General features: G+C 53.2%; 104 protein-coding genes and 1 pseudogene (2 of these 105 only partly in view). 27 read left to right on the forward strand and 78 right to left on the reverse strand.

From position 1 onward, the window contains the following. Together MHI24_RS15340 and MHI24_RS15345 are read left to right on the forward strand one after the other, a co-directional pair. Positions 1-373 carry the 3' portion of a response regulator transcription factor gene (locus tag MHI24_RS15340; RefSeq protein WP_340026456.1) on the forward strand. 290 nt of this gene lie to the left of the window's left edge, so only the last 373 of its 663 coding nucleotides appear in the window; the start codon falls outside the window, past its left edge; the stop codon is at positions 371-373. Then, positions 370-1734: a HAMP domain-containing sensor histidine kinase gene (locus MHI24_RS15345; protein ID WP_340026457.1), complete on the forward strand. Its 1365-nt coding sequence runs from the start codon at positions 370-372 to the stop codon at positions 1732-1734. Before MHI24_RS15340 ends, MHI24_RS15345 begins: the two co-directional genes overlap by 4 nt. A 35-nt stretch (positions 1735-1769) precedes the next feature. On the opposite strand, the gene MHI24_RS15350 is transcribed toward MHI24_RS15345, so the two are convergent. From MHI24_RS15350 to pnuC, 4 genes are read right to left on the reverse strand one after another with little or no spacing between them, the layout of a single operon-like run. Beyond that, complete coding sequence (locus MHI24_RS15350) at positions 1770-2210, reverse strand: DUF6097 family protein (protein ID WP_340026458.1); 441 nt, start codon at positions 2208-2210, stop codon at positions 1770-1772. Between the two features lie 23 nt (positions 2211-2233). Further along, positions 2234-3127: an NUDIX hydrolase gene (locus tag MHI24_RS15355; protein WP_340026695.1), complete on the reverse strand. Its 894-nt coding sequence runs from the start codon at positions 3125-3127 to the stop codon at positions 2234-2236. Then, positions 3108-4172, reverse strand: a complete 1065-nt coding sequence (locus MHI24_RS15360; protein WP_340026459.1) for an AAA family ATPase — start codon at positions 4170-4172, stop codon at positions 3108-3110. The genes MHI24_RS15355 and MHI24_RS15360 overlap by 20 nt, the downstream gene beginning before the upstream one ends. Next, a complete protein-coding gene (gene pnuC / locus MHI24_RS15365) occupies positions 4169-4846 on the reverse strand; it encodes a nicotinamide riboside transporter PnuC (protein WP_340026460.1) in 678 nt (225 codons plus the stop codon). Before pnuC ends, MHI24_RS15360 begins: the two co-directional genes overlap by 4 nt. Before the next feature lie 228 nt (positions 4847-5074). Here pnuC and MHI24_RS15370 point away from each other — a divergent pair, with 228 nt between their 5' ends. After that, positions 5075-5581, forward strand: a complete 507-nt coding sequence (locus MHI24_RS15370) for a hypothetical protein (protein WP_340026461.1) — start codon at positions 5075-5077, stop codon at positions 5579-5581. Between the two features lie 399 nt (positions 5582-5980). Here MHI24_RS15370 and MHI24_RS15375 read toward each other — a convergent pair whose 3' ends face one another. Then, complete coding sequence (locus MHI24_RS15375; protein WP_340026696.1) at positions 5981-8086, reverse strand: TerD family protein; 2106 nt, start codon at positions 8084-8086, stop codon at positions 5981-5983. Between the two features lie 521 nt (positions 8087-8607). Between MHI24_RS15375 and MHI24_RS15380 the strand changes: the two genes are divergently transcribed. The 3 genes from MHI24_RS15380 (at position 8608) to MHI24_RS15390 (ending at position 11226) form a co-directional block, all read left to right on the forward strand. Continuing rightward, the gene (locus MHI24_RS15380) at positions 8608-9009 is read left to right on the forward strand and encodes a RidA family protein (protein ID WP_340026697.1); all 402 of its coding nucleotides are present in this window, start codon (positions 8608-8610) and stop codon (positions 9007-9009) included. Between the two features lie 234 nt (positions 9010-9243). Next, complete coding sequence (locus MHI24_RS15385) at positions 9244-10446, forward strand: ATP-binding protein (RefSeq protein ID WP_340026462.1); 1203 nt, start codon at positions 9244-9246, stop codon at positions 10444-10446. 21 nt (positions 10447-10467) lie between these two features. Next, the gene (locus MHI24_RS15390; protein WP_340026463.1) at positions 10468-11226 is read left to right on the forward strand and encodes a hypothetical protein; all 759 of its coding nucleotides are present in this window, start codon (positions 10468-10470) and stop codon (positions 11224-11226) included. 272 nt (positions 11227-11498) lie between these two features. On the opposite strand, the gene MHI24_RS15395 is transcribed toward MHI24_RS15390, so the two are convergent. The 9 genes from MHI24_RS15395 to MHI24_RS15435 form a co-directional block, all read right to left on the reverse strand. After that, positions 11499-14012, reverse strand: coding sequence for a hypothetical protein (locus tag MHI24_RS15395; protein WP_340026464.1), 2514 nt, complete (start codon positions 14010-14012; stop codon positions 11499-11501). 13 nt (positions 14013-14025) lie between these two features. After that, entirely contained in the window at positions 14026-15354 is a 1329-nt protein-coding gene (locus tag MHI24_RS15400) for an ABC transporter substrate-binding protein (protein ID WP_340026465.1), read from the reverse strand. A gap of 49 nt (positions 15355-15403) precedes the next feature. Then, positions 15404-16564 carry an efflux RND transporter periplasmic adaptor subunit gene (locus tag MHI24_RS15405; protein ID WP_340026466.1) on the reverse strand — a complete coding sequence of 387 codons (1161 nt, stop codon included), beginning with the start codon at positions 16562-16564 and terminating at the stop codon, positions 15404-15406. Positions 16565-16607: 43 nt separating this feature from the next. Further along, positions 16608-17489, reverse strand: coding sequence for a carbohydrate ABC transporter permease (locus MHI24_RS15410; RefSeq protein ID WP_340026467.1), 882 nt, complete (start codon positions 17487-17489; stop codon positions 16608-16610). 14 nt (positions 17490-17503) lie between these two features. After that, positions 17504-18373: a sugar ABC transporter permease gene (locus MHI24_RS15415; RefSeq protein WP_340026468.1), complete on the reverse strand. Its 870-nt coding sequence runs from the start codon at positions 18371-18373 to the stop codon at positions 17504-17506. A gap of 160 nt (positions 18374-18533) precedes the next feature. Further along, positions 18534-19490 (reverse strand): hypothetical protein, encoded by a 957-nt coding sequence (locus MHI24_RS15420; protein ID WP_340026469.1) that lies wholly within the window; start codon positions 19488-19490, stop codon positions 18534-18536. Further along, on the reverse strand, positions 19487-20044 hold the full coding sequence (locus tag MHI24_RS15425) for a sigma-70 family RNA polymerase sigma factor (RefSeq protein ID WP_340026470.1): 558 nt from the start codon (positions 20042-20044) through the stop codon (positions 19487-19489). The genes MHI24_RS15420 and MHI24_RS15425 overlap by 4 nt, the downstream gene beginning before the upstream one ends. Before the next feature lie 153 nt (positions 20045-20197). Next, positions 20198-23740: a family 16 glycoside hydrolase gene (locus MHI24_RS15430; protein WP_340026471.1), complete on the reverse strand. Its 3543-nt coding sequence runs from the start codon at positions 23738-23740 to the stop codon at positions 20198-20200. Positions 23741-23915: 175 nt separating this feature from the next. After that, positions 23916-24290 (reverse strand): hypothetical protein, encoded by a 375-nt coding sequence (locus MHI24_RS15435; protein ID WP_340026472.1) that lies wholly within the window; start codon positions 24288-24290, stop codon positions 23916-23918. 219 nt (positions 24291-24509) lie between these two features. On the opposite strand from MHI24_RS15435, the gene MHI24_RS15440 reads away from it, so the two are divergent. Further along, the gene (locus MHI24_RS15440) at positions 24510-25925 is read left to right on the forward strand and encodes an alpha/beta fold hydrolase (RefSeq protein ID WP_340026473.1); all 1416 of its coding nucleotides are present in this window, start codon (positions 24510-24512) and stop codon (positions 25923-25925) included. 58 nt (positions 25926-25983) lie between these two features. Beyond that, positions 25984-26718 (forward strand): ABC transporter permease, encoded by a 735-nt coding sequence (locus MHI24_RS15445; protein WP_340026474.1) that lies wholly within the window; start codon positions 25984-25986, stop codon positions 26716-26718. A gap of 123 nt (positions 26719-26841) precedes the next feature. Here the strand turns inward: MHI24_RS15445 and MHI24_RS15450 are convergent, their stop codons facing one another. The 3 genes from MHI24_RS15450 to MHI24_RS15460 form a co-directional block, all read right to left on the reverse strand. Continuing rightward, positions 26842-28311: a family 1 glycosylhydrolase gene (locus MHI24_RS15450; RefSeq protein ID WP_340026475.1), complete on the reverse strand. Its 1470-nt coding sequence runs from the start codon at positions 28309-28311 to the stop codon at positions 26842-26844. A gap of 47 nt (positions 28312-28358) precedes the next feature. Then, positions 28359-30305 (reverse strand): beta-glucoside-specific PTS transporter subunit IIABC, encoded by a 1947-nt coding sequence (locus tag MHI24_RS15455; protein ID WP_340026476.1) that lies wholly within the window; start codon positions 30303-30305, stop codon positions 28359-28361. A gap of 130 nt (positions 30306-30435) precedes the next feature. Next, positions 30436-31284, reverse strand: coding sequence for a PRD domain-containing protein (locus tag MHI24_RS15460; protein WP_340026477.1), 849 nt, complete (start codon positions 31282-31284; stop codon positions 30436-30438). Between the two features lie 264 nt (positions 31285-31548). Here MHI24_RS15460 and MHI24_RS15465 point away from each other — a divergent pair, with 264 nt between their 5' ends. Then, positions 31549-32454 carry an alpha/beta hydrolase-fold protein gene (locus MHI24_RS15465; protein ID WP_340026478.1) on the forward strand — a complete coding sequence of 302 codons (906 nt, stop codon included), beginning with the start codon at positions 31549-31551 and terminating at the stop codon, positions 32452-32454. Positions 32455-32545: 91 nt separating this feature from the next. Next, a complete protein-coding gene (locus MHI24_RS15470; RefSeq protein WP_340026479.1) occupies positions 32546-33310 on the forward strand; it encodes a methyltransferase domain-containing protein in 765 nt (254 codons plus the stop codon). A 284-nt stretch (positions 33311-33594) separates the two neighbouring features. Here MHI24_RS15470 and MHI24_RS15475 read toward each other — a convergent pair whose 3' ends face one another. The 8 genes from MHI24_RS15475 to MHI24_RS15510 all read right to left on the reverse strand — a co-directional run bounded on the left by MHI24_RS15475 (position 33595) and on the right by MHI24_RS15510 (position 38784). Further along, positions 33595-34074, reverse strand: a complete 480-nt coding sequence (locus tag MHI24_RS15475; protein WP_340026480.1) for an NUDIX domain-containing protein — start codon at positions 34072-34074, stop codon at positions 33595-33597. A 31-nt stretch (positions 34075-34105) separates the two neighbouring features. Next, positions 34106-34525, reverse strand: a complete 420-nt coding sequence (locus tag MHI24_RS15480) for a VOC family protein (RefSeq protein WP_340026481.1) — start codon at positions 34523-34525, stop codon at positions 34106-34108. Positions 34526-34600: 75 nt separating this feature from the next. Beyond that, complete coding sequence (locus MHI24_RS15485) at positions 34601-35551, reverse strand: sigma-70 family RNA polymerase sigma factor (protein WP_340026482.1); 951 nt, start codon at positions 35549-35551, stop codon at positions 34601-34603. Positions 35552-35568: 17 nt separating this feature from the next. Further along, positions 35569-36657, reverse strand: coding sequence for an ankyrin repeat domain-containing protein (locus MHI24_RS15490; RefSeq protein ID WP_340026483.1), 1089 nt, complete (start codon positions 36655-36657; stop codon positions 35569-35571). A 19-nt stretch (positions 36658-36676) separates the two neighbouring features. Next, positions 36677-37417, reverse strand: a complete 741-nt coding sequence (locus MHI24_RS15495; protein ID WP_340026484.1) for a hypothetical protein — start codon at positions 37415-37417, stop codon at positions 36677-36679. A 108-nt stretch (positions 37418-37525) separates the two neighbouring features. Beyond that, positions 37526-37984, reverse strand: a complete 459-nt coding sequence (locus tag MHI24_RS15500) for an SMI1/KNR4 family protein (protein ID WP_340026485.1) — start codon at positions 37982-37984, stop codon at positions 37526-37528. A 32-nt stretch (positions 37985-38016) separates the two neighbouring features. Further along, positions 38017-38205 (reverse strand): hypothetical protein, encoded by a 189-nt coding sequence (locus tag MHI24_RS15505; protein WP_340026486.1) that lies wholly within the window; start codon positions 38203-38205, stop codon positions 38017-38019. A gap of 6 nt (positions 38206-38211) precedes the next feature. After that, positions 38212-38784 carry a hypothetical protein gene (locus MHI24_RS15510; protein WP_340026487.1) on the reverse strand — a complete coding sequence of 191 codons (573 nt, stop codon included), beginning with the start codon at positions 38782-38784 and terminating at the stop codon, positions 38212-38214. A gap of 195 nt (positions 38785-38979) precedes the next feature. Here MHI24_RS15510 and MHI24_RS15515 point away from each other — a divergent pair, with 195 nt between their 5' ends. Further along, positions 38980-39255 carry a PD-(D/E)XK nuclease family transposase gene (locus tag MHI24_RS15515; protein WP_340026488.1) on the forward strand — a complete coding sequence of 92 codons (276 nt, stop codon included), beginning with the start codon at positions 38980-38982 and terminating at the stop codon, positions 39253-39255. Positions 39256-39319: 64 nt separating this feature from the next. Here the strand turns inward: MHI24_RS15515 and MHI24_RS15520 are convergent, their stop codons facing one another. Beyond that, positions 39320-40366, reverse strand: coding sequence for an aldehyde reductase (locus MHI24_RS15520; protein ID WP_340026489.1), 1047 nt, complete (start codon positions 40364-40366; stop codon positions 39320-39322). A gap of 116 nt (positions 40367-40482) precedes the next feature. Between MHI24_RS15520 and MHI24_RS15525 the strand changes: the two genes are divergently transcribed. Next, entirely contained in the window at positions 40483-41016 is a 534-nt protein-coding gene (locus MHI24_RS15525; RefSeq protein WP_340026490.1) for a TetR/AcrR family transcriptional regulator, read from the forward strand. Between the two features lie 82 nt (positions 41017-41098). Here the strand turns inward: MHI24_RS15525 and MHI24_RS15530 are convergent, their stop codons facing one another. From MHI24_RS15530 to MHI24_RS15550, 5 genes are all read right to left on the reverse strand, one after another. After that, positions 41099-41464: a GntR family transcriptional regulator gene (locus tag MHI24_RS15530; protein ID WP_238655610.1), complete on the reverse strand. Its 366-nt coding sequence runs from the start codon at positions 41462-41464 to the stop codon at positions 41099-41101. Further along, positions 41461-42117 (reverse strand): ABC-2 transporter permease, encoded by a 657-nt coding sequence (locus MHI24_RS15535; RefSeq protein WP_340026491.1) that lies wholly within the window; start codon positions 42115-42117, stop codon positions 41461-41463. The genes MHI24_RS15530 and MHI24_RS15535 overlap by 4 nt, the downstream gene beginning before the upstream one ends. Then, positions 42110-42976, reverse strand: a complete 867-nt coding sequence (locus MHI24_RS15540; RefSeq protein ID WP_340026492.1) for an ABC transporter ATP-binding protein — start codon at positions 42974-42976, stop codon at positions 42110-42112. The genes MHI24_RS15535 and MHI24_RS15540 overlap by 8 nt, the downstream gene beginning before the upstream one ends. Before the next feature lie 82 nt (positions 42977-43058). Then, positions 43059-44315, reverse strand: coding sequence for an acyltransferase (locus tag MHI24_RS15545; RefSeq protein WP_340026493.1), 1257 nt, complete (start codon positions 44313-44315; stop codon positions 43059-43061). A 156-nt stretch (positions 44316-44471) separates the two neighbouring features. Next, the gene (locus MHI24_RS15550) at positions 44472-44942 is read right to left on the reverse strand and encodes a VOC family protein (RefSeq protein WP_340026494.1); all 471 of its coding nucleotides are present in this window, start codon (positions 44940-44942) and stop codon (positions 44472-44474) included. Positions 44943-45041: 99 nt separating this feature from the next. On the opposite strand from MHI24_RS15550, the gene MHI24_RS15555 reads away from it, so the two are divergent. Beyond that, on the forward strand, positions 45042-45953 hold the full coding sequence (locus MHI24_RS15555) for a YafY family protein (RefSeq protein ID WP_340026495.1): 912 nt from the start codon (positions 45042-45044) through the stop codon (positions 45951-45953). A gap of 27 nt (positions 45954-45980) precedes the next feature. Here MHI24_RS15555 and MHI24_RS15560 read toward each other — a convergent pair whose 3' ends face one another. The 5 genes from MHI24_RS15560 to MHI24_RS15580 all read right to left on the reverse strand — a co-directional run bounded on the left by MHI24_RS15560 (position 45981) and on the right by MHI24_RS15580 (position 50376). Beyond that, a complete protein-coding gene (locus tag MHI24_RS15560) occupies positions 45981-46910 on the reverse strand; it encodes a histidine kinase dimerization/phospho-acceptor domain-containing protein (RefSeq protein ID WP_340026496.1) in 930 nt (309 codons plus the stop codon). Positions 46911-46930: 20 nt separating this feature from the next. Further along, positions 46931-47692: an ABC transporter permease gene (locus MHI24_RS15565; RefSeq protein ID WP_340026497.1), complete on the reverse strand. Its 762-nt coding sequence runs from the start codon at positions 47690-47692 to the stop codon at positions 46931-46933. Beyond that, on the reverse strand, positions 47685-48608 hold the full coding sequence (locus MHI24_RS15570) for an ATP-binding cassette domain-containing protein (protein ID WP_340026498.1): 924 nt from the start codon (positions 48606-48608) through the stop codon (positions 47685-47687). The genes MHI24_RS15565 and MHI24_RS15570 overlap by 8 nt, the downstream gene beginning before the upstream one ends. An 83-nt stretch (positions 48609-48691) precedes the next feature. After that, on the reverse strand, positions 48692-49384 hold the full coding sequence (locus MHI24_RS15575; RefSeq protein ID WP_340026499.1) for a response regulator transcription factor: 693 nt from the start codon (positions 49382-49384) through the stop codon (positions 48692-48694). Between the two features lie 104 nt (positions 49385-49488). Next, a complete protein-coding gene (locus MHI24_RS15580; protein ID WP_340026698.1) occupies positions 49489-50376 on the reverse strand; it encodes a LysR family transcriptional regulator in 888 nt (295 codons plus the stop codon). 135 nt (positions 50377-50511) lie between these two features. Here MHI24_RS15580 and MHI24_RS15585 point away from each other — a divergent pair, with 135 nt between their 5' ends. Further along, on the forward strand, positions 50512-51660 hold the full coding sequence (locus tag MHI24_RS15585) for an MFS transporter (protein ID WP_340026500.1): 1149 nt from the start codon (positions 50512-50514) through the stop codon (positions 51658-51660). A 98-nt stretch (positions 51661-51758) separates the two neighbouring features. Here the strand turns inward: MHI24_RS15585 and MHI24_RS15590 are convergent, their stop codons facing one another. The 3 genes from MHI24_RS15590 to MHI24_RS15600 all read right to left on the reverse strand — a co-directional run bounded on the left by MHI24_RS15590 (position 51759) and on the right by MHI24_RS15600 (position 55592). Then, positions 51759-53306 (reverse strand): malate:quinone oxidoreductase, encoded by a 1548-nt coding sequence (locus tag MHI24_RS15590; protein WP_340026501.1) that lies wholly within the window; start codon positions 53304-53306, stop codon positions 51759-51761. Positions 53307-53523: 217 nt separating this feature from the next. Continuing rightward, positions 53524-54732, reverse strand: coding sequence for a hypothetical protein (locus MHI24_RS15595; RefSeq protein WP_340026502.1), 1209 nt, complete (start codon positions 54730-54732; stop codon positions 53524-53526). Between the two features lie 311 nt (positions 54733-55043). After that, entirely contained in the window at positions 55044-55592 is a 549-nt protein-coding gene (locus tag MHI24_RS15600; protein WP_340026503.1) for a pyridoxamine 5'-phosphate oxidase family protein, read from the reverse strand. Between the two features lie 150 nt (positions 55593-55742). Between MHI24_RS15600 and MHI24_RS15605 the strand changes: the two genes are divergently transcribed. After that, positions 55743-57173: a PLP-dependent aminotransferase family protein gene (locus MHI24_RS15605; RefSeq protein WP_340026699.1), complete on the forward strand. Its 1431-nt coding sequence runs from the start codon at positions 55743-55745 to the stop codon at positions 57171-57173. Here MHI24_RS15605 and MHI24_RS15610 read toward each other — a convergent pair. From MHI24_RS15610 to MHI24_RS15645, 8 genes are all read right to left on the reverse strand, one after another. After that, the gene (locus MHI24_RS15610; protein ID WP_340026504.1) at positions 57168-58481 is read right to left on the reverse strand and encodes an MFS transporter; all 1314 of its coding nucleotides are present in this window, start codon (positions 58479-58481) and stop codon (positions 57168-57170) included. The genes MHI24_RS15605 and MHI24_RS15610 overlap by 6 nt on opposite strands. 156 nt (positions 58482-58637) lie before the next feature. Beyond that, on the reverse strand, positions 58638-59228 hold the full coding sequence (locus MHI24_RS15615) for a TetR/AcrR family transcriptional regulator (RefSeq protein ID WP_340026505.1): 591 nt from the start codon (positions 59226-59228) through the stop codon (positions 58638-58640). A 126-nt stretch (positions 59229-59354) separates the two neighbouring features. Next, the gene (locus MHI24_RS15620) at positions 59355-59756 is read right to left on the reverse strand and encodes a collagen-like protein (RefSeq protein WP_340026506.1); all 402 of its coding nucleotides are present in this window, start codon (positions 59754-59756) and stop codon (positions 59355-59357) included. Positions 59757-59888: 132 nt separating this feature from the next. Next, a complete protein-coding gene (locus MHI24_RS15625) occupies positions 59889-60041 on the reverse strand; it encodes a hypothetical protein (protein ID WP_340026507.1) in 153 nt (50 codons plus the stop codon). Further along, positions 60022-60954 (reverse strand): NAD(P)-dependent oxidoreductase, encoded by a 933-nt coding sequence (locus tag MHI24_RS15630; RefSeq protein WP_340026508.1) that lies wholly within the window; start codon positions 60952-60954, stop codon positions 60022-60024. The genes MHI24_RS15625 and MHI24_RS15630 overlap by 20 nt, the downstream gene beginning before the upstream one ends. A 39-nt stretch (positions 60955-60993) precedes the next feature. Beyond that, positions 60994-62316 carry an SMI1/KNR4 family protein gene (locus MHI24_RS15635; RefSeq protein ID WP_340026509.1) on the reverse strand — a complete coding sequence of 441 codons (1323 nt, stop codon included), beginning with the start codon at positions 62314-62316 and terminating at the stop codon, positions 60994-60996. Between the two features lie 161 nt (positions 62317-62477). Next, the gene (dhaK, locus tag MHI24_RS15640; RefSeq protein ID WP_340026510.1) at positions 62478-64238 is read right to left on the reverse strand and encodes a dihydroxyacetone kinase subunit DhaK; all 1761 of its coding nucleotides are present in this window, start codon (positions 64236-64238) and stop codon (positions 62478-62480) included. After that, the gene (locus tag MHI24_RS15645; RefSeq protein WP_340026511.1) at positions 64235-65377 is read right to left on the reverse strand and encodes a glycerol dehydrogenase; all 1143 of its coding nucleotides are present in this window, start codon (positions 65375-65377) and stop codon (positions 64235-64237) included. Before MHI24_RS15645 ends, dhaK begins: the two co-directional genes overlap by 4 nt. A 173-nt stretch (positions 65378-65550) precedes the next feature. Between MHI24_RS15645 and MHI24_RS15650 the strand changes: the two genes are divergently transcribed. From MHI24_RS15650 to MHI24_RS15660, 3 genes are all read left to right on the forward strand, one after another. Next, positions 65551-66543 carry a PocR ligand-binding domain-containing protein gene (locus MHI24_RS15650; protein ID WP_340026512.1) on the forward strand — a complete coding sequence of 331 codons (993 nt, stop codon included), beginning with the start codon at positions 65551-65553 and terminating at the stop codon, positions 66541-66543. Between the two features lie 240 nt (positions 66544-66783). Next, positions 66784-68574, forward strand: a complete 1791-nt coding sequence (locus MHI24_RS15655; RefSeq protein ID WP_340026513.1) for an alpha/beta fold hydrolase — start codon at positions 66784-66786, stop codon at positions 68572-68574. A gap of 247 nt (positions 68575-68821) precedes the next feature. Continuing rightward, the gene (locus tag MHI24_RS15660; protein WP_340026514.1) at positions 68822-69097 is read left to right on the forward strand and encodes a hypothetical protein; all 276 of its coding nucleotides are present in this window, start codon (positions 68822-68824) and stop codon (positions 69095-69097) included. 20 nt (positions 69098-69117) lie between these two features. Here MHI24_RS15660 and MHI24_RS15665 read toward each other — a convergent pair whose 3' ends face one another. Further along, a complete protein-coding gene (locus MHI24_RS15665) occupies positions 69118-69960 on the reverse strand; it encodes a hypothetical protein (RefSeq protein WP_340026515.1) in 843 nt (280 codons plus the stop codon). Positions 69961-70100: 140 nt separating this feature from the next. On the opposite strand from MHI24_RS15665, the gene MHI24_RS15670 reads away from it, so the two are divergent. Continuing rightward, entirely contained in the window at positions 70101-70955 is an 855-nt protein-coding gene (locus MHI24_RS15670; protein ID WP_340026516.1) for a LysR family transcriptional regulator, read from the forward strand. Between the two features lie 333 nt (positions 70956-71288). Here the strand turns inward: MHI24_RS15670 and MHI24_RS15675 are convergent, their stop codons facing one another. From MHI24_RS15675 to MHI24_RS15695, 5 genes are all read right to left on the reverse strand, one after another. Beyond that, positions 71289-71795 (reverse strand): SMI1/KNR4 family protein, encoded by a 507-nt coding sequence (locus MHI24_RS15675; RefSeq protein WP_340026517.1) that lies wholly within the window; start codon positions 71793-71795, stop codon positions 71289-71291. Between the two features lie 94 nt (positions 71796-71889). After that, positions 71890-73044: a hypothetical protein gene (locus tag MHI24_RS15680; protein WP_340026518.1), complete on the reverse strand. Its 1155-nt coding sequence runs from the start codon at positions 73042-73044 to the stop codon at positions 71890-71892. Positions 73045-73183: 139 nt separating this feature from the next. Then, positions 73184-74152, reverse strand: coding sequence for a helix-turn-helix transcriptional regulator (locus MHI24_RS15685; protein ID WP_340026519.1), 969 nt, complete (start codon positions 74150-74152; stop codon positions 73184-73186). A 70-nt stretch (positions 74153-74222) separates the two neighbouring features. Further along, positions 74223-74690, reverse strand: a complete 468-nt coding sequence (locus tag MHI24_RS15690; RefSeq protein ID WP_340026520.1) for a hypothetical protein — start codon at positions 74688-74690, stop codon at positions 74223-74225. An 83-nt stretch (positions 74691-74773) separates the two neighbouring features. Beyond that, a complete protein-coding gene (locus MHI24_RS15695) occupies positions 74774-75733 on the reverse strand; it encodes an effector binding domain-containing protein (RefSeq protein ID WP_340026521.1) in 960 nt (319 codons plus the stop codon). Between the two features lie 161 nt (positions 75734-75894). Between MHI24_RS15695 and MHI24_RS15700 the strand changes: the two genes are divergently transcribed. Next, positions 75895-76434 (forward strand): DUF6199 family natural product biosynthesis protein, encoded by a 540-nt coding sequence (locus MHI24_RS15700; protein WP_340026522.1) that lies wholly within the window; start codon positions 75895-75897, stop codon positions 76432-76434. A gap of 472 nt (positions 76435-76906) precedes the next feature. Further along, positions 76907-77743 (forward strand): 23S ribosomal RNA methyltransferase Erm, encoded by an 837-nt coding sequence (gene erm, locus MHI24_RS15705; RefSeq protein ID WP_340026523.1) that lies wholly within the window; start codon positions 76907-76909, stop codon positions 77741-77743. A gap of 171 nt (positions 77744-77914) precedes the next feature. Here the strand turns inward: erm and MHI24_RS15710 are convergent, their stop codons facing one another. Continuing rightward, the gene (locus tag MHI24_RS15710; RefSeq protein ID WP_340026524.1) at positions 77915-80989 is read right to left on the reverse strand and encodes an S-layer homology domain-containing protein; all 3075 of its coding nucleotides are present in this window, start codon (positions 80987-80989) and stop codon (positions 77915-77917) included. 2964 nt (positions 80990-83953) lie between these two features. Between MHI24_RS15710 and MHI24_RS15715 the strand changes: the two genes are divergently transcribed. Beyond that, on the forward strand, positions 83954-86545 hold the full coding sequence (locus MHI24_RS15715) for a LuxR C-terminal-related transcriptional regulator (RefSeq protein WP_340026525.1): 2592 nt from the start codon (positions 83954-83956) through the stop codon (positions 86543-86545). Positions 86546-86642: 97 nt separating this feature from the next. Here the strand turns inward: MHI24_RS15715 and MHI24_RS15720 are convergent, their stop codons facing one another. Then, positions 86643-87464, reverse strand: a complete 822-nt coding sequence (locus MHI24_RS15720; RefSeq protein WP_340026526.1) for a helix-turn-helix transcriptional regulator — start codon at positions 87462-87464, stop codon at positions 86643-86645. A gap of 111 nt (positions 87465-87575) precedes the next feature. Here MHI24_RS15720 and MHI24_RS15725 point away from each other — a divergent pair, with 111 nt between their 5' ends. Continuing rightward, positions 87576-88418, forward strand: a complete 843-nt coding sequence (locus MHI24_RS15725) for an NAD(P)-dependent oxidoreductase (RefSeq protein ID WP_340026527.1) — start codon at positions 87576-87578, stop codon at positions 88416-88418. A 20-nt stretch (positions 88419-88438) separates the two neighbouring features. Here MHI24_RS15725 and MHI24_RS15730 read toward each other — a convergent pair whose 3' ends face one another. The 19 genes from MHI24_RS15730 to MHI24_RS15820 all read right to left on the reverse strand — a co-directional run bounded on the left by MHI24_RS15730 (position 88439) and on the right by MHI24_RS15820 (position 106124). Then, entirely contained in the window at positions 88439-88843 is a 405-nt protein-coding gene (locus MHI24_RS15730; RefSeq protein ID WP_340026528.1) for a VOC family protein, read from the reverse strand. A 167-nt stretch (positions 88844-89010) separates the two neighbouring features. Then, the gene (locus tag MHI24_RS15735) at positions 89011-90006 is read right to left on the reverse strand and encodes a zinc-binding dehydrogenase (protein ID WP_340026529.1); all 996 of its coding nucleotides are present in this window, start codon (positions 90004-90006) and stop codon (positions 89011-89013) included. Between the two features lie 125 nt (positions 90007-90131). Continuing rightward, positions 90132-90788, reverse strand: coding sequence for an MOSC domain-containing protein (locus MHI24_RS15740; RefSeq protein ID WP_340026530.1), 657 nt, complete (start codon positions 90786-90788; stop codon positions 90132-90134). Between the two features lie 29 nt (positions 90789-90817). Next, positions 90818-92059, reverse strand: coding sequence for an MFS transporter (locus tag MHI24_RS15745; RefSeq protein WP_340026531.1), 1242 nt, complete (start codon positions 92057-92059; stop codon positions 90818-90820). Between the two features lie 23 nt (positions 92060-92082). Then, complete coding sequence (locus MHI24_RS15750) at positions 92083-92400, reverse strand: YciI family protein (RefSeq protein WP_245367912.1); 318 nt, start codon at positions 92398-92400, stop codon at positions 92083-92085. Positions 92401-92421: 21 nt separating this feature from the next. Further along, entirely contained in the window at positions 92422-93483 is a 1062-nt protein-coding gene (locus MHI24_RS15755) for a radical SAM protein (RefSeq protein ID WP_340026532.1), read from the reverse strand. Then, entirely contained in the window at positions 93480-94700 is a 1221-nt protein-coding gene (locus MHI24_RS15760) for a pitrilysin family protein (RefSeq protein WP_340026533.1), read from the reverse strand. Before MHI24_RS15760 ends, MHI24_RS15755 begins: the two co-directional genes overlap by 4 nt. Before the next feature lie 12 nt (positions 94701-94712). After that, complete coding sequence (locus MHI24_RS15765) at positions 94713-95969, reverse strand: pitrilysin family protein (RefSeq protein ID WP_340026534.1); 1257 nt, start codon at positions 95967-95969, stop codon at positions 94713-94715. A 53-nt stretch (positions 95970-96022) separates the two neighbouring features. Continuing rightward, positions 96023-96166 carry a hypothetical protein gene (locus MHI24_RS15770; RefSeq protein WP_340026535.1) on the reverse strand — a complete coding sequence of 48 codons (144 nt, stop codon included), beginning with the start codon at positions 96164-96166 and terminating at the stop codon, positions 96023-96025. Positions 96167-96193: 27 nt separating this feature from the next. After that, positions 96194-96481 carry a PqqD family protein gene (locus tag MHI24_RS15775; protein ID WP_340026536.1) on the reverse strand — a complete coding sequence of 96 codons (288 nt, stop codon included), beginning with the start codon at positions 96479-96481 and terminating at the stop codon, positions 96194-96196. Between the two features lie 14 nt (positions 96482-96495). Further along, positions 96496-97530 carry a radical SAM protein gene (locus MHI24_RS15780; protein WP_340026537.1) on the reverse strand — a complete coding sequence of 345 codons (1035 nt, stop codon included), beginning with the start codon at positions 97528-97530 and terminating at the stop codon, positions 96496-96498. A gap of 186 nt (positions 97531-97716) precedes the next feature. Next, entirely contained in the window at positions 97717-98313 is a 597-nt protein-coding gene (locus tag MHI24_RS15785) for a LuxR C-terminal-related transcriptional regulator (protein ID WP_340026538.1), read from the reverse strand. Positions 98314-98482: 169 nt separating this feature from the next. Further along, positions 98483-99118 (reverse strand): hypothetical protein, encoded by a 636-nt coding sequence (locus MHI24_RS15790; protein ID WP_340026539.1) that lies wholly within the window; start codon positions 99116-99118, stop codon positions 98483-98485. A 252-nt stretch (positions 99119-99370) separates the two neighbouring features. Then, positions 99371-100780 carry a 6-phospho-beta-glucosidase gene (locus MHI24_RS15795; RefSeq protein ID WP_340026540.1) on the reverse strand — a complete coding sequence of 470 codons (1410 nt, stop codon included), beginning with the start codon at positions 100778-100780 and terminating at the stop codon, positions 99371-99373. Between the two features lie 23 nt (positions 100781-100803). Next, entirely contained in the window at positions 100804-102705 is a 1902-nt protein-coding gene (locus MHI24_RS15800; RefSeq protein WP_340026541.1) for a beta-glucoside-specific PTS transporter subunit IIABC, read from the reverse strand. Between the two features lie 143 nt (positions 102706-102848). Further along, positions 102849-103679, reverse strand: coding sequence for a PRD domain-containing protein (locus MHI24_RS15805; protein WP_340026542.1), 831 nt, complete (start codon positions 103677-103679; stop codon positions 102849-102851). 186 nt (positions 103680-103865) lie between these two features. Further along, positions 103866-104480 carry a suppressor of fused domain protein gene (locus MHI24_RS15810; protein ID WP_340026543.1) on the reverse strand — a complete coding sequence of 205 codons (615 nt, stop codon included), beginning with the start codon at positions 104478-104480 and terminating at the stop codon, positions 103866-103868. An 85-nt stretch (positions 104481-104565) separates the two neighbouring features. Further along, positions 104566-105504: a metallophosphoesterase family protein gene (locus MHI24_RS15815; RefSeq protein ID WP_340026544.1), complete on the reverse strand. Its 939-nt coding sequence runs from the start codon at positions 105502-105504 to the stop codon at positions 104566-104568. Positions 105505-105542: 38 nt separating this feature from the next. Next, positions 105543-106124, reverse strand: coding sequence for a TetR/AcrR family transcriptional regulator (locus MHI24_RS15820; RefSeq protein ID WP_340026545.1), 582 nt, complete (start codon positions 106122-106124; stop codon positions 105543-105545). A gap of 251 nt (positions 106125-106375) precedes the next feature. On the opposite strand from MHI24_RS15820, the pseudogene MHI24_RS15825 reads away from it, so the two are divergent. From MHI24_RS15825 to MHI24_RS15835, 3 genes and pseudogenes are all read left to right on the forward strand, one after another. Beyond that, positions 106376-107529: pseudogene (locus MHI24_RS15825) on the forward strand (MFS transporter). A 117-nt stretch (positions 107530-107646) separates the two neighbouring features. After that, positions 107647-108930: an MFS transporter gene (locus tag MHI24_RS15830; protein ID WP_340026546.1), complete on the forward strand. Its 1284-nt coding sequence runs from the start codon at positions 107647-107649 to the stop codon at positions 108928-108930. 157 nt (positions 108931-109087) lie between these two features. Continuing rightward, positions 109088-110749, forward strand: a complete 1662-nt coding sequence (locus tag MHI24_RS15835) for an AarF/UbiB family protein (RefSeq protein ID WP_340026547.1) — start codon at positions 109088-109090, stop codon at positions 110747-110749. Between the two features lie 314 nt (positions 110750-111063). Here the strand turns inward: MHI24_RS15835 and MHI24_RS15840 are convergent, their stop codons facing one another. Then, positions 111064-111201, reverse strand: coding sequence for a hypothetical protein (locus MHI24_RS15840; protein WP_340026548.1), 138 nt, complete (start codon positions 111199-111201; stop codon positions 111064-111066). Positions 111202-111423: 222 nt separating this feature from the next. On the opposite strand from MHI24_RS15840, the gene MHI24_RS15845 reads away from it, so the two are divergent. Continuing rightward, positions 111424-112035 (forward strand): TetR/AcrR family transcriptional regulator, encoded by a 612-nt coding sequence (locus MHI24_RS15845; protein WP_340026549.1) that lies wholly within the window; start codon positions 111424-111426, stop codon positions 112033-112035. Positions 112036-112140: 105 nt separating this feature from the next. Here the strand turns inward: MHI24_RS15845 and MHI24_RS15850 are convergent, their stop codons facing one another. From MHI24_RS15850 to MHI24_RS15860, 3 genes are all read right to left on the reverse strand, one after another. Then, positions 112141-113631, reverse strand: a complete 1491-nt coding sequence (locus MHI24_RS15850; protein ID WP_340026550.1) for an aldehyde dehydrogenase family protein — start codon at positions 113629-113631, stop codon at positions 112141-112143. A 19-nt stretch (positions 113632-113650) separates the two neighbouring features. Then, on the reverse strand, positions 113651-114748 hold the full coding sequence (locus MHI24_RS15855; RefSeq protein ID WP_340026551.1) for a 5-methyltetrahydropteroyltriglutamate--homocysteine S-methyltransferase: 1098 nt from the start codon (positions 114746-114748) through the stop codon (positions 113651-113653). A 103-nt stretch (positions 114749-114851) separates the two neighbouring features. After that, positions 114852-115343 carry the 3' portion of a Type 1 glutamine amidotransferase-like domain-containing protein gene (locus MHI24_RS15860; RefSeq protein ID WP_340026552.1) on the reverse strand. 171 nt of this gene lie beyond the right edge of the window, so the window shows 492 of its 663 coding nt (coding positions 172-663); its start codon lies beyond the right edge, outside the window — the gene reads right to left on this strand; its stop codon occupies positions 114852-114854.

Consider the following 115343-nt stretch of genomic DNA (forward strand, 5'->3'; position numbering starts at 1 on the left):
TATTACGAAGCCCTTCGGCATCGGCGCGCTGCGGGCGCGGATTCAGGCCCATCTCCGGCGGGAGAGCCGGGAGCGGCGCAATATGCTGTACCTCGACCCTGTGCGCCTAAGCCTCTCCGGCAAAGAGCTGTTCATCCGCGAGGACAAGGTCCCGCTGACCAAAAGCGAATACGAAATCTGCGAATTCCTGGCCCGCCACCGCGGACAGGTTTTCTCCAAGGACCATATCTATGAAGGAGTCTTCGGGATGGACGGGGATAGTGACAGCAGCGCGATTACGGAGCATATCAAGAATATCCGCGCCAAGCTGGCCCGGCACGGGCTGGAGGCCATAGAAACCATCTGGGGGATCGGATACAAGTGGAAGCTGTGAAACAACGTAAACCTGTGCGCCTGCGCACTTTTTTTCTAAAATACCTGCTGCTGCTCAGTCTGGGTACCATTCTGCTGCTGGGAGCTCTGCTCGGTGTATTCGCGCTGGCGTTCGCCCGGGGGGCGCTGCTGCCTGCCAACTATGAGGAGAAGGCGATCTCTCAGTTCAAGCAGCAGCTGGCTGCTGGCGGAACGGATACGGCTCCCCGGGTCCCGGACCGGCTGGAGTACACCGTATTCACCCTGGACGGGAAGCCGCTGGCCGGCAATCTGACGGCTAAAGAGGCGAAGCAGGCCTGGAGAATTATCAGAGAGGGGAACAACAGAAGCGCCTACTACTACACCACCGCCGAGCATGGGCAGGAGCTGTGGATCTTCCGGTATGTCTTGACGCCGCAGTATGCCTCTCCTGTGCTGCGCAGCTCGCTGCCGAATCCCCAGCTCCTGGGCCCCGTGCTCTTCGTGCTCGGGTTCCTGCTAATGGCCGCCCTGCTCGCGGCCCGCTTCGGCCGGAAGCTCTCCGGGCGGATGGCCGGGCTGCAGGAAGCGACCGAGAACATCCGGCGCGAGAATCTGGAGTTCACCGTCCAACCCAGCGGTATCGTGGAGATCGATGAGGTGCTCGGATCGTTGGACCGGATGAAGGATGCCCTGCAGACTTCACTGGAGAAGCAGTGGGAGCTGGAGCGCTCCCGCAGAGAGCAGATCTCGGCGCTGGCCCACGACATCAAGACACCGCTGACCATTATCCGGGGCAATGCCGAGCTGCTGCAGGAGATTGTGGAGACTGACCCGCAGCGTGAATTCAGCGGCTATATCCGCCGCAGCGCTGAAGACATTGAAGCCTTCGTGCAGGAGGTCATTGACCTGTCCAGCCTGCAGGCCGGCTCCTCCCGCCAGCAGGTGCTGGTTCCGGCAGCGGCGTTCATAGCCGAGCTGGAGCTGCAGATGAAGGCCCTTGCTGCGGGCAGGAACCTCCAGACCTCTGTCCGGCAGGAGAAGCCGCCGGAATTCCTGTTCATCCACAAGGACCTGCTGCTGCGGGGCATCATGAACCTGGTCGCCAATGCGGCCGAGCACACCCCGCCCGGCGGGAGCATTGCCCTGCTTGTCCAGGGCGAGGCAGGTGCAGTACAGTTCACCGTTACCGATACCGGCAGCGGCTTCTCGGCTACCGACCTCAGGGAGGCCGCCAGCCAGTTCTACCGGGGCGATCCCAGCCGCAGCGGCGATCATCACGGCATGGGGCTCTACATTGCGCGGTCGGTGGCCGAGCAGCACGGAGGCCGCCTGAGCCTCAGCAATGTCCCCGGCTCCGGCGGCGCGAGGGTGACGATGCGCATTGCGGTACCCGGGCAGTAGCGCGGGTCTGGGGATGGACTAAACACCGCCTGTGGTCAGGCAGCATCCACTCCCAGCTTGCTTTTCAGCTCCGGGTAGATCCGGCCGTACAGCTTCCGCCGCAGTGCCGAATGGTACACGGCCAGCACCAGCGTCACTACGATCAGCGCGGCGGGGACGATATACAGCACCGGGTGGTCCACGAAGTAGCCGAACACATCATATCCCCGGTTGATATATTTGCCGTAGATCGCAGCGATGGCCACCACCAGCAGCACCGGCAGGGCAAATAGACCGGACAGCAGATTGACCTTCTTCATCTTCTTGTAGGTAGATTGAAACGCGCTTTCACCTTGGGCTTCTTCGAGCAGCATGACCTGCTGATCGAAGGAGTCGCTTTTGCGTACCGGCATCTTGGATTGTGTAATGTAGTTATGCAGCACATCCAGCTCGTGGCTGAATTCCATTGTTCTAAGTATCGCTCTTCCTGCGTTCATTAATGATTCCTCCTATGAAAAATTCAGACTTCTTCCCAGCTCCGCTCGTACAAGCGGCGGGAGGGTGTGTGCTCCGTAGGCTCTGTGTACAGGTTAGTCGCGGTTACAAGCGCAGATACCTTGTCTAAGAAGACCGCCTTCAGCAGCTCCTGGCCGAGAATCACCTCGTAGACCTGCTGCAGCTCTGCCAGGGTGAAACGTTCGGGCATCAAGTGCAGCGCACTGCCGGTTGTCTCTGTCTCCTGGCGCAGCCGTTCCATGGCATAGGCAATAATCTTAGCGTGATCAAAAGCCAGTCCGTCATTCGACAAGACGGCATACTGTACCGATCTGGCCGCCGGAGTAACCTTCACCGTCTGTTCGATCACCGCTGTCAGCACCTGCCCGGCCGCTTCCAGCCGCAGCTCATAAGTGCGGGTACGGATGCAGCCTTGCTCCAGCCGCTTTTTCTGCTCCCGCTGAAGCTTATAGCTCACCGTGAACCAGGCAGCAGCTGCCGCATCATCTCCCGCCTGCAATTGGATGCGGCGGCTGTCGGCCAGCGCCATATAGCTGCTGCTGATCACCCAGGTGCGGGGATCGCGCCCGGGGTCGCTGAAGGTGCGGAGCTGCTCCAGATGAACGCCGGCCACGCCGGTCTCCTCCTGCAGCTCGCGTGCGGCCGCCTGATCCGTGGTCTCGTCCGGCTGGACGAAGCCGCCCGGCAGCGCCCACTTCCCCAGGCAAGGGTGTCCGCCCCTGCGAATTAGCAGGAGACGCAGCTCCTTCGCTCCAGCCCCGGAACCCTCGTCCGCTTTTGCATCCGTAACGGTGAAAATCACCATATCCGCCGCCACGGAGGGCCGCTCATAATCTCCGGCCCGGTACTGCTCCAGGAATTCACGCTCTGTAAGTCCGTTATGGTCTCTCAATTCCAGCTCCAACGGTTCCGCCTCCTTCTGTTTCTGGTTCAATTTGCACCAGCTCCCCGAAATAATTCCCGTACGGCTTGAACCGGGCCAGTACCCGGTCTACCTTCTGTATCCGCTCTTCCAGTGTTCCCTTCAGCGGAATATAGGGAATCCGCCGCTCCTTCAGGTCCGCGATAATCTGCTGGTGGAATACATGCCGCTTCTGGTCCCCGCTGCGGTCCCAGGTATCGTCATACGGAATATCATCCCCGCACAGGAAGAACAGGTCATAGCGCTGCGCGTTCTCCAGAGCCAGCCGGGTCAGCAGCCCGGGGGCCTTCCCATGGTAATCCAGCGCATACATATACGTAGTAATCGCATTCGTATCGACGAACAGATACCTATTGGCATCACGCAGTGCCTGCTCCTCCCGTTCCAGATGTCCCACCGCGATCTCGTCAAAAGCCTCCAGCCCGATCCGGCGGTCCACCTGATGCTCCGTCCAGTAGTCCCGCCCGTATTCGCTGGCGAAGGACGTACCATACTTCAGGGCGAGCGCTTCGGTGATGGTGGACTTGCCGGTTGACATCGCCCCTACGAAGACGACCTTCGTAATTAAATCGCGGTAGACGATATCGCTGACATAATTACGGTATTTGTAAGGGTCCGAGCGGACCATCGTGGCCGATACCGGCACCTGCACCCGCGCTTCATCCACCCGCCGGTCAATGGCTCCCAGCGCCAGACTCATATGCGCCCCGTAGAACTCGCTTGAATAGAAGTGGGTTACCTGCTCGCCGTTCAGCAGACCGAGGATATACTGCTCTTCCCGGATCTCATGCTCCCTGTCATCCGAGTATCCGTCCGGGCCGTCCCAGGCCTCGATCACCCGGACCGCCGGATAGAGACTGCGAATCCAGTTCGCCCGAACCTGGAGCGGAACCGGAGAGACGGCGGTCTCATAGATCACCACAATCAGCTCATCTACCTCCTGCAGCGCCGTCTCGATCATGAACTGGTGTCCCTTGTGCAGCGGCGCGAACTTCCCGAGGGTCAATCCGAGTGTTGTCATGCCAGTGCCTCCTTCGCCCCTTTATTCCAGTTGTAGTAGCCATAACCGGCGTTCAGCAGATAGGCACTCCACATCACGATCATCAGCAAGCCTTCCCCGCTGCCTTCGATGGTCCGGATCACCCAGAGCAGTACAGTGAACATATTCAGTACAATATAGACCAGCCACTGCTCCTTGAAACGCCGCACCATCAGGATCGTCGCCACTACAGATAACACCGTAGTCAGGGCATCAATATAAGGTGAATTCTGCTCCGGGATGAACGACAGGCTGTAGCCCAGCAGCAATGCCCCGGCGATACAGATCACGGTGGTCAGTACCACACCCCCGGCCTTCATCTGGCGCATCGACAGCTTGCCGCCCTGCATATTCCGGCTCCACATATAGAACCCTATAATGTTCATCGGCACGAAGAACAGCAGATTCAGCATGACCTCCCCGAACAGCCCGTTAATATACGCCAGGTAGGCGTATCCGAACGTATTATACATCCCGAACCCGTAGCTCGCCAGCTTCCCCTTCGCCGTCAGCACCACGCACAGTACCCCGGTAATGAAGACCGTGAACCCGAAGAGTGAATCCTTGGATATCACCGTAAAAATCACAGCAATCAGCGTAAAAGTCATCAGCCAAACGAGTTCAAACCCGCTCCAGCTGCCCATTACCCTCTTCATGCTCATCCCTCCGCCAACTTATTAACTATTTGATAATTACAATTTGTTAATATCAAGATAACAGAATTATTGGCATGATGCAAGCCCGATTTCCCACAGCTTATGTGATAGCCGTCTTCAGCCGCCTGGTCCCGTTGAAGCTCTCGACAGGGTTCGGGGCGGGACGTTACAATATGAGAAACCTTATACAGCAGAGTTCAGAACCGCAAAGGGAGGCAGGTGAAGCTATTGAGCCGCAGGACGCGGATCTTCCTTGGCATGACCATTATATTAATGCTTGCGGCAGCAGGCTTCATCACCCGGTATGACTCCTCCAGGGCGAAATACGAGATATTCCGGGAGCACCGCGGGCAGTTTGAGGCTGTGAAATCGGAGACTCTGCTGCTGATGGACAGCCTGGACGAACGGAGCACTATCGGGAATACCTTCATCTATTCCAATCATGATCTTGCCGCTGCCCCCCAGCTTCATGAGAGCATGAATACTGGCCTGCAAGACAAAATCAAGCAGCTCGCCTCATTGTCCGGAGACAGCCTGGACTTCGTGCGCTACAGCAGGCAGGACGGGAAGCCGCTCCTCAGGTTTATTTTCGACTGGGAAAGGGAGCATGGTCCCACCTATCATATCGTGTATTGCACAAGCCAGAGCATGGTTGAGCAGGCCTACGCAGCAGAGCCGGTTAAGTATAAGCTGACTTCACTTGGAGATAGCTGGTACGGGATTGAGATTGAGTAGGTTCCGCCCTAACAAGTGAAGAATACTGGTGCCTTCTCTCACCGGCCGCTTGTAAGCAGCAGCATTGTTGCACATTTTGCAGAATTCCTTTCTAAAAGATACTAGCTGAAGTACAATGTTGCATTATTTGCACAAATTTCGAAATTTAGAGCAAGTTAGCGTTGGATTTGTTGCAATTTGTGCAGGATTTCAGGAATAGACCAATTCTATGAGGCAGCATTGTTGCACATTTTGCAGGATTTCTCTATAACTGTTACTGGCTGTGGAGCATAGCACCCTTCCCTCCTCACAGCAGACCCATCGTATTCGGTTTTCGCAAGCACTAAAAGAAGGGGTGTCCCACGCCAGTGATGGCTGAGACACCCCTCTTTTTATAACCCAACAGGTTGCCTGCTCTGCTCACACCACATATTCAGCCATAATCTGCTCGATGTGATACGGAGTCACTCCCTGGTCCACCGAGAATACGCTATCCGCCTGCTCCGGAGATTCGGCCAGCTCGCCCCGGGCCTTGGCATGCAGCGTGAACAGATCATACAGATCAGGCTTCTTCAAGGAGGTCATTGCCTTGCCGATGATCACCATCCCCTTCTGATTCGCCTCCACATTATTCGGATAGAACGGGTCTCTCGTCAGAGACAGGTCTGTCCAGATGACGGTACGCTCCACCAGATCGAGTATGACCGGAACGGCCAATTGGGTATCTGCTGTGACATCGATTTTGTTCGCCACCGTCGCTGGCTCATAGATTTCACCGGACCCGGGCTTCTTCCGCATCATCCAGCCGGTGAAGCATTCTGGCAGATTGCAATACGGATGACCGGTGAAGGAATGGAGCGTAGCCACCACATACCGCCCGCCGTACTCAACGATAGAGGGAATGTGCAGGTCGATGAACTCACTGGCACCGTAGGGCGCTGTTACAATATCTCCGCTATGGGTTGCATGATATTGTGCTGAGCGCAGATTCGTATAAGAGATATGCTCCATATACCGCCAGTTCTCGTCGTACATCACTGCAGACAGGTCAATATCCACACGCCCTGTAGGGGTACCGTCCACCTTCCCTTCCTTCCACCAGCAGAAGAAACGGACCGTGTTCCCTTCCGCCAGCGGAATCCGGCTTCCCCGCACCAGCGTATGCAGCGCCTTGCTGGCCGACCGCTGGGAGAACGGCACAAGATAGTCCTTCAGGCGCTCATCCACATATACTTTTCCCAAAGATTGCTGGGCAGCAAACCGCGCCACCAGCGTCTGCTCGCACAGGTCCACCATATCCCGGCAGTCTTCTTCACTGATCTCCGGCAGGGTGTTAGGGGTAGCCCAGGCTTTGGCGACATTGCCCTTGGGGAAAAACACCCTCAGCTCCGACAGCTCCCGCTGGTGCGCGAAGTAGTTCTTCACCTGCAGCAGCACCGGGGTGGACACCTGGTCTGCCACTTCTCTGAAGGCCATCACCACGTACTCCGGCTCGCGGGTCATCCGCATTAGCTTCGCCAAGCGGCGAGCGAATTCGCCCGGGCGCTTCACCAGCAGATCCAGTGCCGTCCAGAGCTGCTGGTACTGAAGGGCAAGCTCTACACTGCCGTTATAGGTGGTGAAGGGCTTTTTATTACGTAGAACGGCAAAAGCTTCCTCACACCGCATATACCGCTGCCTGTATTCCGAAGGATGCAGGATTTCGCCAAGGCGAATCCAGCGCTCCCGGTACCGCAGCATATCCTCGGTGATTGTCTGGCACCGTTCCAGGAGCCCCAGCAGCAGCCGGCGCTCACGCCGCTTGAACTTGCGGAAGCGGGTGGGCAGGGCCAGACTGACATCGCCGTCCGACCATGCTACTGCCAGCCGCAGTACATCGGTCGCTGTTTTGAAATAAGGGCTTATTCTGGCCACATCCGCCTTCTCATGCTTAAGCAGCGAGGCAGCCACGAATCCGGCATTCTCCTTGAACGGGATTTCCGGCGGCAGCAGCTCATCCAGCTCTGCCGTTGGTGTGTTTGCAATGACAGTATCGATATCCTTCTGATCCTCTGCCGAGATGGAGCCGTTGGCTTCGATCAGCTGACGGATCATGGTCCGGAACTCCGTGAGGCTGCCCAAGTCAATCACCTTCAGCGTTACCTGCTCCTGAAGCGGTTCTTTCTGTACAGGCTTATCGTAAGGCACTTCCCAGGTATAGTAATGGTACATTGCATTGAAATACAGCTCCGCCTCATCCTCCTGCATCACCTGCTCCGGGAATCCCGGATACATCGGAGCATAATTCACATGCGCGCCTACCATCCTTTTCACATCGGCAATCATCGGATAGTACAGCTGCTCGAAAGCCTCGCGGGACAGCCTCTGGACCGCCCGGAACAAGGCAGGCGACAACGTGTACCCCAGCCCTTGGAGATTGCGGAGGGCTGCGGCCAAGTACCCTTTCGGAAGCCGTTTCGCATCAGCTGTGGAGTGCTTCACCATCATTTTGCCTGCTCTGCGCAGGTAGATTCTATTCATGTTCATATTCATACTACAGTGTCCAGGAGAGCCGTATCCCTACACGGTTAAGGTTCCATTGGTTTAGAAGGAAGGAATACAATAGCCTGGACGCCTCCTCTCAGGTTAAACATCCTTCAGGAGAGCTGCGGCCCTAATTCATCCAATTGAGTAGAAGGAAGGACCGCAATAGCCTGAAGATCTCCCGGCTGACGTGCAGCCGTTTGATGGCTTTATCTTCGCATACGATCCGGCAGGCCAACAGGGCGAAAGTATTACGACATTGGAGAAATTTAACTTTAGCCCTACATTCATCGCCCGCTCTGGCGCAGATTTTTATTTCCCGGAAGCGCATGTTATCATTGTAAAGTAGGTCAAATTTGAAGGATTAGGAGGGATACCTGATGAAAAAGAGATCGATTCAATATCTGTCTGCCGGAATCGGGTATTCGACTGCTGTTTTCTTTTAGAATCCATGCGGACGGGATAAGTCTGTCCAATTTTAAGAGATACTACAAAAAACAGCGAACCTAAAGGAGACTTACATGATGAGCCTAAATAACAATGTCATTCAAAGATATAACCCTGAGAATATAGCGAAGCCGGTCGGAAGCTACAGCCATGTCACCAAAATCAGCCGGGATGCTGAAATGTACGTCTTCTCCGGCCAAATCGGGATCAATCAGAACAATAATATCCCTGCCGACTTCAACCAGCAAGTAACCAATACCATGAGTAATATTGTCGGCATTCTGTCCTCACAGCAGCTGACCCCGGACCATGTCGTCAAAGTCAACATTTGGGCCACCGAAGAAATCGATTGGGACCATTTCTATTCCATCTGGAATGAAGTGTTCGGCCCTACGCCTCCCTCGATGACGGTTGCCTACATCCAAGGATTAGGGCTGCCTGAATTGAAGATTGAACTGGATGTCTGGGCCGCAGGTTAGAGCGTAGTGTAATTTATAACACCCAAGGCAAGCTTTAGAAGGTATCTAAAGGCTTGTTTTGGGTGTTTTTTGGACTGGACCGCATTAATTAAGGGTTAAAGGTGTGTTTTTCAAGCGCATTTGTTAAGTTAAGATGATTTATGCATCATTTCTCCTAAAAGGTCAATCACAGCTGTTAAATCATACCTCTTAGGGATATACTATAAGGGAATAATGTTGCTGAGGGGTGATCATTTGAAGCTCAGAGTGAAGGATGTCTTTATTGCAGGTGCCCTTCCGATTCACACCTATATTTCCCGCAAGTCGGAGTTTGGGTTAACCTATGAATTCCGTCTTCATAACGTGATTGATATGGTTGGTTTTCTAACTTCAATTGTTGGCCCATCCAAAACAGGCAAAACCGTTCTATGTGACAAAGTCATTGGCTTGGACGGATACGTCGATTTTATAGGAAGCGACTTTAAAGATACCGTAGATTTCTGGGAGACGATTGCTAATAAAATTGGTATTTCCCTCGAACGGGATCATACAGAAATCCGCACGATTGAAGGTCAAGGTCTTGCCGGAACAAAAGAAGGAATCACAACCTCCGTCACGGAATCTTTCCGCTCCAACAAAGATAAGGTTATCCAATATTTTATAGCCAATAACTTAGTCCTGCTGTTAGATGATTTCCATTACGCTTCACCAACCAAGCAATTCGAGATCGCCTATCAGCTCAAAGATGCCATTCGCAAAGGTCTGCGAACCATCATTATATCCTTGCCTCACCGTTCGGATGACGCTATCCGGAAGAACGCTGATTTAAGCGGGAGACTGAACCTGATCAATATCGAGCCCTGGAATACAAATGAATTGCGGGAAATTGCTATTGCAGGCTTCAACAAACTAAATATGCAAATCGATCTGAGGATTGCCGACAATATTGCGCAAGAGAGTCTATCTTCTCCTCAACTCATGCAATCAATCTGTTATAACCTTAGCATGATCCTCGACATCGACAATACAGAGCAGCCTGTGATGCCAGATCAAGCGCTTCTGACCCAGGCTTACAGAATGACCTCATTAAACCTTCTTGCCTACCAGGAGGTTGCCAGAAAGTTAAAAACGGGTCCTAACCCCCGGGGGCAAAAAAGAAAAACCTATTTGACTATAAAAGGTGAAGAAACTGATATCTATGAGTTGCTTCTTAAAGCGATTGCTGACGATCCGCCAATTGTAAGTCTCTCTATCGACAGCATCAAACGGCGAATTGATGTGTTACTTGGCAGCAATGCTGACAAACCGGACCGGGTTAAAATCAAAGCAGCCATTGATCAGATGCAGACAATTATGCAGAGCAGCGAACCGATGTATCAGGTGTTTGAATTTAAGGATGATGAAGTTTACATTCTAGAACCGCTATTTCTGTTCTTTTTGCGCTGGGGTAATGTTTAACTAGCTGAAGGGGGATTCTAATTGACTACGATTAATGAAGATAGGCTGCAAGTTATCGCTGCGCTTCAAGCGCAAGTTCATTCCTTTCCGCAGGGACAAACGGCTGATTTCAGCGGATGGATAGATACTACCAGCCGGACTTTAGAGCGCCTCTTCTCCGATCAGTCTATAGCCCCGAGATTTGTCCTGGTCACCAGGGGAAGTACGGCCCAGGCACAAACATATCTGAAAAATTTAATTGCAGATGTCAATGCCGGATTGTTTGACCCCTCCAAGCCACTTAATGAAATCGATGAAGTTCATTTTCATCTTATCATGAGCAGAGTTCTTAAGAATTTCGATAAACATATTTACGAAATGTATCAGAGACCCGTACATGGTAATGGAACTTTGAAGCAGGAGAGCCTCGCTGAAATTTCACTAGGGAATGAATATGATGTTCAGCGCTTGCTATATTCACTGCTCCGTCCCCTTTTTCCTGAAGCAAGAGTTGAGGTGCCCACTGACGGAGGATACAAGGGCTATCGCTTCGATCTATTTATAGATTCCTATGAAACTGTAATTGAAGTGAAATGCACTCGTCCCAATATGTCAGAGCGGAAGCTCACCGAGGAAATTGGCTCAGATGCATTTCATTATCCGCAGAAGCACCTCTATTTCTTGATCTACGATAAAGCTAAAATCATTACAAATGTTGAAGCATTCTGCAAGAACTATAGCAAGGCTCACGATTCCAAGCAGATACAAACCATTGTGATCCAACCGGTTAGTATAATATAAGAAAAAACAGGAAAAACAGGGGCTATCCCAGAAGCTATGAAACGGCTGCTTGGGATAGCTCTTTATGCTGAAGTAGATTCAGCGTGAGCACTTGGGGGAGGGGGACGCTCCGCAACTACCTGCGCGTTAGCAAATGTATGCTGTTTTTCGCATACATTCGGGCCTCACGCCTGGCGCGCCAGCAAATGTATGCTGTTTTTTGCATACATAATCCCCACATTAAGAGGGGCTGCCACTTTTGCGACAGCCCCTTTTCATAATTGCCTAAAAAATCACTCCCCCACCGTCTTCTTCCCCGCCCTCTTCTCATACACCACAGGATAACTCTCGCTGCCCAGCAGTATCCGCTTCCCCTGGAACTCATCATAGATGTTCACACGGACCGTTCCGCCGGTGAGGGCCTTGTACGCCCGGTTGTTCAGCGTAAAGGACAAGGTGTCGGATACTCCGGCCCCTGTAAGCTCTGCCTCCAGCGGCAGAAGCTTCTCCGCAGGCTGCCCGAACGGATCAAGCAGCTCTGCCACGAGCTTATGCTCATTCGCTCCCGCTGCGTACAGCGCACTGCGGGTTAAGCGGTAGCTCAGCTTCGTCTCGATCGACTCCCGGTCCTCTGACATCGTAGCCGTGGCCTGGGTCACGGACAGCGAGAACGGGAACAGCCCCAGCTTCTGAAGCGACGGCAGCGGGGCGGGATTCGCGATGTTAAGCGCCAGACCCGCAGTCTGAATATAGCCGGTCGGCGACGCCCCGGGTGCCGTCAGCTTTCCGTCTGCGATGCCTTCCCCGAGATAGAGAGTCAGCTCTGAAGCATTAATCTCCGGCGGGAGCTTGCTCCAGACGGTGACGAGACTTTGCTCCTTGGCATTCAGAGATGCCTCGGATTGGCTGATCACTGCCTCGAAATACTGATGATCCGGGGTTCTGTAGTAACCCACGAGCTGCGCAGGCTGGGTTCTCCGCAGCTCCTCGTTCGTCATCATCAGCTCCGTGTAGATCAGCTTGGAATCAGTACCCGGATAGATGCGGGTCTGCCGCTCCAGAAGCTCTGCCTTCTTGCCGGTCAGCCTGATAGGAAGCGGCTCTCCGGCAGCCACAGTGCTCAGGGTATTGTCCACTTGGCTGGTGAACAGTGTCAGGAAATTAGCCTTGGCTTCACCCGAGGCATATTGCAGAATAATCTTCAGCTTCATCAGATTATAAGAATAGGGCAGGTGCCCCGCAATATACAGCACCGCCGTCTCCTGCGGGGCCAAATGGCTGACGGAGCCGTCAATTACGATCTGCGCGCTGCCGCTGATATCTTTATCCCCTGCCTTCAGCAGCGCTGTAAGCGCCGGGAGCTGCACCGTAGTTTCACCTGTATTGCGGAGGCTGACCTTGGCCACCACCTGATCCTGGTCCGACCACGGCAGACGGTCCACCGCTTCGAGCTTGACGGTGAAGGTGCCCAGAGGGTTCTGCACAGGGTATTCTGTGGCCAGCAGATGGTCCGGCTGCAAGGAGTACGGAATCTGGAAGATAGCCACCGGCAGCGCAATCCGGTTCTCTTCAGCAGGCTCGGTCATGTGCAGCCGGAGCACTCCCTGATTAAGCTTCAGGGGCAGCTCTGCACTGAGCTCCACCGTCCGTTCCTCCAGCGGCTTTAAGGTAAGGCCCGCAAGGGCTGTATTATTGACCGGGTAACCGTAGCCTTCGGCCGTGGTTAGACGAAGCGGGTAGGCCGGCAGCGTTACCGCCTGATTGCCGGTGTTCCGTACACGGAATTTCAGGCTCCACTTCGCCAGATTGTCCTCCGAATACACCGCCGCACTGGCTAGTTGGGTATCTATCGTGCTGTCATTGACCTTGAGCCGTTTCACGGCGTTCGCGGGTACATTCAGGTCAGGCGTCTCTGCTGCGGGCAGCTTATACTCAGCCACCGGCAGCTTTAGTTGCAGGGTACCGTCCTCCTGGACGAACCGCAGCGACATATTGTCCAGCTTCATATAGGAAGGAATGTCCGCGAGATAATACAGGGTTCTTTGCTCCTTGGGCTGAACCTTGGCATCGCTCTTGTCGGGGGTCAGCTCAAACACCGAGCCCCCCGGAGATACCAGATATCCCTTTAGACCAGTATCTGTAAGCACCTTGGCCCCCGAGTTGGTGAAGCTGACTCCAAGCTTGGCATACACTTTCCCGTCCACTTTATAGATGTGCAGGCTCTCCGCCTTGACCGTCACCGGCAGCTCTCCCAGCATCAGCTGCCTGCTCTGGCCCCTTGCGGTCACCGTAGAATAAGAGCCCGGAACCGTGAAGGCTCCCAGCTTCTTCTGGTAATCGGCCTGGCTAAAGTCCCAGCCGTACAGGGCAATGCGGACGCCGTTAATCTTGGCAGCCTTGCCCGCATTAACATAATACGTCACCCGCTGGCTACCCCCTGCCGGAATGGACTTAATCGCAGCACTGCCCGTCACCGGCTTGCCTTGAATCACAACGCCGCTTGAAGTGGTAACCTTGGAGAAATAGTCGATCAGGCTGACGCTGTTACCGGTCCCGTTGTAATAATGCAAGGTATATGTCAGGACATTCCCGCCCTCTTGAGGCAACAGGGCAGCATCTGTCAGCTTCACGCTCACACCCTGCTTCAGCGCAATCGTTCCCAGCCCTTCCAGCTTGGACACGGCGGCCGGGGCCGCTGCTCCCGTTGCAGGCCCTGCTGCGGCTTGAGCCGCCCCGAAGGCCAGCGACTGGCTGAGAACGGCCAGAGTGACCATGAGGACCGCCTGTTTTCTGGTAGAGTAACCCATATACTCCCTCCCTCTATTCATTCAAATAAGTATTCGCCTTGTTCTGAATCAGCTTCGCCACTTCCTCCGCTGTCTTCTGGCCGCTGAAGAATGCGAGTGACTCCGCGCCGACAATCGCGATCATCTGGCCGTCCAGCATCGCGAAATTATCCGCTGTATCCATCATCTCCTGGAATTCCCCGAAATCCCCGTCAGGCACCTTCGCGGTCTGGCCATCAGGAAGCTTATACGTCCCGTTCTTCACCTGCTCCCGGACCTCGCTTAACTGCTTCTGGTTCACCGAACGCAGCAGGGAGAAGCCTTCTCTGCCCGGCAGGGACTGCGCTTCCTCTGACAGCAGGAACTCCATGACCTTCCAGGCCTCGGCGGCTACCGGTGTTTTGGCCTGGATCGCGTACTGGGTCATCGGGATAATCCTCATGCTGCCTTTGGTGCCGTTATGCGGCTTATGCAGCAGCTTCGGATTCGTAAACAGGGTATACGGGGTGTTGATGAAATCCGCAGGTTTCTGCAGTACCGCCGAATAGAACAGCTGGCTCCCGGCTTCCGCAGGCTTTGAGGTCATCACCTGATCGTCATACATCTCTTTAATCTGCTGCATCATGCTCTTGAAGGCAGGAGAATCGAATTTGGCTTTCTGTGCCGTGCTGTCCACGAACAGGTTGTAGCTGTCCACCACCATCTCCTGAAGCAGAACATCCGGCGGAGTATCCGGGATCGCGTACCGGCGTCCGGCGCCCGCCTTCTCCTCAGCCTGAATCAGGGATTTGGCGACGGCACCGAATTCCTGCCAGGTCCAGGTCTTATCATTGAACTCCACGTTCTGCAGTGCATCCCCGTCTCCAACGAACGCTCTCAGATAATAGCCGCCGGGAATAATATAGGTCCCGCCGTTAAGCTTCAGCGCATCCAGCACATTGAGCGCCAGATCTTCTTTGTTCAGCGCCTCCGCCTGCTTCAGGTAATCATCCATATTGAGCAGCAGCTTCTGGTTCACATATTCACTGACCGGCAGGCTGACGGTTTCATAGATATCGGCCCCTTTGCCCGAGAGCAGCGCGGTGCCGGCTGTTTTCTGATACTTCTCATAATCCTGCGGTTCAATCTTTTCACCAATCCCCTTGTATGCCTGCACCTGCAGATCAATGTCCGGATACGCCAGCTCGAATTTCTGCTCCAGTGCACGGTAGAATTCACTGTCCTGCTCCACCGATAACGTAACGACAGTCTTTCCTCCGTTGTCTGGAGCTTCCGCGCCGCCCTCCTTATTACTGCAAGCAGCCATAACCGTAGTACAAGCCAGGCATAGCGCCAGCCAGCCCATCCTCTTCTTCGCCTTCATTGATCCATTCCTCCTATAATCATCCGTATATTATGCACGGGAGGTCCCGCTACTGCAGACGCACGCGATTCCCGTCCTGCAAGGGCTCGCTGCTCTCCAGAATAATCATCTCATCCTCATATAAACTATCCGTTTCAATGATGCTCTCGGCACCATTCGTCCGGCTGGACCGGATCTGAACCTCACGGGCGACAAAAGCATTCCCCAGCGCCCCCCGCTGCTCCTCGATCTTATACACAAAGCTGCGTTCGCCCACCTGATGAATCGCCTGATTCGGGACGATCAGCCCCTCCTGGAGGGAGGGCTTCTTCAGCCTGATCTGAACCTGCTCACCCCCCTTAAGCGAGGCATCCTTCAGCTTAACCAGGACCTCTCTCTGCGAAATGTCTCCCGCCTTGCTGTCCTCCCCGCCGGATAGGCTGTCCGTACGCGCCTGAGCATTCCTGATCTCCGCAACCTTGCCCGGGATAGAGCGGGCCGGCTGCCCCTCTGATGCCACAATCTCCACCTCAAGCGGCTCGCCCACAGAGATTCCAAGGCCGGTTAACAGCTCCGCATCGGCCGTGAAGTCAAACTGCACTCCCTGGCTGCTGCTGGTCAGGATCACCTCCGGCTCGCCCGCAGACAGCATCCCTTCCAGCGCATTCAGCTTGGTTACGATCCCGTCGAACGGGGCTTTAAGCTGCTGTTCACGGGCCAACCTTTCCCTCATTCCGGCGATTCTGCCCGCCTGTCTGGCCTGCTCCAGCTTGCCCGCTTCGATGTCCCGTCTGGCCTTGCGGATCTGCAGCTCATCCCCCTCCATGTAGGTCTGAATGAACTGATCCTGGAGCGTCTGCTGCTCAATCTTCTGCTTCTCCAGCAGTGACACCTCGTCCTCCAGCTCCCGTTCAGCCGGCCCGCTGTCATAGAGAAGCAGGGTCTGCCCCTTCTTCACCTGCTCCCCCTCCTGCACAAGGATCTGCCGCACCTTCCAGCCGCTGGCGTTCAGCAGCTTCACTTCACTTACAGGACGCAGCATTCCGCCCGCTTCCAGCGTTAATTCCAGTCTCCGGTTGACCGGCTCAACTGTCGTCACTTTGGGCAAGGTCAGAGACTCTAGCGTATTGCTGAAAAAGGTGAAGAAGAGCAGCACGCCAAGCAGCAGCAGGGCTGCTGTGCGGATTCTTTTTTGCCGCCTGCGGTGTGCGGGCACTTCTGTACTCTCCATATCCGTTGTTCTCCTCCTACTCAAAGTTCCTTACCTGCCGGCCTTAGCCCTTGATCCCGGACAGCTGAATCCCCTCTATGAAGTACGTCTCCGCATACAGAAAGAGCAGAACCATCGGAGCCATGTAGAGGGCAGAGGCGGCAAACGCCAGCCCCCTCTCGCTGCTGACATTCGATAAATAGACGGATAAGGGCTGCCTCAGCGGATCATCCAGGAAAATAAGCGGCTGCTCCACCATATTCCAGTAATCGGCGAATAACAGAATCGTGAGTGCGGCCAGACCCGGCTGAACCATCGGCACAATAATCGTGCAGAAAATCCGCCAGTGCCCCGCCCCGTCCATCTTGGCCGCTTCGATATAGGCATAAGGGATGTCCTGCATGAACTGCCTGAGCATGAATACGCCGAATGCCGCAAAAATTCCAGGCAGAATAATCGCCCCTGAACTGTTCAGCAAGCCCAGCCGGTCTGCCATGATGTAATTGGGCACCAGCGTCACCTGGAAGGGCATAAGCATCGTCAGGACATAGATCAGGAACAGGAATTCCCGTCCCCGGAATCTCAGCTTGGAGAACGCATAGGCTGCCAGTGCAGCTACCAGCGTCTGCCCGGCGATAATCGGCACCACCAGGAACAGCGAATTCCAGAACATCGACAGATACAACGGGCTGTCCAGCAGCACCTTGCCGTACTGCTCCAGGGAGACCTGATCGGGCAGCCATTTGAGGTTGGCGAACGGATCGCTTCTGCCTGGCGTGACGTTGTTCATCTGCCCGACCGGGCCGTAATTGACCGCAATCTCGCGGGTGCTCATGAAGGAGTTGACGACGGTCACCCCGACCGGGAATAGCAGCAACAGGGCGAATGCGCCCAGAATGACGGTTAACGCCAGCTTCTGTATGACCTTGCGAACCGACGAGAGCAAGAGCGGACACCTCCCTATTCCATAAATCGCCGGTAGCGGCGTTCCACTCCGAACATTCCGAGCACGATGACCAATATAGCGCCGACCATCAGGGTGGATGCCGCCGACATTTTCTGAATATCAAGCGAGAGAAACATATTATTCATGTAGTGCTGCAGCATATAGATGCTGTCATGCGGGTAAGGTCCGGCGATCAGATACGTCTCGCGGAAGACCTTGAAGGAATTAATAATCGACATCAGGGTCACAAAAAAAGTGGTAGACGTTAAATACACCAGCGTAATGCTGCGGAACTGTCTAAGCCGGCCTGCCCCTTCAATCCGGGCGGTTTCGTAATAATCCTGCGGAATCTGCTGTAGTCCCGCGAGAAACAGAATCACGTTGTACCCGATATTTTTCCATACATACATCACCAGAATGACATCGCGCGCCGCCTCTGACTTCATCCAATCGATACGTCTCCAGCCGAACCCGCTCAGCCAGGCATTCAACGCGCCATTCCAGTCGAACACAATCTGCCAGACCAGAACGATGGAGGCGACAGGCACGACCAGCGGGAGTACATAGGCAGTCCTCAGCCATTGCCGGGCATACAGCTTCTGGTTCAGCAACAGCGCTACGCCCAGCGACAGCACAAGCAGCAGCGGAACACTGATCAGACTGAAGGTGAACGTGTTGGCTGCCGCCTTCCGGAAGGACTCGCCCGCAACCAGCTCCCGGTAATGATGCAGCCCGATACTGTAACCGCCGCCTGCCGAGCGGTCCGCGAAGGAATTGAACACGCCCATACCGAACGGAATCAGGTAGAACAGTGCAAAGCCCGCCACACTCGGGGCGAGAAATAACCAGGCGATGGATGAATCCCTGCGGGCCCAATTTTTCATGCGCTTCCCTCCCTGTCCTCAAGAATAGGCTCAATTTTTTAAGAAGAAGTCGGGTAAAGATTAAATCTTTCTTAAATTCACAGCTCTGCACAGCAAAAAACCGCGAAAAGAGACCTCTTACCTCTCTCTTCGCGGCTGCTTAACTGTAAACACAGATGGCCTACTTCATCTGCTGTATATCCATTACCTTATCCCTGAACCGGTACGTTACGGCAACATTCTCTATGACCTCCGTATCCTGATAGGCCAGGGACGCCTCGAACGCCAACGTCCCATTATCCCGCCACACCAGATGGTCCGCATAGCTATAATTCTCATGATCCGCGCGGGCCCAGAGCTTCAGCTTCTGCTGCGTACCAACCTTGATTCTGGCCGATTCGACCAGCTCCGGGCTGTTCATGCCCTCTTCGACATTCATGATCTGCACGTATTCACTTTTGTTCGAGCGGGTCACCACCGCCAGCAGCTTCCGGTCGGGGGACGGGAGAAGCTCCTTAATGTACATCGAGGGGGCAGCGAAGCTGAAATACGGCTCCAGCACATCGTCCTTAATCCGCCACAGCACATTCTGGGTGCCATAATCCGAGTAATTGTTGAATAAGGCGAATATGATGCTCCCGTCGGCCATTTTGTGGAGGTAGGGGCTGCGGTAGCTTTTGGACAGAACATCGATGGCAAAAGCCGCCGACTCCGCGATCCGCGGAGAATCGTCCCTCAGGAACGGCTGCAGCTTCTCCAGCGCCTCCTCACGCGCCTGCGGATCATTGAAGCTCTCCACCAGCCGGTTCACCGCAATGTACACATATTCATCGTTGCCGCTGGCTAACGCCTGCAGGAATTTGTCCGCCTCATACTTCGCGGGAGGGGCTAACTCCATGTCCTCCGCAGTCAGGTAACGGATGTAAGGCTCTTCCGCTTTATTCTTCTTGTATTCTGTAGCGAGGAGTGCGGTAGCCGTTGAACTGTATACGATCAGGCACGCGACCACGGCGATCCATTTTTTAGAGAACCGGTCTCGCAAGCTCCGGCCCCTGCCCCTTACTCCGCTATGTTCAGCCGCTTCAATCAGCGCCTCATCAATCTGCCCGATCTCCCGGAATAGCTCCTCCCGTCTCATAGATGCACGCCTCCCTGCTCCAGATGTACTCTAAGCTTCTGTCTGATCCGGAATAAGCGGGACTTCACCTGGCTGCTGCTGAGCTTGAACCGCCCGGCGAGCGCCTCCACCGAATCCGAATACCAATACCGCCTGATAAAAAGCTGCCGCGCCTCCTCCTCCAGCCCGTACAGAAATTCGTTGATTAACCGCGCGGTCTCCCCGGCGGCGTACTCGGTTTCCACCGTCTCTGCTGCGGGCAGGCAGTCCTCCAGCTCCTCCAGAATCACCTCAAGCTGGCGGCTCCGCTTCTTGGCCGTATTGTACCCATGCTTGTCGAGCGCGATATTGCGGGTGATCCGCCCCAGAAATACCTTTAGCCGGCGGGGATGGTTAGGCGGAATAGTGTTCCATGCAGCCAGATAGGTGTCGTTCTCACACTCTTCCATATCGGAGGGGCTGGCGACAATGTTCCTGGCGATTGCCCGGCAATACGCGCCGTATTTACTCCGGGTCTCTGCGATGGCCTGCTGTGAGCGCTGCAAGTATAGCTGAATGATTCCCTGATCTTCCATCTGCTAGTTTCTCCTTTGGCATCCTCTTATCTATATAGTAGAGAATTCCGGGCACTGGTTGCACTTATACGCTAATCATTTTTAGCACAAAAAAAACCTGGCACATAAGCATATCACTGCTTACACACCAGGATAGGGATAGTAAACTATAGGTTAACCGAGGACCGGCGGGTCCTGCTCATCCGTGCTGTCCCCCTCCACGTCTGCCGGTTTCGGGATGACCTTAATGTCTACAATCAGGGTATCCGTCAGCTCCGTATCGGCCCAGGCTGTGCCGTCCCATATCTGCTTGCGGTAGATGACGGTTATCTGGTAATCACCTGCGGCAGACGGAAGATAGGCAGCCTGATACACCTCATCCGTTACGGTGAATACGCCGGCCATGCCTTCCCCGGTGGAGCTCCAGGCTTCCGGATAATAACGTTCCTCTCCGGGGGTAGCAGGTTCCAGGCTCTGGTTGCGGCCTTCAGCCGTCAGAGTAAGTGTCTCCCCGGCAAAGGGACTGCCCGGGTTAACGCTAAGCCGGTTGCCTGCAGGCGTAACTGCTTCATACACATCTTGGGTTACCGTCTTAAGCGCACTGGCCGTCACCTTGTGTATCCCTGTAACGCGGGCATTATCGAACACTGCATTCTGGGAGGTTGTTCTGAAGCCGATTTTCCCTGCGGTTAATTCTGTTATCGGGTTCGTCCATTCGAGCTTCAACTGGCCGTCCACAAAGCCCAGAATTCTGTTGCCTTTGATGACTGCCTTCAGCGTATACCACTGGCCCGCAGCCGCATCGGGGAAAAGGGTGCTGGACACGGGGGTCAGTGTTCCGCCAACCGCCTTGAACAGCTCCAGCTTCTTGTTGTTTACGTTGAGCCGGTACATGTAATAGTTGTTGGCGTCCTGCACCCGGAAGAGAATGCCGGCATTGGCATTCGTGATGGGAACCTTCACCTTGGCTTCCATAGCAATATCTTGCCATGAATTCCCGGCTGTAATGAGCCCCGTCACATTCCCCTTCGTCTGGATCAGGGCTTTGGTACTGCCGTCTGTAGTTACACTCCAGGTTCCGCTGGCAGCTGTCCAGCCCGTCGTATCGCCATCCTCGAAGTTATCCGTGAACCGGACCGAATTAGGATTGGCATCAATCGGGGTCTCATCCACATCGGTAACCTGAATCGTGAAGCTTTTCTCCAAAGACAAGCCATTCGCATCTATGCTCTTCACCCGGATGCTGTAGCTGCTCTTCGCTTCATAATCCGGCGTGGTGCGGAGAATCAGCGTATCTCCCTGCGGGGCAATGGAGAAGCTGCTGTTATCGGCGTCTCCTTGCCCGGGAACCAGCGCGTAAGTAAAGGTCGCTCCCGCATCCGGATGGGCTGTAGTGAAGGTGCCCACTAGACCGCCTGGTGTGGTCAGCTCCGGCACCTGGGTAGCGCTGAGAGTGATATCAGTAGGCGGATTGTGAATAGCGGTCACCTTGGCATCGTCATACCAGACCCCGGCTGAGGTGGTACGGAAGCCGATTCCGCCGGAGGTTAATTCATTGACCGTATTGGTCCATGTCGTCTTCAGCACTCCATCCACATACCCTTTGATGGTATTACCCTGGACCGTCGCCTTAAGGGTATACCATTGATTCTTGACAGGCACGAACGAGGTAGTCGAGACCTGCGTCAACGTTCCGGCTACAGCCTTGTAGAGCTCCAGCTGGCTTGTGCTGGCATTGATCCGGTACATATAGAAGTTGTTCTGATCCTGCACCCGGAAGACAATGCCTGCGTTCTCGCTTCCATTAATGAGAGGCAGTCTGGCTCTGGCCTCATACGTGTAATCCGTCCAGGACACACCGGCCTTGGCGGTGATCAGCGCCGCCATCGTCTGGCTGGTGGACAGCACCCGGTTCCCCGTCTGGTCAGTTACCGCCCAACTGTTGGCACCTGATGCTACGGTCCAATCCGGGAGCAGCCCGGAGGTGAAGTGATCGCTGAACCAGGCCTGATCCGTATTCGCGAAGACGACCCCGCTTACATTCTCATTCTTGATGCTCACCTTCAGATCACTGAGGGTTTTCGCAAGCGTTCCTTTGACCACGACATTTTCAAAAGTCACTCCGTTCACCATCCCGCCTCTGGTGGGGTTGCCCTGAATAGGGGAATCTCCTCCCGTCTCGCGGACATTGATGTTTCTCAGAATGACATTGCTTACATCGCCGGATGTGCTTGTGGAGACGCGCAGCCAGTAATTTCCGAACTGGTTGATGCCTACCCGTTCAATATCAATATTCTCGAAGGTCACATCCTTGGCCCAGCCTTCGACCGGGAGCGGATTCTCTGTATACGCATGATCCACCAGCAGCGCCCGCGCGCTTTGATAGACATAGGAATTGCGGATGGTGACGCCAATCTGCGGCGTGCATATGCCCATGCCCAACTTGAAGGCGGCGCAGCGTGTCCAGGCGAAGCAGTCCTCGAAGACCACATTCTCCAGATGCTCGATGGCTCCCGGCCAGTCCTTGGACATTCCTTTTTGCGGCCAGGTCTTGGTGGAGAAGGTATCGTCATCCGAGATGGCAAGGGCATGCTTCACCAGCACGTTCTGGCTCTCGTTAATATCTATGGCATCATCCTCAAGCGTAAATAAATCCTGGTAACCCTTGTAGTTAGTGATGGTCACGTTATCCGAGCGGACCACCAGGAACGCCCAGAAGCCGCCGTCCCGCAGGGTTAACCCGTCGAACTTGAAGTTGCTGGTCGCCATCGGCACCACCAGGTTATTGATGAATCCTTCTCCCTGCTTATGGGTTGCAGGCGGGTTGGTCATCTTGCGTTTGCGCATTTCTATCCCTTTACCGTCAATCGTTCCGCGTCCGCGCATGGTGATATTCACGGAATTGGTGGCGGTGCGGATAAAATAGGTTCCATCCGAGATCGAATCCTTGCGGAAGTCATTCCGGTAGTCCTCACCCCGGCCTGTGCCGACGATGACTGCACCCCCGGCCAGGTAGAACGTGACATTGCTTTTCAGCGTCAGATTGCTGCTCTTGTACACACCCGCAGGAATGTAGACGATACCGCCTCCAGCCTGACTGGCCGCATCGATCGCCTGCTGGATGGCACCCGAGGTGATCGTTGCCCCCGTCTTGTCAGCGTTGTACGGTGCAGCGGTCACATTGTAGATTCCCGGGCCGGAGGATGCGGGAATGTCTGTCTCCAGCGGATCGGCGGCGATCACGAGTCTTTTACGGCGCTTGTCCGGGTCCTTCTCATTCGGGTCTTCGTTCGCAGGCGCATTAATATCTACGATTACATAGGTAGAGGCCGACAGGGTGAAGGTCAGCTTGTTGCCGTTGACCGTCCCCGTGATGTTCTTGGCCAGCGGGCTGATCGAATAGGAGGTAATCGGCTGGTCTGCCGTCACCTCAAGGCTGATGGTTCCTTCAAAAGAGAACTGGGCATAGTCATAATCGGGCAAATACTTGACGACAGGGACGCTCTCATTGTTCACCTTCAACGAGTAGACAGAAGACGGAGTATAGATAGACGGCATCGGGTAATTCTGGATGGTTGCCGGGCCGGCGGCGGCCACCTGCTGCACCGGCTCCGTTCCCGGCTCCGGCTCAGCCGCACCGGCGGTCTGCGGCGGGATGAATCCCGTGAAAGCGACGGCAAGCACCAGCAGCAATCTCATTACTTTGCGAGTAAGCATAAATACCTCCTCCAGATCGATTTGGCTCCAGGCAACCGCTTTCATTTTTCGGCGGCATACATAGAGTCATTCCCTACTATAATCCCGGGCCAAAAAGAAAGGAGGGTGGCAAACCCACTCTCCAGGGATACAATTATACTGTTCTGCACCATCTGTTAACTTTAGATGTAATGCATCAGATGAATGCTTCGAAGCGCCCCTCTGCATTCACTGTCGCTGTCCGCGGATCCGTCTGGCCGATCCCCTTCAGGAAGCCCTTCCACTCTGTCCTCGCAGGCGGAGCCTGGACATTCTGGAAGACGGTGCTCACCTCTGCGGAAGCGCTGCTTCCGGCCTTGCGGGCAAGCTGCACCTCCAGCAGCCGGATCTGCCGCTGCAGCTGCTCACGGCGGTAAGGTATGGCCTCGCTGCTCTGCCCCGCGTTCACCCGGTCCAGCTCCAGCATCAGCCGGTCCCGCTGCTTCTCCAGGGAACTGACATCGCTCTGTGTGCCGCCGTAGGCCATGATGACCTGCACCGGACTGATTCCTGATACACTCTGTCCTATCATGATCCATCCCTCCAGTCGTTGGCTGATGCCGCAAATCCAGATATTTGGAAGCTTCTATACCTTTCTATTACCCTGCCTCTTCGGGTATGACCCGTTGCGTCCGATCTCCGAGATAATCCGGAACAACCCTGACTTAAGAGATAAGTAAGATTTGCGTAAGGAACAAGAAAGTTCCGGTGGTTATACTTTTAACTAAGAAACAGCGAAGGGTGGAAACGAATGACTTTACTGGAATTGTGTACGTTAGTCGTCAATTTTGGCTTATTAGGTTGGGTGATCGGGAAGAAGAGAAAGGCGAATGCTTCATGGCGGCAAGAATGGCCCGCAGGTGCAGCTCTGATAGTTACGCTTGCTCATTTGGGGATTGACGGGGCCAGGTGGCAGATGATTCCCGGTTACGCCGCGCCTATATTTATAGGGCTCTATATGGTTTACCGAAGGAACAAGACCGGCAGAAGAAAATGGTGGGTCGTCGTACCGAGTTTTGTGGTCCTTACGATTTATGCGGTCGTTTCCTTCTTTCTTCCTGCGGTGATGCCGATCTTTCAATTCGCTAAACCGACCGGCTCTTATTCCATCGGAACCCGTGTCATTCATCTGCAGGACGCGGGCAAGGAGCTTATGGTTCAAAGCTGGTATCCTTCGGAGGTGGGAAGCTCCGATAAACGAACAGCTTATATTCAAGATGTTCCTGAGGTGACGACAGCCCTGTCAAAAATGTTGGGGTTTCCGGGGGGCACTTTCCGGCACTTGGCGCACATTCGAACACATGCTTATTGGGAAACCAAGCTGTCATCCTCGCAGCCCTCTTATCCGGTTCTTGTCTTCTCGCATGGCTTGGGCGGAGTTCGGAATCAGAACACGTTTCAAATGGAGGAATTGGCGAGTCACGGCTATATCGTCTTGAGCATCGATTATCCCACATATGCCGCGGCAACGGTTTTTCCGGACGGCCGTGTCGTTCGAGACGAGCATCAGAACCTCGTCGGGGCAGAAACAGCCGAACAGGATCGGCATATGAATGACTGGGCGACGGAAGCGACGTTCGTCTTAGATCAGCTCGATAAACTCAATGGCAGTGAGTGGTTCCAGCACAAAATGGATCTGCAGCGTATTGGTATGCTTGGACACTCGTATGGCGGGTCCACATCGGTATACATGCTGCAAAATGATGCGCGTGTCAAAGCCGCCTTGAATATGGACGGAGGAATTTTTGGTTTACCGGTTGATTTCAAACTGCTTCATAAACCGTTGTTTATGATGGCTGCGGATGCCTCGCTTGATGTAGAGGCTTTCAACAAATCCTTGGATTCCTATACCGAAGACGAAGTATTGAAACAGTCTGGAAAACCAAAAGCCTGGCATAAAGCCAATATGGATGATCTGATGGCTCGAAGGGAAAGAATGCTGGCAGCTGGCGCGTTAGCGCTCGTTTTACCAAACAGCTCCCACCTCACCTTTTCCGATTTGCCACTTTATGCGCCCCTGCTTTTTGCGCCGAAAGGGGACCTTAAAGAAAAGCACATGATCATTAACAAGTATACGGTCGCCTTCTTCGATTATTATCTCAAAGGAGATAAGACAAGCTTCTCGCGAATTGAGAGCTATCCTAACGTTCAATTTCACGGTCTGTGACCGGTCCATGTTATACTATCATCACACAGCATAATCATTGGAAATGGTGGAGATCGAGATGATTCATCTGATGAAACTTGAGCTCAAAAAGATTAAGCTCGGCCCTTACATCATCGGCTTTTGCCTTCTGAATGCTGCAATTGTTGGAATCATTTATTCCCTCTTGTCCGTATTAGACCCGCTTGACGTTCAAATGATGTATCCTAGTTATCCCAACTATGAGTTTGTTTATAAGGCTGCGCTAACGATGGTGAAGATATCAGCTACCCTGCTAATGGCTATTCTGCTAGCACAGCTCGTAGTCGGGGAGTATAAAACCGGAACCATCTCGACTCTGTTCCTCTATCCCATTTCACGGAGGAATCTGCTGCTTGCCAAACTCCTTTTAGTCATGTTGCTCGGGTTCGTCTTCATGCTCGTTTCCATGTCGGTTTCGGTTGCTTTCTTTTACGTTGTCAGCCCATTTAAACATTTCATTCCAGAACCGATCTCGGTGTTCGCCGATAGGCGACTTATTGGGGAAACGGGATTCCAGTCCCTTCTGACTGTGGCTGCGAGCTTCATCCCTCTAAGCATCGGAATGAGCAAAAGATCGGCGACAGCTCTGCTTATTGCGTCGTTCGTTCTGGCAATCATTCTGTATTTGCCGATTAACGCTCCAAACAACGACATAATCTTCGGTTCAAATCCGTGGATCAGTCTGATTTTCGCGGCCGCTGGAGTAGCAGCCGCATTCGAGACCCTCTATAAGGTCGAAAGGAAAGATGTTCTACTTGACGTTTTACCTTATTGACAGGGGCAACTACCGGGGTTCATCATAAGCAAGCATGATGCTCAGTATCGCAAGCTCTAAGCAATGGAACGCCCCCCTCCCGTGTCAAAAAAAACCGCCGGAACATAGTCCGGCGGGTCTTGTTTATATTTTTGCACCATTACTCTCAATCACTTGCTTGTACCAGTAGAAGGAGTCCTTGCGGGATCGCTTCAAGGTTCCCTTGCCGGCGTTGTCCTGATCGACATAGATGAAGCCATAGCGCTTCTCCATCTCAGAGGTTGAACAACTGATGATATCAATCGGCCCCCAGCTGGTGAAGCCCATCAGCTCGACTCCATCCTGGACGGCCTCACTCATCTGCTCAATATGCTTCTGGAGATAATCAATCCGGTAGGAATCGTGAATAGAGCCGTCTTCTTCCACCATATCCCTTGCGCCAAGTCCGTTCTCTACAACGAATAAAGGCATCCGGTAGCGGTCATACAGGCGGTTCAGTGCAATTCTCAGGCCAACCGGATCAATCGGCCAGCCCCATTCTGTCACCTGAAGATGCGGGTTCTTGATCTGGCTGACGAGCATCCCCGAGTTGCTGTTGTCATTCGGGTCGTATTTGCCAATATAGGTCATATAATAGCTGAATGCGATGAAGTCAACGGTATTGTCTTTGATAATCTGATCATCCCCAGGCTCCTTCACCAGCTCGATCCCGTTCTCTTTGAAGTAACGCTGCATGTAGGACGGATATTCCCCGCGCGCCTGAACCTCCGGGTAGAACAGGTTCATCTGGTCTTCCTTCAGCGTCTGCAGCACATCCTCCGGCTTGCTGGAGGCGGCATAAGTCTCCAGACGGCAGATCATGCAGCCAATTTGAGCACCCGGCATCTTCTCCTTGCCGCTCTTGACTGCCAGCGCACTGGCCACGAACTGGTGATGGGTTGCCTGATACGCCACCTGCTCCTTCGTTCCCTGAATGCGGTCTTCAAGAATACCGCCTCCGGTATACAGGCTGGTCAGAATCATATTCATTTCATTGAAAGTGATCCAGTACTTTACTTTATCTTTGTAGCGGTCAAATAGCGTATTGGCAAACTTCAGATACAGGTCGATCATGATGCGGTTTTCCCAGCCGTTATATTTTCTCGACAGCTCCACCGGCATTTCATAATGAGAGATGGTAACCAGCGGCTCAATGCCATACTTCAACAGCTCATCGAATACTTTATCGTAAAAAGCCAGTCCGGCTTCATTCGGCACCGTTTCTTCTCCCGTAGGATAAATGCGTGTCCAGGCAATCGAAAGACGAAAAACCTTAAATCCCATTTCGGCAAAAAGTGCGATATCCTCTTTATAATGATTGTAGAAATCTACCCCGTTACGCTTGGGGAAATACACGCCGCTGTTCCCGCTCAGATATTCCTCAAGCTGGACAGAATCCACATCGAACGTGAAATCCTTGCCGCCACGCTGTTCATAAGGGACAAAGGGTGCCATATCGGAAGTGGACAGGCCTTTGCCATCGGCATCATAAGCCCCCTCCAATTGGTTGGCTGCTGTTGCTCCACCCCATAAGAATCCTTGCGGAAAAGATAAGCCCTCTGTGTGTTTAGCCATGATTGATCGAACTCCTTCCAAATTGTATATTTTTGTAGTGCTGAGCATTATTTAATGGTGAACAGAAGCAGGCCATTCATCGGCATCACCCCCTCCACCTGGACAGGAATGACATCCAGATAATCCGGTGTATTGGTCACAATGACGGGCGAGACTGTATTCAGGCCCTTGGCTTCTATCGCCTTCAGGTCAAACTCGACGAGCAGCTCGCCTTGCTGCACCTGTTGCCCGGTGGTGACCTTCACATCGAAGTGCTGTCCCTTCAGTGATACCGTGTTCAGACCGATATGGAGCAGCACCTCAATTCCCTCTGTGGAGCGGAGCATTACCGCGTGCTTGGATTTGGCCACCATAGTAACCACTCCGTCAAAAGGAGCCGTCATCCGCCCCTCAAGCGGCTTCACTGCAATGCCTTTCCCCGTCAGCTCGTCTGCGAAGGTCTTGTCCGGCAAACGGTGAAGCGGAACCACCTCGCCCTGGAAGGGGCTAAAGATTTCCCCCTTTTTATCCTGGATCGATTGGACAACAGCAGGTGCTGCCCCGCCAGTTCCTTCTTTATCGCTTGGAGTCTGAGTCTCTATCCGGTCCTCCTGCTTGCCAGCTCTTGCCCCCTCCGGGTCCTCCCAGCCGAGCACCAGCGTCATGATGAACGAGACCCCGAAGCTGATAGCCACTCCAATAAGTGCATAGATGAAATTCTTCATTCCCTGGTCAGGCTGGATATAGAGCGGAAGCGATAACAGGCCCGGGACGGCGAAGCCGTAGCATTTCAGGCCCACCGCTGTAATGAATCCGCCCCCGGCAGCGCCTCCAAGGATCGAGGCATAGAAGGGTCTTTTGAGCTTAAGGCTGACACCATACAAAGCAGGCTCTGTAATACCGAGCAAGGCGGATATCCCGCTGGACAGCGCTACCGATTTCAGCTTTGCATCCTTGGTGCGGAGGAAAACAGCCAGGACAGCACCCGCTTGGCTCAGATTGGCAATCAGGTTGATCGGCAGCAGCAGAACATCATAGCCGAGCTTGCTCAGATTTTGTAAGGTTCCCGGGAAAAATGCGTAATGCATCCCTGTCATGACAATCAGCGGCATTAAGCCTCCAAGTACAATCCCGGTCAGCGGACCGGAATGGGCGAACAGCCAGGATACGCCTCTTTCCAGGTACATCCCGCCGTAGTTGCCGAGCGGTCCAATCGCAATAAGCAGGATAGGAACCGTAATGGCAAGAACCAGCATAGGCGTAATTATGATTTTGAGCGTATTCGGAATCAGCCGGTCGACCAGGCGGTAGATATAACTGAGCAGCCACACCCCCAGAATGATCGGAATCACCGATTGGGTGTAATTCACTATGGAGACGGGAAGGCCCAGGAACGGGATGGCTTCCAGCTTCCCTGCGTTATACGCATCCAGAATCGTTGGATATAGAAGAGTTCCTGCAAGCGTCAAGGCCAGATACTCATTCACCTTGAACTTCCGGGCCGCAGATACCGCCAGCAGAAATGGCAGGAAGTAGAAGGAAGCATTCGAGATGATAGTAAAAACATTGTATTCACCGCTGGTCTCCTGCATCCAGCCAAGTGCGACCAGCAGGGCAAGCACCCCTTTGAGCATTCCCGCACCGACAATTGCCGGCAGAATGGGTGTAAATATTCCCGAGATCGTATCCAGGACGGCATTGATGCCTCTTGCTCTTGCTCCCGTTCCCGGGCCGGAACGCTCCGCTCCGCCGGCACCGGACGCAGGCGATTCCTTAAGGACATTCTCAATCTCTGTGTAGACTGCAGCGACATTATTTCCGATAACAACCTGGAACTGATCGTTCTGGAATTGAGCCCCGAGTACACCATTCAGCTTCCCGATTTCAGCGATCTGAACCTGCTTCTCATCCTTCACATTGAAGCGCAATCTGGTGATACAGTGCCAGGCCTGATCTATGTTCCCCTGTCCGCCCATATGACGGATAATTTCCTGGGATAGCTCTCTGTTGTTCACTTGTCATTCCTCCTAGTAATGTAGGCATAAAAAAACCAAATGCGCTCCAAGCCTGCGGATCACCGCAGATTCGGTACATTTGGTGGTGCCTGATCGGGTCAGTAACACTCCATATGTTAAGGACAGAGGCTCATTCTGCACCGGAGCGCGAAGTCATCCGCTCCACGTGAATGATCAGATAGACCATTTCGTCCTTATTGATATGAAAACCATATTCCTGCTCTACAAATTGCTTGATCTTGCGAACACATTCGTAACTGTCCGGGTATCTCTCGGATAGAACATCATACAGGAAATGCTCATCCTTGAAGGACAGCGTGACCTTGTTCATTTGCCTGACAATAAAGTACCTGAGATGCGTTATAAATCTGGAGTAGTTCATAGAATCCTGCTCCAGCTTCATATTAAAATGCTCTGTCATCAAATGGAGAATCTGATTAATCATCGTTGTAATCTTAAGCGTCTGATTCATCGTGCCGTGTTCAATTTGGGCATTGACGAAGTGCAGGGCGATGAAGCTGGCCTCAGACTCGGGTAAGATCACCTGAAAGGCCTCATTGATCAGAGCTACGGCCTTCTGGCCGGCCATGAACTCTTTGGGGTACAGATGTCTGACCTCCCACTGCAGCGGACTTTGAATCTCCAGCTTTTTCTCCAGCCGTTCCAGGGCATAATGGATATGGTCGGATAACGGCAGCAGGATGGAATCATTGATCCTTGCCCCAATATACTGATGACCGAGCTGGATGATCTGATCGGCAATATCGATGACCGGCAGAGGAATCTCGTTGAAGAACTGCTCGATCCGCTGGTACCTTTCATCCGCGCCAATGCGGAAGGTTTTTTGAATCTCTTCCCGCCTTAGCGTCTGCCCCTTTACTTTTTTGAACCCAATTCCAGTGCCAATTACAATCAATTCATTTCCTTCCGGGTCTTCTGCCAGAGCAATGTTGTTGTTTAGGGATTTCTTGAATATCACTTAATTCCCCCCTCTGAAAACAAAAAACCACCAAAGTCTGATACACAAGAGGATTCTTGTATACTCATTGACAATGGTGGTGCCTGATCGTATCAGTGACACTCCTTAATATGTCCATATTGTATATTTATTAGACAAGCGCTGTCAACCATTTTAAAGCGCTTTATTTTTCCAAAAAATCTAATTTACATAATATGTTAAATATGGTATCCTCAAATTGGATGCGCTTCCATATGCAAATATATTTTAAGGAGGATATGTGAAATGAAGAAGATTGTCACCCGTATTGCCGCTCTGGCTCTGACGGCAGCGCTGATGCTGCCCGCAATGTCCTATGCCTCGCCTGTAGCCGAAGAGCAGGATCTGAGCCTCTCTGCGGATGCCGCTGCGGCTGTAACCAGTACCATCACGCCTGCTCCGCAAGGCTATGACGGGTACCGCAATAATATCCCGCACGGCAATGTTCAGCAGATCTCCTACTATTCGACTACAGTGGGCAAGACCCGGAACGCAATGGTCTACACCCCTCCAGGCTATAATCCTTCCAAGACCTATAACGTTCTCTACCTGCTGCACGGCATTGGCGGTGACCAGTATGAGTGGCTGAACGGCATGAATCCGCGCAATATTCTGGACAACCTGTACTCCGAGAACAAGCTAGAACCGATGATCGTGGTGTTCCCGAACGGCCGCGCGATGGCGGATGACCGTCCAATCGGCGATATTTATGCACCGGACAAGGTAGCCGCCTTCGAGCGGTTTGAATTCGACCTGATTAATGATCTCATTCCTTATGTTGACTCCCACTTCCCGGTATACAAAAACAAGCAAAACCGCGCCCTGGCCGGCTTATCGATGGGCGGCGGCCAGACGCTGAACTTCGGGCTTAAGCATCTGGACAAGTTCTCCTGGATCGGTGCGTTCTCGTCTGCCCCGAATACGAAGCCGGCTTCACAGCTGATCACCAATCCGGCTCAGACGGCCAGCCAGCTGAAGCTGCTCTGGCTCTCCTGCGGCGCTTCGGACGGCCTCTTGTATATCAGCCAGAACTTCCATAACAGCCTGAACAGCATGAACGTCCCGCATCTGTGGTATCTGGATGTAGGCGGACATGAAGGCAAGGTCTGGAGCAGCGGATTGTACCAGTTCTCGCAGCGGATCTTCAAGTAATTCTGGTCATAGCCTGCCCTCCCCCGATCCGTTAAGGTTGGGGGAGGGCAGTTGTGTGTGATGAGGCCCGCCAACGATAAGGAGGGCAATAATGGTGAATGCGATAACCGATTACTATGATTCCTATGATGAGGAGGGAAGACTGTCCCGGGATAACGGTCATCAGATCGAATGGATCACTACGATGGCCTATTTCAAAAAGCTGTTTAAGCAGGAAGCATACATTCTTGACGGCTGCGCAGGGACAGGGAATTACTCTTTTCCGCTGGCAGAATTGGGGCATAAGGTCGTAGCCGGAGATCTCGTTCCGCATCATGTAGAACTCATAAGAGAGAAGCAGAGCAAGCACCCGGTATTGGCGGATATGTATACAGGAAGCATCACAGATCTATCCCGTTTTGACAGTGAAACCTTTGATGTCGTTTTGAACATGGGAGCTTTTTACCATATCGGCACTGAACACAGGCAGCTGGCCATGACCGAGTGCCTTCGCGTGCTGAAGCCAGGAGGGATGCTGGCAGTCTCCTATATTAACAATGCAGCCGTTTCATTATTGAGTGTAGGCGATAGATTGGGGAATATGGAAGATGTACTTACCTGGCATGCCAACCAGACGAAGGATGGTCTATTCCTACATATGTCTCCCTCGGAAATGGAACACATAGCAGCAGCCTATCACACAGAGATTGTAGCCCATATTGGAACAGACGGGGTCGGTTATCTGTTTGCTAAGCACATCAATGAGGCACAGCAAGAAAATTTCGAACGCTGGCTTCAGCTTCATCTGCGGACCTGTGAAGACAAGAGTCTGCTTGGGTATAGCTTGCATGGACTGGCTATTCTGCGCAAAGCATAAAAAAACGGACCCGCCCGGCGGTAGAATTACGCTACCAGTCAAGACCGCCCATGAACACATTTGGTCCGCACGCCCTCGCAGCGCCGAATGTAGTCGGTTTTTCGATTACATTTGGCCCGCACGCCCTCGCAGCGCCGAATGTAGTCGGTTTTTCGATTACATTTGGTCCGTACGCCCAGGCAGCGCCCAATGTGGTCGGTTTTTCGATTACATTGTGCAGACGCACTCCTCAGCAAGCAAAAGAAAGCCGCACGCTCATCGCGTGCAGCCTATCTCCGGCCCTCTTATGGCGTGTCAACACGCAACCACTCTCCTGGAGTCTTCTTGATGAAATGCTTCTCGACCGAAGCAAGCACGGTATCGTTTCCTGGCAAAGCAACCCTTTCGATGGCCTCATTCACCGGCAGCCATTCATAATCACTATGCTCATGATTCAGAATGACCTCTTGGGTCTCATCCACGTATCCTACGAACACTGGTGCGACGTAGATATAGTTTTCTTGTGCCGAATAGATCTGGTCGAAGGTATTGGAGGTGTAGAGAGTGACCCGGGTAATCCCCGTCTCCTCCCGAATCTCCCTCAGCGCAGCTTCCCACGCCTGTTCCCCTGCTTCAATCCCCCCGCCGATGTAGCACCAGGCATCCCTGAGTACCGAACCGGCCCGCTTCAATAACAGGACATGATGACCAGAAGGTGTATTCTTCAGCAATACTACGGCAACTCCTGTACAACGTATGGGTACTTCAACGTTCGTCTTATTCATGATTGATCCTCTCCGCTACAATTTCTCCGCTCTACCCAAGCTCGGTATAGATCTGGAAGGTCACCCCGAACTTGTCGGTCAGATCGCCGAAGCCGGGGCTGAACGGCTCCTCCCGAAACGGCATGTTGACCTCCCCGCCCTCTTGAAGGGCATCAAAAATTCTCTGCGACTCCTCCACACTATCCGTAGTAACGCAGATTGTTACCCGCTTCCCGCTCTGTATCGGCGTTCCGCCGGGAGCATCCGAGAACATCAGCTCCGTGCCGCCCACCTGCACCTTGGCATGAGCCACCAGGCTGCGCATCGCATCCGGGAACGTGTCCGGGAGGTCCGGCATATCACCGTACGTCAGGAGGGAGAGGACTTCAGCCCCCATCACCTGTCCATAGAACTGAATAGCCTCCTGCGTGCGCCCCTCCAGGGTGATGTAGGGAGTAAGCTTGATTGTCATTGATTGTTCCTCCTTGAGTTCGGAATGGTCTCGCTTGTGTGATTCATTAGTATAGACGAACCGGCGCCAGCAGAATCATCGGTAGGCCGGCAATCCGAAGTGATGAAATAATTCAGCGTCTATAAAATGATGCACATGCGCGATTCCACCCCGCCCCGTCTCAAGCACATGAATCGCCCACGGGACAAGCAATCCGTCCTTCCCGGCAGGAACATACTGGGCAAACGCGGGCCGGTTCCCGTTCACCTGAACAGGGACCATCCGCGAGCCCACGCAGTGGCTGCGTGTAGTCTGGTAGAAGGCTGCGAGATCCGCACTGCCTTGCACCCACATCGTAAATGGCGGCATCGACAGGCTCGCATTCTCCTGGAATAAGGCTAGTAACGCATCAATGTTGTATTGCTCAAAAGCCTCCACGTACCGGGCAATCAGCCCCTCGTCCACTTCATCAACCTCAGGCTGCAAGGCCTCGGACCGGAGCTGCGCCTTGGCCATCGTTGCCCGCGCCCGCTGCATGGCACTGTTCACCGCCGCCACAGTCATCTCCAGTGCTCCAGCGGTCTCAGCCGCTGACCACCGGAACACCTCCTGCAGAATCAGCACGGCACGCTGGCGGGGCGGCAGTAGCTGAAGCAGCGCAATGAACGACAACCGCAGAGTCTCGCGGCTGATCAGGATATGGGACGGGTCGTCTACAGAACCTGGAGCCGGCCAGATCCAGGAATTCCGGGGCAGACTCTCCTTAGGCTCTGCAACCACAGCAGCCGGTTCGGAGAGGTCCATCGGCAGCGCCCGCCGCTTGGCGCTCCTCAGCCGGTCAAGACAGACATTGGTGGCAATCCGGTACACCCAGGCTCTGAGGGAAGCCTGCTGCCTCATCTGCTCCCGGTGCTGCCAGGCCCGGATCATCGTATCCTGGACGGCATCCTCCGCCTCGAAGATGGAGCCCATCATCCGGTAACAATACCCGGTAAGCTCCGGGCGCAGCTCCTCCAGTCCATCCGGGGCTTCATTGCTAGAGTCCATTTTCAGCATATCCTCCTTCATACCCCGTCCAGCTCTCCCTCCATGAACTGTATGAGGTAGCGTTCAGGCTGCTCAAGAAATTCCGGGAAGCTGCACAGATCCGCATACGTCTGATGCTCCAGGTCATAGCAGCCGAGCTGCCCCTTCTTCTGCGGATTCCAGACCAGCACCAGAGCAGAATAATTGTCGATATCGGCGGAGAGACGCAGCAGCTTACGCCGGCCGGCCTTCATCTCTATCGTGTCAGTCAAGCTGAAGAAGTCGATATATCCGATCTCATATTCATTGGGGACAAGCGTCAGGCGCAGCTCGCCGCCTGTAAGAAACTCGACCAGTTCATCCGGCAGTTTATATTTGGCCAGCTCATATTTCTTGTTCGCCACATTATGAACATCCGGCGGCTCCAGCGATTTCAGGTATTCCGCCATGGCGGTATGCCTGCCGCTGACCGCAATCGTATACGGCCGCTCGCCGTCCTTCTCCGCTATCGTAAGGTCCGCGCCGCGTTCCACCAGGAAGCGGACCATGTTCAGATTCCCCATCCGGGCAGCCGCCGTCAGCGGTGTCGCCCCGTATGGATAGACCATATCCGGCTTGTTATAGTTGATATCCACGCCCTGATCCAGCAGATAGGTAAGTGTCTTCAGATCATGGTCCGATACGGCTTGCCGCAGCACAGCTCCGGCATGCTGGCGGATATCCAGGCCCAGCTCATGGATCAGCGGGATATTCTTTTTGTTGCCATAGTAGGCCTGTGAATAAGCGCCCGATCCCGTGCGGCTGAGCAGGTCCAGCTTCGCGCCCTGTGCGGCAAGGTAACGTACCAGCTCCTCCTTGCCATAACGGACCGCACGCAGGAAGGCCGGATTCTGGGGGACATTCAGGTTCGCGCCATGCTCCACCAGCAGCTTCACCGCCTCTGTCTGCTGCGAGATGATCGCCAGATCGAGCGGACTGAGCGTGGTATGCCTGCTAAGCTCTAATCCCGCTTCAATATCCCAACCCGCAGCAATCGCAGCCTGCAAGGCGGGAACATCCCCCTGATAGATCTGCATCGCCCGCTCCGGCAGCACCTCGAACTTCCCAATGTCCTTCAGGACAATCATCCGCTCTCCTCCTTATTCTTTAATCCTCAGGATACAGCTCGCAGCCCTTCGACAGGAGCCACTCCTTCATCCTGGCGGATACCTGCCCGGCAGCCTGTTCAAAGAAGACGGCCACCTCCTGCCCATTCGCCAGGTTCAGGCGGATATAGCCGCCCAGCTCCCGGTAGAACAGGCAGCAGATATACGGATTCTCGATGAAGAGATCCGGCGGAAATTCATCCCTGCACATGGCGGCCAGCTCTGTGAGATTCACCCTTCCCTGCCTTGGCGGCATCCGCAGAAAGAAATGCTGGCGCGTCCCGGTCCACGGCTCATAATAGGCACTCTCCTCCTGCTCCCGCCCATACATCTTACGGTAGATGCCATCCAGAATCAGAGCATAGCTTCCTTCCTCCTGTCCCCCGGGTGGCAGCGGAATCACTTGAATCTGCTCCGCATGACGGGGCAGCCACAACAGCCCGTCCACCCCGGGATAGACCGCCAGGAAATCACCGTCCACAGTGGTCCCGATAGCCGTACACTCCCCAATCTGCTGCTCTGTTATTGGACTGTCGTCATCATGCTCCCATAACCCGTATCCGGCAAAAGGCCGCAGCACCTCCGGGTCAGGCAGCTGCACATTCATCCACCCGCGGTAGGTCCCTTCGCCATACTGCTGCAAGAACTGGAGATATGTCTGCGGATAGAGGCCGGTGTTCTCAGCTTCGAGCTGCTGCCTGTGAACCTCTGACAGCCCTACAGGCTCAGATACGATATACATTTATCATTCCCTCCGGTTTCCTGTGCAGGTTATTGGTCAATTACCTAGTCTACGCTGCCTTCGCAATCTCCGCCGCCAGCCGCTGTACTTCCTGTGCCGCATTCATGGCTATCTTCGCTCGTCGATCAGTTGTTCCAGGAATCCAGCGAACGTCGGGGCGTATTCCTCAATCAGATCATTCATCAGGTCATAACGCATGACCGGAAATTCTCCCTGTTCATCAGGGGCAGAGGTATCGAAGTAATACAGCTCATCGCTGTCCGGCACGAACAGGTCCAGCCGGTGCGGAAACCGGCTGACCCACCAATCCTCCGCCAGGTTCAGCCGGTGGATATACAGCAGATCCCAGTCGGTATACTCCCTATCCTCGGGAGCAACCAGCGTCAGAATCTGCCCGTCCCCCAGGCTCCCACCCCCATAACGGGCAAGCCACCAGCGGTAGGACGGCGGCAGCTTGAAGCCTAATTCCTCCTCGGCTTCGGCAATCCAGCTCTCCTCGGCCTCATGGCCCGGAAACCACCGGACCGGGGAAGGCTTGCTTAATAACTCTGTCAGACGCTCATACATACGTGTACTCCCCGCTCCCTGATAAGGGATGATTATAGATAGTCAGGATGGACGGCAGCTGGCGCATCATCATTCATACGCAGCAGAATATACTCGGTCTCTTCCAGCCAGTTATTGGCCAGCATCCAGCTTTTTAGCTGTTCCAGCAGCTCGGCTTGGGGCGGTTGTATCGGCTTACTTGGTATATTTAGATACGGATTCTGCCCGCTGTATTTTAGCATCTGCTTCTACCATTCATAGGCAACAAAGCGTGCTCTGAGCGTCTCTTCGTACGGTAGCCATTCCGCATCGCTCCATAGAGTCATTCCGGTGATTCCGGACAGCTGCTCCACCGCTCGCTCCGGGCTGGTAAGGCTAGTGAATTCATTGAACTCTTCAGCGCCTATCCCGAGCACCTGCCGGATGTAATCGTTATCTATTTGCTCTTCACGGAGCTGCCCGTATTCCTCCCGGGTCCACGGCTCACAGAAGATTCGTTCGGCCCGGAGCTCCCCCTGCTCAAAGAACGACAGCTCGAATAGTTCCTCATCCATATAACCCGCTGTCATCACCGGCGCTTCCAGCAGCCCGGACAACGTTCTGCCTGCCTTTTTCACCGTACCCCATACAAAATAATCGTGAAGCACGCTGATCCAGTACTCATTACTCTGGCTTACATAGATAACGGCCTTATGCTCTGGAGCTTCAGGATCGGAGTAACCTAGTACTGCGCCATGCTTCTTGGTCAGCTGTTGTAAGGCATGAAGTGTCTTCTCCAGGTCACCTGACTTGATATGCAGATTTGCAAACGATCTTCCCACGGGATGGACGGCCTCCTTTGATGGCTTGTGTATTGCGGCTTGGCATACTAGCATATAAACTAGATTCCATTTATTTTACCAAATTAATGCAAGCTATTGAAAGCCAGCGCTAGGTTTGTAGAATTCATATAGGATGTGTCTAAGAATTTGGCTGCATGATATATTATTCCTGAAAGGTAATGGGAGGTGTTGGCATTGAACGAACCTGTATTGAAAAAGGCTATGGATACGCTAGAATTTCTTAGTCAAGATGACGAAGCTCGCAGAATGTATGAGGATAGGCAGAAATACCTGCATGACGAGGCCTCCATGATTGAAGGCGCTCTTGCCGAAGGCCAAGCTCGTGGTGAGCGGAGAAAGGCTGTTCAAATGGCCACAGAGCTTCTTGCTCATGGCGTAGATATTTCCATAATAGCTAAGGCATCAGGATTGACAGAATCTGAAATTCTAGATATTAAGAAAGCCCGTTAAAATAACTACTCAAAAAAGAGACGGTTCCAATTAACCGTCTCTTTTTAATTTTCCCTCCGTCACTTCATCTTCTCATCTGATCCTTAATAATACTCAACATACATTCACCCGTAGCGACAATAGCCTCCTCAGCAGGACGCGGGTTCCAGCCGAGCAGACGTTTGGCCTTCGCGTTACTCGTTGACATGTCCTGGCCCAGAAGGGTGGCTATCATTCTCAGCTTGGGATTGAACAGCGCGGCAGCGCGGACAAGCAGGTTGGGGAGCTCTTTTGTAGGCACATGTTCTGCATCCTGCCCCAGGTGCTTCCGCAGAATCCTGGCAATTTCCAGTGTAGAGAGATTCTCGGCACTGGAAGCGATGAACCGCTCGCCGCTCGCCTCAGGCCGCTCCATCGCCAGGATATGCAGTGCAGCCACATCCCGGACATCTACATAGTCGGAATAGATTTTGGGGACGGACTTCAGCTTGCCCTCCAGCATGTTGCGGACAATCTCGTTCGAGTGAGAGTAATCCTTGCCCAGAATGGGTCCCATCACACCGACGGGATTAACTGTGGACAGCTCCAGCCCTCTGCCTTCCTGGCGGATGAACTCCCAGGCTGCTTGTTCAGCGAGGGTCTTGGATTTTTGATAGGGATGGATGTTCGCGTCTGTATTGGACCAGTCCTCTTCGGTATACGGGCCCACATGCTGCTTATGTCCCACTCCAATGGCTCCGAAGGCAGAGGTTAGGACCACCCGTTTGACCCCCGCCTCACGCGCTGCCCTTAGCACCCGCAGCACCCCCTCACGCGCCGGCTGGATCATTTCATTCTCGTCTTTATATATCCTGTTAGGTGTGGGAGAAGCGACATGAATGACGTAATCCGCCCCCTTTACCGCCTGATTCCAGTTTTTATCCGAAGTCAGATCGGCCTCTACAAACGACAAGTCCGCTATATGCGTCACTCCGCCCGCCATCACCATGGCCTTCACCTCATCTTGTCTGCCCATCGACCGAAGGGTTGCCCGCACATGATAATTCTTCTCCAGTAATTGCACAATAATATGAACAGCGATGAATCCCGAGCCTCCGGTAACCAGCACTACGGGCTTGTTAAGCTCTGCCATAATCAATTCCCCCTCCAGTAGACGTTACACCTGTAACTGTTTTACCCTATAATAAGACTGGAACCGATCACCATCAAGACGTTAACAGGCATATGTGACAGAATGGAGGAAGTGTAATGGCAGCAACCGATCATGCACAATTGATCAAAAAAGATACAAAAGAATGGATTACCCTGGCCACCCTTGAGCTGCTGCGGACCAAAGCCATATCAGCTCTCACAGTGTCGGAGGTTGTTAGAAAAGCAGGCGTCAGCCGGATGGCATTCTACCGGAATTATGATAGCCTTGAGCAAGTGTTAGCGGAATATTACGAGCCGAAGTTTGCTGATATCTTCTACAAAATTGCCCACAAACCGAATCACGAGCAAAAGATAGCGGATCTGACCCGCTTTTTCCAAACCTTCTCTGATGATTTCCGCCTGGCGATTGAAGGCCATTTCACTGGGCTGCTGTATCAGATCTTCAAGAGCCATATTACACAGTTCTATGATGAGCTGATTCCGTTTCCGGACTGGACCGGGGCAAGACGGGAGTATTGGATTCATTTCATGAGCGCCGGCGTGTTTGAAATCTGGATCATGTGGATCAAGAACGGCCAGCAGGAGACTTTGGAGGAGATCTCTGCACTCATCCGGCTTTTTCACAAATAATAACTATTAGTTCCGGACAACAAAAAAGGCTCCTCACCTTCCCCCAAGGGATTGTGAAAAGCCTGTTCCTCCCCAATCAAGTTCAATAAATCTTCCCCAGCAGCGCGGTCACTTCCTCCAGAGTAAGGCCGAAGGACTTATAGTACTGAATGTCGCTGCCCATCTGCTTCAGCACCATCTCGTTACGAATCCGCAGCATCTCCTCTGGCGTGAATTCAGCGACAAAGCATCCTTTGCCGGTGACCGTGTTGATCAGCCCGCTCCGCTCCAGCTCTTCCCAAGCCTTCTTGACCGTGATGACACTGACACCAAGCTCCAGCGCGGCCTGGCGGATCGGCGGCAGACAGTAGCCGCTCTCCAGCTCCCCTTGGAGAATCTGCGCGCTGATCTGTTCATAGAGCTGCTGGTAGATCGGCTTCTCGGAGGTGCTGGATATCGTTACATTCATAAGATCTCCACTTTCAGGAATCGTCTCACCGCAATCCGGTAGGCCAGCAGGTTACAGGCAATGAAGATCAGGACGCCGCCGGCCAGTATCGAGAGCTGCAAGCCAGTACGATCCAGCCCGGAGCCGTAGAACAGGCTATGCAGCCAATCGTTCTGGATACCGGCCCATTGAATCAAGGTGGCGAACAAGATCGCCGCAACTGTAGAGGCCGTGGTCGCTGCACCATACTTATACGCCGTCTTATAATACATCGGAATAAAGATGATATTGAAGAGCGCCAGCATGATGAAGCACATTCCCCAGAAGCCCATATGCGGTGCAAAGAAGATATACTGCATATCCGGGTATAACCGGAAGGTAAATATACTGACAATCATGGCAACCACCAGATGCATCAGCTCAAGAATGACCAGTACAGTAACTCTGGATTTCACAATATCCGTCTTGGTCACAGGCATCATGGTGCTGAACATCAGATCATTTTGGCTTTTGAAGCCGCCGAACATATTCGGGATCGTGATGAAGCAGAAGTACAACGGGACCAGGAAATAGACCCAGCCGGGAATCAGCATAAGGCCCCCCATCAGGAAGGGAAGGACGAAGAACCAGGGATTGACACCTAGCTTCAAGTCCTTGAGCACCAGATTATACATAGACACCCTCCTTTACGCCCTCTTTTTTGGCAAAATAGATCATGATCTCATCCAGACTCGGGATGGCCGCATCAAGCGTGAAGGAGGAATCGATATCCTTGACATGCATCAATCCGGTGAAGCCGAAGGAATTGGTTTTGTAAGAAATCAGGCAGTCCTTCACCCTGCTAAGGTCAGCGTCGCTTCCGCTAATCAGGCGGTAAGACTCCTTGAACTCGTTCTTCTCGGCGCTGGCGACAATCTGCCCTTGCTCAATGAAGGTGATGTAGTCGGCACAGCGCTCCAGATCGGAGGTAATATGGGTGGAGAACAGGATGCTGATCTCGCCGCCGACAATAAGCTCCTGGAAAATATCGAGCAGATCATCCCGGGACACCGGGTCGAGTCCGCTGGTCGGCTCATCCAGAATAAGCAGCTTGGCGCCATGCGACAGAGCGAGAGTCAGGCTATATTTGACCCTCATCCCGGTGGACAGCTCAGCGATCTTCTTGTTCTCGTCCAGCTTGAACCGGCTCAGATACTTGTAATACGTGTCATCGCTCCAGTTCTTGTAGAACTTCTTCGTGATGCCCGTAAGCGTCTTGATCCGGCTGCGCGTATAGAAGTTCACATCGCCGAAGGCGCAGCCGATTTCCTGCTTCAATTCCATCTCATGCTCCGCGATATTCTTGCCGAGAATATGGATCTCGCCGCTGTCCATTTGAATCATATTTAGAATCGATTTGATCGTCGTTGTTTTGCCCGCGCCGTTCACGCCGATGAAGCCCATGATATACCCCTGCTCCAATTGAAAAGATACATCCTTCAGCTGAAAATTCGCGTATTTCTTATTCAAGTGTCTAACATCCAAGGCCAGCATAACAACCCTCCCCGTAAATTGTGTATTCCGTGTATACACAATGTATCACGAGGGTTTCACAAAGTCAACGGCTCGCTGAAGGTTAGGCTGCCGCCTCCGCAGGCTGCTCCTTCGGCTTGCGCCGGAAGAACGGCTTGCCCTTGGACCAGTTGATGAACGGCTGCTCGATGAGATAATACGAGAGGGTCGCCGCTGCGTAAGAGATGGCTACAACGGTGAGACTGATGCCCAGCCAGCGCCACACATCCCTGACCCCGGCGAAGTGGTAATCCTGGAGTCCGTACTTCTCAATCAAGGTAATGAACAGATAGTGCCATATGTACAGGCCGAACGAAACCTTCGCCGTGAACCGGAAAAAGCGGTTGTCCAGCACACGCCCGACGACCCGGCTGAAAGGTGCAGAGAACAGCACGATGCCAAACAGCATGGCATAGACCGGGAACAGATACGGCTGCTGCTGGAGGCTGAAGTCGAATTCACCCGCGTGGCGCATCCGCCAGATCAGGAGACCGGCAAGGCCAAGTGCAAGCGCTGCGGCCGCATCGAACACGCCCAGCCTGCTGAGCCGATCCGCTGCGGGCCTGTGCTGGAGCAAGGCATTCGTGATGCCTGCGGCCAGAATGCCGATGGTGAAATGGCCGAAGAAGCCGACCGGATTGTAATTCGGCATCCAGAATTTCGCGCCGCCGACCTGGCCGTAGTCCCAGCCCCGGCCCTGCTCGCCCGGTGTGAACCACTGATGAATGAGGGCATTGGCGGCCAGCACCAACCCAAATACGGCGACCCAGAACAGCAGCGCCTTACCGAAGGAATGACGTTTGCCTAGCATGAATAGTACGGCCATGAAGAGGGGCATCAGCATATAACAGAAAACCTCGAAGCTGATGGACCAGAGCGGTCCGTTCAAGTCGGAGGGGAAGAACGTGGTATAGTGGAAGCCTGATGTGAAGGTGAAGGCTGCTGCAATACGCCGCCCCAGGTACTCCATCGGAATATCCAGCCTCCAGGTCAGAAGCAGGCAGACCAGCATGGACACATAGAAGCCGGGCATGATTCTTGCGGCACGGCGCAAGGTGTACGTCCGCAGGCTCGGATACGGTCTGTTATCCAGATATGCACTCCAGAAGGGGAACGACAGCAGGAAACCGCTTAACAGAAAAAACAGACTGACCCCGCTGTTCCCCAGCAGCAGCACAGACTGCAGCTCCTGGACCCAGGGCTTTTGTGCGGGCGGCATGAGCTTTTGCGACAAGTGATGCAGGATGACTGACAGGCAGGCGATCGCACGAACGCCATCCGCTCCTGTTAGCCGGGTATTGCTCAGACGAATCGTTGACATCAGTACAAATTCCTCTTTTCATGAGTAAATTCCTGAATATATGGCGCAGACCGGTCTCAGGTACTGTATCTTTCCATATATTCAGGCCAAATCCTTCAACGATTCAGGGCGTTAGTGCAGAAAATTTTACAAACCGCTACTTCTATCCCATTATTGCTATTTATTTGCACTTTTTTCGATAATCGCATCCAGGAACTGCTCGGCATCGCTGTTGAATTTCCATCCCACGCCATACTGATCCACCAGCATACCGAAGCACGAAGACCATGGGGTAGCAGATAAAGGCATGATGACATGTCCGCCCGCAGACAGCCCTTCGAAGTACTCCTCCAGCTTCTGCTTGTCCTCCATGACCAGGCTGATCAGTATGGCATTCCCCTTCACCAGCGCTCCCGTTACCGCTTGCATGGAGGGCAGCAGGTCCGACATCATGATTGTGCCGCCTGCGAATTCGATAGAGGATTCCATAATCATCTCTGACTCCTGGCCCGAGAGGGGATAGTTCGGGTCCTGCGGCATGTCGCCGAATCTGACCTTTTTCACCTTGGTGGCCTGTAGGGCCTCTGTGTAGAATTCAATTGCCTGCCCGGCAACACCATCGAAATTAAGATAAGCAATCGCTGACATTGAGCATAACCTCCTTCATAAGATAAATGTAGTATAATACACGATAGGTGACGGCTATATGTCACCATTTCACACTTACATCAGGAAAGAGGGAAGCGGATGGACAAGGTCGAACGGCTGATTACCATCATCATGATTCTGCTCAAAAAAGACATTGTGCCCAGCAGTGAATTCGCCCAATTATTCGGCGTGTCCAAACGGACGATTCTCCGCGATATGGAGACGCTCAGTCTGGCGCACATTCCTATATACGCCACTCCCGGCGTGCAGGGCGGCTACGGCATTATGGAGGAATACAAGGTGGACAAACGCCTCTTGAACAACGCTGACCTGGAAAATATACTGGCTGCGCTCGGCGGGCTGGAGCAGCTCCTGATCAGCGAGGACGTGGCCATGACGCTCCGCAAAATAGAAGCGATGGTTAGTCCAGCCGCTTCCAGAGGATCGGTTCAGCTCTCCTTCTACGATTGGGCGGGCCGCGCAGAGCTTGCCGGAGCCTTGAAGCTCTGTCAGGAAGCCATCGCCGGGCGCAGGCTGCTGACTTTCGCCTACACCGACAGATCAGGCACCCCGACCACGCGGACGGTGGAGCCCTATCTGCTGCATTTCAGTGAATCAAGCTGGTATCTGAAGGGCTTCTGCCTGGAGCGGGTGGGGCCCCGGATGTTCAAGCTCTCCCGGATGGAACAGCTGGAGCAGCGTGAACAGACCTTCAGCCCCAGAGCAGAGATGCTGGACCAGACGCACAAAGATGAAGTTTCTCCGGAGTTAACCGAAGTCAAGGCACTAATCTCGCTGTCGGTCAAGGATCAATTCATTGAACGGTTTGGCCGCAAGAGCATTGAACCCTATGACGAGGAACAGCTCCTGGCTACATTCCACATCCCCCAGCACCCGATCGGATATCAATTCCTGGCCGGGTTCGGCACCCGGCTGGAGATCATCGGGCCGCAGCCCTACCGTGAAGAATTCCGCAAGTATCTGCTTGACATGGTGAGCCAGTATACGTAGAGGTCACTATTGATTTCCCACCACTGTTCAACGGTAATGGGGATGCGCTTCGCCCGGTGACCACAGCGGCCAGAGGCAGATCATGGTTAATTTACCCTCCTGCACCTCCGCGGTCAAAGTGCCGTTCATCTTGTTCATGAGGCTTTTGGCAATGGACAGGCCTAGTCCTGAGCCTTGCCCTGACCGGGTACGGTCCACCGTATAGAAGCGGTCGAACAGCAGCCTTACATCCATGTCAGACAGGTCCTTCGCTTCGTTCACAATCCGCAGCTCTGCTGTAGACTCCCGCTGCTCGAAGCAGATGGCCACCTGGCCGGTAGCGTGCTTCAACGTATTGATGAGCAGGTTCTCAACGACCCTCCGCACGGCCGATTCGTCAGCATAGACTGTTACCGGTTCCTTGGGAAGCCGGATATCCGGCGTCAGGCCCCGCTCATTGAACGAATCGTAGAAACCTACCAGTGTGTCCGATAACAGAACGGTCATTACAATCCGCTCGGTTTTAAGCTGATAATCCGCCGATTCAATTAAGGACAACTCGAAAAAATCGTTCAACAGCGCCTGCAGCCGCTTTGTCCGGTTTTTGACAACTTCCAGGTATTCGCGTTTCTCTTCAGGTGTGATCGGCTCTACTTCCAGCAACTGAATATAGCCAAAGATGGAGGTTAACGGAGTACGGATATCGTGGGAGATGTTGGCAACCGCCTGACGCAGCTCATTCTCTGTCCGTCTCCGGTTAGCCTCCGCCTCAACAATCAGATCGGATTGGAGATTAATCTGGCTGGCAAGCGCTTCTAGACGCTTGTCAAATAGCGTAACCTCCAGTTTTTTACCAGTGACCCGTTCGTTATAGCGGCGAAGCTGCCTCGTCATCCTCACCAACTCCCGCCTCAGCACCAGAGAATAGGCCAGCAGGAGAGCCGCCGCTGTAACCGATATGAGCGCTACGGTGAACAAGACTCTCCTCCCCCTTCGCTTTACTTAATTTCCTTTTTACGGAATACGAGAACGCCCAGCAGCCCGGATACAACTATAGTCAGCATCGGTGCCAGCAGGAGGGCCGGCAGATCGCCCCCGTCCATATGAGGCCTCCCGATTTCACCCAGCAGCTTGAAGACCGAGTAGTCGTACACCGCAGTTAGAACCGGGATATACTCCGCCAAGGCTCCCAATATCATATTCATGGCCAGGAAGAAGATCATTAGGAAGCTGATTGTCTTGCCGCTCTCGGCGAACACCGCTGTGAATAATGCCCCAATCGCTGCATAGGCAGCGGTGTAGAGCAGCGTAAGCCCGAGTACACGGGGGATATAGAGGGCGCCCACTCCCTCCGGCAAATGGCCGAAGCCTGAGATCATTGATACTTCGGCCAAGCTGACCAGGGGAAAAATCAGAGAAATTACCATAGCCCCCGCTGAAAATCCAATCAGCTTAGCTGTGTAGAGCTTCCCTCTGTCGTTGCCCGACGATGCGACCGACTTCATGACACCTGTCGTATATTCGCTGGCAATGAAGAATCCGGCCAATGCAGCCACGCTGAATTTGATAACATAACCATTGCTGGCTACAAATTTATTCAGGAATTCGGCACCGGTGAACTGCGGCTTGCCGCCGGTCTTATTATCGATATAGTAGAGCAAGGGATAGGCCAGGGAGAGCAGGACAATGATGAGCAGCAACACCAGAAATGACCGGTCCTTGCGTAGCTTGAACAGCTCTGCTCTGATCAGGTTATACATGCGCCGCACCCCCGATCCGCTTCATGAAATAGCTCTCCAGATCTGCCCCCATCGGCATAAATTGCTCGATGGTAAGACCTGCGGAGAATAGGGCCGTTGACACCTTGCCGGGCTGTTCGCGGTACCCGTACAGCTTGATGACCCCATCCGGCATGACCTCGAAGTCGGTTGTGCCCAGCTCATTCTGAATCACCATGGCGGCCCTGTCCGGATGATCCGCTTTGATATGGACATATTGCTGGCATTTATCGTTCAATTCCCGCGCGGTAAGCTGCTCCAGCAGCTTGCCATGATGGATAATACCGTAATGGCTGGCGAGCAAATGCAGCTCGCTTAGAACATGGCTGGAGATCAGAATCGTTAACCCCCGTTCATGATTGAGCCGCTTAAGCAATTCGCGCATTTCGATAACGCTCATGGGGTCAAGCCCATTGGTGGGTTCATCCAGGATCAGAAATTCAGGGTCGCTTAGCATGGCGACGGCAAGGCCCAGCCGCTGCTTCATGCCCAGCGAGAAATTCTTCACCTTCTTCCGCCCTGTGTCCTGCAGTCCAACCAGCTCCAGCATTCTGCGGATGGAGTCTTGGCCGGGAATGCCCCGCAGCAGACGGTTCACCTCCAGATTCTCGCCGGCCGTCATGTGCGGGAACAGCGAGGGACCTTCAATAATCAGTCCCATCCGCTTGCGGGCCTCTGTCAGCTCCCGTTCTGTACCTGTGCCGAATAACTCAACCGTTCCTTCCGATGGAAAAGCAAGTCCGGTGACAATACGCATCAACGTCGATTTGCCGGCTCCATTCTGTCCAATAAAGCCATAGATCGCGCCCTTGCGGATAGAGAGATTCACTTTATCCAGCGCAACACTGCCCTTGAATCTTTTGGTCAACTGATTCGTTTGCAACACATATTCACTCATTGCTGTCTTGGCCTCCTTCATGTGATAGACCAAGTATAGAAATCGAAACTTAAAAAGAGCTAAAGCCAACCCTTAAGAATCTCTTAAGACTTCAGCCGGTAGCCCATCCCCCATACGGTTTCAATATAATCACTGCCGGGCGCAGCCTTCGCCAGCTTCCCCCGCAGATTGCTCACATGGACGTTAACCGTATTATCGTCACCATAATAGGGCTCCCCCCATACGCTCTCGTACAGGTTGGCCTTAGTGAATACCTTTCTGGGTTCAGATAACAGCAACTGGAGAATTTCATACTCCCGGGCAGTCAGAGCGACCTCCGCCCCTTCTGCCGTCACCTCTGTGGAATCGCAATCCAGCTTAAGTCCGTTATACTGGAGGATGCGGGCTGAAGCTGAGGGTATAATCTGCATGTACCGGCGCAAATGGGAGTCAATCCGCGCCGATACCTCCTCAATGTCAAAAGGCTTCGTAATGAAGTCATCCGCACCTCCGCGCAGCGCTGACACCTTGGTCTGCTGCTCACCCTTCGCCGAGATAATAAGGACCGGCATACTGCCCCGCGCGCGAATCCAATTCAGCAGCTCCTCCCCCGTCATTCCCGGCAGCATCAGGTCAAGCAGAACCATACTCCATGGCCGCTGCTCCAGATAGAGCAAGGCTTCTGTACCGGAGAAGGCAGGCTGGGGCTGATATCCGCTTTTGGTAATAATGCTGCACAGCAGCCGGCTAATGTCACCATCGTCTTCAGCAACAAGAATCGATATTGGCTTGTCCATCGGGTCTCCTCATATCATTCATCTTCCGCAGCACATCCTATAATTTGTATACTTTAGCCTATATGATAGACGATTGCTGCCGCAAGTTCCAGCGCCTGATTTCATCAGCTTGATTCCATGTCCCGGGCCAGCTCCAAAAAAGCCTCAACCGCCGGAGAAAGCCATTTCTCCTCATGCCAGAACATCTGGGTGGCAAACGAGACGGCGCTCAGATCCCATGGCAGGGAGACCAGCTCCCCGCGCTGCAATTCCTCCCTCACGGCCATTTCGGGCAGAATCGCAATCCCCATGCTCAGCTTTGCACATTGTTTGATCGCCTCTGCGCTGTGGAACTCCAGTTCGGTAATGCCCGCCATCCCCTTCTGCGACAGGCTGCGCTCGAAGAAGCTGCGGTAGGAGCAGCCCTGCTCCGTCAGCAGGAAGGTCTCCCCGTGGAAATCCTGGATTGCCCGCGCCGGACGCGACGCCAGCGGATGATTGGGAGCGGCCAGGAGGCAGAAGCGTTCCTCACTGATTTTTTCTCCGCAAAAACCGCTCTCGCCCTTGACCTCATCCAGCATGAAGATCACATCGACATCCCCGTCCCGCAGGCTCTGCCGGAGGCTTGGACTCACCAGCGGCAGGAAGATCAGCCGGACCCCGGGATGAAGCTGCCGGAACCGTTGCAGCACGGCGGGAAGCCGGTAGGTGCATAACGTCTCATCTGCACTGATCACGATCGTGCCGGTCAGCTCGCCGGGCTGCTTCAGCGCGTGCTGCGCCTCCTCCACCATACACAGGATATTATCTGCATAGCGCAGGAACCTTTTGCCGGTATCGGTTAAGGTCACACTTTTGCCCAGCCGGTCTACCAGCTTCACACCCAATTCTTCCTCCAGGGCCTTCATTTGCATAGTAACCGTGGAGGGGACGTAGTTCTGCACTTCGGCGGTGCGGGTGAAATTCAGCGTGGAAGCAAGGGTATAGAAAGTCTTCAACTGGCGCAATTCCATCATCTATCGCTCCTTCGTTCAAAAAAAATGAACGTTCCATTCGGAAACGTTTCTTTGACTTAACCTTAGCAGCATCGTAGAGTGATGACAAGAACGGCGGCCGATTCCGTTATGAATGTACAAGGAGTGAAGTAATTGAATAACCGATTGACGATATATATTCTGGCACTGGCTGTTTTTCTGATCGGGACGATTGAATATATAATTGCTGGTGTCATTGAGATGATTGCAGCAGATCTGGGGGTATCCACCTCCGAAGCGGGGCTCATGGTAACCGTATTTGCGCTGTCCGCAGCGATTATTGCCCCGGTTCTCATTGCACTGACCATTAACATGGACCGCAAAAAACTGCTGCTGACAGCCCTCAGCGTCTTCATTGCCAGCAACGGGCTGATGCTGCTGCACCTGCCGTATGAGGCGATGCTGGGCGTGCGGATCGTTCAAGGGGCAAGCGGGGGAATCGCGACCGTGGTCGCTATGGCCGTAGCCACACGGCTGGTGGAGAAGGAGCGGAGAGGCAATGCGATTGGCATTATTTTGATGGGACTCAGCAGCTCGCTGGTTTTGGGCGTTCCTGCGGGTACTTTTTTCAGCGAACGGTTTGGCTGGAGGGCTCTGTTCGTCATCATCGGGGTGCTGAGCCTGCTGCCGCTGTTCATCATCTCAGCCAAGGTTCCGGCCATCCAGGAAAAAGAAACCGTCACCCTGCGGACCCAGCTCTCTGTGCTGAAGGATTCCCGGATTGTCGCCGCGCTGGCGGTCACCTTATTGTATGTAGGGGGTTATGCTACACTCTTCACCTATATTACCCCTTACCTGCAGGCCGCATCCTCCCTGTCTGTCATTGAGATTAGCGGTGTTCTGTTCCTGGCGGGGGTGTGCAGCTTCATGGGGTCCAAGCTGGGCGGGCAACTGGCCGATGCCAAAGGTTCGAAGTTCACCATCTGCTTGGGACTTCTGCTACAGGGAATCACGCTGATCCTGTTCACGCTGGCGGGTGTTCATGTTGTTGTGCTCATCCTGGTGCTGATGATCTTCATGCTGGGTACCTGGAGCATCTCCCCGGCGCAGCAGCTCCTGCTGGTCACCTTGGTTCCCCGGAACCCGGATATAGCGCTAAGTGTCAACACATCCTTCATCCAGTTCGGGTTCGCCCTCGGTTCCGCATTAGGCGGCTTCGTGATCAGCCGTACCTCGGTGCTCCAACTGAACTGGGCGGGTCTTGCTGCTGTCGCTGTGGCTTGGATTCTGGCCATGCGGGTGTTCAAGGTTCGTAAGGCCTGATTGCCTTCATGCTAAAAAGTTTAGAGGCCATCCCCCGGCGGGGTGGCCTCTATTTGTATAGGGTAGTTACCTGGTTATCCGCCAGTCACTCCCTTGTGCTATGAATGATTAACCGCGATCGGCGGCTCATGCTTATGCGGCTTATTCGGCTGATGACCTTCCGATCCCGTCACCAGACCAAGCGACTCTGTGGCGGCGGCCTGGATGTCATTAAGCAGCTGCGGATTGCCCGATAAGGAGAGGCCGTAGGATGGAACCATCTCGCGGAGCTTCGGCTCCCATTCCTTAAGGTGCTGCGGGAAGCATTTGGCGATAACCTCCAGCATGACCGATACGGCGGTTGAAGCCCCCGGCGAAGCTCCCAGCAATGCCGCAATCGAGCCGTCCGCACTGCTGATGACCTCGGTGCCGAACTGAAGCGTGCCTTTGCCGGCGGCGGTGTCTTTGATAATCTGTACACGCTGGCCTGCCACTACCAGCTCCCAATCCTCACTCTTCGCCTCCGGGACGAACTCCCTGAGCGCTTCCATACGCTGGTCCTTTGACAGCATGACCTGACCAATCAGGTACTTGGTCAATTGCATATTCTTAGCGCCTGCCGCCAGCATAGTGAACAGATTGTTCGGCTTGACGGAGGTAATCAGATCGAACATGGAGCCGAACTTCAGGAACTTAGGCGAGAACCCGGCAAACGGGCCGAAGAACAACGACTCCTGCCGGTCGATCACGCGGGTATCCAGATGGGGCACCGACATAGGCGGCGCGCCTACCGCAGCCTTGCCGTACACCTTGGCATGATGCTGCGCTACGACCTCCGGCTTCTTGCAGACCATGAACAGCCCGCTCACCGGGAAGCCGCCAATCCCCTTGCCTTCAGGAATACCGGATTTCTGCAGCAGATGCAGACTGCCGCCACCGCCCCCGATGAACACAAACTTGGCCGTATGGCGCTCGGTTGCACCAGTAGCGGCATTATGCACCTTCAGCTCCCAGGAGCCGTCCGCAGTACGTTTAATGTCCTGCACCTGATGGTTGTACCGGATATCGACGTTGTTGCTCTGCAGATGGCTGAACAGCGTACGGGTCAACGCCCCGAAGTTCACATCCGTCCCGGAATCGATCCGGGTCGCCGCGATCGGCTGGGTTAGGGTCCGGCTCCGCATCATCAGCGGAATCCATTCCGTCAGCTTCGCAGGATCGTCAGTGAATTCCATGCCCTGAAACAGCGGATGAGCTGAAAGCGCTTCAAATCTTTTTTGTAAAAACGTTACATTCTTCTGCCCCTCTACAAAGCTCATATGCGGAACAGGCACGATGAAATCCTGCGGGTCCTCTATACGCTTCTGCTTCACAAGGTAGGACCAGAACTGCTTCGAGAGCTGAAATTCCTCGTTCACCTTAACCGCCTTGCTGATATCAATTGATCCGTCCGGCTGCTCAGTAGTATAGTTAAGCTCGCACAGTGAAGAATGCCCCGTTCCCGCATTGTTCCACTCATTGGAACTCTCTTCTCCCGCACCCGAACGCCGCTCAAACACGGTTATCTTCCAGTCAGGCACTAATTCCTTCAGTATTGAACCAAGTGTTGCACTCATGATTCCAGCACCAATTAAAATAACGTCTGTTTTGGATTGTTGGTTGCTCATATTCTACCGTCCTTCTTCCCTACGATTTGCAGGAAGGATGCAGGCACTCCTGCTCAGGCGCCACAGCCAGCCGGCACGGACCGGGTCACGCACCGTTATGGATGATCCTTGACCCTAGTTTATCACTAATGGATATAAATTTTAAGATTTATCTTAATTTTTATAAGAACCGATGATTTCCAGGCCATTTCCAGCCATTCCGGCCTGCCGCTTCAGCTCAATAATCCCGCGCCGCGTCGAACCAGCCCTGGGCGGCCTCTTCCGGAATCGGCTGGCCGATCCCGTGCTTACTCTGGCTGAGCTGCCATACCGCCTCGCCCAGATCCTCTCTTTCGGTCGTCTCAATGCCCTTCAGCGAATTGAAACGCTCGGTGAACACAGTAATCGCCGCTTCCGCATCGGCAAGAGTGCGGGCTTCCGCCAGTGAGGCCAGCGCCGTATCATAAGCTTCGTTCGCCAGCTTAGCGAGACGCTTCGGCCAGGCCGCGAACGGGCGGCCGTATTCGCTCTGCCACCACTCCGGCTTCCTGAGCTGGCTTATGGAAGCATAATCATCCCAAGGGCGGACCTTGGCGCGCGCCTTCATCTGCTGCCGCAGACGCTTGCCGCAGGCCTCCTCCACGTTGTAGGCGATGAACCGGTCCAGCAGCGGCCACGTATCCAGGGAAGGCAAGCCTTCCAGCTCCGGCATGAAGCGGAGCTCCAGACTGGTCAGCCCCGTCAGGCGGGCAAGCGCTTCCAGATCGCAGAAGCTTCCCCACAGGCTGAGCGACTCCAGGCTCGGGAACCGCTCCAGGCCATCCAGCGAGATCGGCTGACCCAAGGGCGGGCTATTCAGCGTCAGGTTAGTCACCCCCTGCAGCTCACCCAGGTCCGGCAGCCGGTACGGCGCATCGCTCCTGCGCCGGCTCGTATCCGGTACCAGGGCCAGAGTAGTCGGCAGATGGCCGGAGGCCGAGATGCGGGTCAGATCACCGGACAGGCTCAGGTTATACAGCTTCTCCGGGAGGACCAGGCTAATCGGTCCCTTTGCCAGAGGACCCAGCTTAATACCCAGGGTATAGATATCCGCCCGGCTACCGTCCAAGGATGCAGCCCCCGGCAGCACCGGGGTCCAGCTTATATTCTCAATCGGCCGCCGTTCCGCCCAATCCAGGAAGCCCGTATCACCACCGGTATAGCTTATATAACGCGGCCAGGGCGAGCCGGCAGGGGTGGCGAAGGGCTCGAACACGGACCAGTTGATGCGCTCATCCGCAGCGACCAGCACCTCTGCCGGTGGCTTTGACTCCCGGGGGCCGATCGATAAGCTGCCCATACCGGCCTTACGGTCAAGCGTGTGGCTGCCGGGACCCGTCAGATCAAGGACATAACGTCCGGGTTCTGTAAGGGGAGCCGGGGATTGAGCTTGGTGATCGTTGGTCATTTGCTTCATCCTTTCTGCTTCAACATGACAGTTATCTGTATACTGTAACTTTTTTCACTCTACTCCCTTTACCATACGATATCCTAGCAGTCACAGCAACTTTGCCGGCCCTCTGTCCTCGCTTACATTTAGCCCACGCGCCCCTGCCCGGCCCATTGTATTCGCTTTTCCGCATACATTTGCTCCACACGCTCCCGCCGAGCGCATCGTGGTCGGTTTTCCGCATACACTCCACCCCTGCCACAACGCAAACAAGCCTGGGCCGTTACCGGCCCAAGCGCTCATGCTCTATTTAGTTTGCCGCGCAGCAATCACACGCTCTGCCCTTCACCTGCGCCTGCCTTATACATACTCTCTGCTTCAACCGGATTCTCTTTGGCTGTCAGATGCTGCGGAGTGATCCGGCACACTTGAACCGGACCGCCGTACACGGCTGACCGGTATTTCTCCACATGCTGCTTGGACAGCGGCCGGTTATAGTAACCGGGCACATATTTGTTCATCATCTCCTGCAAGACCTGCGTAGCTTCATCCAGATCCGTCACCGGCTCTGCCTGGCCGAAGACCATCACGCTCATATAAGCGGTATCCGTCTTGGCGGGCACGGGGTTCGTGATCGTCCCATACTCCTCACAGACCGTGAAGCATACCTCTGAGTTCTCACTCATCACCTGATTGCGTCTTCCATCCCCGGCCCCGTGGAAATACAATTTTCCGTCCATCCATACATAATTCAGCGGCACCACATAGGGACGATTCCCATCTGCTAATCCCAGATACCCAATTCTCGCCTGCCGTAAAAACTGTTCAATCCTCGCCTCATCCTTACACTCTCTAACCTTGTAACGAACCGGATTCATCCCGAACCCTCTCCTCCCCGCGTCCTCCGCGTATACGTTATTCGGTAGTATATCAACGAATGGACTGTGCTAAAATATCCAAAGAGCATAGTTTTGACCAATCCATAATTTAGACACTGTACCAAAATAACAACCGGGAGGGGATTCCTCATAATGTTCGTCAACCGCAATGACCCAAGCCCGATCTGGCAGCAACTGCTGAATCAGGCCATTCATAATATTACAACCGGCATCTGGGCGCCGGGCGAGCTGCTGCTCCCTACCCGTGAGCTCGCCGAGCAGCTCGGGGTATCACGCTCCACGGTGCAGCTCGTCTATGAGGAGCTGCTGAGCAGAGGGTATACCGTAACCTCCCGGCGGGGCGGAACACGGGTGAGCCATTGGAATCCGGCCATCCAGACAACCCGGAACACCATGCCGGAAGGACCCGTTCCTCCCTCGCTTCCCCTGCTGAACTCGGCGGTGGACCAGCTGCAAGACTGGTTCGGAGGCCATCCGTCTCAGGAAGCGGAGATCGATTTCACCCCGCACGAGCCCTATGTGGACAGAACCTTTCAGAATCACTGGCGGCAATCGCTGCTTCACGCCTCCACCGCAATGGAATTATCCGATTGGTCCTACGGCAATCCCTATGGTCTTCTACAGCTCAGGGAACAGATTCAGCGTTATTTGCTGCTTGAGCGTGGCATACGGATTGAGCTTAGCCAGATTCTGTTGACCTCAGGCGCCCAGCACAGCCTTGACCTGATTGCCCAATCCCTTCTCACGGAGGGAGATACTGTCTCTGTGGAAGATCCCGGCTTCCCTGCCGCCTGGATGGCGATGAACTACCGGCGGATGCGCGTAGCACCAGTACCAGTAGACGGTCAGGGTCTTGTGGTTGACCAGCTCCACCCGGAATCCAGGCTCGTCTTCGTAACCCCATCGCACCAGTGCGCCATAGGCTCCGTGATGTCCGAGCCGCGCAGACAGCAATTGCTGCATCAGGCCGTACAGAAGCAGCTATGGATTATTGAGGACGGTTATGACAGTGAATTCCGCTACCGCGGCGACCCGCTGCCCACGCTCTATAGCCAGGCACCGAATAATACCCTGTATCTGATGAGCTTCTCCAAAATGATTGCCCCAGGCATCCGCATCTCAGCGATTGTCGGTCCGGCCCGGGCCATCGCCCAGTTAGCCCGCGTACAGGAGCTGACCTACCGTCACCTTCCGGTGATGGATCAGCTCACCTTGGCCCACTTCATCCAGAAGGGGCATTTCATGCGCCATATGCGCAGAGTCCGCAATGTGTACCGCCGCAGACACGAAGCCATCACCAAGGCGATAACATCAAGCGGTCTGGGGGAGCGGTTCACCCTGAGCGGAGCAGATACGGGGCTGCATGTCTTCCTTGAGGCGGAACCGGACTGTGACGAGGAAGCCGTAACCCGGTCTGCCCTGGAGCAGGGAATCCGCGTATACCCGCTTGCCCATTACTGCCTTACGAGCCGCAGAAAAGGGTGGGTGCTGGGCTTCGCCAAGGTGGACGAGAGCTTAATCGGGCAGGGAATTCACCGGCTGGCCGGGCTGTTATTATAAGCCTCTGCTTATGGTCCCGGATGATCCACTCTCCTTGCGTCCAAACTGCACATAATAGACCACGCTCACCGCAACAACCAGAACAGCAAGCACCACAAAAATATTACTAAACACAAAGGAAGCCTGATTCTTGGGTATAGGATTGAACGCCGCAGAAGCACCAGCATCCAGCACCTTGCCCAGGATCGCCGTCGAGGTAGCCGCCGAGATGAAGGTGAGCATGGAGAATAGCCCCATCCCCACTCCCGTCTGCTCTGGGGTTAATCTCTGCGAGGCCGTATTTGACATTGCAACCTGCATGAACGACTGGCCCAGCACACAGAAGATCAGCGAGAGGGAGACCAGAACCGCTGATCCTCCAGCGGCTGAAGATAAGCACAGGAAGCCTATCCCTAGAAGCGCTGCCGCAATATACACAAGCCGCGGATTCCCATGCTCATCTGCCAGCTTGCCGCCCTTGCGCCCCAGAACCGTGGTAACGATAGCAGCGGGCAGCATCACGATTCCGATATAGGCAGGGGACAGACCGTTTACAAGCGCCAGCAGCTGCGGGATGAGATACGGAGAGCTGAAGCTGATGGCCGTAATACAGAAGGTAATCATCAGGATGATCGAATACTGCTTGTTCCGGAAAATATCCGGGTGGATAAACGGAGCTGCAGCGGAGCGGATACGCAGAATAAACAGGATGAGCATCAGGACCCCTGCCAGCGCCGACGGAAAGCTCCCGTTCGTTAACGCCAAAAGAATGGCCGTTACCGCCCCAGCCAGCAATAGGCCGCCAAGCCAATCAATTGGACCCGCCTGCCCCGATTCACCATCATTCAGATATTTGCGGTAGACTGGCAGGGTCAGCAGTGACAGCAACGGAATGAGGAACAGAATCCGCCAGCTCCAGACGCTGATGACCATACCGGCTACAATCGGCCCCAGCGCTGTACCCAAGGCTATCCCGATAGCAGACGTACCCAGCGCACGGCCTCTTTTCTCGGGGGAGAAGTAACGGACCGGAATAATCATCGCCATAGCAGGGATTACGGATGCCCCGCCTGCCTGAGCTACACGGCCTGCAATGATCATCCAATATTCGGTGGCGGCTACCCCAGCTATAGATCCCAGGACAAAGAGCAGCAATCCATACGTCAGCAGGTCCTTCAGCCGGTACTTCTCCGTCAATTTGCCAAAAGTAACCGCACCGACAGCATATACAATCATATAACTGGTAATGACCCAGCTGACCTGGGATTGCGATAACTCAAATTGCTTACTGATCGTCGGCAGCACAATATTGAACATATTTGCATTCATTGATGATATCACCAGGGTAAAAACAAGTGCGCGCATTAATATACTCCCTTTAGCAGTAGGGGTTATAGCGTGATTTTTCATAGGTGGTGCTCCTCTCTGCATATGTTAATCCGATTGAGTCAGTCAGTACTTACTGTCATTCTGTTCAAAAAACAACTAGGGCGTAAAAGCCCTAGTAAAGGTCTGGACACTGGCCGTGATGAATTCCTCCAGCGACACCGAAGTGAAATTGGCCTCATCGTCCAGATTATTCAGGAATGCACCATAATTCATCACCATAAATTGCACAGCCTGCACCCTGGGATTCCCGGGAATCAGCTTCCCCTGCTCGGTCATGGCCTTGAAATAATCCGTCAGATGACGCATCAGCTGCTCCGGGGCGGTTCTGCTATACTCCTTGAATCCGGGGAGCTGATCCCCTTCCTTGATAAATATCATATTGATCTTCCGGTTGCGGTTCATAATCTCATGATACGTCCGGCTGACAAGCAGCAGATCCGTATGAAGCTCCCAGACAATGCTCTCGTTGAACAGCCTGGCCATATCCTGGGTATAATGATACCGGTCGAAGGCCCGCTCCAGGAGGTTCAGCTTGGTTCCGAACTTACGGAACAGCGTCTTCTCGCTTAAGCCTGCCGCCGCCGCAATCTCCTGGGTGGTCACACTCTTGTAGCCCTTCTCTGCGAACAGATCAACGGCAGCGGCCAGGAGCTTATCACCGGTACTTAGCGGTTGGTTCTCCATCATCCTATTCCTCATTTCAAAAACTGACTGTCAGTACTAACTGACATCTTAAACAAAGAATACACCCTGCTCCCCAATTTGGCAAGGTGTATCTTACAGCCCGCTATCGCTTGAACTCTCCAGACGGACCTAGAAGCAGGTGTACGAGCTAATCCGGTTCAGATCAATGCCGAAATATCCCCAGAAGAAGCCGTTCCACCGGAAGCCGGCAATCGAAGTCCGCCCGACGAATACCGGATAGAACCAGAATTGCTCGCCGTTATTCAGCCAGACATACGTGTTGCGGAACAGGCAGCCTCTAATCCCCCCCGGGTCCACAGCATACGTGGTGACAGCCGGTGCCTGCGGTACGAATTGCGGCGGAGGCGAGGTCGGCGCCTGCACCCCTGACGGTGCACCTCCAGGCGTTCCCGGAAATCCTCCGGGCCCTCCGCCGGGAAATCCCGGTCCTCCCGGCACACCTGGCACGCCTGGCAACCCCGGTATACCCGGAAACCCTCCGCCGCCTCCCGGCACTGGTAATAATCCCATATCTGATCGCTCCCCTCTCGTTTCATTAGGCATAATCATCATATGCATTCGCGGAGAGGATGCCTGGGCGGATGCCCATCAGCATTGGGCTTTAAACAGTATCCCGCCTAAGCGAGGGCAGTCGCACTGTTGCTACTTTTTCACCCGGCCATAGTAGTCCGGCAGCTCAAAATCCTTAAGCGGAACATACCCATGCCCCGCAAGCGCCGCCCTGCGCTCTACCGCAGCGGCGATCGCTTTGGTCATGATCCAGTCCACACCGAGTTCATGGTAGAAGGTGTCCATTTCTGTCCCCCTCCCCGTTCGGTCTTAGCACTCCCCTAGCTTGCTGCTCCAGCCGGGCAACGGTCTCCTCGAACGTTTGGACCGGACTGTAGCCCAGCTCGTCTTTGATTTTGTTGCAGCTATACGCCGTTCTTATAGGGTCTCCGCCCGGGATAACGAACTTCTTGTTCAGGGCAAGCCCGATACGCATCGTAAAATCTTGTTCCGGATAATTTCCGTCAATCGCATTGTAGCACTGGTTCACAGCCGCAGGTTGTGTCGCTGCTAATACACACATCTCAGCCAGGTTGTCCGCATGGACCCAGGGCGTTAAGTCCTCCGGATGAATCCAGTCCACTTCCCCGGAATCAGCAAGCTTAGCGATCAGCCGGTCACCCCAGTGCGAGTTAGCTTCAGAGCAGATCACTCCAGGACGCAGAATCACACTTGGCAACCCGTTAGCCATTGCACTCTGTACAATCCGTTCCGATTCACATTTGGTGGCAATGTATACCTCCCCGTGGCCGAAGGCAAGACTGCTAGCCTCATCCAGCTCCACCTCTTGGTCAAAATGACCATAGACCGATACCGTAGAAATATGCACGAAGCGTTCCACTCCCGCAGATACAGCACCGTCAATCAGATTCTGAACTCCCTGAATATTGGAGGCCTCCGCAATGGACCGATCCTCCCCCAGATACGCCGCAGCGTGAATGATAACGCTCACATTTTGAAGGGCGTCCTTGATGGCGGCCCCATCCGTCAAGTCTCCGAGGATGGGTGTAATGCCAAGCTCTTCACATCGGGCGGTCTGGTCCGCATTTCGGATAAGTCCTCTGACCTCCGCTCCCTCGCTAACACATCTTCTGGCAATTTTATCTCCTGCCGTGCCCGTAACGCCTGTTACGAGCATGACTTTATCACGAAGTCTCATGAGAACACTCCTATCCCTCTATCTCCAACCGCCTTCCGCTCAGTCAAAATAACCCTCCTGCAAATGCAGCTCCCGCAAGCAAGCGGCGAACTTCTCCCTGAAATTAGGATTTCTTTTGTATTCCGGCCAGATCGCCTTATAGTAAGGCAGCAGCTTCTCATGCGGAATAACGTCCCAATATAAAATGGTGCTGCGCACCGCCTCAGTTCCTCCAGTGCGGAACATTTGTGCAATGATCTCCCAGTTCTCCTGCTTGTTCCGGCAATCTCTCACAGCATAGACCGCAGCCGTCTGCATATCCAGGCTGGCATGGCACAGGAAGGATGCGAAGTCGCGGAAGTCCACAGCATCGCAGTCTTTGAGGATATAACCTGCATAACGCAGGGTTTCTGCGTCGTCAATGTGCCCAAGCCGCTGCCGGATCAACGGAATAAATTCGGTCCGGTCCTGATTCTTGCCGTGAGTATTCAGAATGGTTAAGGCGTGCAGCGCTCCCTCCGCGTCATCCGACTGCAACAGCTTCAGCAGATAGGGCCTGCCCGCCGCAAAGGTTGTTTTGCAGAGCAGCGAGATGGCTGTCTTGGAATCCCGGGGGCTTTGCTCAGCCACATTGTTAAGGAATTCCAGGGTGGATGGGGCGATTCGCTTGAACTTGAACATAGCCTCCAGCGCCTTGATCTGCAAATTCTCGTCAGGGGTGGTCCGATACAACTGAATGAGCGTATTCTCGTCACCCGGCAGCCGGGTGCCAAACCACGGGTTGTGATAATCCAGAATAATCTCATCCAGCCAACGCTCGTACCAGTCCAGGAAGTTATCTTCATAGACGAAGAAGAACGGGTGGTCGGGATAAAACTCCGAAGTATACACAATCCTCCCCCGATGCTTCCCTTCCAGCACCAGATACATCTCATAATCGCAGCCCTGGGTGCCGATACACAGCATTCCGCCAAGCGCCTTGTTTCTCGCTTCCTCGTATTCTTCATCCGAGATGTCCCGCTCCCCCGTCAGAGGCTCCGTCAAGAGATTCCATTCCTCTGGAGTCATCCCCGGATGAAGCGCAGCCCGTCCCTGGAGGGCCGGAGGCTCGGTATAGGAGGTAGCCTGTGCAAGCGGATAGATTCCGTAATACGGTCCGGCCCCGCCGTTCCCGATCTCTGTCAGGAACCCGGCAAAAGGCTCAGGAAGCTTGATCCCATATTGTGCCTCCCAATCCGCCAGTTCCCCTGCCGTAAGCTTCGCTTTCAGCTTGTATTGATGCGATGAGGAGCCAAATTCGGCGAACTCCGCATCCTTGCGCAGGGCCTGCCCCAGCTTTGTCTTGATCCGCTTCAGTTGCGCAGCCTGCTTCTCTAACTCCATGATAATCCCTCCTGCAAAGAATCTGTCTCCCAAAAATGACCAGGCTAATTGTCTTCCATCATATCACACCCTGCATATATTCCAGGCTCCTCATTTACTCCCACAACAAATAAGCCCGCCGTCACGATGAAGTGACAGGCGGGCTTATACCCAGACAACACCTACTGAACAGCGTTAGACAGCTCTGTGAAAATAACTCCCAGCGCATAAGCCCCTGCATCAGGATAACCGATGCTGCGCTCGCCAACCGTTCCGGCCCGGCCCATCCGCGCAACGATGGATTTCGTATGCTCCGCCCCCGTGACAGCCGCTTCGCCCGCTCTGACGAAGGCTTCCTTCAAGGATAGCTTCTGCTGGGCGCTGCTCTTCCAAGCCTCGACACAAGGAATCAGGGCATCTATCAGCGTCTTGTCACCCACAACTGCTCCCCGTCCGAAGGAGCGTTGACCGGTGGCTTGAATGCCGTCAACCGAAGCAGCCAGCATCTCGGCCACCTCCAGTGTGTTCAGCGAAGTTAGACCCGAAGCATATTTACCGGCGGACCGGAAGGCTGACCCCCAGATCGGACCGGAGGCTCCGCCGCAATGCTCCATAATGATCAGGGAGCAGGCCTGAAGGAAGCTTCCGATATCCGTGGAATGATGCTGCAGCAGTTCCTTCCACTCCCGCTTCAATTGCTTGAAGCCCTTGGCTACACTCATCCCGAAGTCCCCGTCACCTGCATGGGCGTCCAGCTCACAGAAAGGAGTCTCATTCGCGATAATAATCTCGCTCATCTTGTCCACCAGGTAGATGATATTCTCCAGCCGCAGCCATTCGTCCTGGAGGATAGCGAAGCCCGGATCGGTCTCGACTGTCAGGCTCACTTCAACTTGTGAATCCTGCCACGGAAGAGGGTTGATGTATTGAATCGGCTCCAACTCACCTCTTAACTGGAGCGCCGGAGTGTCGCAGGGCTCCGCAAGCCATCTGCGCAGTTCGTCATCAAGCTTCATCAGGCTTATGGAGGCGCCGGCCATATCTATGCTAGTCATATAATTGCCGACCAGTGATCGGCGGATCGTGACGCCCCGCGCAGCCAGCTCGCGGATTACGGAATGATTGAGCAGGTACAGCTCCTGCAGAGGCGTTGCGCCGAAGCCATTGACCAGCACCGCCACCTCTGCGCCATCCGGCTGATCCAGGTTCAGACTGGCCAGCAGGGCAGAGATCATTCGCTGTGCCAGCTCATCGGCGGTTAGCAGCTTTTCTCTACGGATGCCAGGTTCACCGTGAATCCCTACCCCATATTCCATCTCATCGTCCTGAAGCTGGAAGGTCGGCGTACCTTTGGCCGGTACGGTACAGGAGGTGAAGGCAAAGCCCAGGCTCCGCACCCGGTCGGCTGCATGCTGGGCAGCCTGCTTCACCTCGGCCAGCGGCAGACCAGCCTCAGCCGCTGCTCCGGCAACCTTATGCACGAGAATCGTGCCTGCAACTCCTCTTCGTCCCACCGTATAGAGGCTGTCCTCCACGGCAATATCATCGTCAACCTTCACATAATCTACAGATAAGCCGTCCTCAGCTGCCAGATAAGCTGCATTCTGAAAGTTCATCATGTCTCCGCTGTAATTCTTGATAATCATTAGCGCGCCCTTATGGCCTGTATTGTTGCGGATCGCCTGATAGACCTGAATCTGGGATGGGGAGGCGAAGACATCCCCGCAGACTGCGGCATCCAGCATGCCCGGACCGACCAGCCCGGCATGTGCCGGCTCATGGCCGCTGCCCCCGCCACTAATCAGAGTTACTTTATCAGGATTGGGGAGGGATCTGGAGACAATCTTATACTTGCTGTCGAATGACAGCTGAGGATAGGCCATTACCAGACCGCTGCACATTTCACGTACGAGATTAGCCGGGTCATTGATTATTTTTTTCATGCGCATGTCTCCTTGCTCTTTTTGAAGGCCTGGCCCAGCTGGTCAGCAACAGCAATGGCAGCAGCAACCGCCTCCGGGGTAACCGGGAACGGCATCGAGTGAATCGACTCCTCCGGAATGCACGCCTTGCGGGCTACGTCCATCAGCTCATCATGAGTTATGGAAGCGACACCAATATCGGACAGACATACGGGAAGGCCCACAGACAAGCAGAAGGACAGCACCTGATCGATCTCTGTCTGCTCCGCATTCTCCAGAACGAGCTGCGCGAGCGTGCTGAAGGCTACCTTCTCCCCATGGTAATAATGATGGGTGCCTTCAATCGCAGTCAGACCGTTATGGATGGCATGTGCGGCAGCCAGGCCGCTGCTCTCGAACCCCAGCCCCGACAGCAGGATGTTCGTCTCAATAATATTTTCCAAGGCTGGGGTTACCACGTTCTGATCACTAGCCAGCTTAGCCTTTACTCCATCCTCCATCAGTGTTTCATAGCATAAGCGGGCAAGGGCCAGCGCGGCTTTGGTGCCTTTGGCCTCAGTAATTACCCCTGCATATACTCCGCAAGGAAGCCCCGCATTGACATTTGAATAGGATGCTGCAGTAGCTCTGGCTTCGAAATAAGTGGAGAGCGCGTCACCCATCCCCGATACCAGGAAACGGGTAGGAGCATTGGCAATAACGGTGGTGTCAATCAGCACAACAGAAGGACTGGCCTTGAAATAGGCATAATCCTCGAAAGCGCCTTCAGGTGTGTAAATAACAGCCGAATGACTGGTCGGCGCATCCGTAGCAGCAATCGTAGGAACGATTATTAAGGCATCACCTTCCGCAACACATTTAGCCGTATCAATGGCCTTACCGCCGCCAAGACCGATTGTACAGGCACATTGATGCACGCGGGCCAGCTCCTGGAGTCTGGATATCTCTTGCCGGGAGCACTCTCCCTGAAAGCCGCCGGTCACCAGTGTAATTCCGAATTGGCGGCTGGTGGCATCAAGCTTAGCTTGTACACGCTTTACATCATCCGGGTGGGCAATCAGCAGGGCCGAGGTGCCGAAGGTGCTGACGAAGTAGCCCAGCTGCAGCAGTTCATCTTCACCTTGAGTGTATTTAGTCGGGCTGATAAAGGTTCTTCTCATTCTTCCATTCCTCCTTGAGTCGATATGTTCCCATTATAGACAAGTGCAGGAAGGGACGCATGGGACACAGCAAACGAATTAAAATGCTGCAAAAATAGTATTATCATGTTGTGGATATCTGAATTATAATTATCTTGTTCTCATTAGAACTGAGAATAGAAAGGGTGAGCCGGATGCAATCCAAATTCGATTTGAAGTATATCATTGATATGGGCGAATGGACTAAGCTTCAAGAATCGTTGTCCCTTGTAACCCGCATGGCCATCATTATGGTCGATTATAAAGGCGTACCGGTCACAACACATAGCCGCTGTCAGGCCTTCTGCCAGACCGTCCGCAGTGACAAAGAATTCTCACCCTATTGTCAAAAATGTGATGCGCGCGGAGGGCTGGAGGCGGTTCGTCTAAGCCGTCCCTACATCTATCGTTGCCACTTCGATATTCTCGACATTGCCATCCCTATCATAGTCGATAATCAATACATCGGTGCGCTGATGGCCGGCCAGATCCGGCTTGCGGAGGGAAGCAATCCGAATCTGGAGCAGATTGTATCCCGTCCGCAGCAGGATGCTATGACGGCGGATCGGGTCAGCAAATACGAGCTGCTGCCTGTCATGACGTATGAAGAGGTCGTTGCCACAGCTGATATGCTCAATCATCTATGTAACTATGTGGTCAAAGAATCCATCCTGAAGCATGAGCTGCTGGAGCGGAACCGCCAGTATGAGCCCTTGAATCCGCAGAAGCCGAAGCCGGAGGTGCCGGCTCTTCCGGCAGAGCCGTCTTCGGCTTCCAAGACTCCGCTGCCTGCCGGGAATGCATACAAGACGGAATGTTCTAATCCTACGCTGCAGCCCGCTTTCGACTACATGCTGAGCCACAAGGAAGAGAATTTCTCGCTGAAATCGCTGGCGCATCTTTGCCATATCAGTCCGAGCTACTTCAGCCGCCTGTTCACCAGGGAGATGGGTGAGCATTTCTCGCTGTATGTCGCACGCATGAAGATTGAGTGGGCGAAGGAGCTGCTGGCAACAACAGATTGGTCAGTCAACGAGATTAGCAATCACCTGAATTTTTGCGATGCCGGATATTTCATCAAAATCTTCAAAAAGCATGAATCAGTAACCCCACTCTTCTACCGTACTGCACTCAAAGACAAGGAATGAGCGCGCGTGTTTACTGCAATATTTTACGGCTCCAGAGTACAATTTCTTGACATGTTCATTCTACATGAATTGCAGGGATTACTGCTATAATTCGGAATCATCAGTACCTACTTGACAAGCTTGGGGGGCAGCATAAGTCGAACGGACGATGAATCGCTGAGAGCACCGGATGAAGCAGATGCTATTCATGAAAGCGCTATTACTAAATAACATGCACAAGGTACTAGGAGGCTAGAATTGATGAAAAGATCAAAGATGTTGATTTGGGGATTGGTTATGGTACTGGTAGGTGCCATTGTGGCTTCAATGGTGCAGGAGGATTTTGGGTCAGTGAAGGTGAAGAACATCCGCATCGCGGCGGCGGACGGCCAGACGATTAACGCCACATTGTTTGTGCCGGATAATGCATCAGCAGGTACGCCGGCACCGGCTATTATGAATACACACGGCTATCTGAACCAGAATGAGACGCAGACTGCCTTCAATATTGAATTCTCGCGAAGAGGCTACGTGGTACTGGCCATTGATATGGCCGGCCATGGCTATTCCGATACAGTGCCGGGCGATTTCTCCAACGGGGCCAGCGATGCCTTGAAGTACTTGGCAACTCTTCCCTTTGTTGATAAGGCTAACATCACGGTACAGGGGCATTCCATGGGAGGCTGGTCATCGGTTAATGCAGTCGTCGCCAACCCTGACCTGGTCAAGACACTTATTGTCGTCGGCTCGTCGCAGGGCAGCCAGAAGCCGGAATTCCCAATCGGCAGTCAGAAGATTCCGGCGGATGCCAAATACAACTTTGCTGTTATTTTTGCCAAATATGATGAATTCTCTATGGTCAATTACGGCGTTGACGATGCAAGCAAATTCGTGAGCTCCCCCAGTCTAATGGAGCCCTTTCACACTACAGAGCCTGTTACTCTTGGCAAGGTGTACGGCTCCTTCTCGGATGGTACCGGAAGAATCGCTTATCAGAATCAATCCACCCACCCGGGCGAGCATGAATCCAGAGATGTTGTCTCCAAGGTGTTATCCATTGTCAGCATGGCTTCTCCTGCTCCTCATCCGCTTGACGCCGGCAATCAGGTCTGGCCTGTCAAGGAGGGGGCAACCGCCGTTATCTTCATCGGTCTGATCGTCTTCATGCTGGGTGCGGCATCCATACTTCTCCGCTCCCCGCAATTTGCCGGCATTACCCAAGAAATTCGCAGCTACACGCCACTGAAGCCTGGCATCTGGGCTATCGTCGCCATTGTTGTAGTTGCTGTTAATGCATTGACCATGCTCCCGATTCAGAACTGGGCCACCTCGGCCATACCGACCAGCGGCATCTTTAAGCAGCTGTTTGTGAACGCCGGCGCCGTCTGGTTCCTGATCGTACAGGCCATCCTTGTGATCCTGTTCATCATCTGGCACCAGCTTCAAGGCAAGGCAGAAGGCAGAACCTTGGCCTCCTACGGTTTATACACGGATGCCGAGTCCTCCTCCTTCCGTTGGGGCTACATTGGACGTGCGCTGCTGTTCTCCTTTGCCACGGTAGGCAGCGGCTATCTGCTGCTGGCATTGGTTCAAGAATTATTTAAGGTCGATGCCCGCTGGTGGATTCTGACGATACGGGTGGAGAGCCCAGAGCGGTTCTATCTGTTCCTCGCCTATCTAATTCCGTTCGTGATCGTCTTCCTGTGCAGCGGCCTGATTTCCTTCGGATGGATGAAGCTGAAGGACTTCGGCAGCGAGGCGAAGAATATGGTAGTCTGGTCCTGTGCGAATATCGCCGTCAATCTGCTTGGTATCGTGATTATTGTAGCCATTCAGCTGCTTACCCTGTATGGAACAGGTACCGTAGCTTTCGGAAGCCATACCTATGACCAGCTGCTGGTCATTGCCGCGTATGGCCTGATTCCGCTGATCGCTATTACAAGTATCTTCTCGACCTATCTCTACCGCAAGACAGGCAGCATCTATACAGGTGCCTTCACCGCTGCCATCTTCGTAACCTGGTACCTGACTTCATTCCAGGCGATCAGCTAATACGGTGAACCTACATCATCCGGCTCAAGCACTGCTGAGCCGGATTTGTGTATTGTCCAAAGATATTAGCGTGAACCAAATGCCGCCGGGATGAAGCGCAGCCCGTCCCTGGAGAGCCGGAGACTCGGTATAGGAGGTGCCCTGTGCAAGCGGATAGATTCCGTTTTACAGCATAACACATCCGTTACATCTTCCCGCCCGGTCCGATATAATAGATACAACACTATTCGAGCAGGGGGTTAGCCGCATGAAGCTGAACGAACAAGGTGTGCTCATCATTGAAGAGGATGATATACATGACATGTACTTTTTTCTGGCCCATGACGGGTTGACATTCAAGGATTCTTTCGAGATTGGGCTGGAAAAACATAAGATTGAGCTGTACCCCGGCAGTGTATCTGCTATTGTTCCCCCGCAGGCCATGCCCGAGGACTATGGCTACCCGGAAGAAGACCTTCCCCGTATTGTGGAGGGGATTTATTCAGCCGTCCGGGAGTATGATCCGGGCTTCGGGGTGTGGTAGCATCCCTGCTGCCAGCAGCTCTAGATTCCGGCTTCCTTTTTTAATAAAAATTGATACACTTCATCGCCCGCCAAATCCCACTCTATTTTGCTTTCAGGAATTTGAGCAAGCGGGGTAGCCAGCAGCGGGTGTTCTACAGGAGCAGCGGTTAGTCCCCGAACCTGTCTCATTTTTTGGATGAGCCGAACTTCATAAGGGATGTAGTTCAAGCATAGGATTTCTGAGAATTTATGGGTCAGATCCAGTGAGCCGTAGATATGGTAATCGCAGATTTCACCCAGCAGGCTGCCCAGCAGCTCTTCATCGGTGGTGTAGCAATGGTCAAGAAGTCTACGGTACACATGATGCTCCGGCAGCACCAAATACAGCTCCTGATTGATCTGCTCCGTGACGAATAAGTCATGTAACAACGCCACAAACAAATGATGAGTCTCCTTATGGGCATAACGCTGCGCATCTTCCTCAAAAATCATCTGGAAATAATCCCTGGCCAATTGTGCCAGCTCCTTCATCTCCCATAACAAGGCCAGCCCTATAATACTGCCTATCGTTCTTGAAGACACCTCTTTATACTTGAACAGCCTCCGCAGAATATGCTCCTCCCAATACAGAAACCGGGTAACATACTTCCAGCCTTCCGTCTCCCCGTTCAGAATCAGGCTTTTCGGATAATCTCCGCTGTGTACACCGATTCCAAGTGTCAGGTTTCTGGCGATGGTCTCTTTATAGCCGTCTTTGATGTCGTCCTGGATACTTTCTTTAATTAAGGTATACCATTCACTGAGTTCATCTTCGGATACGGTTTTCTTCTGGAGGGTACGAATCTCTTTGTTGAACGCGTTTATTAACTTGCGGTGCTCCATCTGCTCACTCCCTGTAACAGATTGTAAATCGAGGCGACCCCTTGCGGGTGCCGGATTTGTCATCCAGGATGGAATTCAGTACAATGTTCAGCATCGGAAGGTACTACCCCAGATTATGATATACAGAAGGTGACACCGCAATGGAAAGTGGAGATTTGAGGATTTTTCAGGCTGTGGCCCGGGAGGGTACAATTACAAAGGCTGCGCAAGCCTTGAACTATGTTCAGTCCAATGTGACCAGCCGGATTCAGTTCCTGGAGGCTGAGCTGAAGATCCCGCTGTTCCACCGGTCCAACCGTGGGATGACATTAACGCCTGCGGGCGAGAACCTGCTGGAATACACGAATGCCATACTAATGCTAATGGATGAAGCAATACGATCCACCCAATACTCCGAGCACCCGGCCGGCCCGCTGCGGATTGGCTCCATTGAGACGACAGCGGTTATTCATCTGACATCCATGATTGCCGATTATCACTCCCACTACCCCGATGTCCATCTGTCGCTCATCACGGGCGAAACGCATGACCTTCTGCATAAGGTACTTGATCATAAATTGGATGGGGCTTTCGTCTATGGACCGGTTGACCAGCCGGATATCGAGCATATTGCGGCTTACGAGGAGGAGCTGGTGCTGATTGCCCAGCCGGGGACGAGCGAACTTCAGGAATTGCTGCACAGGCCCATGCTGTTCTTCGACGTCGGCTGCACACACCGGGTCAAAGCCGAGCGCTTCCTGCGCGAAAGCGGGATGCACACCTATCAGATTCAGGAGTTCGGCACGCTGGAGATGATTCTGAGCGGGGTATCCGCCGGACTCGGCGTCTCGCTGCTGCCCAAGTCCGCCATTCGCAAGGCGGAAGAAGCTGGACGAATCACCTCCCACCGCCTGCCCGAGGAATACCGGAAGCTACAGGTATGGTTCATCTACCGCCGCAACGCCGTGCTCTCCAGTGCAATGTGTAGGTTTGTGGAGATGGTGGGGCAGGTGTAAGTAACTGTTGCTGGACCCATTGTATTCGATTTTCCGTATACATTTGGTTCACGTACTCCCCATCGGCACATTGTATTCGGTTTTTCACACACATTTGGTCCACTCACCCCGCACCAGGCACATTGTATTCGGTTTTTCACATACATTTGGTGCACTCCCCTCACGCCGGGCACATTGTGTTCGGTTTTCCACATACATTTGGTCCACCCACCCCGCACCCGGCACATTGTGTTCGGTTTTTCACATACATTTGGTCCACGCACTGCCCATCGGCTTATATAAAAAAGATCAGAACCAATTTACCCAGGTTCTGATCTTTTCGCATCTTACAGCCTATCTACTCGAATCTGACATCAGCCAGGCCAGAAATTCCCCAAATGAATCGGCTACCGTCTCAACCTCTTCGAATTCAGGCTCACATCCATGAACAATAACCCCGCTGTCTGTCGTTAAGTCAATGGCGTAGAAGGAATATCCGTCCTCCACAGACATTACGATTGGCAAGTGATGATCCCACCAGGCCGTGATCTCAGACAGCCAGGCCGGATCACCCGCTGCGGCTTCCACACTAAGCATTTCAAATTCATTCCACCGGAATTCGGTTTCCGCGCTATGATTGAACTCAGCCTCACAAATAAACCAGGTTTGCTCATCCGGTGCAACGCAAGTCTCAACAACCTCTAGAAATTCTAAATACTCATTGGGCCATCCTTTGTATCGGGAGGTAATCCCGCTATCTAAATGTAGCTCAGAACCGGATTTTCTCTTTATCTCCCAGCCATGTTCCTCCGCCCAAGTTATAAATTCCCGGATAAGAGCTTTTTCTTTTCCACTATTCATGTCCAAAAGTTACACCTGCCCATCCGCTTAAGAAATGGAAGCTCCTAGACTAATATACCATTTCCGCAGGGCTGCTTACATACAGCACAACAGATCATTCCTTTACCTTAAGCTGCCATGTTGCCTCCCTTCCCTCCCACTGCTTGCCGTTAGCCACATAGTACTCTCTTTCCACTGAACCATCTATTTTGGTAAAGCTGATGGCAAATACCTGACCTTCTGCGATTTGCATTGGGTATTGATCGTACGGGAGAACATCTCCCGCTAGCGGCAGCTTGCTGGCATCTTCATAAGCATCTTCTAATCTCCAAAACTCCCAGTAAACATAATCCCTGAATCCACTCATGTCCTGCTTCCCAAAATACGATGCAGCATACTTTTTGCCCTTTAAGGAGATTTGATCCACTCGGGTTGGTTCAATATCCTTCGCTATCCTGCTTATGTCCTCCGTATGCAGGTTGCCGCCATAATGCTTCTGTAATTGATTAGCCATGCAAGGAACAGATTGGGTGACATAGTCCATCTGATCCACTCCGGTATGTGCAGAACCGTAAATCCCCATAATGCTCTCACTGCCCAGCTTCTCAAATTCACGGATGAAATTCTCTGTCATCTTATTCTCCCGGTACACGTCATCATTGCTCCTGTAATATCTCAGCCCCTGTTGAATCGCTTCGGCAGTTAAGGTATACATCTCTGATCCGGTGAGATTGTTGTCCGCAAGATAAGACAAGAACCGGTTGCCGGTTGTATCCCCTTGATGCCCTACATCTGTTCCGTGGAAAATAGTCTCCGGGCATCCGCTCTTTATTTTCTTAAAGAACGTCTTCGTATATGGAGTGTGACTCATCGTCCCTTCCCAGTCCTGATAAAGCTCCTCCAGAATGTCGTCATTGTCTGACTGCATCCATAGGTTCAGGTATTCAGCAGTAAAATAGGGCTGTTCCATGAACAAGTGTCTCATGCCCTTGTTATGGTAATACTCAGACCACGCTTCATACTCCTTGTCCATAATCTTAGTAACGCCATGGGCTTCACCATACAGATAAATCTGGCCGGTCGCTCTCGTTACCACAGGCGTTGCCTCAGAGGTTGTCCCGCCTGTTATCTTGGCTGGCTGCGATGTTGAACTAGCCTCTTCACCCCCAGAAAAGCTGCTGCGGCAGGCTGTAAGGCTGCTAAGCAGAAGTATGACCATTAGGACTTGGACTACTACAATACCATATCTATTGGAACTTTTCGCACTCATAACCAGGATCAACCTTTCTTCATCAACTTTTTACAAGTTAATCACAGATTATGGATGTTCTCAGTGCTGTATGTCATGCGCCTAGTTCTATTGAAAAGGAAAGCACCCGCTGCGTTCATGCAGAAGGTGCTTGGCACTACTATGACTTCCGCACAGGCCGGACATACTTGAAGTACCGCTCCGGGTTGAAGTAGAAGTAGATGATCCTTCCGGGGGTAGGGTCGAAGCAGTAACCGGTGCCTGTATAATCAAAAGCGGCCATAGCCTGCTCCATCCGTTCCTCGACACTGCGGTTCTCCTGCTCATAATCAAACGGCCCGTGCTCGAACACTATATACTCCGCCCCAGGGACATCGGTCATCAGCATCTGTGCGGGAACTTCACCTTCGTAATCGTAAGGGAGACGTACCCCATAGCACTCTGTGCGCGGAATCCCCCAATCGCAGAGTCTGCCGTCCGGGTCAATTCTATACGCCATAATCTGGCCATTGCCGCTGTTCGTATCGCTTCCGCCGTCATCATCCAGCTTGCCCTTGATACTGTCCAGCAAGCCGGTGATAGTCTCGCAATCCTGCCCTGGAATCAGGCTCTGCTTCTGCCAGAAATCCCAATACCCGTTGCTCTCAACGTTCTCGATGTACAGGAATTTGTGTGCGGGAATGGTCACGAAATAAATCTTAACCTCTTTTGTAGATTTTACCATGCCAACCTCTCCTAGTCCGAAAAAGTAGCGGTCAAACGGGTTAATCTTGGTCCGGAGAACAACAGGGTACGGGTGCTTCCGGTACTCGCTCGGAGCCACACCATAGGTCATCTTGAACGCGCGCGTAAAGGCTTCATGGGACGAAAAGCCATAGTCGAGGGCAATATCCAGAATGCTTTTGCCGCTGTCCCGCACCTCCTTCAGTGCAAAAGCCAGCTTCCGGTGGCGTAGATAATCCCTAAGCTGCATCCCGGATATTTCTTTGAATTTTCTCGTCGTATGGAATTCTGAATACCCCAGCTTGTCAGCAAGCGACTGCAGCGTTATGGCTTCACTGTTATGCTGCTTAATACACTGGTCCATCTCATCGACAATGGTCTGGATTTGCCTGTGCCACTCGTACATCTGTCCGCTCACCCCCCGCTTCAACCGCTCTATGGCTATTTTAGGATAAGGCAAAAGGCATTTCTTGATTCTACTTGCGGCATGGGAGCAGCTTGATCTCCGTAAGATTGTCGAGATTGATCTCGATCCGCAGCTCTTCATGCTCGTTGATGGCGATTAAGGTCCGGTCCTCGACATGTAAATGTTTAATCGGATTGGTTGCGTCCGAGAAAAAAGCCCAAACCAAATTCCCGCCCCCATCGATGCAGGCGATGAAGCCTTCATTCCCCATCTGCCCGTCCCCGCCGTAGATTGTTCCGCCCTCACAATCCAGACTCGTCCAGGCATCAACTATGGTCCAAGGGTCATCATTATACTTCACAATACTCTCAATTGTTGTGTCACACAGGGGGTGGCAGCTCATTGTACGCTCACGGGTATTCGGATCGTAACAGGTCTCGATATTGAGAATAGTAACGCTGCCGTCTGCCCAAGCGACACAGTTGATCCCGGGCAGCTCACGCGCCGCCGTCCAATGCTTCTGAATGAAGTTACTCATGGTTCTGTCCTTTCATTTGGCCGGATTCCTGTCTAATATACCATTTCTGTTAAACGCCCCGTTTTCCCTTCAAAAGGTCTGGATCACCCCTTCGCCTGTACGGCTATAGGGTAATAAAGATCCAACTGAAACGTTTCGTTAACAAACATATCTCCGTTGAACAGGAAGTGCTCCTCCAGCCATTGATCCGGGCCCGGCTGATATTGGCTGCTCTGCACCCATTCGTTCAAACGGCTCCAGGCATCAGGGATATCTAGCCCGTATAGGCTGGAGACGGCATAAAGACCGCCGTTCACCTGCTTAATCCGTACCTTACCCGAGGGTTCGGTGTCCTCAGAGACTGTAGCCCACATCTCGTAACCATGCTCATTCTGTGCGCCGGGCTGATTGAAGCCGAAATACCGGGTGGCCGGAGCCCGGTCTAACCCTTTTTCCTTCACCCATGCATACAGAACATTCCACGCCTCATCCTCCGGCTGATTCCCTGCGGTTGTCTGATAGTAGGCTACCTTCATCGGCTTCAATTCGATAAACCGGACTTGATGATCCTCCAGCTTCACCCGTTGATGTTCCATTCCTCCTGATTCCTCCGTCTCTATATTTGATTCTTCTTCACAAAACATGGCAGCAACGTCCAGATTAATCTTCTTCGACTGCTCCAGTAACAGGCCGATTGCATTGCCCTTGGCGTGCCCCTGTGCCTGCAATAATTCCACATACCGTTCGAGAAGCTCCCTGAGGACCAGCATGCTGCTGATCTCCCGCTGAACCTCTCCCAGCTTATTGCAGAATACACTGACCGCCGTTGACAGTTCAGAGGCTAACAGAACCGCTGTAATGTCCTTTACAGAGAAGCTTAGCTGCTTCAACAGCAGGATCAGTTCAAGCTTCCTGAGCATCTCCCCGCTGTACAGGCGTTTTGCGCTTCCCGGTTCCCTGATGCTCGTAATCAGGCCGATCTCCTCGTAGTATCTTAGCGTCCGGCAGGAGACTCCGTAACGGCCCGACACCTCTCCGATTTTACTCAGCTGAGTGGTAATCATGATTTCTCCTTTCCTGTGGCTTTGAAGCACTTCATGGCTCTATCCTACAGGTTTACGTGCACGTCAAGTCAATACCTCAGCTGTAAGAAATCTGTATATAAGGAACCTGGAGGAAAGGTTTACGTAGTAAATAAAATTAACTTGCATGGGATGTGATGAATTTGACAGGACTCATTGGGTTTATAATCGTAGCCATCGGATTGGTTATAGCCGTCTGGCCTAAGGCCGCCTGGTATTTACGGCTGGGGTGGAGGTTCAAGAATGCGGAGCCCAGCGGGCTGGCCTTAGGGGCGGAACGGGTAACAGGTGTGATCCTGGTGATCGCCGGCTTCATCCTGATGGTATCAAGCTGCGCCTCAGGCAGTGCGGACCGCCATTGGGCCGAGCGGTTTAAGGAGAAGCTGGACTCGGGGCAGGTACAGGAAATCAGCATCGGCCTGATTAATCCCGCTGTATTAAGCGGGGAAGAAACCACTAAGATGATTCAAATGATACAGGATGCAGAGCTTAGACCTTTCGATTCAGGGAATTCGTTCGGAGCCAGCAACACCGGGACGATTACCTTTACCGACCAGACCCGGGTAGATATCGTTATTCTGGGCCCGACCGGGGGAATCGAACTGCATCCCGATGATACGCAGACGGATTATGAGATCATGAGCGAAGAATTAAAGACGTGGCTTGCGAATTACGGGAACTGATATAGACATTGTGACTGCACACGGATTGTGCTACAATAGGTTCACTTTTAGGAACGGAGGGTTGTCCTGACGATGGGTGCAGTTAATTACGGAAGATTGCGTTTTGTTACTTTGTCCCACTAATTTCATAGTGAACAAAGGCTCTGCCTGCGTGCGGAGCAAAACGGAATCGGTCTGCCCATTTCAGGATATCCCAATGCTTGGTTAGGATAACAGGGGACAGCGCGTCTGTCTCTTTTTTGCGTGCGTAACAACGATTATGAATGAAGAGCTCCTTCGCAAAGGACAAAGCGGAATTCTGACGTTATCCAACCTTGCAATTGAAACTCCAATTAAACTGTTGTCTGTATTTTTCTCTACGACGACCGTTTATTCGAATGCGCACTCTACCTCTCGCTTCCCGTTTTTTCGCCGCAGGCATATGCCTGCTTTTTTTGTTGCCTGCGAACAAACAATCGGGAGGATATCAGAAATGCGTAAACATGACAAAAAGCATAGAACGATAAGAAAACATAAAACGGGGCCAAATTTCACTGCCCAGCATTTGCTGCACAATCCGGCCACTATCAAAAAACTCATTGGTATCGCGCGTCTGCAGCCGACTGATACCGTGCTGGAAATTGGTCCAGGCAAAGGAAGCCTTACGTTTCCGCTTGCCGAACGTTCCCGCAAAGTCATTGCTGTCGAGATCGATGCGGGATTTGTTCAAACACTTCGCGCTAAAGCAACAGGTTATCCGCATATTCGCATCGTACATGGTGATATAAGGAGGGTGCGGCTGCCCGCCGAACCTTTTAGCGTTGTCTCCAATATCCCTTTTTCAATTACGACGGACATTCTGGACAAGCTGCTTGGGACCGAAGGCAGTATGTTACAAAGCGGTGTTCTGATTGTCGAACAGGGGGCAGCCCGAAGATTTACTCAAAACACCTATCTGGAACCTCGTCTACTGCGGTGGAGCATGTATTTCCGGCTCGAAATGATCGCTGTCATTCCCCGTACCCATTTTGCTCCGCCACCCGGCGTCGATGCCGCCATCTTACGGATTGTCCGCAGAGATCGCCCGTTAATCCCGGTTGGGAAAGGAAAGCAGTTCGCTGCCTTCGCTGCTTGTATGCTGCGTGATCCGCGGCTGATGACGGCGTATGCGCTCAAGAGAATTTTCACTCCGGCGCAGTTGAAGCATTCACTGCGGACCGCCAAGGCGGATCGCGAGCAACCGGTCGCGACCCTTTCGGCTGAACAGTGGGCAAGTCTGTTTATGTCCATGATTCGCCATGTCGATTCCCCTCGATGGCCAAAAGGCTAAACAGACGGTTGGACGCATCTATAGAGCCCGGCCCGCGATTCCGCAGGCTGGGCTTGTCTGCTTTGAGCTTGAATATGCACCAAAGACCCTGTATCGCCAAAACGATCAGAGTCTTTGGGTTGATGCTATCATGCAGCCGGGAGGAATCGGACCTCCACGGCTGTTACACTACTAATCCAGTGCCCGGAGCAGGACGACAACGGCTTCGGCGCGTGTGGTCGATGCTGCCGGAGCAAACTGGCCGCCTGCTCTGCCTGCCACGATGCCCCGCGCGTAGAGCGCTTCGACTGAACCCTGCGCCCAGGCCGGGATAGCTTCTCCATCGACGAAAGGCAGTCCCGCCGACCCGCTCGCAGCGATACCGAACACCCGGGCCAAGACGACAGCCATCTCTGCGCGGGAAATCTCGCGGTTCGGCCGGAAGCTGCCATCGGCATACCCTCTGATCCATCCCAGCTCGACAGCCAGCCGGATCGATGGCTTCGCCCACTCCCCCCAGCTATGCTCATCGCTGAAGCTTGGCGCTGAGCCTGCAGCAGCATCAGGCCGCAGCGCCTGGACGAGCATTACGATGAACTCTGCTCTTGTAACTGCCTGCCCCGGCCGGAAAGCCTGGTCCGGGTAACCCTGCACCCAGCGTTGAGATACAGCGCGCCGGATCTGCTCCTCTGCCCAGTGGCCGATCGTATCAGTGAAGACTGGCGCTACGGGCGGTTCGCTCTCCTGAGCCGGCTGTGACCCGGCCTGTGGCTTCGGCTCCATTGTCTGCTCGTCAGCAAGGCGTTGCACGGTTAGGGTGTAGATGCGCTCCATTCCATTCTCTGCCTTCACTGTGATCCGGTAACGGTTGCTTCCTAGCTGCAGCGGCCAGATCGACCCCGGTTCCAGCCTTTGCCCGTCCCCCTCCCGAGTGACCGACATAGTCGCCTTGGCATCTGCCGCTTCGACACGGAGCACCAGCTCGGTAGCCCTAGTCTCCACTTGGTAGCTTGTCGTCTCGGCATTGAAGCCCGGCGTGAGCGGGAGTACTACCCCGTCGGCTGACAGCTGCAGCACCTTCAACTGAGCGTTGTCCGAAGGGCTCGCGCCGCTGGATGGCGGTGCAGGCGGATCGACTTGCCGGATCACAGCCTGATTGTAGCTGATTATCGCCTGCTGAAGCGCTGCTGCCGCAGCATCAACATCCTGCTGGGGCGATTCTAATTGCTGTGCGACTGCCTTTGCCGCTGCAATCTCTGCTGCCAAGACAGCTCGCGCCTGCGCTGGATATTGACCAGTTCCGGCGCCTTCTGTCGTATCTGTCAGTCGCTGTTCCGCTTGGGTGATCTGACTGTCCAGTGCAGTCAGATCAGGCAACGTCAACGTCTCGACAGGCAGCCCCTGACTCTCCCCGGCGGCATTGTATGCCCGGATGAGGAACACATACCGTGTGCCCGGATCAAGCGCAACCGCATCATACGAACGTAATTGGTCTCCCGTCAGCTCGGCCAGCAGCCGTGCCTCTGCGCCGATATAGATCCGGTAACCTTCGATGCCGGCAAGCGCCTGCGCTTCAGGCCAGCCTAGCTTAATATGGGATATCCCCCGATCCTCTACCTGCGCCGCCGCGCCGCTCTCCCAGTGTGGAGCATCAGGCTGCGGCACAGCAGAGGCCATGTATACTGCCAGCGCCGAAGCTATGGCCGCTCGGGCTTGCTCCACTTGTGCTGCCGTCGCTTGTGAGTTGGACGCGACAGCCTGGGCTGTCGTGATTGCGTCAACCAACGCTGTCCGCGCACTCGACGGATACTGCCCCGGATCGCTGCCCTCTTCCGTGCTCGACAGCTTCGCCTGAGCCTCTGCAATGGCTGTGTTCAGCTCAGTCTTGTCAGACTCGGATACGACAGCCGCATTGTAGATCGCGATCGCGGCGGCGAGTTCTTCCAACGCTTGTTCCACTTCTGCTGCCGTCGCCTGTGCGTTGGACGCGACAGCCTGGGCTGTCGTGATTGCGTCACCCAACGCGGTCCGCACACTCGATGGATATTGGCCTGGGTCGCCGCCCTCTTCCGTGCTCGACAACTTCGCCTGAGCCTCTGCAATTGCTGCGTTCAGTTCAGTCTTGTCAGACTCCGATACGACGGCTGCATTGTAGGTCGCGATCGCAGCGGCGAGTTCTTCCAACGCTTGCTCCACTTGTGCTGCCGTTGCCTGTGCATTATCCGCCATCGCCTGCGCTGTCGTGATTGCGTCACCCAACGCGGTCCGCGCACTCGATGGATATTGGCCCGGGTCGGTGCCTTCGGCCGTACTTGATAGCTTCGCCTGGGCCTCTGCAATCGCTGCGTTCAGCCCAGTCTTGTCAGACTCCGGCACCACTGCCGCATTATAGGTGGCGATTGCCGAGACGAGCGCTTCCAACGCTTGCTCCACTTCTGCTGTCGTCGCCTGGGCATTGGACGCGACAGCCTGGGCTGTCGTGATTGCGTCACCCAACGCGGTCCGCACACTCGATGGATATTGGCCTGGGTCGTTACCCTCGACCGTGCCAGCAAGCTTCGCCTGGGCCTCTGCAATCGCTGCGTTCAGTGCGGTCTTGTCAGACTCGGATACGACGGCCGCATTGTAGGTCGCGATCGCAGCGGCGAGTTCTTCCAACGCTTGCTCCACTTGTGCTGCCGTTGCCTGTGCATTATCCGCCATCGCCTGCGCTGTCGTGATTGCGTCACCCAACGCGGTCCGCGCACTCGATGGATACTGCCCCGGATCGTTACCCTCGACCGTGCCAGCAAGCTTCGCTTGGGCCTCTGCAATCGCTGCGTTCAGCTCAGTCTTGTCCGCCTCCGGCACCTCTGCCGCGTTGTAGGTCGCGATTGCGGCGGTGAGTTCTTCCAACGCTTGTTCCACTTGTGCTGCCGCCGCTTGTGAGTTGGACGCGACGGCCTGGGCTGTCGTGATTGCGTCACCTAACGCGGTACGCGCACTCGACGAATACTGGCCCGGGTCGGTGCCTTCGACCGTACTTGATAACTGCGCCTGGGCCTCTGCAATCGCTGCGTTCAGCTCAGTCTTGTCAGACTCCGGCACCACTGCAGCATTACAGGTTGCGATTGCCGAGACGAGTTCTTCCAACGCTTGCTCTACTTGTGCTGCCGTTGCCTGTACATTGGACGCGACGGCTTGCGCTGTCGTGATTGCGTCACCCAACTCGGTCCGCGCACTCGATGGATATTGGCCTGGGTCGCTGCCCTCTTCCGTGCTCGACAACTTCGCCTGCGCTTCTGCGATTGCTGCGTTCAGCGCGGTCTTATCGGATTCGGATACAACAGCCGCATTGTAGGTCGCGATCGCGGCGGCGAGTTCTTCCAACGCTTGTTCCACTTCTGCTGCCGTCGCCTGTGCGTTAGACGCGACGGCTTGCGCTGTTACGATGGCATCAACTAACGCGGTCCGCGCACTCGACGGATACTGCCCCGGATCGTTACCCTCGACCGTGCCAGCAAGCTTCGCCTGGGCCTCTGCAATCGCTGCGTTCAGTGCCGTCTTGTCAGACTCGGATACGACGGCCGCATTGTAGGTCGCGATCGCGGCGGCGAGTTCTTCCAACGCTTGCTCCACTTGTGCTGCCGTCGCCTGTACACTGGACGCGACGGCTTGCGCTGTTGCGATGGCATCAACTAACGCAGTCCGCGCGCTCGCCGGATACTGCCCCGGATCGTTACCCTCGACCGTGCCAGCAAGCTTCGCCTGGGCCTCTGCAATCGCTGCGTTCAGCTCAGTCTTGTCCGCCTCCGGCACCACTGCCGCATTATAGGTGGCGATTGCCGAGACGAGCGCTTCCAACGCTTGCTCCACTTGTGCTGCCGTCGCCTGTACATTGGACGCGACGGCTTGCGCTGTTGCGATGGCATCAACTAACGCTGTCCGCGCACTCGACGGATACTGCCCCGGATCGTTACCCTCGACCGTGCCAGCAAGCTTCGCTTGGGCCTCTGCAATCGCTGCGTTCAGCTCAGTCTTGTCCGCCTCCGGCACCTCTGCCGCATTGTAGGTCGCGATCGCGGCGGCGAGTTCTTCCAACGCTTGCTCCACTTCTGCTGCCGTCGCCTGTGCGTTGGACGCGACAGCCTGGGCTGTCGTGATTGCGTCAACCAACGCGGTCCGCGCACTCGACGGATACTGGCCCGGATCGCTGCCCTCTTCCGTGCTTGACAGCTTCGCCTGCGCTTCTGCGATCGCTGCGTTCAGCTCAGTCTTGTCAGACTCCGGCACCACTGCCGCATTATAGGTGGCGATTGCCGAGACGAGCGCTTCCAACGCTTGCTCCACTTGTGCTGCCGTCGCCTGTACATTGGACGCGACAGCTTGCGCTGTTGCGATGGCGTCAACTAACGCAGTCCGCGCGCTCGCCGGATATTGGCCCGGGTCAGTGCCTCCGACTGTGCCAGCAAGCTTCGCGTCTGCCTCCACGATCGCTGCGTTTAGCCTAGTCTTGTCCGCTTCGCTCACAGCGATTACCAATTGGTGGGGGATGAGGATGCCGTTGATCCTCGCACGGATCGTGGCTGTGCCCAATGTGTCTGACTGGAACGTAGCCCCGAATTGCCCGTTGCCACGATACGTAACAGGGCCGAAGATGCCCATATCCGTCTCCAGCGTTACACGGTCGGTCCCAAAACTGACGTTTCGCTTCCAGTAATCCGCCATTTGCAGGTAAACCGTCGTCGGCTCTATCGGCGCAACGGTGCTGCTACCCGAGAGGCTGGCTTGTCTGGGATCGGTTAATGTCAACTGTTCAAAGTGGTAGATCAGCGCATCTGCTCTAGCTCCTGCCAATTGATAATAATCGCTCACTCCTGTAAACCATAACGTGCCATCTGTTCGAAGCGCCAGGGTGTAATCATTCCCTGCGGTCAGATAAGCGACATCTGTCAGTGGCCGGTTGGGATCGGCGCTATCTACCAGCTGGACAGGTGTTGGGGCCTGATTTACTTGATTGCCCAAACCCAGCATGCCGCCACTGCCTCCCCACACCCAGAGCGTACCATCGTTCTTGACTGCGACCGAGTGCGTGGCTCCGCCGTCAACATAGACCGCCCCCGTAAAAAGACCGCCGTTACCATCCACAACGCGCCCGGCTCGGGTATGATGCGAATCCTGGCTGTTCAGCCCAAGCTGCCCGTTGCCATTGACACCCCAAGCCCACATCTCCCCGTCTTCCGTGACAGCCAGTCCATGATAGAAGCCTCCTCCGATGGCGCGGATGCCGCTCAACGCAGATCCGTCGTTTTTGGTAATCGGCACCGGGTAGGCATATGACCGCGGCATAAAGCTGCCCTGCCCTAGCTGGCCATTGCCGTTGTACCCCCACCCCAGCACCCGTCCATCCTCCAATAGCGCCAGATTGTGCATCCCGCCGGACACGATATCGGCCACATCTGTCAGCGGTACACCTGCCGCAGCTTGCACCTGAACAGGGCTGGGCAGGAAATTATCGCTGCCGCTTGTGCCTATTCCGCCCTGACCGGCCTGATTGTCGCCCCAGGCATAAACCGTGCCGTCCTCGGCCAAGGCCAGCGCATGCGTTGTCCCCGCCACAATCTTCTTAATCTTGGGCAAGCCCGGGATCGGCTCGGCGGCACTTCCGATCATCCCGGCCGGCCGACCAAGCTCATTGCTCGCATTGAATCCCCAGGAATAGACAACACCATCCTCGCTAAGCGCCAAGGAGTATTGCGGCCCCGCAGCTACCGACTTGATCCCTCTAAGGGTACGGAGCGATCCGTTATACCACTCATAGACAGGCATCGCCACCTGTCCGTCCTGCACCGAATTGTTCCCGAGCTGAACAACATTATTGCGCCCCCATGCCCTGACAGTGCCATCGTTCAGCACCGCGAGAATATGCACATCTCCGGCCGCTACAGCTGTAACTTTTAAGGTGAAGGGCTCCTCGGCTGCCGCACTTACGTCCGGCGACCACAATACGCCAGCCAATAGGATGATTGCCATCCATTGCGCCAACCAAGCCCGCCCCAGCCTCTGCTTTTCATTTCTCGTCCTTTTCATTTCTGCCTCCCGGCCTCCTTCTCCCATTTGCACTTGTATCCGCTCATTGTATGAAAACGAGTCTAAAAAACAATTTGCAAATGTTAATCGACGGCCGAATCCGACAAAAATCGTGTATACTTAAAATTGGAAATAAATCAGATTCATTGGAGGAACGATGCTGTGAATCCAAATGACCAAGATATCCCGCTGCTGCGCTCTAAATGGACAACGCCCCGCCAGCGGGATGAATATATCGCGCGACGCCGGCTGCTTGACGAGCTGGAGGACTCGGCAAACGGCAGGCTGACGGTCGTATCCGCGCCTGCGGGCAGCGGCAAGACGACACTGCTCAGTCAATGGGCCCGACATACCGGCCGTGCCGTTGCCTGGGTGTCGCTGGACCCGCTGGACAATGATCCAATCCGGTTCTGGCGATACATCGCCGCCGCGCTCGGCGAACAATCGACACCAGCTGTCGTTGCCAGGCTAACATCGGCGGTCGCCGCCCTCCCGCATCGGTCGCTGTACGCCTTCGTCGACGCATTGATGAACGAGTGGTACTGCTTGTCCCGTCCGGTCACACTTATTTTGGACGACTACCATCTCATCACCGAACAGGTTATCCATGACAGTCTTGCTTATGCGATCAGCTATCTGCCCGAACAGGCGCATCTGATGATCGGCAGCCGCGCCGAGCTTCCCTTCCCGACAGGACGATGGCTGGCCGGCGGCGAAATGCGCATTATAACCTTTGAGCGGCTCCGGTTCAGCGTACAGGAGACCCGTGACTTCTATAACCGGACGCACAGTCTTCCCTTGACCGACGAACAAGTCGACCGGTTGCATCTCGCTACCGAGGGCTGGGTAACGGGGCTGCAACTGGCCGCCGTCTCGCAGACCGACTGGCAGAATCATGCCTCCAGGATCGACCGGCTCGACGGCAGCCACCGGGCGATCGTCGACTATCTTTTTCAGGAGGTATACTCTACTCTGACAGAGGCGGAGCAGCATTTCCTGTGCCGCACCGCTGTACTGGAGCGGATGGATGCCGGGCTATGCGCTGCTGTGAGCGGCGAGCCCGGGAGCGGGCAGATGCTCCAGCGGCTGGAGGCGGCCAATCTGTTCGTTATACCGCTTGACACGCAAGGGAACTGGTACCGGTACCACCCGCTGTTCGGCGAGTTCCTGCGGACGCTGCTCAGACAGCAGCATCCGCAAGCGCTGCGGGCGGCCCACCGCACCGCCAGCCGTGCCTGCGCCGCACGCGGTCTCGTCGATGCGGCGATTGAGCATGCTTGTGCAGGGGAGGACTACCCGGCGCTGGAGGCGCTGTTGGAACAGCATATGGAGGAGCTGCTGCGCCAAGGCCAGTATGCCAATATCTTGCGCTGGCTGGAGCATACGCCCGCAGATGCCGCCGTATCGCCAGAGTGGCTGACGCTGCATGCCTTCGTCCTGACGGTGAGCGGCAAGACCGGCCGAGCCGAACGTCTCCTGCGCGAGCTTGAGCAAAGACTGCGCGAAGAGACCGATACGAACAGAGCTGCCTCTATTCTCTCTGGCCTGTTTTTCCTCCGCTCCAACCTGCTGTTCTTCACCGGCAGCTACGAAGTGTGGCAGACCTTTGCCGATGGACTTGAGAAGGACATGCTGATCGACAACGGCATCTTCTACAGCTATAACTTCAATGTCTCGGAGCCGCAGATCAACCGGACGCCGATCGGACTGAAGGGTGCTTTGTCGCGCGAGGTCGAGGCGGTCGGTCTGCGCTTCAGCCAGGTGCTGGAGGCTCACGGCTGGACGTACTCGCTATTCAATCTCTACGTGAAGCAGTCACTCGCCGAAGGCTACTACGAATGGGGCCGGCTTGAGGATTGCCAACGTCTGCTGGATCAGATCGGCGCTTATGGAGAGCTGGCGGCGACGCCCGGTCTGTACGTGCCCCACCGCATCCTGCAAGCCAGACTGTACGCCAGCCAGGATCAATATGAATTGGCGCTCGCCTGGCTGGCCCAAGGTCTGCCTGCCGCCGAGAGCTATCCGGCCAGCCGCTGGAGCGCCGCCTTGCTGGCGGCCAGAGCGCGTCTCCTGCTCGCACAGGAGCAGGTCGGTCCAGCCCGGCGCGAGCTCGGCCGGTTAGGGCTATCCCAACAGGAGCTGCCCTCGCTGGACCGCGAGCTTGAGCTGCTGACATGGGCCCGCCTTCTGGAGCGGCAGCACAAGCATGTGCAGGCGCTGCGCCTCCTGGAGCGGCTGCTGCCCCAGGCCGAGCGCGACGGTCTGGTCTGCAGCATCGTCGAGATCGGTCTGCTGACGGCGATCCTGGAGCATCGGCGGGGTCAGCGGCGTGCAGCGCTGCAACGAGTCGAGTCCGTACTCCGGATCGCCCGCGGACACGGCTATATCCGCTCCTTCCTCGACGAAGGCGAGGCTGCAGCTGCGCTGCTGCGCCTCTATGTCCAGTCCCCGGACCGGCCGGCCGCCGATCCGGCGCTGGAAGATTACGCCCGCCAGCTCCTGGAGCGTATGCGGCCGCTGCAGCCGCAGCCATCGGAGCTTGCCGTCCCGGACGCCGACATGCCAAGTGAGAGCGAGCTAGCGATGCTTAGCCTCATCCGCAGCGGCGCATCCAACAAGCAAATTGCCGCCGGGCTCGCGCTCTCCGAAGGCACGGTGCGTGTCTATCTCTCACGGCTGTATGCCAAGCTCGGCGTCTCCTCGCGCACACAGGCGCTGCAGGCGGCGCAGGGCAAGGGCTGGTTCAGCAGCTAGGGATGCTAAACGCAAACTGCCCCTCCATTAATTGACTGGAGAGGCGGTTTGCATTTTTGGGTCGGTATCCCTTTAGAGTGGAAGCAAATGGAATATACTATATAGTCTCCAGCACACGCTGCAGCCGTTCACTTGTCTCTGTTGAAGCTGTGTAGATCATCACCTTCAGGTCCGGGTTGCCCGGAGGCTGCAGGGTCACATGCTCGAATTCCATCTCGCCGATCCGGGGATCATATCTCCGTTTGTGGTGGTCTGCTACAGCCTGAACCTCATGAAGCGGCCAGATCTCGCGAAAAAGCTGGCTGTTATGCATAAACTCTTCTATGAGCTGCTTGAACCTCTCATCCTCAGGGAAGCGTGCGTAATCCGCACGAAACTGGGCAATCAGAACTTTGGCCCCGGTTCCTGAGCCCTCTACGGATGACCCCAGCCCTGTCAAAATATACCTGACCCAGTTCATGCGCTCTGTCGCCGTATCCCCATACGAAGGTAACCGGAATACAAGCTCAGCCGCCTGATTCCACATCAGCACATCCCAATACCTCCCCAGCACAAAAGCCGGATGCGGACCAAGCGCCTGTATCATCCGCTCAATGCCCGCAGGAATGCGCTGATCCGCTTCCCCATTCTGTTGTACCGGTCTGGCAAGAAGATGCAGATGCTGGCGTTCATCCTCTGTTAGCCGCAAGGCTCTGGCTATATTATTAAGGACTTCCTCTGACGGATTGACGCTCCGGCCTTGCTCCAGGGAGGTGTACCATGAGGTTCCGATATGGGCAAGCTGGGCCACTTCTTCCCTCCGCAGCCCCGGAATCCGCCGCCGCCCATAGGATGCCAGCCCCACCTCCTCCGGCGTAAGGCGTTCCCGGCGCGAACGCAGAAATTCACCCAATGACGTTCTCGATAATCCGTTCTCCACACCATCTTCCCCCTTATCCTGACACTCCCAATCATACGATAAAGGCAGGAAGGATGCTATTCGCGCGTTCTATTATACTCCTCCTATGACTTAACATAGGAGGATCTGAAGATGAAGATTTTTGTTACCGGAGCAACAGGTAAGGTAGGAAGCCGCCTGGTTCCTCGCCTGCTCCAGCGCGGACATCAGGTTACGCTGCTGGTCAGGGATGCGTCCAGGGTAGAGGAGCTTTGCCAGCAAGGAGCTGAATGTGTCGATGGTGACCTTCTGCAGCCGGAAAGTTACCTTGAGGCACTGCGGGGTAATGACGTTGTGGTGCACTTGGCCGCCCAGTTCCGGGGCGTGGATGAGCAGACCACCCGAACAGCCAATATTGATGGAGCTGTGGCCTTGGCCCTTGCGTCGCTGGATGCAGATGTGCCAAGGTTCGTATTCGCAAGCACTAACCACGTCTACGGACCGGGAGATCATTCGCGGCCCAGCCGGGAGGAGGATGAGCTCCGGCCTGCTTTTGCTTATCCCCAGAGCAAGGCGGAGGCTGAAGCAGCACTGCTGGCTCTCCACCGTGAACAGGGCTTAGGGCTGCGCATTGTAAGGTTTCCCTTCATCTATGGTGAACGCGATCCCCATATCGCGGAGGTTCTGCCCTACTTCAGCCAATGGAACCCGGCCAGACGCATTCATATGGCTCATCATGCGGATATCAGTCAGGCGCTGATGCTCGCCGCCTTCACACCGGGAATCGATGGACGAATCTATAATGTGGCTGACGATGCGCCGATCTCCGTTGCCGAGATGCTTCAGCTTCATCAGGCCGAGCCCTCGCCGGAAGCCTTGCAGCAGCCATATGATCCATGGGATATGATTGTCGATACCTCACGGATCAGAGACGAGCTGCATTACCGGCCGATCTATCCTTCGTTCTATACGGCAAGAGATGCAGGGGCATTATAAGGCACTCGCTTAAGCTTCCGTCAAGGTCTGGCAGCGAACCGTTTCATTGCATCCTCCGTCACCGGCTGAAAGAGGTTCACCAGGTTGCCGTCGGGATCACGGAACAGAATCGAACGGTTCCCCCAGGGCATCGTGGTTGGCTCTTGTACCCAATCCCTGACAAGCGGCTTAAGGCGCGCATATTCAGCATCGACATCATCGACGCGGAACTCCATGATGACCGTGCGGTTACTGGCCGCTGCTACAGAACCAGTACCGAATAGCTGCGCTGTCTTGGAGTGGCCGATGGCCAGGGTGCATGTAGGCATAACAAATTCGGCAAACACAGGAGCAGGCCGCTCCGCCGCCATCCCTGTCACTTGCTCATAGAACTCAACCAGACGATCGATGTCGTCAGTAATAATACGTATCGAAGCGAAATTCATAAGTGTTCATCCTCTCTTGAATGTGTACATGTCTAATGATAAAAAAACGCTACTGACAACGTTATGTCAGTAGCGTCTGTAATATAGACGAAAAACCGATCAGATTCCGCTCGCGCTAGGCCATCGGGCCGATGCCAGTAGCATCTCTACCTTCCGTCCCTCTACCCTCAGCCTATCCTGAGCGCAATATTCCCCAGCTGCTCCGCGCGTTCCATCCGCTGAAGGGCAAGCGGAGTCTCCGATAAGGAATACACGCTATCCATGATAGGGTGTATCTGATGCTGCTCCATAAACTCAAGCATCGCGGTGAACTCTTCATGGCTGCCTATGGATGTTCCAAGCACCTGAAGCTGCGGGAAGAATATGGCTCTGGCCGGAATGGTCAGATCATCGCCTGAGCTGGCACCGAACATGACAATTCTCCCGCCCGGCTTAATGACCTCGAAGTATTGCTCGAATGTGGCCGGACCTACGCTATCCAGGATCAGGTCTACAGGATGGTTCCTGAGTTCATCCCGCCAACGGGTGTTGCTGTCTATAACCCGATTAACCGGTAATTGCAGGGCCTCTGTACGCTTCGCTTCACTTCTGGACGTAACCGTGACCCGTGCCCCAGCCGCTGCCGCCATTAGAGCAGCAAACGTAGCCACTCCACCGCCAATGCCGGGAATCAGCACATGGTCGCCCCGTTTCAGGTCCCCTCTGGTAAATAACGCCCGGTATGCAGTGAGTGCTGCTAAGGGTAACACACCTGCTTCCTCCCAGGAGAGATACGCTGGCTTAAGCACAACATTCTGCTCAGGTACAATTACATACTCCGCAAAGGTCCCGTCTGCAGGGTGCCCTAATATATCAGGAACCACAGGCACCTCATCCGCCCGGTCCCAGCCGAGACAGGGATTAATGATGACTTCCATTCCCCGGGATAGTCCGCTTACCCCCTCACCCGTGTCTTCAATAACACCCGCCCCGTCTGAACCCAGCACACAAGGATGAATCGGACCCGGCGCGCCTTCTGTAGCAGAAGCAGCAGCGATAATGAACAAATCCCGGTGATTGAGTCCCGCTGTTCGCAGCCTTACCTTGACCTGCCCCTGTTCAGGACGCTTGTCCGGATGATCTGTATATTGCAGACCCTGCGGTCCAAGTGTAATTGCCTTCATCTTCATATCCTCCTATTACGCTGTAGTGGCTTCATACCAAGTGTAGGCCGTTACAGCGGTTAGGTAAAATGAACAGAAGAGAAGGTGAGTATCATTAATAATGATACCTGTAAGCGGCTTTCACTTCACATGCCTTGCATTCTGTTGGTAGAGTCCTCATAATGTCCTGCCAGTCTTAACTTCAAGGTAGTTCTAACGCTTGGCGCTAAAGCCTCCACCTGTAGAATATTCATTATTAGCTCTTTATTCGGTACATCCTTGTACATGGCTTCATTGACCATTTTAATAGAGATTTGAGATGAATGGGTCTTAGAGCAAACAAATTGGCTCTCAATACTTACCCACCCCTCCTGCAGGACACGCATAAGAAAGCCGGTTTTTCCCAGGTCCTGAAAAAGAAGCGGCAGTTGAGGGTACCCAAACTTTTTAGCCAGCTTATGACATGGTGGGCGAGGCTGCGTAACCTCCAGCAACGCTTCCCCCCACATAAAAATATCGCCGATATTTACCTCGGATTCCCTCATACCCTGTACAGTAAGATTTTCCCCGAAGGATCCAAAAGGGAGTTCCCTGCAAAGCACCTGTTCCCAGTCAGGGTAATATTCCTCGGGATAAGCACAAACCGCTTTGTGTGGTCCGCCATGCCTAATCTTATTCGCCTGTTCGTCACCTTGCAGACCTAGACCGGATAAAAAGACCCTATCCTTTGTTGGCTTTTTTGTAATCGCAGACAATATGTGCTTTCCCTCATGTTCGATCGATTCAGCTTTTCCAATGTTCACAGAACATATCCGCATCCTGATTCCACCCCTTAAACTGCTGTTTCCGTGTGCAGCTCCTGTTGCATTAGAGCGAATTTCTGATTCTGTGCCTTACGAATTAGCTGATAGATCGCGCCCCCACAAAGAACTAACAGACTGGCGATCACCGAAAACATCAGCCCCCCGCCAAAGTGTTCAAAGATCAGACCGAAGCAGATGGGACCGAGGATTTTCGGGATTTGCATATATAAGCCAAAGATAGAGTTATATCTCCCTCGCATCCCTGCAGGGGCAGCAATGGAAACATACTTTTGCAAGTGGATGATGCCTATGATTTCGCCTACGGTAAAAATCAGCTCCGTGACCACCAGTACAAAGAATGAGGCAGCAAATCCATAACCCAGACATACAATTGCAAACAGCAGATAACTTAGCAAAATCATAGACTGTGGTGATTTATTTTCAGTCTTCTTCGGCAACCAAACCATAAGCAGAATGACAACGACGGAATTAATCGTCATCAGGCCGGCAAAGATGGCAGATGCATTAGAAAAGTTTGTCTTCAGATGCAAAGGAAGAGTAGTTTCCACTTGAGAGTACAGTAATCCCACAGGAAGCGCGCATAGGGTCAGCAGGTACAATAATTTGTGCTCACGGTATAGAAGTCTGCCTGAGCGGGTTTTTTCAGGCTTACCGGAATGCAGAATCTCCTCCGGCCGTGTCTCCGGCACCTTCCACCAAATGAGCAAAGCAAACAAAATAAAAGAAGCCGAACAAATCACAAAGATAACATTCTGATTCAACAGGTACACAGCCAAGCCCAGCAAGGGACCCAGTGCACCACCAACATTGACTGCACCATGAATAAGGGCAAAAGCCTCCGCCCGTTTCTCTTCAGGAACAACGTCAGAAATCTGGGCATTTGCTGCCGGAAGAAACATTGGCATCCCCATACCCCCAAGTACAGAAATCAGAATCAGCATCCACAGGGATTCAGCAAATATAAAACCAAACATGGATAAAGCCTGAATAGCTAATGATACAAGCATGACCGGCTTACGCCCATACTGGTCAGCAAGCCCTCCGCCCCAAAAACTTAGCAGAATTCCCGCCAGCGGTTGAAGACCAACCACCAGCAGGGGCATCAATACTGTTCCACCAAGCTTATCCGAGATATAAAAAATGAGAAAAGGCCGGATCATAAATGTAGTTAATGCACATAAGCCGGTTCCAAATACCCTAATCCATAATATGGGGTCATGCCGTCTAAAATAAGAAAACGTAAGCCGCATGAAAGAATCAACCTCTCTTCATTCTATTCAACAATGCCCATATGTCCGTTACTCTCATGTGACAACTCCCAGGTACGCAGTTCATAATTCTCTTTGCCCGATAGGACATACGGATCACGTTCTGCGATGCTTACCGCTTCTTCTCTGGACGATGCACGGATAATGACCATACCGCCTGCATAATCCGTAAACGGCCCGCATAATACCAGCTTCCCTTCCCGGTCAAGTTCCCGTAAATGGTTCACATGGGCACGAATAAGTTCAAGACTCATTTTTTCATTTGTTGCATGGCTGAGCAAAATAACATACCGAATGTCTTCATCTCTGGTAACATAGCTCATTTGTTCATTCTCCTTTTTATGTTAGACTGTGATGCGATCTGCAGACTCTGTTACAGAATGCAGCCAACAATGCGTGTCATCAGCTAAATAATCGTGATACAGGCCATAAGCAACTCCGCGGCATCCCCCACATTTTTCCCGGATTCCACATTGACCGCAATTTCCGCTCAGGTTGCTCCGGTCACGTAATTGCCGGATAACCTCAGAGCTGTGCCAAATCTCTTTCAGGGACCGTTCATGCACATTTCCTAACTTTACCGGAAGCATAACACAGGGAGTAACCCAGCCATCTGCAGAAATATACCCTTGCGCCAACCCGGCTTGGCAGCCTCTGAAGCCCTCCTGGCAGGCTAGAGCGGGATCAACCAAGGCCATTTGCGCCAAATGGCTGCTGAACCTCATACGTCCTTTAAGCTGCTCCCGCTTATGCACCCACAGCTCGGCCAAAGATCTCCATTGCTCAGGGAGCAAATCCATGCTTTGACTTCCCCTGCCAACAGGTACAAACTGTGACAGATTGAACAAATGGACCCCTTTGGCCAGGGCAAATTCAATAACCTGCTCCGTATGATGCATATTTTCTTTGTGGGGAGTGAAGCAGATATGTGTCTGAAGTCCAGACTCCAGAGAAGCATCAATGGCATGCTCCACACGATTAAACAGGCCCTTCAGCCCTCTCACTTCATCATGCGTCTGGCCTATCCCGTCAAGGCTAATCTGGATGCGTTGAAGTCCTAAGGTCCTCAATGCCTTCGCTCTCTCCAGATTCAGACCCCAGCCGTTGGTCCCCAGACCGACCTGCATATTATGATGAACAGCATGTCTAATAATCTGGTCAATATCTGGCCGAAACAACGGCTCCCCTCCGGACAAGGCTAAATCAATACATCCTATTTCCGCCAGCTCGTCAATTAACTGCAAAGCGCGTGTCTGATCCAATTCTCCCGGAAGACAGGTTCCAGAGCTTGACGAGCAGTGTATGCAGTGGGCATTACACAAATTGGTAACCGCCCAGACCATATGTACAGGATAGCTGAACCATTTCTCTATCATATTTTGACCAGCCCCGTTTCTTGTGTTCATCCGTAGATTTCAAAGAACTCCCTGCCGCTAAAGTACTGTGCTATTATATTTTGAAGATCATCTATACTAATCTGATCAATGAGCGCCAGAAGTTCACTTAGAGGAACCATACGTTTATGACGCATCCAAGCCTGCGCAATGGAAACCGAACGGCTGTGGGATCCGGAAGCATCCAGAGCCATTTGTGTTTTAACTTTTTGCTTGGCTCGGTTATATTCGCGTGGCGTAATCATTCCGGCCTTTATCTGCTGCAGCTCCACCAGCATCTTTTCTCGAATCCACTCCAACTGAGGTGCGCTTGTCAGACCATAGATTTTGAACAGCCCTTTGCCGCCTAATACGGTGTATACACAGGTGATCTGCTGTGCAAATCCAGGTGCGACGATCTTATTGTAGAGCCTTGAGCCGATATAATTATCGTCCCCCAATAAGGTACATAACAAATGGACAGCGTAATGTTCTTTATCTTCTAACGGCGGCAGACTCCAGGCCCATAAGGAGTAACATAATTGTGAATGCTTCTGCGTAAGGTTGACCACTTCAGGTTGTGCAATTAACGGCTGTTCAAGCTCAACCGGAAGTATAGACTCCTCCCAATCCTCTAAGGCTTGCAGGCAGGAATCCAGTCCGATGCACTTCTCAAGCCTGCCTGAAATCACCAGCAGGATATTTGATGGAATGTAATGCCGTTTGTGAAATTCCCTCAGGTCCGGAGCCTTCAGTTGCAGGATATCTTCATCATGACCAATCAGCAGCTTGCCAAGACGCCCCGGATACACGCATTGATGGAGAGCATGAGTCAGTCTGCTCCTCGGTTCCTCCAATTGTCTTGATAATTCCCTGCGGATTATATTCTGTTCCAGATTGAAATCCTCTTCCCGTAATAGAGGCTGACGAATCATGTCCATTAATGGTAGAAATGCTTCTGACAATACCTCAGGGGTGGAGCGGCTGTAGAAGCAAGTATATTCCCAGGTGGTAAAAGCATTCATAGTTCCTGTTATTTGAGTGAACTCGGGACTCATCGTTCCCTTCGGATAGAGCAGAGAACCTCTAAAGAGCAGATGCTCCAGCGCATGTGCTACACCTATCTGTTCCAAAGACTCATGTCCCGCCCCGCTTAACACAAAAAATCCGACTGTCACACTCGCCATTGAGGGCATATCCTCTGTGATTATGTTCAGTCCATTTGGATATTTCCACTGTGAGTAGGCCATAATGTCCCCCTATTAATCCAATACTAACGCTGAAGCTGATACCGGCCCCAAAGTTACCAGCCCCATTGCAGCAGCCGGGGCAACATTCATTAGAGCGGATTGAATTGCCTTCGGAGTAACCGAACTTATAGCCTCTTCCATGGCCGTCAACGTCCCGGGGTACCCCGGATACCAAGAAGCGGTCAACAATGTGTTCATTCTGGAAGCTGTGCTCTCGGACCTTAGTACCATCTGGTTTAACAGCTGGTTCTGGGCGGCATTAACCTCTTCCCTGCTAATACCGTTATTCCTGATTTGCTTTATTTCCCCCGCGATGGCAGAGGCTGCCCAGGACACAAAATTGGGTCCGGTAGCCAAATAAAAGGTCAGAAGTCCAGTATCCCTGAAAGACATTAAGCTGCTTCGCACCTGATAGGCCAATCCTTTTTTCTGACGGATACTCTCAAAAAGTCTGGAGCCGTCTCCTCCACCCAGCACCTGTGATAACACAGCAAATGCAAAAAAATCAGGGTGGCTGCATGATACACAGGGCAACGCCGCTCCCAGATGAACCAGTCTGCCTTCCTGTTCGATGGAATGCACACAGGATTGCCAGGACGGAGATTCTTCCTGAGGAACAACCGGTGAATTCTGTACATCGCCAGCTTCAACGATTTCGTCCAGCAGCTTCCCCATTCTATCCTTTGGAATGCCTCCAACCACAGCAACCACACAATTATTTGGCGCATAAAGACGTTCATATACGTTCTGTACCTTAGGCAAATCTAACTTGTCCATATCTTCAACTAGTCCAGCAGTTGACCGTCCAATGGTTGTACCCCCGGACATTTTCTCCCGCAAAACATCCATTACGTACGCATTCGGCTCCAGGCGGCGTTTACTGGCAAGCGTTACCGTATACTCCTTGCTGGCCGCAAACGTATTAGTGCATAAATCAAACTCCAGAATATCATGTAAAAACAGTTCGAAAACCGGCTCAAATTGATCACAAAGCACTGTAGTCCAGTGACGTGTCCATTCTATATTGGACGAGGTTTTCAAATTAGCCCCGAAATCGGTTAAAATATCTTGGATATCCTCTTGCTTCTGTTCCCGCCGCCATATCCAATCTTCAAGGATCCGTGAGCTGCCTATTTCATCTTCTGCCTCCAGCCTTGCACCAGCACCCGAAAGCAGACCTATCGATACTGTATTCAAGCCAGCTAACGGAAGATGAATAATTGTCAATCCACTGCTTAACCTCCGGCTGGTTGCTCCGCCCTGATCCATTAGCTACCTCCTTGTAAAAAGAACCTCTGGCAGCGCCCGAGGCTCCTTGCTTGCTAGATTACTCTCCAGGCAATAACAGATAATTCCCCTAAATCTACAATATCCAGTTCCTGAATGGCTGCCAGTAAATCAACGTCCTCCATTTCCGCCATATTGTCACGGGCGATGTTCCACAACATATCTCTGGTTGCTTCCATTTCCTCACCTCCTTTCGATTGAACTGGTCAGGCTGCCTGAAGCAAACCCCGTTTCAATAGCTTGTGAAGTAATTTGTTCACTTCCACTCGCCCCTGGTCACACTTAAAGGCTGGAATGGATTCTTCAACAAGCTCTGTAATCTCATCAATTCGGGCAGGCTGCTCACACAGCTTTAGTATGGTATAGGCCAGACGTGACAACACATGAAGTTCATCTGTTGCCGGGTTGTACACCACATACTTGCTATTTTCTTCTTTACGGGTAACAATATTGGATGTGAGTGTTAGTACCGTATCTGAAGTGAAATTCGGCATCTTATCCTCTCCTTCTAAACTTGAACTGTTTCAGGAACTACCCAACAATAAGGATCACCCATTGAAGCATCGTTATGGTAGGCTAATGCCGCTGAGCGGCATCCTCCACAGATGAACTTATGCTCACAAGTGCCGCAATTCCCTTCGTTTCTTGTTGTCCTGTCACGAATATTTGCCAGGACCGGCGAATGTCTCCAGATGTCCTGGAAGCTCTGTTCACGCAAGTTGCCTGCTGTGAGCGGTAAGGTTACACAAGGGGTGACATCACCGTTAACAGTTATACGGGCGGTAACATAGCCTGCACCGCAGCCTATATATTGTGATGCCTGCTCTGAGGGCAGCATCAGTGCAACTCGGCAGTCATGCCAATATATCTTCAGCTTTCCGGCATATTCCTGCTGCATGGAGATCCACTCCACAATTACATCGCGGAGCTCATTGGGCGTAAGTGCCAATGCCTGATCTCCCCGTCCTGTGGGGATAAACTCAGATAGATTTACTCCGTTTGCCCCAAGCCGGGCTGCCAATTCCACGACGCTTCGGCCATCCCTGAAATTAAGCCGGGTCGGCGTATACCCGACAGTAACATTAATCCCATGCTTCACTAATGTTTCAATAGCACTAACCGCCTTATCATATAGCCCTTTGACACCGCGTACCTGCTCATGAACTTCCGCTGTTGCTCCGTCAATACTGACACAGATGCCGGAAACCCCGGCTTCAATGATCCGGCGGCACATCTCATCATTAATCACAGCTCCGTTAGTGCCGATTGAAACCATCATCCCTTTTGACGAAGCGCGGGAGGCAATGTCCATCCAATCGGGCCTGAGCAGAGCTTCTCCCCCTGAGAGTCCAAGCAGAAGGACGCCGGCTTCTGCTAATTGATCAACTACGGAAAGAGCCTCTGCTGTATCCAGTTCTTCAGGATGACGGCGGCCGGCGCCTGAATAGCAATGCACACAACTGGCGTTGCACAAAAGTGTAATCTCCCACACCAGATAGAACGGAGCTTTGAACTGATCCTGTATTGCTGCAATAGTACTCATATTCCCCTCCCTCACCGGGGGACGTTGGCTCCCGGCTATCAATATGTGCCACTAAATATGCTACAAAAATAACATATACTAGAAGTGGAATAATCGTACAATTGAAGTATTTTTATAACAATTCTGAAATTACACAGCAAAAAGGATCGCCTCCTCAGTCAATGACCGGGAGATGATCCTTTTCTATTACTCATTATTTCCATTGTAAGCGGCTCGAAAAAAAAGAGAAACTGCCTCCTTTTGGTTGTGAACTCCAAGCTTACTCAAAAGATTGCGGATATGAGTCCGTACCGTAGTATATGAAATGTATAATTCTAAAGAAATCTGCTGCGTTGAATAGCCTCTGGATAATAGGTGCAGCACCTTATTTTCTTGGGGAGTCAGCTTCTCTATCAGAGAAAACCTCGAGGTCTGTTCGAGGGTCACCCAAATTAACCGCTTATTGTAGCTGCTGACACGAATATCCTTCATAAAAGGAACCCGGATGGAGCCACATTGAACAAATACCTTGCGTGATCCGTTGCAATTGTTCATGTGTTTTGTAGCATTTAGAACCTGGCAGGTTCTACAGAGACTGTTCCCGGTACAATCACTGAAGAGATCAAGCGAACGGCAGGTCTTGCCTACAGCTTGTGTAGCTGAAATACCAAGCAGCATTTCAAGCTCTGTGCTCCATTGTATAACTCGCCCGGTCTCATCAATGATAAAGTAGCAGTCAGAAGTTCGCCTGATCCAACTCATATCCTCTACATTAGTTACGAAAGACTCTTTGAGCTCTTCCATCTTTCACCCCCATATTCCGAAAGTGACTCGAATGGTTATTAGTGAAGTTTGTCTAGATGCAGATTCCAGTGAAGAAATATTTATAGAATTATTTTCTATTTATTTGATTATAGCATTGCACTACGGACTGTCAATTCTTCATTTTTCTACTATACGGTGAACTCCGGCCCTAAGAGAATTGCCAGAAACCTGCTACCGGACGTTTAATCTCTGCCGTCTCAATTTGAGCATAAACATAAAGCGCCCCATACCCGAAAAGATAACTCGCGTCCTCTTGAAGCAAGGTATCGGGATAGCCGTCTTCATCGACCTGGAAGAAGAAAGAGAAGCCATCCTCCTCCAACTGCGTAGAATAATACTCTTCACTCTGAAGCAGTCTCGGGGTTCCACCCATTTTGATCAAAAAAGGCTGATCCGCTGATTCCACATCACTGCACCGTTCTCCGGCTGAAATATGGTGTTGGCGCAGGCCTGTGTGCGTGTACAACTCTTTGCCACTCTCTGTTGATACAGGATGCTCCAGCACCTTGATCGGACAATCAGGATACCTGTTATGTTCCAGATAATCCTCATAATCTTCAGGAATGAAGATCGAAATCATGCGCTCCGGCTGATACGGATGGATAAGACTCAGATAGAACAGGTAGGCTCTGTCCCCTTCATGAACAAGATTGGCCGAATCGTCAAAAAATTCAGGCGCATTCCCGCCGATCCAGCCAGCCCGGGGGCTGTCCGCTACAGCCGGTTCCGCATAATATAGCCTACATTCTGTTCTCCGGGTCAACAGATTCATTAGATTGTCCATCGTCATTACCCCCTCTCCCATACCTTTTAGGAAAAGTGTAATAATTCCATTCAGCAGGGTCAAGTGACGGGCAAAGCGGATCTGACCAGCGAATCAAGTGGAAACGGCTTTGCCGTCCTTTTAAAGGACGGTACCGTTTCGGCGAGAAATAGAAGGATAACGTACAGTGTGAAACATATACATTCTTATATTTTTAAAAAGGCACCCAAGCGGGTGCCTTCTGCATTTTCGAGCGAGCTCATGTCCCTTAGACTATAAACTCTCCCCGTTGGAAGCAATAACCTCCTTGTACCAGTCGAAGCTCTTCTTCTTAATTCTGCGCAGGGTTCCGTTCCCCTCATTATCCTTGTCGACATAGATGTACCCGTACCGCTTCTTCATCTCACCTGTTGAGGCACTTACAATATCAATCGGTCCCCAGCTCAGGAAGCCCAGCAGTTCAACACCGTCTTCAATCGCTTTGCCCGCTTCAATCATATGGTCCCGCAGGTAGGAGATCCGGTAATCATCCTGGATGCTGTCGTCCTCTTCAACCGTATCCACCGCGCCGAACCCGTTCTCGACAATGAACAGCGGCTTCTGATAGCGGTCGTAAAGCTGGTTCAGCGTGAATCTCAGGCCCGTGGGATCGATCTGCCAGCCCCACTCGGACGCTTTCAGATAAGGATTCTTGACCCCCATAGCCAGGTTGCCCGATACCATCTCCAGCCCGCTCGGATTAGCACTGGCGCAGCGGCTCTTGTAATAGCTGAAGCTGATGTAATCGACGGTATGCTGCTTGAGCAGCTGCTCATCCTCTGCCGTCAGATCAAGCTTGATATCATATTCCTTGAACCAACGTTTCACGTAAGTAGGGTAGTACCCTCTGGCCATTACATCTGTGAAAAAATAAACCTGTCTGTCCATCTCCATCGCTGTGAGAATATCATCCGGATGGCAGGTATGCGGGTAATACGGCCCTGCGGCAATCATACAGCCCATCTGCGAGCCTGGAATGATCTCATGGCAGGCCTTCGCCGCCAGGGCACTGGCTACATGCTGGTAATGCGCCATCTGGTAGATAATCTGCTTCTTATTCTCACCTTCCTCAATGACCGTTCCTCCGCCGACGAAGGGAATATGGAGCAGCACATTGATCTCGTTGAAGGCAATCCAGTACTTCACCTTGTCCTTGTAGCGCTTGAATACGGTAATCGCATATCGCTCAAAGAACTCAATCAGCTTGCGGTTTCTCCAACCGCCGTAGTCCCTGGCCAGTCCAAGCGGCATCTCATAATGGGACAGCGTCACAACCGGCTCAATATTATATTTTCGCATACAATCGAATAATTGATCGTAGAACCGCAAGCCAGCTTCATTGGGCGTCTCTTCGTCCCCGTTCGGAAATATTCTCGTCCAGGCAATGGAGGTACGCAGCGCCTTAAAGCCCATCTCCGCAAATAAAGCGATGTCCTCCTCATATCTGTGGTAGAAATCTATAGCCTCATGGTAAGGATTCTTCTTGTCGGGATGCTCATAAGGCGGGTTAAAAATCCCGTTGGCCAAAATATCAGCAATCGATAACCCTTTACCGTTCTCCTGATAAGCGCCTTCCGCCTGATTGGCCGCAATTGCGCCCCCCCATAAGAAGCCTTCCGGGAATTGCATGTCTGTCTGTTTCATTGTATTGATCTCCCTTCTGTTGTTTATACAGTTAGTTTCAGCAGAGCATCCTTTTCTTTCACGGTAGTCTGGCTGACAGCGGCAATGTCTGTGTAGTCGCCCGTATTTGAGATGATTACCGGAGTTATGATCTCGAAGCCCTCCTGAATAATGCTGTCCTTATCGAATTCAAGAATCAGGTCGCCGACATTTATCCGGTCACCTTGATTCACATGCAGCGTGAAGTGTTTGCCGCCCAGCTTGACCGTATCAATCCCGACGTGAATCAGAACCTCTGCTCCATCGTCACTGGTAAGGAGAACGGCATGTTTCTTTTTGAACGCCACCGACACCATACCATTAATCGGGGAGACCACCCGGCCCTCGCTAGGCAGAATGGCAACACCTTTCCCCATCGTCTCCTGCGAAAAGGCCGGATCGCTGACTTCGCTTAAGCTTTTAACCTCGCCGGCAATGGGCGCATAGATTTGTTCATTTTGCAGCTTTTTGGCAGATACAGGTTCACTCGCAGACGGCTCGGGAAGGTCCGTATTGTTCTCTTCCACCGGTGCCTCTGTAACATCCTTGAAGCCCAGAACATAAGTGACTACAGCAGCAACAACAAAGCTGACAACCACCGCCAGAACCATCAGCGAGAATTTATGTCCGATGTACAGCGGCAAGGACGGCAGTCCAACTTTACCTAATGCATAAGCTGCCACCTGGAAGATACTTAAGATGAATGCACCTGCGGCACTACCGATCAATCCGGCAATAAACGGCTTTTTCAATTTGAGGTTCACACCATAAATCGCAGGTTCAGAGATTCCCATCAGCGCACTGATGGTTGACGCTCCAGATAAGGACTTCAGGCTGCCGTTCTTGGTTCTCAGGAATACGGCGAATACCGCACCGGCCTGCGCGATATTAGCAACGGTCATAATCGGCATAATGTAGTCGAAGCCGTTCTGGGCAATCGCCTGGAAAACAAGCGGAATGAGGCCGTAGTGCAGTCCGGTGATGACCATCAGCGAGAACGTGGCTCCGAGAAGCGTACCGGCGATTACACCGAAATGCTCATAGAAATACATGTAGCCATCGGCAATAGCGTTACCAATATAAATGCCCAGTGGGCCAATCACGATTAAGGCGATAGGGGCCACAATCAACAGGATCAGCATCGGCTCCAGGATGGTCTTCAGTACATTCGGTACAATTTTACGGACAAAACGTTCCACATAAGACATAATCCATACTGTTGCGATAATAGGAATAACCGTTGACGAATAGGATACCAGCTTGACCGGCAGTCCCAGGAAGCTCATCGACGTTAAACCGTCAGCCATGAATTTGGCAAAGTTAGGATGGAGCAGCACGCCCCCGATCACAACTGCCAGATACGGATTGACATTGAATTTCTTGGCAGAGCTGAAGGCGAGCAGCATCGGCAGGAAATAGAATACGGCATCTGAAATAATATTCAGAATTTTGTAGAGATCCGTATTGGCCGCTGTGGCATTGAACATGACGATTACAGCCAGCAGCGCCTTGATCATCCCTGCTCCCGCTATTGCCGGAACAAGCGGATTGAATATCCCGGGTAATACATCTGCAAAAAACTTGCCAATCGAGCCTTTGATGCCAAGCTTCTGCCCTTTATTGTTACCTTGATCAGTGTCCTCCTTGGCAGAGCCGGCATTGTTTTTGGCAATCTTGCTTAACTCCCCGTACACCTTGGACACATCGTTCCCGATAATCACCTGAAATTGCCCGCCGTTAATGTTCACATCCATTACTCCAGGCAGCTCCTTCAGCTTTGCCCGGTCTGCCGTCCCATTATCCCGCAGATTGAAGCGAAGTCTGGTCATACAATGGGTATAATCCTGTATGTTGTCTTCCCCGCCTACTAACCTCAGTATTTCTTTTGCCAGCTTTTGTTGATCCATGGTGCAGCTCACTCCTCTTCATTTATAAGCAAAAATATAAGAAAAACCTAAACCGGCCAAAGAATACCCCCGGAAAAGCATAGGGATAAATCTAAGTCCAGTTTAGGTTTTGCCTGCTCCGCAGTAGCAACCCTAAACGAGGGTTATTTTAGATGAACAACTCTTTCAATATGGATGGTCAAGTACATGATCTCTTCATTGGTTAGTGTGCAGTTGTATGTTTTTCGGATATAATCCTGAATCTTCCGTCCGCACAAGAAGGACTCTTTATACTGCTGCTTGACCATCTCATATAACTCACTATCCGAATTCTCAATATGCGTTCCATTTAATATTCTTCGGGCGAAGAATTTAAGATGGGTGACGAACCTGTAATACGTTAGCGACTCTTCATCGTAATCGATTTTGAAGTGATACTTCACGATATTGAGAATTTCATGCACAATCTTGGTGATTTTCACTACATTCGGAATTTCTTCATTCATATGCGCATTCACCAGATGGAGCGCAATATGGGCAGCCTCGTCCTCCGGGAACTGAATTCCCAGCTCCTCGCGGATCAATAACAGCGCTTTCTCGCCAATCGCGAATTCGTCCTGGTAGAATTTCTTGACCTCCCACAGCAATACATTCTTGATATGGTGACCCTGCTTGGACCGTTCGATCGCTGAATGGATGTGGTCGGTCAGGCTAACATAGATGCTGTCGTGCAGTCTCTTCCCCAGATTCATTTTGGCGAGATTAATAATGCGCTCCGAAATTTCCATATGCTCCAGCGGGATTTCGGATAGAAGCGTCTTCATTTGGTCAGAGATGCTTTCATTGTCCATGAAGATCTTCTCGATGTGATCCTCCTCAATCAGATCGCCTGATTTCTTCCTGAACGCAATTCCCTTACCCATTACTACAACTTCTTTATTCTGTTCATTCACAGTGATCACGGCATTATTATTCAACACTTTTTGGATTCTCATAATAATCACCTTTGCCAAAAAATAAAAAAGACAAAACCAAAAACATCACCATATCAAAATAGTGCGGTTAATGGTCTTGCCTACATACGTAGTTACAATCCACGTTATCTATTTAATTATGGACCGATTATAACATGGATTTTTGGGTTCAACAAGACTTTATTGCAACCCTTTTCATGGAAAATGTTACGCTTCCGAGGAAGCATTCGGCCGCCGGGGATCAATAATGGAATGCTCAATCTCTTCGATGTAGGAATCGAACGATTCCACGCCTTCACTTAAGATTAATGCGGCTTCCTGCGCCGTGACTGGCACCGCCCATTGGATCTGAACCCCCTCGTCTCCAACCTCGATCGCCTCCAGTTCCTCACTTTCTCCCCTAAGCTCATCCAGCAACAGGGCAGTGGTTGTCCAGTTCGCCGGAGCAAGCGGACTCTCCCCCATTACTCTAGGTATCCGTGAATCACCGGCAGTCTCGATATGATGCGCAATAAGGTCACTGAGATAGGTGAAAATCCGGTCCACAGACTCTCCGCCTAAGTCAGGGGTTAGAGCCATCATCCACTCCGCACCCACTACTTGTCCATTGGGCCGGTGAGCCGCGGATAACCCGACTGTCGCGAACCTCGCAATCTCACCCTCCCCCGCCGCCGGAAAATAATAGATCTCAACATGGACGCCTGTTTCGGGCTTGCTTAAGATCACCCGGTACTCCGGCATCTCCCACTCCCGCATATAGGCACCTAGGATAACCGTCCTGCGGATATCGAAGGAGAGCTCCCTCTCTTTAGCTGATTCCATGAAAACGGTAATCACCTTCCCTCTTTCGGATAGGATATGGTTAAATAGTGCGCAATCCCGAATAGCCACGGTCACAATAGTACGTTTAAATCCGCTTCCACACCTTCTCCGGCCCATGTTCAGGCTGCTTAAGCTGCACTTCACCGCCTTCAAACATAAGCCAGCTGTCAAATGAGGCTCCGTTCTCCCTAAGTTGAATTACCCTTGCACCCCGCTGGAACCCCTCCCGCCCGTAACTGTTATAACCGGTTGCCCGTCCATAATGCAAGCGGATGCCTTGAAGCTCTCCCCAGAAGTCATTCACATGATCATGCCCGCAGAAAACACCCTTAACATCCCCTCTGTCCACAAAGGCTGCGAATAAACCAGAGTTTACCTTTGGACAACCCATTCCTTCATAGTTGTGCCCGTAGCACACATGATAATCCCACAACTCATTGTATTCAGGCAGGGGAATATGCAGGAAGGCAAGTGAAGGCACACTCTGTCCACCATTCATTTCTGCAATAGCAGCTGATTGGTCCAGATACCAGCCGATTTGTTTATGGGTAATCCATTCAAAGCCGCCGGGGGGATGAGCCGCATTGCTTCCCGAATCCAATAGATATAAGGCGGCAGAAGGTACTCCGTCAGCCGAGTTCAGCAGGATAACCGTATGGCCTGCCCGATTACCAAGCACTGGTCCTGCCTCTGTCAGACAATGCGGACTAGCCTGCTGCAGGCTGAGCAACTCATGCTTAACGGTGAGCGAATGTCCTGCATCATGATTGCCAAAGATAGCGGCCCACGGTGAGCCGGTTGCCAGAACAACGGCTACTGCATCACTGTAAGCGGCGATTGGGTCCGGGCAATCTTCATAATGAATAACGTCCCCGGTGAATAGTACCAGATTAGGCTTGGCGTTATGTATAATATCCTTCATTAAACGGGCAGTATGCTCATCATGCTCCGTACCGCTCCAATGCAAATCGGTAAACTGGACTATGGTGAATGTACCATCCTGGCGGAATGATAAATTGTGCATAGCATGGCCTCCTCATTTATTCTTCAGAATAACTGCTTCTACCTTACTAAGTTAAGTATCTCTCTCACAAAAGTATCAACAACCGCCCTGTCCGGGCGGGACTTCAGGAACACCGTGAGGCCTATTAACGAAATGACCAGTGTCTGCGCCAGATTTTTGGCGTTAATTCCGGGATCAAGCTCTCCTGACCGCAAGCCCCGTTCTATCGTTTCCTGGAAGATGACCGAGAGGTACATCTGATGTTCCCTGGTCAGGAGCTCAAACTTCTCGTCATGGGGAGCCAGCTCCACCATTGAATTGATGCAGAAGCAGCCCCAGCTCGGGCTTTTCCCGTATTCTTTCGACACCATATCTTCAAAAAAAGTGCGGAACGCCTCTCTAACCGAAGCATGCTTTTGCAGACTGAGGCGGACATGGGCAGCATGGGAGCTCGTATATTTCCGCAGTGCAGCTTCAAATAATCCTTTTTTGTCGCCAAAGGTAGCGTATATGCTTGGACGCTGAATGCCCATTCTGGCGGTTAAGTCGCTTAATGAGGCCGCTTCGAATCCTTTTTCCCAGAATACATGCATCGCCGCATCTAACGCCTTGTCCTCATCAAATTCGCGCGGACGGGCCATAGCACTCCCTCATTTCATATCGAATGGTATATTACGATTGTATTTGGCGAAGCTCATTCTGTCAATTATACTAATCCTCCTCCAGTTCCCCTTGACAGTTAATTTTTCTTAGCGTTATATTTATCAGGACTTATTACATACTGATCGGTATTATATTATCCCATATTTCGAAGGAGGCGTTCGCTCTGGCGAATCCTGTGAAAGAACCGAAAGTCCTTCCCGCAGCATCCGAACCGGTAACCGCATCTGTAATGTCCCGCAAGGTTGCACTCCTGTTGCCGTCACCTGCGGACTGGCTGTCGCCAACATCTATTACGCGCAGCCCCTGCTGGATGCGATCTCCAGCGAGTTCGGGATTACGCATTCATCCATCGGCATGGTCATTACCATTACTCAGATTTGCTACGCCCTTGGATTACTATTGCTGGTTCCTCTCGGAGATTTACTGAACCGGCGCAGGCTGATTGCCGGGCAGATGCTGTTATCCGTGTTGGCTTTAGCTGTAGTAGGCACTGCCTCCACCGGTACGGTGTTATTCATAGGCATGGCTGCGGTTGGATTACTTGCGGTTGTGACCCAGACGCTTGTGGCGTTCGCTGCAACCCTGGCGGCCCCGGCTGAACGCGGGCGCACCGTGGGGGTGGTGACCAGCGGAATTGTCATTGGCATTCTCTTGGCGCGGACATTCGCTGGCGTGTTAACAGATCTGGCCGGTTGGCGGGCTGTCTACCTTGTCTCGGCGGGACTCACGCTAATCATGGCTTGTGTATTGTTTAGGGTGCTTCCGGGTACTGAGCCCCGAAGGGAATCCTTATCCTACCCGCAGCTGCTCCGTTCGCTGTTCACCCTGTTCGCACAAGAACGGCTCCTGCGAATCCGTGCTGTGTTATGCCTGCTGATATTTACTGCCTTCAGTATATTATGGACCTCCCTGGTGCTGCCGCTCAGCGCTCCACCGCTGTCGCTGTCCCATACGGCGATTGGCGCGTTCGGTCTCGCCGGAGTCACCGGGGCATTAGCAGCAGCGCGGGCAGGCCGTCTGGCTGACCGGGGGTTGGGGCAAAAGACCACCGGCGTGGCACTGACTCTGCTGCTACTCTCATGGCTGCCAATTAGCTATACTACACATTCCCTGCTTGCGTTAATCGCCGGAATTATTCTTCTTGACCTGGCCGTACAGGCCGTACATGTCACCAATCAGAGCATGATTCTTAATCTGCGCCCGGCTGCCCGCAGCAGGCTTACTGCCGGTTACATGGTCTTCTATTCGATCGGCAGCGCCACCGGATCGATTGCCTCTACCAGCATGTATGCCTACTGGGGCTGGAATGGGGTATGTCTGCTCGGTGCAATGGTCAGTGCGCTGGCTCTGATATTCTGGGCGTTAACCCGTCATATGAAATGAATAATGTAACGCCTTCACCATGCCTCTGCGGGGTTTGTCAAACTTTGAAATTTCCATTATTGTTATCCTTAACTTACATTTGACGTTATGGATGCAGAAATGGAGGCCCGGATTTCCTTGAAGCCACGATTGTTAACCCGTTCTTTCTATTATCTCTGGACGACCCAGACGGCGGCGAATGCTGCCGATGTCTTATATATTATGGCGCTGACCGTGCTGGTGCTGGACCGGACCGATTCCCTTGTATCGGCGGCGCTGATGCCGCTGATGCGCAGCGCCGCCCAGATGGTGAGCGGCTTCATCGCACCGCTGCTTATCAACCGGGTCAAGCTGCCCTCGCTGCTGCTCATCTCACAGACAGGCCAGTTCCTGTTGTTTGTGGTGCTGGCACTGTACCTGCAGCTTAACAGTGCGGCGGCTTCACTCACGCTGGTCTTCGCCCTTGTCTTCGTCATGTCCTTCCTGGACGGCTGGAGCGTTCCGGCCCGCAATGCGCTGGTGCCGCGGCTCGTCACGCGGGAGGAAGGCCTGCTGCAAGCCAACGGCCTGATCAGCGTCAGTGATCAGGTGGTGCAATTTGCGGGCTGGGGACTTAGCGGCCTGGTGGTCGCTTTCCTGGGACCCAGCCCGGCGCTGCTGCTGACAGCGGCCATTTACGGGCTGGCGGCCGCATTTACGCTTGGCGTGAGGGAACCGGCAGAGGCAATGGTCCAGAAGCAGGCGCTGCCGGCAGACTCGGAGCCGGCGGCGCCAGCTGCTTCGAAATGGAAGACCCTGACCGAAGGCTGGACCCTTATCTGGCGGATGCCCCGCCTGCGCATACTTACCTTCATGGACATCATCGACATGCTCGGGGGCTCGGTCTGGGTCGGCGCATTCACCCTGGCCTTCGTCCAGGTGGCGCTGAAGCAAGGCGAAGAATGGTGGGGCTTCATTAATGCAGCCTATTTCGCCGGAACGGTCGGCGGCGGGCTGCTGGTCCTGTCGGCAGTGCGGCTCATCGGGAACCGTTACCTGGGAGCGATGCTCATCGGTATGGCAGGCTACAGCCTGCTCACCCTGATGTACGCTTTGAATACCCAGCCATATGTAGCGCTGATCCTTGTTCTGCTGACGGGCCCGTTCACGGAGCTGTCAGTGATTAACCGGCGTACCCTCATCCAGCGCAGCCTCTCCAAGCAGATGCTGCCCACGGTGCTGGCTGCGCAAGCTTCGCTGCTGCATCTGGTGTTCTGCATCTCGCTCTTGCTCATGGCCTGGCTGGCCGAACAATTCGGGATCGTCAATCTGTATCTGCTCGCGGCGGTTCTGACATCGCTGGCTTTCTGCACCGGCGTGCTCGGCCGCCGGGCATTCCGGGACGAACCGGCGTCATCAGATGCCAGCCTTCCAAACCTGTAATTGTGTAGTTGTCTGTGATGAAATATCATACAATTAAGCAGATGGATGATTAGAAGGAGAGATCTGGGATGCAGCATAATAACTCTGTGGCAGATGAACTAGAATGAGCGAATTCCTGAAATTAATGAAAGACCCGCGGTTCAGAAGAACCATGCGGATGATTTTTAAGTTCGCCTGGGATTACTGGTGGCTCAGCAGGCTGAAGTACTTGATGTCAGGACGGCGCTTTGCAGCGAAGCAACGGGCCTTATACCGCAAGCAGGCAGCGTATTTCGCCACAACCGCGATGGATATGGGCGGATTAATTATCAAGCTGGGGCAGCATGTGAGTGCGCAGGTGGATATGCTGCCGAAGGAAGTTATCGAAGAATTGGCCAAGCTTCAGGATTCCGTAGAATTCGTAGATTTCTCCGAGATTCAGCAGAAGGTAGAGCGTGAACTGGGCGGACCGATCAGCGGAATGTATGCTGAGTTCGATCCGATGCCTATTGCCGCAGCTTCCTTCGGGCAGGTCCACCGGGCAACCTTACGCACGGGCGAACAAGTGGCAGTGAAGGTGATGCGGCCCGGGGTCGAGGACATTATCGCCATCGATTGGAAGTCCATCCAGGTCGCCGTTTCGTTATTGAAACGCCAGAAGCTGATTAGAGACTTCATGGACCTTGATGCGGTATATGAGGAGTTCCATGACACCATTATGGAAGAGCTCGACTATCAGCAGGAAGGACGCAATGCCGAAGAATTCCAGCAGCAGTTAGCCCACCGCAAGGATGTTGTGATTCCAGACATTCATTGGGCATATACGACTTCACAGGTGCTGACCATGGAATTCATGGAGGGTGCCAAAATCAATGATGCTGCCCAGCTGGAGGCTTGGGGAGTGGACCGGACCCGCCTCGCGGTGTCGCTGATCGAAATGTTCGTAGAACAGATTCTATTGAACGGGCTCTTCCACGCGGACCCACACCCGGGCAATGTGCTAGTGCAGCCTGACGGGACCATCGCCTTGATCGATTTTGGAATGGTCGGGCGGATTCCCGGTGAGATGAAGACCCAGATGGTCGCCCTTCTGCTGGCCGTCTATTTGAAGGACGCCCACGGCGCCATCGATGCCCTTCTCCGGTTGAGATTCTTAAGACGCAATGTAGATCTGGAGGTATTCTCACGGAATCTTACGTTATTATTCGAACAAATCTACGGGGATACGTTTGACCTGAGCTTTGTGACCTCAGGCGACAATGTGGAGGAATTGCGTAATTTCCTCTACTCCCAGCCTTTTCAATTGCCTGCCAACACTACATTCCTGGGCAAAGCCATAGTCACCGTGTACGGACTCTGTACCGGACTCGACCCTGAGCTTGATCTGGTGGGAACCGTCAGGCCTTACGTGGACAAGGTGGTGCGGAAGGATCTGCGGGGAAGTGTCATCTCCCAAGTCGTAGAGGATGGCAAGCATATGCTCAAAGACATCCTGCCGACGACCAAGAAATTCATTTCGGCAATCGATAAAATGGATAGCGGAGGCTTAAGGGTCAAGCTGTCGAGCTCCTTAGAGCAGAAATTGATCGATACGCAAAACAGGAACACGCAGCGGATGATTGCCGCCATCATGGGCGCGGTTTTCCTGCTGATTGCGGCAATCCTGTGGAATGAAATCCCGCCGGTCGTCTCTTACGTGCTCGGCAGCTTGGGCCTGCTCGTGATGCTGAGCCAACTCCGAAACAGACAAGGCAGCAGGGCTGAAAGACATGCCAGGCAGATAAACGCTATGCGTGAGCTCAGCCGCTTGGAGCAGCGGGGGCCTGGATCGCGCAGATAAGGGGACCCATATTGACAGCCCTCTTATTTCTTGCTAAAGTTTAGTCTAATCCGCAAGCTTTACATGGGAATGTTACCGATCCTTATGGGCATAACCTGATCCGGCTTAACTGCACTGCGTGCAGCTAGGCTGGTTTGGGTTTTTTCTGTTGTGCTGCATGCTGACCGGCAACCAATTTATCCAACGCACATCACCAGCTGGTCGCAAGTACGCTTGCAGTCAGAGCCTGTCACGAAATCATTCCGGATGCCAAAATAGGGCTGGACAATCGACCCTAAGGGATTGCGGATTACCGCGAATCAGCTCCATGACCGCTACCAGAAACCGTTATTCGTAGTAGAGAACGGGTTCGGCGCCAGAGTGGTTGCCCCGTTCGACCGGCGGGCCAGCTCCTTGCCAATGCCTCCGGCGGCGCCTGTAATTACTGCAGTTTTAGCTTGAGCTTGATTCATGACACTATTTGCTTTATTATATATATTATATTTATTTTTGTTACTTACTAACTTTTGTTCCTGACACTGATTAGTGTACACCTGCACGACCAGTGTGACAATAAGCAGGCTTATTCATTTTGTCTCCTAACCGGAATTTCATGTATAAATGAAGCCGGGTTGCGCAAAATTTAAACACATTGTCCCTATTTGCCTAAATATCTATGGAGGCTGATTGCAGTGATGCCAGATGAGAAAACCAGCCGTGCGGCCCGCAGAACCCGCCTGGCCTTAAAATTAGCATTCGTAGAATTAATTCTGGAAAAGGAGTACGAAGCGGTTACCATTCTGGATGTAGCCAACCGTGCGGATTACAACCGGGGAACATTCTATAAGCATTACAACAGTAAAGAGGACTTACTCCGGGACATTCATGATGACTTCCTGCTGAGTATTGCCGATGCGCTCGTGCGGCCCTATCAGGGACTGAAGCAGATTGATACGGCAAGGATTGCCCCTTCCATTCAGGATCTGTTCCTCCATATTGAGCAGCATAAAAGCGAGTTTCTCGCCCTGGCCAAGGTAAGCCGGGAGAAGCTGCACAGTGACTTGATCGCCACCTTGCACCACTCCATGAGTGAAAGTATGCATATTGAGCTGAAACCGGCTCCTCTGCCGATCGAATATGAAATTCTGCTCAGCTATCAAATCTCGGCAACCGTTGGAGTTATTATGTATTGGGCTGATACGAACTTCAAATACTCGACCTCCTACATGGCGGACCAATTGCTTGGACTCATCAACACGCCGATTGATCATATAACATTCAGGAACCATACATCCCGCAATCAATAGTGTATTCATGGACGGCGCACTCTTCAAAAGCAGACTTATGAAGCACTTGAAGCCCCTTCCGCAAGCGGAGGGGGCTTCAAGTGCTGAAGTATTGTGCTATCAGGTTTACTCCGGAATATAAGGCAGATCCAGCGTACCCGGAACGTTAATCACATGTGTTTCTGTATACGTGCGGATGCCCTCTGCGCCGTATTCACGGCCAATCCCGGATTGCTTGAAGCCGCCGAACGGGAAGCGGACATCAAGCCCCTGCACGGCAGCGGTATTAATCATGGTCGTTCCCGCTTCAAGCTGGCGTGCGACCGAGATGGCCTCTTCTTCCTGACCCCACACCGAGCTGGTCAAGCCGTAGATGCTCTCATTGTGCAGCTGAATCACCTGCCCTACATCGTCGAATGGCAGAATTGGAACCGTAGGGCCGAACTGCTCCTCCACAACAATTGGATCATGATAATCACAATCCAGCACAAGCGTAGGCTGTAAGTAGTACCCTTGTTCGAACTGCTGCTGATCCAGAATTTGGCCGAGCGGAATCACCTTAGCACCACGCTTGTGCGCATCCTCAATCAGACTCTGCACATACTTTTTCTGCTTCAGGTTATTCACCGGTCCTACTGTCGTATTGGCATCAAAAGGATCACCAATGCGAATCCAGCGGTTTGCCGCCTCGATATATTTTTCAACAAAAGCATCATAGATGGAACGGTGTACATATACACGCTTGGCGATCATGCAGATTTGGCCTGTGGTCAGGAAGTTGGAGATGACAATCCGGCGCATGGCCCGCTCATCCTGAACGTCAAAGCTCTCAAGGAAGATCGCCGCATCGTTGCCGCCAAGCTCCAGCGTCATATCCTTAATCGTATCCGCCGCCGCTTTAATAATGTGCTTGGCAGTTGCGGTTCCGCCTGTAAAAGCGATTTTGGCAACAAGCGGATTGCTGGTCAGTTCAACGCCCACATCGGCATCCCCATGAACAACATTGATGACACCCGCCGGGAACTCACCGGCAATCAGCTCGGCCACCTTCGCCGCCGCCAGCGGAGCATATGGGCTTGGCTTGAGCACAATCGTATTGCCCGCCAGTAAGGCAGGAGCGATTTTAATCGTAGATAACGCTATTGGGTAGTTCCAAGGACTGATCGCTGCCACCACACCCATTGGATCGTAGGACAGGATGGTTTTGCCGTGATCATGCTCCTGGACCTCTTCCTGCAGAACCGATGCAGCTTCATTACAAGCATACTCCATCCACATCAGCGAGACATAAATCTCACCATGGGCATCATACAGCGGCTTGCCATGCTCTTTGGACAGCAGGTGGACAATTTCATTCTCCGCTGCTCTAATTTTCTCTATCGCATTGCGCATCCGGGTAATTCGTTCATCAACCGGAGTCTGCTTCCATATTTTAAAAGCCGCCGCAGCCGCTTCAATCGCTTCCACCGCCTGTTCCTTCGTAGTGACAGGGAAATAGCCTACGATTTCAGCCGGGCTCGCCGGATTCTCTTTGGCTGACTGCGAAAGGGACGGTACCTTGTGACCATTAATGAAGGCCTGAACGATAACGGTCTCTTGGTCTGCTTGAATTGTCATAATTAATCCCCTCCGTGATCTAGTTGGATTCCTTCCAGACTTCGTCCGCAATCTCCTTCACATAACGAAGCTTGCGCCATTGCTGCTCTTCCGTAAGAATATTGCCTTCCTCTGTGGAGGAGAAGCCGCATTGCGGGCTCAAGCACAGCTGCTCCAGTGGCACATAGGTTGCTGCTTCGGCAATCCGGGCTTTAATTTGCGCTTTATCTTCTAGCTCGCCTGTTTTCGAGGTGAGCAGGCCGAGCACGATTTTCAAGTCCTTACGGTTCACATATTTCAATGGCTCGAAGCTGCCTGAACGCTCATCGTCAAACTCCAGGAATAATCCATCAACATTTAAGCCGCCAAAAATGACCTCAGATGCGTAATCATAACCGCCGGTTGAGAAATAGTTGGATTTATAGTTGCCCCGGCAAATATGCATCGTCACCACTAAGTCTGCCGGTTTATGAGCCAAGGTTTCGTTAATCATGCGCTGCATGATTTTCAGCTCTTCTGCCGGTTCCATACCTTTTGCGCGCAGCTTATCGTGACCCGCTTCGGAGAACAGGTCTGCCCAAGCCGTATCATCCAGTTGCAGGTAACGGCATCCGGCATCGTAGAAGGCTTGAATGGCTTTTTGATAGGCCGCAATCGTATCTTGCAGGAACTGCTCCCGGTCGTTATAGCTATTGGCTCCAGGCTCCAGCCGGTAGATCAGCATGTTGGGACTTGGAATGGTCTGTTTCGCTACAGCGTCACCTGCATGCTTTTTCACGAATTCAAAATGCCCGACAAAGGGATGGCTTGAGAAGCCAACCTTACCCGTCACGCGGATGCCACCCTTGCGGGTCTGCATATTATGGAACTTGGGTCCGTCGATTTCCTCATACAGCTCTACGCCATCCAGGCCGCCCAGAAAGTCGAAATGCCACCAGCTTCTGCGGAATTCACCGTCTGTCACGGCGGACACGCCATTTTCCTTTTGCTTCTCAATCACCCGGATAATCTCTTGATCTTCCACCGCTCTTAATGCCTCATAAGTAATGTTGCCTGCTTTATATTGTTCGCGGGCCTGGCTTAAGTTCGCCGGACGCAGGAAGCTGCCTACATGATCACTCCGAAAAGGTATCGTCATCGCTATTTCTCCTTACAATTCTATAGTGTACTGAGTATAGCATGAGCGCAAGGAATGCATGTTATATGTAAAAGGCATGGTTGGTCATAGCTTTTAGTGATAGCTAACAGCCACATTTCTGAATGCTGGAGCGGGAAATTAAATACACAGGGCCTAATATGCTTATCTTACCGCCCTGCACACGTATAGCGCTCTCCTGTTCAGCGGCATACACATCCATCTGCTCAGCCAAGGGGAACAGGTAGCCTTGAACAAACGAGGCATAGCCGCGCTTTGAGTGAGATTCATAGGCAAAGGGCTCAAGGCCCAGACCATCATAAACAGAGTCTATATCAACCTGCTGTCCTGCCTGTTTCGAGGTTACCCACTTAGCAGCCATATTCAAGGCCCCGGCACTGGCTCCCAGAATAACAGCAGCGCTGTTCTTAATGACATCTGCCAATTCATATTCCGCCACCAACTCGTTCTGCTGAACAGGATCTCCACCGCACAGGAAAACGACAGAGGCGTGCTGGAGGACTCGCCGGGCCTCTTCCTTCTGCATCCGGTAATCAATGAAATAAGACTCATCGAAAATAAGCTTAGCCTGATTGAG

This window comes from Paenibacillus sp. FSL K6-1096 (assembly GCF_037977055.1).
GTDB lineage: Bacteria > Bacillota > Bacilli > Paenibacillales > Paenibacillaceae > Paenibacillus_AQ.

Excerpts from the sequence above, each read along its gene's own strand:
- MHI24_RS15350 (WP_340026458.1), bottom strand. The coding sequence starts at position 2,210 with ATGAACGCAGGAAGAGCGATACTTAGAACAATGGAATTCAGCCACGAG.
- MHI24_RS15360 (WP_340026459.1), bottom strand. The coding sequence starts at position 4,172 with ATGACAACACTCGGATTGACCCTCGGGAAGTTCGCGCCGCTGCACAAG.
- pnuC (WP_340026460.1), bottom strand. The coding sequence starts at position 4,846 with ATGAAGAGGGTAATGGGCAGCTGGAGCGGGTTTGAACTCGTTTGGCTG.
- MHI24_RS15375 (WP_340026696.1), bottom strand. The coding sequence starts at position 8,086 with ATGAACATGAATAGAATCTACCTGCGCAGAGCAGGCAAAATGATGGTG.
- MHI24_RS15380 (WP_340026697.1), top strand. The coding sequence starts at position 8,608 with ATGAGCCTAAATAACAATGTCATTCAAAGATATAACCCTGAGAATATA.
- MHI24_RS15395 (WP_340026464.1), bottom strand. The coding sequence starts at position 14,012 with ATGGGTTACTCTACCAGAAAACAGGCGGTCCTCATGGTCACTCTGGCC.
- MHI24_RS15400 (WP_340026465.1), bottom strand. The coding sequence starts at position 15,354 with ATGAAGGCGAAGAAGAGGATGGGCTGGCTGGCGCTATGCCTGGCTTGT.
- MHI24_RS15405 (WP_340026466.1), bottom strand. The coding sequence starts at position 16,564 with ATGGAGAGTACAGAAGTGCCCGCACACCGCAGGCGGCAAAAAAGAATC.
- MHI24_RS15415 (WP_340026468.1), bottom strand. The coding sequence starts at position 18,373 with ATGAAAAATTGGGCCCGCAGGGATTCATCCATCGCCTGGTTATTTCTC.
- MHI24_RS15420 (WP_340026469.1), bottom strand. The coding sequence starts at position 19,490 with ATGAGACGGGAGGAGCTATTCCGGGAGATCGGGCAGATTGATGAGGCG.
- MHI24_RS15425 (WP_340026470.1), bottom strand. The coding sequence starts at position 20,044 with ATGGAAGATCAGGGAATCATTCAGCTATACTTGCAGCGCTCACAGCAG.
- MHI24_RS15430 (WP_340026471.1), bottom strand. The coding sequence starts at position 23,740 with ATGCTTACTCGCAAAGTAATGAGATTGCTGCTGGTGCTTGCCGTCGCT.
- MHI24_RS15435 (WP_340026472.1), bottom strand. The coding sequence starts at position 24,290 with ATGATAGGACAGAGTGTATCAGGAATCAGTCCGGTGCAGGTCATCATG.
- MHI24_RS15440 (WP_340026473.1), top strand. The coding sequence starts at position 24,510 with ATGACTTTACTGGAATTGTGTACGTTAGTCGTCAATTTTGGCTTATTA.
- MHI24_RS15445 (WP_340026474.1), top strand. The coding sequence starts at position 25,984 with ATGATTCATCTGATGAAACTTGAGCTCAAAAAGATTAAGCTCGGCCCT.
- MHI24_RS15450 (WP_340026475.1), bottom strand. The coding sequence starts at position 28,311 with ATGGCTAAACACACAGAGGGCTTATCTTTTCCGCAAGGATTCTTATGG.
- MHI24_RS15465 (WP_340026478.1), top strand. The coding sequence starts at position 31,549 with ATGAAGAAGATTGTCACCCGTATTGCCGCTCTGGCTCTGACGGCAGCG.
- MHI24_RS15470 (WP_340026479.1), top strand. The coding sequence starts at position 32,546 with ATGGTGAATGCGATAACCGATTACTATGATTCCTATGATGAGGAGGGA.
- MHI24_RS15475 (WP_340026480.1), bottom strand. The coding sequence starts at position 34,074 with ATGAATAAGACGAACGTTGAAGTACCCATACGTTGTACAGGAGTTGCC.
- MHI24_RS15480 (WP_340026481.1), bottom strand. The coding sequence starts at position 34,525 with ATGACAATCAAGCTTACTCCCTACATCACCCTGGAGGGGCGCACGCAG.
- MHI24_RS15485 (WP_340026482.1), bottom strand. The coding sequence starts at position 35,551 with ATGGACTCTAGCAATGAAGCCCCGGATGGACTGGAGGAGCTGCGCCCG.
- MHI24_RS15490 (WP_340026483.1), bottom strand. The coding sequence starts at position 36,657 with ATGATTGTCCTGAAGGACATTGGGAAGTTCGAGGTGCTGCCGGAGCGG.
- MHI24_RS15495 (WP_340026484.1), bottom strand. The coding sequence starts at position 37,417 with ATGTATATCGTATCTGAGCCTGTAGGGCTGTCAGAGGTTCACAGGCAG.
- MHI24_RS15500 (WP_340026485.1), bottom strand. The coding sequence starts at position 37,984 with ATGTATGAGCGTCTGACAGAGTTATTAAGCAAGCCTTCCCCGGTCCGG.
- MHI24_RS15505 (WP_340026486.1), bottom strand. The coding sequence starts at position 38,205 with ATGCTAAAATACAGCGGGCAGAATCCGTATCTAAATATACCAAGTAAG.
- MHI24_RS15520 (WP_340026489.1), bottom strand. The coding sequence starts at position 40,366 with ATGGCAGAGCTTAACAAGCCCGTAGTGCTGGTTACCGGAGGCTCGGGA.
- MHI24_RS15525 (WP_340026490.1), top strand. The coding sequence starts at position 40,483 with ATGGCAGCAACCGATCATGCACAATTGATCAAAAAAGATACAAAAGAA.
- MHI24_RS15530 (WP_238655610.1), bottom strand. The coding sequence starts at position 41,464 with ATGAATGTAACGATATCCAGCACCTCCGAGAAGCCGATCTACCAGCAG.
- MHI24_RS15535 (WP_340026491.1), bottom strand. The coding sequence starts at position 42,117 with ATGTATAATCTGGTGCTCAAGGACTTGAAGCTAGGTGTCAATCCCTGG.
- MHI24_RS15540 (WP_340026492.1), bottom strand. The coding sequence starts at position 42,976 with ATGCTGGCCTTGGATGTTAGACACTTGAATAAGAAATACGCGAATTTT.
- MHI24_RS15545 (WP_340026493.1), bottom strand. The coding sequence starts at position 44,315 with ATGTCAACGATTCGTCTGAGCAATACCCGGCTAACAGGAGCGGATGGC.
- MHI24_RS15550 (WP_340026494.1), bottom strand. The coding sequence starts at position 44,942 with ATGTCAGCGATTGCTTATCTTAATTTCGATGGTGTTGCCGGGCAGGCA.
- MHI24_RS15555 (WP_340026495.1), top strand. The coding sequence starts at position 45,042 with ATGGACAAGGTCGAACGGCTGATTACCATCATCATGATTCTGCTCAAA.
- MHI24_RS15565 (WP_340026497.1), bottom strand. The coding sequence starts at position 47,692 with ATGTATAACCTGATCAGAGCAGAGCTGTTCAAGCTACGCAAGGACCGG.
- MHI24_RS15570 (WP_340026498.1), bottom strand. The coding sequence starts at position 48,608 with ATGAGTGAATATGTGTTGCAAACGAATCAGTTGACCAAAAGATTCAAG.
- MHI24_RS15575 (WP_340026499.1), bottom strand. The coding sequence starts at position 49,384 with ATGGACAAGCCAATATCGATTCTTGTTGCTGAAGACGATGGTGACATT.
- MHI24_RS15580 (WP_340026698.1), bottom strand. The coding sequence starts at position 50,376 with ATGGAATTGCGCCAGTTGAAGACTTTCTATACCCTTGCTTCCACGCTG.
- MHI24_RS15590 (WP_340026501.1), bottom strand. The coding sequence starts at position 53,306 with ATGAGCAACCAACAATCCAAAACAGACGTTATTTTAATTGGTGCTGGA.
- MHI24_RS15595 (WP_340026502.1), bottom strand. The coding sequence starts at position 54,732 with ATGACCAACGATCACCAAGCTCAATCCCCGGCTCCCCTTACAGAACCC.
- MHI24_RS15600 (WP_340026503.1), bottom strand. The coding sequence starts at position 55,592 with ATGAATCCGGTTCGTTACAAGGTTAGAGAGTGTAAGGATGAGGCGAGG.
- MHI24_RS15610 (WP_340026504.1), bottom strand. The coding sequence starts at position 58,481 with ATGAATGCAAATATGTTCAATATTGTGCTGCCGACGATCAGTAAGCAA.
- MHI24_RS15615 (WP_340026505.1), bottom strand. The coding sequence starts at position 59,228 with ATGATGGAGAACCAACCGCTAAGTACCGGTGATAAGCTCCTGGCCGCT.
- MHI24_RS15620 (WP_340026506.1), bottom strand. The coding sequence starts at position 59,756 with ATGGGATTATTACCAGTGCCGGGAGGCGGCGGAGGGTTTCCGGGTATA.
- MHI24_RS15625 (WP_340026507.1), bottom strand. The coding sequence starts at position 60,041 with ATGGACACCTTCTACCATGAACTCGGTGTGGACTGGATCATGACCAAA.
- MHI24_RS15630 (WP_340026508.1), bottom strand. The coding sequence starts at position 60,954 with ATGAGACTTCGTGATAAAGTCATGCTCGTAACAGGCGTTACGGGCACG.
- MHI24_RS15635 (WP_340026509.1), bottom strand. The coding sequence starts at position 62,316 with ATGGAGTTAGAGAAGCAGGCTGCGCAACTGAAGCGGATCAAGACAAAG.
- dhaK (WP_340026510.1), bottom strand. The coding sequence starts at position 64,238 with ATGAAAAAAATAATCAATGACCCGGCTAATCTCGTACGTGAAATGTGC.
- MHI24_RS15645 (WP_340026511.1), bottom strand. The coding sequence starts at position 65,377 with ATGAGAAGAACCTTTATCAGCCCGACTAAATACACTCAAGGTGAAGAT.
- MHI24_RS15650 (WP_340026512.1), top strand. The coding sequence starts at position 65,551 with ATGCAATCCAAATTCGATTTGAAGTATATCATTGATATGGGCGAATGG.
- MHI24_RS15655 (WP_340026513.1), top strand. The coding sequence starts at position 66,784 with ATGAAAAGATCAAAGATGTTGATTTGGGGATTGGTTATGGTACTGGTA.
- MHI24_RS15660 (WP_340026514.1), top strand. The coding sequence starts at position 68,822 with ATGAAGCTGAACGAACAAGGTGTGCTCATCATTGAAGAGGATGATATA.
- MHI24_RS15665 (WP_340026515.1), bottom strand. The coding sequence starts at position 69,960 with ATGGAGCACCGCAAGTTAATAAACGCGTTCAACAAAGAGATTCGTACC.
- MHI24_RS15670 (WP_340026516.1), top strand. The coding sequence starts at position 70,101 with ATGGAAAGTGGAGATTTGAGGATTTTTCAGGCTGTGGCCCGGGAGGGT.
- MHI24_RS15675 (WP_340026517.1), bottom strand. The coding sequence starts at position 71,795 with ATGAATAGTGGAAAAGAAAAAGCTCTTATCCGGGAATTTATAACTTGG.
- MHI24_RS15680 (WP_340026518.1), bottom strand. The coding sequence starts at position 73,044 with ATGAGTGCGAAAAGTTCCAATAGATATGGTATTGTAGTAGTCCAAGTC.
- MHI24_RS15685 (WP_340026519.1), bottom strand. The coding sequence starts at position 74,152 with ATGTACGAGTGGCACAGGCAAATCCAGACCATTGTCGATGAGATGGAC.
- MHI24_RS15690 (WP_340026520.1), bottom strand. The coding sequence starts at position 74,690 with ATGAGTAACTTCATTCAGAAGCATTGGACGGCGGCGCGTGAGCTGCCC.
- MHI24_RS15695 (WP_340026521.1), bottom strand. The coding sequence starts at position 75,733 with ATGATTACCACTCAGCTGAGTAAAATCGGAGAGGTGTCGGGCCGTTAC.
- erm (WP_340026523.1), top strand. The coding sequence starts at position 76,907 with ATGCGTAAACATGACAAAAAGCATAGAACGATAAGAAAACATAAAACG.
- MHI24_RS15725 (WP_340026527.1), top strand. The coding sequence starts at position 87,576 with ATGAAGATTTTTGTTACCGGAGCAACAGGTAAGGTAGGAAGCCGCCTG.
- MHI24_RS15730 (WP_340026528.1), bottom strand. The coding sequence starts at position 88,843 with ATGAATTTCGCTTCGATACGTATTATTACTGACGACATCGATCGTCTG.
- MHI24_RS15735 (WP_340026529.1), bottom strand. The coding sequence starts at position 90,006 with ATGAAGGCAATTACACTTGGACCGCAGGGTCTGCAATATACAGATCAT.
- MHI24_RS15745 (WP_340026531.1), bottom strand. The coding sequence starts at position 92,059 with ATGCGGCTTACGTTTTCTTATTTTAGACGGCATGACCCCATATTATGG.
- MHI24_RS15750 (WP_245367912.1), bottom strand. The coding sequence starts at position 92,400 with ATGAGCTATGTTACCAGAGATGAAGACATTCGGTATGTTATTTTGCTC.
- MHI24_RS15755 (WP_340026532.1), bottom strand. The coding sequence starts at position 93,483 with ATGAACACAAGAAACGGGGCTGGTCAAAATATGATAGAGAAATGGTTC.
- MHI24_RS15760 (WP_340026533.1), bottom strand. The coding sequence starts at position 94,700 with ATGGCCTACTCACAGTGGAAATATCCAAATGGACTGAACATAATCACA.
- MHI24_RS15765 (WP_340026534.1), bottom strand. The coding sequence starts at position 95,969 with ATGGATCAGGGCGGAGCAACCAGCCGGAGGTTAAGCAGTGGATTGACA.
- MHI24_RS15770 (WP_340026535.1), bottom strand. The coding sequence starts at position 96,166 with ATGGAAGCAACCAGAGATATGTTGTGGAACATCGCCCGTGACAATATG.
- MHI24_RS15775 (WP_340026536.1), bottom strand. The coding sequence starts at position 96,481 with ATGCCGAATTTCACTTCAGATACGGTACTAACACTCACATCCAATATT.
- MHI24_RS15780 (WP_340026537.1), bottom strand. The coding sequence starts at position 97,530 with ATGAGTACTATTGCAGCAATACAGGATCAGTTCAAAGCTCCGTTCTAT.
- MHI24_RS15785 (WP_340026538.1), bottom strand. The coding sequence starts at position 98,313 with ATGGAAGAGCTCAAAGAGTCTTTCGTAACTAATGTAGAGGATATGAGT.
- MHI24_RS15790 (WP_340026539.1), bottom strand. The coding sequence starts at position 99,118 with ATGGACAATCTAATGAATCTGTTGACCCGGAGAACAGAATGTAGGCTA.
- MHI24_RS15795 (WP_340026540.1), bottom strand. The coding sequence starts at position 100,780 with ATGAAACAGACAGACATGCAATTCCCGGAAGGCTTCTTATGGGGGGGC.
- MHI24_RS15800 (WP_340026541.1), bottom strand. The coding sequence starts at position 102,705 with ATGGATCAACAAAAGCTGGCAAAAGAAATACTGAGGTTAGTAGGCGGG.
- MHI24_RS15805 (WP_340026542.1), bottom strand. The coding sequence starts at position 103,679 with ATGAGAATCCAAAAAGTGTTGAATAATAATGCCGTGATCACTGTGAAT.
- MHI24_RS15810 (WP_340026543.1), bottom strand. The coding sequence starts at position 104,480 with ATGGAATCAGCTAAAGAGAGGGAGCTCTCCTTCGATATCCGCAGGACG.
- MHI24_RS15815 (WP_340026544.1), bottom strand. The coding sequence starts at position 105,504 with ATGCACAATTTATCATTCCGCCAGGATGGTACATTCACCATAGTCCAG.
- MHI24_RS15820 (WP_340026545.1), bottom strand. The coding sequence starts at position 106,124 with ATGGCCCGTCCGCGCGAATTTGATGAGGACAAGGCGTTAGATGCGGCG.
- MHI24_RS15835 (WP_340026547.1), top strand. The coding sequence starts at position 109,088 with ATGATTTTTAAGTTCGCCTGGGATTACTGGTGGCTCAGCAGGCTGAAG.
- MHI24_RS15840 (WP_340026548.1), bottom strand. The coding sequence starts at position 111,201 with ATGAATCAAGCTCAAGCTAAAACTGCAGTAATTACAGGCGCCGCCGGA.
- MHI24_RS15845 (WP_340026549.1), top strand. The coding sequence starts at position 111,424 with ATGCCAGATGAGAAAACCAGCCGTGCGGCCCGCAGAACCCGCCTGGCC.
- MHI24_RS15850 (WP_340026550.1), bottom strand. The coding sequence starts at position 113,631 with ATGACAATTCAAGCAGACCAAGAGACCGTTATCGTTCAGGCCTTCATT.
- MHI24_RS15855 (WP_340026551.1), bottom strand. The coding sequence starts at position 114,748 with ATGACGATACCTTTTCGGAGTGATCATGTAGGCAGCTTCCTGCGTCCG.